Genomic DNA, 115,343 nt, shown 5'->3' with positions numbered 1-115,343 from the left:
CACTGACAATGCGCCAGGGAGTGCCACGCTTTTCGACGCGATAGACCTTTCCCTCTACCGGTGCGTAGTACTTTTTGGTAATTGGGTGAATGTAGAGCCCCGATACCGAGGCCGGTGTCAGTGACTGTAGATTGACGTCGATACTTTCATGACGCTGCAGGTGGGTTCGTTCGGGGGCTGTTAGGTCGATGTCCTGCCATTGACGTTTCCCGGTGGGTACTTCCAGCGAAGGTTCGGGTTCGGCCACTGTCGTCTTCGGCGGTGCTTCCATCAACTGGCGCAACATCGCCAGTTGCGCGATACCACTGATGAACGCCTTGAGGGCGCTACCCCATTTGTGTTCTTGAAGGTCTTCAGCAGATGCTTTGATATCGAGGTAGCTGTGCCAGACAGTGATCGGGTAGGCGAGCTTCCCGCTGAGGAAGGTAAGTGCCTGTTCCAGGCCTTCGCCGAAGACGTCTTTTATAGTGTGCCATTCACGCTTGGCATCACTGTCTGACTGAGTGCCGAGCAACCGCTTCAGGACGTTCGTGTTGTCGTCGAACAACTGACCGAGCAGATTTCCAGTGATCGGGTTGGACGCCAGTTTGATTTCGCTGGGCGTGTTGAGCGTTGAGGCCCAGAGGTTTTTATAGGTCGCACGGAGGGACGTTGGCAGGCACTTGAGCACCCAGTCCTGCAACGCCCCGGTGGTATTGAGCTCGGCCAACAGATCGCTTTCACTTTCATATTCCTTGATCCCATGGGTGGTGCTGTAGGGCGCCAGGAGTACATGGGGGCCGTCTTTTCCCGGGCCAGGTCCGATCAGGTAAACCCCGAGTGCCTCGGCCACTTGCGCACCGGCTGTGGCAACCAACTCAAGCGGGCGAATCAGCGCGTTCGCGCCTGTGAGCGCCGCGCGGGCGATGGCGTCCGGCATGTTCATGACCTGCGCAATCAGGTTGAACCCGGTCTCGCTGAGGCGCTCCTGGAGTTTCTCCGAATGAGCGTAATGCAGCAGTTGCCAGGGTAACTGTTTGGCGAACAGGGTTCTGTAAGACGCAGCGTTGGCATCGGTCGATGCGAATGCCGTCTCAAGGACCGATTGCTGGAGCGCCCCAAGTTTGAGATTGCGGAGCAGTTTGTTCACATAGTCTGCGTTCAACCCGGGGGGAAGTGCGGCCTCGGTGAGTGACGTGATTTTCTTGATCGGCAGGGCATCCAGGTCGTCAAAATGATTCAGCGCACATGTCGTCAGGGTCTGGGTCGGGCCGGTGCTGGTCAGGCGCGGGCTGAACTGCAACTCGACGTTATCTGGATCAACGTCATGCTGTTTGAAGGCGGTCTTGAGGTGTTTCTTGAGTTCAGTGTGAGCGGTACGCGTCAGCGAGGTCACGCCGGACAGGTAATCCTTATCGTCACCGGCATTGTTCAGGTATTGCTGAAGCAGTTCGGCATGCAGTACTTGATCGGCGATTGATGCTTTCGCCAGCCATGCGGGTAACTTTTGCTGAGTGATCAGGGACTGGGCAATGCTCATGCCTCGATTCAGACCTGTGATCGGTAGGCGTGGTGCAATCAAACCCAGTAGTTTTTTCAGGGAGGCCTCGGGGAGTTTCGAGGCCAGCGCCTGCTCGATAGACTTCCTGTGTAATTGACCATATGGCTTTTGCAAATGATTGAGAAAGTGCTCGTGAACCAGTTGCAAGGGCGCCAGGGTAAATACCTGGTGAGTTGCTCGATCTCCACGCTCAAGGTTTTCCAGCAGCGCCATACGTTCATCCGGATCGAGCAGGCGCCTTTGAAGCTCGGCTTTCAACGGTGTCAATGAGTCGAATGCTTCAAACCCAAAGGCCGGGGTCCACAAAATGACCCTTCCTGAATGATTCGGGTCCAGGCCACCGCGCTCTGTGAGCATGAAACAATTGGCCAGGTGCAGTAAGGGTGAGGACGTGCCGCTCTTGACTGCCAGTGAAAACACATCAGGCAGAAAGCCGTTCAGTGCCCCACGCTGCAAGCGTACCGGGCTGTCGAGCACGGTGGTGATAATGGCCTGGTCCGCAACCGACAACGTACGGCTTAACGTTCTTAATTTGACTTCGCTGCGCAAAGCGACAGACAGGGCGTAAGCCAGTTTCGGTGTCAAAAGGTTCAGGAACGGCGCGATGACGGTTTGCACATCCTTGAAATGCTTTGGTTGTTGTGGCAGAACGAGGTTATTTTCGAACTCAAGATCAAGCGCTGTGCCGATACTGGAGAGTTGCGCCAACAATGGTTTCGCCGATTCTGCTCGTACGGTGACGGGTTGGTGATTCCATCGCTGATCTGCACGCGTACTCCAACGGCCGTCGGCGTCGGCGTCGGCGCGCAACAGACGCGGGTCGATCAATGTCCGTACATCCAGAGCGTTATCCAGCAGGGCATCCAGAGCAACGGTGCCTTGCGCTTCACGGTAGCGGCTCAAGGCAAACTGTAGATTTCGCGCCTGCTTGGCAAGGATCTCGGTCATCAAGTCCTGAAACACCGGGCCTGATGTCGGTACGCCGACAATCTTTCGTTCGTTCTGATCCAGTGAGAGAAAGGTAGCGCGCTCCTCCAACGCCATGAAGTTGAGCAGATTGTCTTCATGCCCTCCGGTTTTCGTCATCCTCAACACGATGTCCTGGATCTGTGACAGATCGGTACTGGCCTCAATGCCTCGATACTGGCTGTATAGATAGGCGGTTGTCTGCGATGTGTCGAGGGGGCTGATCATCAGGGTGGAGGCCAGCTCCACGTAATGCTTGTAGAGGGCCGTGACGCGTACTTTTTCGACCTGAATCGAAGGGCTTGTCGCCAATTGAACGGTAGTGCCTGCGCGGCAAACAGCCATCAAGTGCTGGTGCTCTTCAGTCGTTAACAGCTCCTGTTGGAGCTTGAACAACAGATCCATGCAGTAGGTATCACGCAGGCTTTGGGCGAAAAAATCCGCGCGTGAGTCTGCGGTACTCATCGGACTGTTCCAGAAGGTGTCGAGCAAACTTTGCAGGCGCGGCGTGAAGCTCTGTGTGACCTCTTTCAAGGTCGTTTCCCAGGCCTGATTGTCGTCATTGCTGCTAACGCCATGTGCTGGATTGAAAAAACTCCGGAATTCACCTTCCGGCCAGGCGTTGGTCAGGTAAAAATGCAGGACCGCGTCACTGAGCGACAGGGAAGACACCCTGCGCCGATTGATGTCGCTACCGCCCGCAGTGACAAAGCTGTCCATCCGCGTATGACGTTGCTCCAGTGCCGGGAAGCGTTTGTACAGGGCGATAGCCAGTGTCTCGTCGAGCATTGACTGTAGCGTCGGCGTCTTGATGAGTTCGGCCAACATCATGTTGATATTGCGCGATTGATTCAGCGCAATGACGTTTTCCTGGTCCTGAAATACCGATTCTTCGACGACTTCTGTTGAAATGATCGGATCGTTGATGTCCTGAAGGGCATGACGTTGTTCGATGGAGAGATAGCGCAGCAGTTCGTCCTTGCAAGAGGCGTCGCTCAACCATTCCTTGAATTTACTGTTGAGGTCCTCCTGATCCGCAAATTTGATAAGTCCTTGATAGGGCGTGTAGAGCGTCACTTCCCCACCCGCAGGTTTGCTCATCATAAAGGCCCCGGCCAAGGAGATTGCCGTCTTGCCTGGAGGCGTCAGGATCAACCGGTCGACTTGCATTGGATGAGCATCGTCGATACGGGTTGCGTGGGTGGGCCAATACACCCGTTTCAACCATTTCAGGTCAGTGATTGTAAATCCCAGTGTTTTTTCACGAACGCCGGGCTGTTTCGCATCAGCGGCATGATTGGCTTCATGAAAAAAGTACGGGAGCATGGGTGCAGTCATCGTGATTCCTCGCCCTGCTGCAATCGGCAGGGTATGTGGGTGAGGAAAAACAGTACGGTCAGCGAAGCATTGAGGTGCGGTACATATCGCTTGAGGTGTTTGCGCGCTCCTGAGTCTTGACAGATCACCTGAAAAACAGCACTTAATCGGCAAGTTTTTCGGTTGCTGTGCAACCTGATTTCACGCTGTTGCCCGTATTCAATAATAAAAGTGGAGCTTCAGATGCCTGTATCGCCCGAAATGGCTGTCAACCCGGACACCTCAGTGGTGAGTTACGCGGAGCTTGTGCAGTTACTGACCCGGATTTTTTTGCAACATGGCACCTCGATCGAGGTCGCCCAGGTATTGGCACAAAACTGTGCCGGTGCCGAACGCGATGGTGCCCACAGTCATGGGGTGTTCCGGATCCCGGGGTATGTCTCGACGCTGAACAGCGGCTGGGTCAATGGCAAAGCCGTTCCGGTGGTCGAGGACGTGGCCTCGGGTTTTGTCAGGGTGGACGCGGGCAACGGCTTCGCCCAACCGGCGTTGGCCGCAGGCCGCGACCTGTTGGTGGCGAAAGCCCGCAGCGCCGGTATCGCGGTCATGGCGATCCGCAATTCCCATCATTTCGCGGCACTTTGGCCGGACGTCGAACCCTTTGCCTATGAAGGTCTGGTGGCGCTGAGCGTGGTCAACAGCATGACCTGTGTGGTGCCGCACGGCGCCGATCGCCCGCTGTTTGGCACGAACCCGATTGCCTTCGCTGCACCCCGTGCGGGCGCAGAGCCAATAGTGTTTGACCTGGCCACCAGCGCCATCGCCCATGGCGACGTACAGATTGCTGCGCGCAAGGGCGAACGTTTGCCACCTGGTATGGGCGTGGACAGCCTGGGCCAGCCAACACAGGACCCGAAAGCCATTCTGGAGGGCGGTGCATTGCTGCCATTCGGTGGGCACAAAGGCTCGGCATTGTCGATGATGGTCGAACTGCTGGCGGCGGCGTTGACCGGCGGCAACTTTTCGTTCGAGTTCGACTGGTCGAATCATCCCGGGGCGAAAACCCCGTGGACAGGGCAGTTACTGATTGTGATCGACCCGAGCAAAGCCGCCGGGCAGAGTTTCGCCGAACGCAGTGAGGAACTGGTCAGGCAGATGCATGGCGTTGGGCTGCGGCGCCTGCCGGGTGACCGACGTCACCGCGAGCGGGCGAAGACGCTGGCTGGGGGCATAGCGCTCGATGCGCAGACCCTGGAGCAATTGCGGGAACTGGCGGGTAATTGATACGCGTGCAAGATCGTCCGAACGCGGTCCGAACCTGCGGCAGCTCCTACAGGGTTTTGTGTACGCCCGTAGGAGCTGCCGCAGGCTGCGATCTTTTGGGGCATGTTTCTTCAGCGACGTCCCAGCAGCAACCCCACCACCAGACCAAAACCGGCCGAGATCGCAACGGTTTGCCAAGGGTGACCGCCGATGTAGGTTTCGGTCGCATCGACCACCGGCTGCGTCCGCTCACGCACGCTGGAGACGGAGTCGCGTGCCTGCCGCAGTTTCAGCGCGATTTGTCCGCGCAGGTTTTCAGCTTCATCGCCGACCAGTGAGGCGCTGCTTTTGAGCAATTTCTCCGACTCTTCGATCAATGCTTGAAGCTCGCTGAAGACTTGATCCTTGATTTGGTCGTCGTTTGCGTGCACCGGGATTTTTCGGGCCATCAGGTGACTCCTTGCAGGTAAAGGGACAGTGATCAATGGAGTGTAGGCTCGGCGGAAAAGTTGCAGTTTTTTTGCCCTGAAACTCAACGCCAATGGAAAATCCGCCCCCGGATATTTCCGCCTACAGTGTAAGATGTCGCCTATTTTATGCAGCAGGTAACTCCCATGAGCTTCAATCTGGCCGACAAGCCCCTTGCCGAGCGCGCTGCGCTTGAAGATGAAAAGTCCCGTCTGTTCGATCTCTGGCAGAGCAACCTGGGTAAATCCAAAGGCGAAGCAGCACGCTTGTTCGGCGAGCGCTCCAAGCGCAAAGGCAAATGGGCCGAATGGGTGCGTTCCGAACTGGACACCCTGTCACCGCCGGAATACGCCAACATGGTCCGTAGCGAAGTCAATCGCTTGATGGCTGCCAAGTAGGAGCTGCCGCAGGCTGCGATCTTTTGATCTTGGACGCGGCAAGAAGTCACCGAAAAGATCGCAGGCTGCGCCAGCTCCTACGGGGGCAGTGTCTGTAAAAAACTGGCGACAATCGCGTCGCGGACTTTCAGCAACGGCGGGTCAAGTTGGCTGTTGGTACGCCAGCCCAGTTCAATCGGATAACGCGGCAATGCCAGCGGACAGGGCAGCAGTGCCAGACCACTGAGTGCGGCGATGCTCTGCGCCGCATGGGCCGGGATCGTCGCCACCGCACGGCTGCCCTTGAGCAGGAACGGCAACGCGGCAAAATGCGTGGTTGATGCGCAAACCCGGCGACTCAACCCCAGGCCCGCCAATCCCTCATCGGTAATGCCGATAAACCCTCCCGACGACACCAGAATGTGCTCGCGAGCGACAAACTCGTTGAGGTCGATTTCCTGTTGTCCGTCAGCCAGGCTGTCGGGGTCGACCAGACACAGGTAACCACCTTCGCCCAGCACCTGACGGCTGAGCAAGCGCTCGGCAAAACCGCCAGCGGTGATTGCCAGGTCAAGGCTGCGCTCCATCAAGGCATGAGCAACGATCTGACTGTGAGTCTGACGAAAGATCAGCCGTAGCTTTGGTGCGCGCTGGGCAATTTCCTCGATCAATCGCCGGCCATAGGCAATCTCGAAATCATCCGACAACCCCACCGTGACTGAGCGACCTTCGTACTGATTGGCCGCAGGGTCGACCATTGCCAGACTTTGTCGACATTTGCTCAGCGCATCGCTGATCACCGGCTTCAATTGATTGGCGCGTAATGTCGGTGCGAGACCTCGGCCGGTGCGCACGAACAGTTGATCGGCGTAGACATCGCGCAGCCGGCGTAATGCCGCACTCACGGCGGACTGCGTGACGCCCAAACGCAGCGCGGCGCGGCTGGCGCTGGACTCGTCGTGCAGGGCTTCGAAGACTTTGAGCAGGTTGAGGTCAATGTCGGCGATATTCATTTGGCTCATATCTTTCAGCAGTGAACTGGGCTTTATTCATGATCGGCGGTGACCGGAGAATGAGCAACACCTCAATGCTCAGGGAGTTATCGTGATGCCCAAGTCCATCGTTGCTGCGTTGCAAATCGGTTCGTTGCCAGGTGGCAAGGGCGAGACCCTGGAACAGATACTTTCTTATGAACAAGCGATCATCGAGTCCGGTGCGGGGCTGGTGGTCATGCCCGAGGCGTTACTCGGCGGTTATCCCAAAGGCGAAGGTTTCGGTACACAGTTGGGCTACCGATTGCCGGAAGGCCGCGAGGCCTTTGCGCGCTATTTCGCCAATGCCATTGAGGTGCCGGGCGTCGAAACCGAAGCCTTGGCGGGCCTGTCTGCGCGTACTGGGGCGAGTCTGGTGCTGGGGGTGATCGAGCGGTCCGGCAGCACCTTGTATTGCACTGTGTTGTTCTTTGAACCGCAAACCGGGTGGGTGGCCAAGCACCGCAAGCTGATGCCCACCGGCACCGAGCGCTTGATCTGGGGCAAGGGCGACGGCTCGACCTTGCCAGTGATCGACAGCCAGGTCGGGCGAATTGGCGCTGCCGTGTGCTGGGAAAACATGATGCCGCTGCTGCGCACGGCGATGTACGCCAGGGGCGTGGAGGTCTGGTGCGCGCCAACGGTCGACGAGCGCGAAATGTGGCAAGTCAGCATGCGCCATATCGCCCATGAAGGACGTTGCTTTGTGGTCAGCGCCTGTCAGGTCCAGCAATCACCACAGGCCTTGGGTCTGGAGATTGCCAACTGGCCGGCCGAGCGTCCGTTGATTGCCGGCGGCAGTGTGATCATCGGCCCGATGGGCGACGTGCTGGCCGGGCCACTGCTGGACGGCGCGGGTTTGCTCACGGCCGAAATCGACACCGACGAACTGGTGCGTGCGCGCTACGACTACGACGTGGTTGGGCACTATGCGCGCCCGGACGTGTTCGAGTTGATCGTGGATGAACGGGCCAAACCGGGTGTGCGGTTTATCTGAGGCGCTGTGTTCTGCAGTTGATTTACCAGGTGCCCGCTGTCGAACCCGGCAGGTTGAGTGTGCCTTTGTCGACAAAGCGCATGGTGCCTGTCAGGCCGCCAGACAGCTTGCCGCGTAACACGTAAGGCAGGTTGTCGAGAGATTGCGTCTGGCTCAGGCCAAGGGTCTGGCGCAGCACCGAAAACGCCGAAATGCTCACCGGCACGGTAATGATTGCTTCGGAGAAACGCGGGATCGATCCCGTTTGATCGCTCACGCCAGAAGCCAGGGGCTGGCCATTGACCTCCAGACTGAGGGCCACGCCGTTGTAGTTGATGGGCGTTTCGTTGGGGTTTTGCAGGCGCAGTTTCACCGCAAAGCGCACTTCCATGTCCTGGTTTTGCAGCGGCTCGATGCCGACCACGTTGATGTTCAGCGGATCACGATGGGGCAACAGGGCGCAGGCGCTCAAGCTGAGCAACAGCAGGGAAAGGCTTAAAGCGAGGAATCTGCGCATGAACGAGCTCTCGAAAAAATAAGGGTCGAACCGCTGGCGGCTCGACCCTCGAGCAGCGTTAGCGGTTCACCTGTGCGACCACGGCAGGCGTGAGTGGTTCGCCGTGGGGCGCGACATCCGGGTTCTCCATGACCGTGAGGATCGAAGCTTCCGGATCGAAATCGTCTTCTTCCAGCTCGATGAATTCTTCGGGCAGAAAGATATTCAGCACGATAGCGCACAACGCGCCGACGGTGATGGGCGACTCGAAGATGTTGTGCAACGCCGTGGGCAATTCGCGCAACACTTGCGGTACAGCCGCAACACCCAGCCCCATGCCCAGCGAAATCGCCACGATCAGCATATTGCGTCGATGCAGGCCGGCCTCGGCGAGAATCTTGATCCCGGCCACCGCCACAGTGCCGAACATCACCAATTCTGCGCCGCCCAGCACCGGTTTTGGCATCAGTTGCAGCACGGCGCCAATCATCGGGAACAGCCCCAGCAATACCAGCAGCCCGGCGATAAAGAATGCGACATAACGGCTGGCCACGCCGGTGAGCTGGATCACCCCGTTGTTCTGCGCGAAGGTCACCATCGGCATGCTGTTGAAGACCGCCGCCATTGCTGAATTGAGGCCGTCGGCGAGCAAGCCGGATTTGATCCGCTGAATGTAGATCGGGCCTTTGACCGGTTGCTGGGAAATCATCGAGTTGGCGGTCAAGTCGCCGGCAGCCTCAAGCGGTGAGACCAGAAAAATGACTGCCACCGGAACGAACGCCACCCAGTCGAAGTTGAAGCCGTACTTGAACGGCACCGGTACGCTCATCAGCGGCACGGTGGCCATGTTGGCGAAATCGACGTCACCCATCAGCCAGGCAACTAGGTAGCCGAGGGTCAAACCGATCACGATGGCGCCCAGACGCAAGAAGGGCACGTCGACCCGGTTGAGCACCACGATGGTGCCCAGCACCAGCGCGGCCAGGGCCAAGTGACTAGCGGCCCCCAAGTCCGCAGCGCCAAAACCGCCGGCGATGTCGGTCATGGCGACCTTGACCAACGACAACCCCATCAGGGTGATGATGGTGCCGGTCACCACCGGGGTAATCAGCATCCGCAACTTGCCAATGAACTGGCTCAGCACCACCTCGATGAACGCGGCAAAGAAACACACGCCGAAAATCGTCGAGAGGATTTCATCGGTGCCGCCGCCTCGCGCCTTGACCATGAACCCGGCGCTGAGAATTACGCTGATAAACGAGAAGCTGGTGCCTTGCAGGCACAACAGACCGGAGCCGATTGGGCCGAAGCGCCGCGCCTGGACGAAGGTGCCCAGGCCCGAAACGAACAACGCCATGCTGATCAGGTAGGGTATTTCGCTTTGCAGGCCGAGGGCACTGCCCATGATCAGGGTGGGCGTGATGATTCCGACGAAGCTCGCCAGCACATGTTGCAGCGCGGCGAAGAGGGTCGCAGTGAAGTGGGGGCGGTCGTAGAGGCCGTAAATCAGGTCGGAACGAAGGGCAGTTTTCGAGTGGTCAGATGAGGTCACGGGGCGAGTGCCAATAAGGCCAGGTCAGAAAATGGAGGCGCAGGATGCCAGAAAGACACCCTCATCTAAAGCCCCCGTAGGAGCTGCCGAAGGCTGCGATCTTTTGATCTTTTGATCTTTTGATCTTTTGATCTTTTGATCTTTGCACTTCAAAGCCAAATCGCGTCCCAAAGTGGATAATTCCCCAGCCGCCTGACCAACCCGGCGCGTAACGGGTTCATCACGATGTAACGTGCTGCATCTTTTACATCTTCTTCTCTGCGTAATGCCCGGTCGTGATAACCGCGCTGCCAAAGGCGCTCACTGCATCTATGCATGAGATTGATCGAGCGACTGCTGCGTGATTTCACACGGCACATCAGCTCGGCCAAGCTGCCGTGCGCTAGCTGTACTAACCAATGAAAGTGATCCGGCATCACCACCCACGCCATTGATATCACCTGATGCCGTTCTTCAGCCTCTCGAAACTCATTGACCAGCAGGCGCCCTGTGCGCCAATCGGCAAAAACCGGTTGGCGCTGATGCACGACCGCAGTCAGCAAATAAATATGACCTGATTCAGAAAACCGCGCCTTGCGCAGTCGACATCCTTTGGCAGCGATAGGCAATCCTTTGCCCTCCAAAAAAATGATTGTCTGGTCACGCTAGTTCGTTCAGTCGTTCTGGGTCAGGCGAAGCATTGTCGGGATGTTTCCGAGAAAGCCCAAAAGATCGCAGGCTGCGCCAGCTCCTACGGATTTGCGTATGGCTTCGACACTGCGGGTGTACCCGATTGGGGTAGGAGCTGCCAAAGGTTCGGGCCGCGTTCGGACGATCTTGGCGGCGGATGGGGTATCGACAAGGTCAAGATCAAAAGATCGCAGGCTGCGCCAGCTCGCCGTATGACGTGTCCCACGAGCTGCCGAAGGCTGCGATCAATGGGCGACTACGCTGGTTCAGGTGGATCAAGGTGGTCCAGTGCGCGATTCACCGCCAATTCGGCCAGGGAAATCATCTGCTGAATCGCCAGTGCGGTATTGCGCTTGGGGCCTTCGAGCTCGAACGCCAGATCGCTGGCCATGACATTGGCCGAGGCGAGGGTTTCACAGGCGTGGGCCAGTAGGGTTTCGCTGTCGACGTCGGGGGCAATGACGAAAATGCAGCCGGGGCGTCGGTCGGCTAGCAATTGCTTGGTCTCGGGCAGCACCAGGTAGTGATCGAGCGCACGGTGCGCGGCGGCGTGGAGTTCTTTGGAATCGAGGGAGGCGTAGGGGGAAACGGGGTCGGTTTCGGGGGGATTTGGAGTAGCTTGAACATGGTAAAACTCCTAGAGTTGTGGAGCTGCCACACATCGCTGCTAAACGAATTGGGGGTGGCGGCTGTACGCGGGTTAGCAGACCAGGACTCTAGAACCCGGCGCACCGAAGTGCCCCACGCAAAGCCGCCATAACATGAACTGCCAGGCATAAAAACACCTGCTCATGAACGGTGGACGCTGTACGTCTAGAGAATACCCGGGCTGCTAAACCCGATCGCTGATTGGTCAGCGACAGGGAAACGATAGAGGCGGGACCCAAAGCGCACAAGCCGGCGGATTCTGGCGCAGGTGTAGGGCGCGACGCAAGGCGTTGTAGCCTCTGATGGGCACTGCGATGGCAAGCTTAAACACTCGTAGCAGCTGCCGAGCCCGCGAGGCTGCGTTCGGCTGCGAAGCAGTCGTAAAATCAGGCAACACGTTCGCTCAGGTAAACCGCATATGCAGGGTTTGCGAGGACTTCGTCCTCGAACGCAGCCTCGCGGGCTCGGCAGCTGCTACGGGTACGAGGGCGGCTCTCCAACGTATTTGAACGGGGCGTGTTATGGCGCGAGTGCAAACGCCGCCAACACATCCTCTTCAAACGCCAACTGCGCATCCCCCGGCACCTGCGCACGGTGTCGGGCCAGGTGGAAGGTCACCTCAAAACTCAACGCCGGCTGGCCAACTGCTTTGAGCAAGCCTTTGTCTTCCCACGAGCGGGCGAAATGGTCGGGCAGGTAGCCGACGTGTTTGCCGGAAAGAATAAAGGCGAGGGTGCCTTCGACCTGTTCCGAGCGCGCCGAGCTGAGTGTGCTGTGCAGCGGTTCGTCGCTGCGCAGGAAGCGGTAGGGGTGATCGACCCGGTCGGTGTTGCGCAACGCCTCCTCATCCGGGGCGTCGTTGTTGAACAACGGATGCCCGGCCGCGCAATACAGGTGCTGGGTTTCGCTGAACAGCGGGCGGTAGTCGAAGGCGCTTTGCACTTGGGAAAAATAACCGATTGCCAGGTCCAGCCGTTGTTGCAACAACAGCCGTTCCATTTCCCCCGGCATCGCGCTGATCAGCTCGATACGCACCGACTCATCCCGTTCACGAAAGCGCCGAATCGCCTCGGCGACCTGTTGCAGCACGGAATGATCGAGGGCTTCGGACAACCCCACGCGAACCTCGCCGATCAACCGCCCGGCCACGCCGTTGGATTGATGGCGGAACGCTTCGATGGACTCGAACAGCCCCCGGGTTGCCAACAGCAACTGTTCACCCTTGGGCGTCAGCTTGAACCCACCTTTGCCACGGCTACACAACCGATAGCCGAGACGGGTTTCCAGCTTGGCCATCTGCTGACTGATGCTCGATTGGCTCAGGCCCAGCTCACCTTGGGCCGCGCTGAAGCCGCCGCATTCGACGACGTTGACGAACAGCCGCAGCAGGTGCAGGTCGAGATCATGCAGTTGACCGAGCATCAAACATTACTCTTGATGAAAGTCAGGATAATAAACTTAACATTTTACCAATGTATCTTCCGCTGCAAGCTGCAAGCACTTCAATCGCTCAGGTGCTTGTCATGGTTACGGCTCTCAGGTTTGCGTTTCCCGCGTTGATGTTGGCTGCGGCCATATCGGCGCAGGCCGAAGAAAAGGTCATCAATCTTTACAGCTGGGCCGACTATGTGGCGCCTGAAACCCTGCAACGCTTCGAGCAGGAAACGGGTATCCATGTGCGCTACGACACCTTCGACACACCGGAGGTGCTGGAAACCAAACTGCTCACCGGCGGCAGCGGTTATGACGTGGTGGTGCCGTCTTCCAGCGTGCTGGCCCGTGGGCTGGCCGCCGGGGCGTTGAAGGAGATTTCCCACGACCAACTCAAAGGCTACGCCAACCTTGATCCGGATCTGTTGGGCAAGCTCGCGGCGGTCGATCCCGGTAACCGCTATGGCGTGCCTTATACCTGGGGCACTCTGGGCCTGGGCATGAACGTCGAGGCCGTGGAGAAACGCTTGCCGGGCGTGCCACTCAACAGCCTGGATCTGCTGTTCAAGCCCGAATACGCCAGCAAGCTGAAGGATTGCGGCATCGCGATCATCGATTCGCCACAGGAAGTCATCGGCCTTGCGCTGCATTACCTTGGTAAAGATCCCTACAGCACCGACAAGAATGATCTGGCGGCTGCCGAAGCCTTATTGCACCAGCTACAGCCTTCCGTGCTGTACGTTGCCAGCGGTCGACAGATCAACGATCTGGCCAACGGCAGTGTTTGCCTGGCACTGACCTACAACGGCGATGCAAGCATGGCCGCCGATCAGGCGCGCAAGGCCAACAAAACCTTCGAGGTCGCCTACCGGATTCCCACACAAGGCACGCTGGTCTGGCAGGACAATCTGGCAATTCCCAAGGATGCGCCGCACCCAGAGGCTGCACGAGCGTTCATCGAATTCATGTTGCGCCCCGAATCCGTTGCCGCGCTGACCAATACGCTGTTTTTCGCCACCGCCAACCTCGCCGCCACGCCTTTGGTTGATTCGGCAGTGCGCAATGACCCGGACATCTTTCCGCCCGATGACGTACGCGGCCGGCTTTACGCCGACCAGACCATGAGCCTCAAGGACATGCGTCAGCGCACCCGCCTCTGGACCACTTTCCGTAGCCGCGAATAATAAGGATTGCTTCATGGACATCTTTGAACAGAACGACCAAGCCATCACCCGCAACAGTCTTTACGGGACTGCCGCCGAAAGTACCTACGCCGGCATCACCAGTTTCATGCGCCGTCGTTACAGCCGCGACTTGCGCGGCGTGGATGTGGTGGTTAGCGGTGTGCCGTTCGACACTGCCACCAGCAACCGCCCCGGCGCACGTTTCGGGCCACGCGGGATTCGCGCCGCGTCGACCGGTATTGCCTGGGAACGTCACTGGCCGTGGACGTTTGACCCGTTCGATCATCTGGCGGTGATTGACTATGGCGATTGTGCCTTCGACTCCGGCATGCCGGAGTCTGTACCGGACAGCATCGAAACTCACGCCGAGAAAATTCTCACGGCAGGCTGCGCGATGCTGACCTTCGGCGGTGATCACTTCATCAGTTATCCGTTGCTCAAGGCTCATGCCCGCAAGCACGGTGCCTTGTCGCTGATCCACTTTGATGCGCACAGCGACACTTGGCCGGACGAAGACGGTAAGCGCATCGACCACGGCACGATGTTCTGGCACGCGGCGAAGGAAGGTCTGGTCGATCCATCGCGTTCGGTGCAGATCGGCTTGCGCACCACCAACAACGATCACCAGGGTTTTGAAGTGCTGGACGCGAGGCACGTGCATCGGCGCGGTTGTGACGCGATCATCGAGGCGATACGCGCCCGGGTGGGCGATCACCCGGTGTACCTGACCTTTGACATTGACTGCCTGGACCCGGCGTTCGCGCCTGGTACCGGTACACCGGTGTGCGGAGGCTTGAGCACGGTGCAAGCGCTGGAAATTCTCGGCGGGCTGCGCGGGATCAACGTGGTGGGCATGGACGTGGTGGAAGTCGCGCCGGCATATGACAGCGCGGAAATCACTTCACTGGCGGCAGCGACGCTGGCGATGGAGATGCTCTGCTTGTATGCGGCCAGGCATAAGGTCGATCGCTAATCCCAGTAAATCGCCAAGATCGCAGCCTGCGGCAGCTCCTACGCCGAGCAGTTGAATCCGTACGCAAATCCGTAGGAGCTGCCGCAGGCTGCGATCTTTTAGGGGGGGCTGCTGACAGTTTCTGACAGTGGCCTCTGCTAAGCTCCGTCGACCTTCGTTCCACAGAGCCGTTGATCGTGTCGCGTACCAGTCGTTTGTTGACCTTGTTGCAAGTGCTGCGCAGTAAAAGTCGTCCGGTGACGGCGGCGACACTGGCCAGTGAACTGGAGATATCAGAGCGCACGCTGTATCGCGATATCGCGGAACTGACGGCCCTCGGCGCGCCAATCTTTGGTGAAGCGGGCATCGGCTATGTGCTGCGCAGCGGTTTGTTTCTGCCGCCGCTGATGCTCAATGCCGATGAGACCGAAGCGGTGGTGCTGGGGTTGCGCTATGTCGATCAGCGAGGCGATGAGGTGTTGAGTGTTGCGCGCTTGGCGCAAGGCGATGCAACTGGATGAAGCAGGGCGTTTCACTCCTGACAAGAACTGACACAGCGCTGCTTTAGCATGGCTCCAGATTCAACCCACAAGGAGCCGCATCATGTCGAACCCAGCCGTTTCACTCGCACCCGCCATTGCTGCCTATATTGCTGCCGCCAATGCCCGTGACAGTTCGGCGGTCGCCAGCTTTTTCGCCGAGAATGCCAACGTGTTCGATGAGGGCGCCCATCAGGTGGGCACCCAAGCCATTGCGCAGTGGATGGAAGACACCGCACGCCGTTATCAACCCCGGGTCCAAGTGCTGGACGTGCAACAACGCACCGGCAAAGTGTTGGTCAGTAACCTGATTTCCGGCACGTTCCCGGGTAGCCCGTTGGAACTGCGCTATGTGTTCCGCCTGAACGAACAGGGCAAAATTGCCCGACTCGATATCTCGCTCTAATCCCCCGTTGATCGTTCCTACGCGGGAGCGTGGGAACGATCATCCGCCGACTAACACATGCCATACTTCGCGCTTTCCGCTTCGAAGCAGGCCGGTATGACTTTCGAATCGCCCCTCAGCGCTTACCAGTACGCCCTCTCGCAAAAAGGCTTCGTACCGGATGCCGCGCAAGAGCACGCCGTTCTGGCGTTGCAGCAGTGTCACGATGCCTTGCATCAGGGCCGAATGCCGATCACCGGGGTTTACCTCTGGGGACCCGTCGGGCGGGGCAAGACCTGGTTGATGGATCAGTTCTACCAAAGCCTGCGTGTTCCGGCGCGGCGTCAGCACTTCCATCATTTCATGGGCTGGGTGCACCAGCGCTCGTTTCAACTGACCGGCACCGCCGACCCGCTGCGAGCGCTGGCCCGTGAGCTGAGCCGGGATGTGCGGGTGCTGTGTTTTGACGAGTTGTTCGTCAATGACATCGGCGACGCGATCATTCTCGGGCGGTTGTTCCAGGTGATGTTCGACGAAGGCGTGGTGATGGTCTGCACCTCCAATCAACCACCGGAACAGCTCTACGCAGACGGTTTCAACCGTGACCGGTTTTTGCCGGGGATTGCCGCGATCAAAAGCCACATGCAGGTGGTGGCGGTGGACGGTGGCGAAGATCACCGATTGCATCCTGGTGCAGGCCTGCAACGTTATTGGGTCAGCGCGCCCGGTCAGCCTGATCCGATGAGTGAGGTGTTCAAACAACTGACGGAAGGACAGCCGGTATCCAGCGATCCGGTGATCATCGGCTATCGCTCGGTCACTGCCGTCAAGGCCAGTGAAACCGTGCTCTGGTGCCGTTACGCGGACCTGTGCGAGCAGCCGTTTGCAGCGATGGACTTTATGGCGCTGTGTGATCGCTTCAGCGCTATTTTGTTGAGCGAAGTCCCCAATCTCAGTGCCCATCAACGCCCCGGCCGCATTGCCCGAGGCACCGAGGATGGCGCTGAGCGCGTCGAGGCCGGCGACCGTGAACTGCCGCAATTGTCGGTACACGACGACAGTGTGCGGCGCTTCATTGCGTTGGTCGACGAGTGCTATGACCGCAAAGTGCCGCTGTACCTCGACGCGCAGGTGCCGATGGATGAGCTGTACACCGAGGGTTACCTGGAGTTCCCGTTTCGCCGGACCCACAGCCGGCTGAAAGAAATGCAATTACAGCGCTTTGCCGATGCCTGAGGCTTTGTGCCGCGGGATTAAGGTCAAAAAAGATCGTCCGAACGCGGCCCGAACCTGCGGCAGCTCCTACGCTGGAGATGGATGTAGGCGCTGCCGAAGGCTGCGATCTTTAATTTCGTCTTACCACAGCTTGACGCTGTAACTGAGGACCAAGCGGTTTTCGTGGGTGTCGCGTTGGTAGTTGCTTTTGCTCATACCGTTGCGCCAGCGGGCGCTGACGTTCTTCAGCGGGCCGCTCTGGAGGGTGTAGCCCAGGTCGATGTCACGTTCCCACTCTCGGCCTTCGCCGACAAATTTCCTGATCTGCGCCTGATCGCCCTTGGCGTAGCGCGTGGAGAACAGCAGCCCCGGTATGCCCACCGTAGCGAAGTCAAAATCGTAGCGGGCGTGCCAGGCGCGTTCTTTGGTTTGCGAGAAGTTGCTCAGTTGGTACTCGGTGAACAGGTAGGTGTTGCTGCCGTCGACATACGCAAACGGTGTCTCACCGTACTGCTGCTGGAAGCCGCCACCGATGGAATGTCCGTCAATTGCATACATGAAACGCGTGCTCAAGGCACGGTTGTCGACGGTGCCGGCCAGACCCGCGCCGGCAGCGTCGGCGCTGAAGTAGCGGATATCGCTTTTCAGTGTGCCGCCGCCCAGCGCCAGGCTGTGCTTGAGGCCGACATAGTGCTGCTGATAAATATCCTCAAGCTGCGCGTAGTAATAGCTGCCGGTCAGCGTTGGGTTGAACCGGTAATCAGCGCCGCCGAAACGGAATTCATCGCTTTTTGCCGAACTCTTGTAGGCACCGCTCTGACTGGTCAAACCCATCTTTTCGTAATCAGTGGATTCCCGCTGTTTGACCTGATCGATCTGCCCGCCGCGCAAGGTCAGGCCCTTGATGTCGCTGGAACTGAGCAGGACGCCTTCGAAGCTCTGCGGGAGCACCCGACTGGTGTTCGGTTGCAGCAGCGGCAGGTCGGGCAGCAAATGGCCGACACGCAGCTCGCTCTTGGCAATACGGGCCTTGGCGGTCAGGCCAATCTTGGAATAGCTGTCGTGGGCACGCCTGGCGTAGCTCGGCTTGCCAACTTCGGCCTGGCTTTCCCGGGACAACAAACCGCTGCCGGAGCGATCCGGGCTGGAATCGAGCTTGAGCCCGAGCATGCCGAGTGCGTCCAGGCCAAAACCGACCGTGCCTTCGGTGTAACCCGATTGCAGGTTCAGCAGAAAGCCCTGGGCCCATTCATCACGCTTGGACTGGCCGTCGCCTTCGCGGTAGTCGCGATTGAAGTAGTAGTTTTTCAGGTCCAGCGTGGCGTTGCTGTCCTTGAGGAATTCCGCTTCGGCGGCCATCGGCAGCAGGCTGGTGCCACCGATCAAGGTCAAGTGCTGCATGAGTCGTGCATTCATGGTGTTGGCTCCTGTGAGGGCTCTTTGTTGTTTTTTCGGGCATGGCTTTGCCATGGGCGCCTTCAGCGGTGTCTGAAGTGCCTGAGGTGAAGTCAGTGATTAACTAAGGCGTGGGCTGCAGGTTTGCGGGTGTTGGTCGGAGGCGGTAACCGCCGCCCGCCAGTTGTTCCAGTGGGCTCGCGGCCGCCAGTAATTGGCGGGTGTAGGGATGCAAGGGCTTATCGAAGACCGCTTCGCGGCTGCCGATTTCCACGATATGGCCCTGGTGCATGACCGCCACCCGGTGGGCGATGCGTTCGACGGCCGCCAGGTCATGGGAAATGAACAGGCAGGCAAAGCCGTACTGCGCCTGCAAGCGCTCGAACAGTTCGAGGATCTGTTTCTGGATGGTCATGTCCAGCGCCGAAATCGGTTCGTCAGCGATCACCAGTTGCGGGTGCCGCACCAGCGCTCGGCCGATGGCCACCCGCTGGCGCTGTCCGCCCGACAGTTGATGGGGAAACCGTTCCATGAAGGCTTCCGATAAACCGATGTCCTCCAGCGTGCTGGCGACGCGCTGGCGTTTTTGTTCTGCGCTCAGCTCCGGCAGATGACGCAACGGTTCGGCGAGGGTTTCGCCAATGCGCATTCGCGGATCAAGGGACGAGTAGGGGTCCTGAAAGATCATCTGGCATTGCAGCCGATGATCACGCTGACCGGCCTTGAGGATATCGATGCCCTTGAAGCGGATCTCGCCGGCACAGGGTTTGACCAGTCCCACCAGCGCACGGCCCAGTGTGGTTTTGCCCGAGCCGCTGCCCCCGACCAACGCCAGCGTTTCACCGGGGGCGATGCTCAGGTTGGCGTTGTGCACGGCGCGCTTGGGTTGTGGTTTGCCCCAGAACCGCGCGTGACCTGGATGCTCAATGCTGACGCCAGAGATTTCCACCAAAGGTTTTTCGGCCGCCGGCAACGCGGCCAGTTCGCCACGCTTGGGCAGCGCTTCAAGCAGTTGGCGGGTGTAAGCGTGTTGTGGGGCCAACAGAATGTGATTGATCGAGCCTTGCTCCACCGCCTGACCGTGGCGCATGACCACGACCTTGTGGGCATAACGCGCCACCAGCGACAAATCGTGGCTGATGAACAGAATCGCCGTGCCTTGCTCGCGGGTCAGCTCCAGCATCAGTTCAATCACGTCCAGTTGCGCCAGACAATCGAGCGCGGTGGTGGGTTCGTCGGCAATCAGCAGCACCGGGCGCAGCAGCATCACCGAGGCGAGCATGATCCGTTGGCGCATGCCGCCGGAGAACTCATGGGGATAGGCGCTCAGGCAGCGCGCGGGGTCGGCAATGCCGATGCGTGTGAGCATGTCCACGCAGCGTTCGCGAATCTGTGCCGTGTTCAGGTCGGTGTGCAGGCGCAGGCCCTCGGCCATTTGCTCACCGATGCGGATGGCCGGGTTGAGCGAAACCATCGGTTCCTGGAACACCATGCCGATTCGCGCACCGCGGATCTCACGCAGTCGCGCGCCATTCAGCTGATTGAGGTCCTGGGCTTCGAAGCGGATCGCGCCGCCACACACCTCCATCGGCAGTGGCAGCAGGCCAATTGCTGCGCGAGCGGCCATGGTCTTGCCGCTCCCGGATTCACCCACCAGCGCGACAATCTCGCCGGGCGCGACAGTGAAACTCAGACCGTTGACCGCCAACGGGCCTTCGGCACCGGCGCGGATCAGCAGATGGTCAACTTCAAGCAAGGGTTTTTGACTGGGCATGATCAACGGCTCATTCGCGGGTCGAGGCGGTCGCGCAGGGCGTCGCCGAACAGGTTGATGGCGACCAGCGCCAGGGCGATGAACAACCCCGGAAACAGGCCGAGCCAGGTGGCGTTGGCAATGTACGGGCGGCTGGCGGCGAGCATGTTGCCCCAGGTCGCCGCGGGTGGCGGAACACCCAGGCCGAGGAAGCTCAACGCGCTTTCCGACAGCAGCGTCCAACCGAACATGCTGGTGGCAAGCACGCACAGCGGCGCGACACAGTTGGGTGCAACATGTCGATACAGCGTGTAGAACTCCGAATTGCCGATGACCCGTGAGGCTTCGATGAACTCGCGTTCACGCAGCGACAGCACACTGCCACGCACCACCCGAACCACTGATGGCGTGTAGGCGATGCTCAAGGCCAAAACGATGCCGTACTGGCTGGCCCCGATGATCGCCATCAAGCCCAACGCCATCAGGATGCCGGGGAAGGCCAGCAGGGCGTCGTTGATCATCATCAGCAAGCGATCGGTCCAACCCCGCAGGTAACCGGCGAGCATGCCGATCAGGCTGCCGAAAAACAGCGCCAGGCACACGGTCAGCAGGCTGATCCACAAACTGCTGCGCGCGCCGATGATCAAGCGGCTGAGCACGTCACGACCAAACTCGTCGGTGCCTAGCCAATGCAGCGCCGAGGGTGCGTTGAGGCGGGACAGCAGATCGATTTTAAGCGGGTCATAAGGTGTCCAGAACACACCGAGCAGCGCCATGCTGATCAGCAGGGCCAGCAAGGTGCCGCCTATCAAGGCGTTCGCTGGAGGCCAATGCAACGGGCGACGCGCAGGTGTAGCACTGATGGACACGGAAGATACGGACGCGGTCATAAGCTCACCCTTGGGTCGAAGACTGGATAGAGCAGGTCCACCAGCAAGTTGACCGCCACGTAGATGAACGTGATCAACAGCAGGCAGCCTTGCAGCACGGGGTAGTCGCGAGCGTAGATCGCATCGACCATCAAACGGCCAATACCGGGCAGGGTGAACACCGTTTCCAGTACCGCGATGCCGCCCAACAAATTGCCAAGGATCAAGCCGATCAAGGTCCAGGTCGGCGCGAAGGCGTTTGGCAGTGCGTGACGCCACAGCACCACGCGCTCTGACAAACCCTTGGCTCTGGCGTGGGCGATGTATTCCAGGCGCAGCACTTCGATGGTGCTGGCCCGGGCCATCCGGGTAATGGCCCCCAATTCCACCAGCGTCAAGGTGACAATCGGCAGCACCAGATAGGTCACGGCTTCACCGGGGTTCTGGGCGAACGGCACATAACCTACTACGGGCAGCCAGTTGAGTTTGATCCCGAACGCGTAGAGCAACAGCAAGCCGAGCCAGAAGCTGGGAATCGACAGCAGCAGGGTCGCGCCGGTGACCAGCCCCAGGTCCAGCGCGCTGTCCTGCTTCCAGGCTGCGAACAAGCCTGCTGGAACGGCAATCAACGCCGCCAGCAGAACCGCCACCAGCACGATGCTGGCGCTGACCGAGAAGCGGTCGAGGATCAGTTCGAGCACTGGTTGTTTGCTGGTGATCGACACGCCGAGGTCGCCACTGAGCACCGACTGCAACCAATAGACGAACTGCACGCCGATCGAGTGATCCAGCCCCAATGCTGCGCGGGTGGTGGCCAGGCTTTGTGGGTCGGCCATATCGCCGAGCATCAACAGCGCCGGGTCGCCAGGGATGAAGCGGATCAACGCGAATACCACCACGGAGATCAGCAACAGGGTCGGCACCGACAGTGCCAGGCGTTGAGCGATAAATCGCAACATGATCGATCTCCTACTCGGCCAGTTTCACGCCCCACAGGCGCGGTTTGGCGATGGGCCAGGAGCGGTAACCTTCGACCCGAACCTGAAAGGCTCCGACGGTGCTGCCGTTGTACATCACCACCATCGGCACATCGGCGAGCATCTGTTGGTGCAACTGATCGAACAGCGCCTGACGTTTGACCGGAGCGATTTCACGCATGGACTCAAGCATCCAGCCCTGTGCCTGGGGGTTGTCCCAGACCTTGCGTGGCTGCTGATTCTTGTCGCCCATCACCGACTCGAAGTTCAGCGCCGCGTCGAAACGCGCCGAATAGGAGAACGCCATGATCTGGTACGCACCGCTCTGGTAGCGTTCCAGTTGTGTGCCCCATTCGAGGGTTTCGATATCGATGTTCAGCCCGGCTGCCTGGGCCATGGCCTGGCTCAGTACCGCCATGTCGAACACGCTCTGGTAGCGTTTGTTGGTGATGATCTTCAAGGGTTGGCCGTTGTAACCCGCTTCCTTGAGCAGGCGTTTGGCTTCTTCGATGTTGGCTGTGTAGCCTTGCTTCTGAACGTCTTTGTAGTAGGGACTGGTGCCTGGCACCACCGAGTTGTTGGCGTGGGAGGTGCCTTCGGTCAATGCCTGGACCATTTGTTCGGTGTCCAGCGACAGCGCGATGGCACGCCGAATGCGAACGTCCTTGAGCAGTGGATCGCGGGTCTGGAACAGCAGGGCGTTGAGCGACATGTTGGAACTGCTGGAGGTCTTGATGCCCGGCAGGGCGCCGAGTTCGCGGGCGTCCATCACCGTGACATCGGGCAGCACGTCGACACCTTTGGATTGCAGCGCGGCTTTGGCAGCAGCGGCATCGGGAATCACCATGAAACGCAGGTCGTCGATGAATGCCTGTTTATTGCCGGTGTAGCCGTCGGTGCTGGTTTCCGGGCGAGCGCTGTAATCGGTAAAGCGTTGCAGATCGACGTATTGCCCCGGCTTCCACTCGGCGAGCTTGAACGGGCCGGTGCCGATCGGCGCTTGCCATTTGCCGTGCGCGTCGACAGAAGACGGGTGCAGGATTGCGGTGCCGCCGCAATCGGAACGGGACATTTGCGCAAGGAACAAGCCATTGGGTTTGTCCAGGGTGAAGACCACGGTCAATGGGTCTGGAGCGCTGATGTCGGCGACTTTCGCCACGCTTCGGCCATCGAAGTCTGCGAGACAGCGCCACTGGGTCTGCGGGTCGAGATAACGTTTCCAGGTCCACAGCACGTCGGCAGCGGTGAGGGTGGCACCGTTATGAAACTTCACCCCGTCACGCAGGGTGAAGCGGTACACCAGGCCATCCGCCGATACCTCGACCTTGCTGGCCAACAGCATGCCGACGGAAGCGTCTTCGCGGTAAGCCACAAGGCCTTCGACGATGTGCAGAATCACCGCGTCGGTGTTTTCGTCGCGATTGACGCCGGGGTCGGTGCTGCGAATGTCCGCGTTAAGCGCTACACGCAGGGTGCTGGCGGCCTCGGCGCTGAGACTGCCAAGGACGAGGCTGCTGAACCCTAGTGTCAGGGCGATACGAGTGAGTGTATGCACGGGAGTGATGCTCCATGGGCGGTTTGCGACGGTTGGAACCGGCAGACGTCGCAAACCGTTAGTTGTTTATTGTCATTGTTCTAGTCGTGCCGCCCGGAAGGCGTGGGTCTAGCGTGGGTTACTTGAGGTAGCGGTTGATGTCGCCCTCCATGGCCAGCGAGTAGGCAGTGAATTCGCGGTTCACGGCCGGCAACGGTGCGACCTCCATCAACCCCTTGGCCGGACGCATCACCACCATGGCTACAGTGGCCGACAGGTTGCCGGCCATGGTGGAAAGCGGCGGGCGACATACCGCCCAAGGGGTGCCGAAGTCATCGAAGAAGGCTTTTTTCAGGTGCTCGGCGGTCAACTGTCCAGGCGTTTCGCTGAGGATCTGCCGCACGCGCACATCGCGGTAGAGGCTTTCCGGCACGCTGTTCAATCCGGCTTCACGCAGCTTGCCCAGTGCTACCGGGCTCTGCCAATGGTTGGCGTGTACCAGCAATCCCTGTTCGGCTTGTATCGGGAAGACTTCGTCCGGGGCGCATTCAAAATTGATCGCGTACCCGCCGGCGTGGCTCAGCATCATGTTGTTGGAGGTGGATTTTGGCGTGGTGGCGACCACCTTGATCGACAACGCGAAGTGCGCAGCTTCCAGCGCCTTGCGACGAATGAATGGCAGTGGTACGCCGATCTGGGTGTAGTCGCGTTCGGATTCCAGGTAGTTGGCGGTGATGGCGGTGCCTATCGAGTTCAAGCCGTTGCGTGCCAGGCCACCGGCCTCGGTGAAGGTCAGTACATCCGGGCCGTCTTCGCGGCGGACTTTCAACACAATGGCGCTCTCGGCACATTCCGCGCGCCAGTCCCAGTTTTGTCCGTGAATCACTTCGTTTTCGGCCGAAGCCGTCGGCAAAATCACCGCCCCGGTGCAGCCATCCGGATCGGGCAGACGTGCCTTGCGCCGGCCCAACTGGATGATCTCGGTGCGGGCGTTGATCAGCACGATGGCTTCGAAATCGCAGCCCGCACCCTCGGCGATACCGCGCATTTCCTCCGCGTACTGCGGCTCGAAGGCTTCGATGCTGGGCACGAACTCATTGGCAAAGCCACGGATGTCGGCCCAGGTGTAACCCATCTTCAGCAGTTGGACTGAGTAGATCTCGATGCTTTTGTGAATGTGTTGACTGACCGCTTGGCCGTATTGGATACCGCGTTCGAAGGGGGTGCCGCTGATCTCGACGAGAGGAAAAGGCGAGTGACTCATAGTTGGCAATCTCATGTTTTTTGTTTGTGTTGGGTACAAGAGTTGCCGGATATAAACGCCATGTCAATGCTTTTGGTTGACGGATAAAACCTTGTTGTAGGAGTCCTACAGCGAGTCATTCATCGAGCTATGCTCGCAAAGTCCCTGTTTATCAGTGGTGTAGCGATGTTTAGGGTGTGTCGGCGGATTTGTTGTTTATGCTCTGTGTATTTAGCTTTCGCAAAAATCGGAAAGCTCCTGCTTTTTGTGCCCGGGGCGACGAAGGACGTTGCTCTGTCGAGCATTGCGGTAAAAACACCGGGCAGTGATGATTTGGCGGTTGTCCGCAGTGTTCCAGGCACGCTAAGGTCGGCTGACCCAGCGCTGACCCGTAATGCGCGCAGGGATGGACTCTCACTGTTTGATCGAGGATGGAAATGGAATCCGCAGAAATCCTGGTACTCCAGGCCAGCTACACCAACCCGATACACGCCGAAGCGATCAGCCTTGTTCTGAATCACTACGCTCAAGACCCGATGGGCGGTGGTACACCGTTATCGGCGGATGTCCTGCAGCAACTGCCCGGCGAACTGGCCAAGCGACCTCATGCGTTCAGTGTCCTGGCGTTTGTTCACGGGGAGCCTGCCGGGCTGGTGAATTGCTTCGAAGGTTTCTCGACCTTTGCCTGCCGCCCACTGGTCAACGTCCACGACGTTTCGGTGGTCGGAAAATTTCGTGGGTTGGGTCTGAGCCAGAAAATGCTGCAGAAGGTCGAGGACATTGCCCGTCAGCGCGGTTGCTGCAAAATCACTCTGGAAGTGCTGGAAGGCAACGCGGTAGCACAGGGCTCCTACAGCAAGTTCGGGTTTTCTGCGGGCATGTTCGATCCCGCTCACGGCCGCATGTTGTTCTGGACCAAGTCGCTTTAAACAAAGAAGGGCGCCTCTGGGGGGAGTGCCAGTCAGTTAAGAGAATTCAGCGTGTGGGCTCTCTTTTCTTATCTGAAATCTACCCCTCACCCCAGCCCCCCCGGCCAGGTGTGGATCAGCTGCGAGCTGCTGTAAGGCCGTTGCAGATCGGTGCCGATGTTGGTTTTTTTTGTTATTCACGGAACTTTTTTATTTTTCGTGGTCCCTGTGTCTTCGCCAACGTTTGGGACGTTATCCCTATAGCTCGGGCAAATCGTCCGGAAACTATGTTGCAGCGCTCTGGACTAACCTTAATCAGGCTCATTGCGCTATAACCTTTGGCACACCTTTATTTGTAGTAAGGAGCATCAGCACATGCAACTGGGGATTATCGGACTGGGCCGCATGGGCGGCAACATTGCGCGGCGCCTGATGCTCAACGGGCACACCACTGTGGTCTATGACCGCAACACCGCGTTCGTTGACACCCTGAGTCAAGAGGGCGCCACTGGCGTTGCGGACTTGCCAGCGCTGGTCGCGGCACTGGATAAACCCCGAGCGGTCTGGGTCATGCTGCCAGCGGGCGCGCCAACCGAAGAAACCATCGACACCTTGAGCCAGTTGCTGGAGGCCGGCGATGTGATCATCGATGGCGGCAACACCTTCTATAAGGACGATATCCGCCGCGCGAAAACCTTGTCGGAAAAAGGCCTGAAGTACATCGACGTTGGCACCTCCGGCGGCGTTTGGGGGCTGGAGCGCGGTTACTGCATGATGATCGGCGGTGACGCTGATGTGGTTGATCGCCTTGACCCACTGTTCGACGCATTGGCGCCAGGCCTGGGTGATATCCCCCGGACCAAGGACCGGGTTGCCGAAGATGGTCGTGCCGAACGTGGCTACATTCATGCCGGCCCTGCAGGTTCCGGGCACTTCGTGAAGATGATTCACAACGGTATCGAATACGGGATGATGCAGGCGTTTGCCGAAGGTTTTGACATCCTCAAGACCAAAGCCTCGGAGAACCTGCCGGAAGATCAGCGTTTTGATCTGAACGTGGCCGATATTGCCGAAGTCTGGCGTCGTGGCAGCGTAGTCTCGTCGTGGTTGCTGGACCTGACGGCCGATGCCTTGGCCAGCGATCCGAAACTCGATGGCTACTCCGGTGCCGTGGCTGACAGCGGCGAAGGTCGCTGGACCATCGAAGCGGCCATGGAGCAATCGGTTCCAGTACCGGTATTGTCCAACTCGCTGTTTGCCCGCTTCCGTTCGCGTCAGCAAAGCACTTATGGCGACAAGTTGCTGTCGGCCATGCGCTTCGGCTTTGGCGGCCATGTCGAGACTCCGAAAAAATGACCTCGATCCGCAAGAAATCCAAGGCACAACCTGCACCGCCGACCACGTTGTTTCTGTTCGGTGCCCACGGCGACCTGGTGAAGCGCTTGCTGATGCCGGCGCTGTACAACCTCAGTCGTGATGGTTTGCTCGGTGATGGACTGCGGATCATCGGCGTCGACCACAACGCGATCAGCGATGCGGACTTCGCCAAAAAGCTCGAAGACTTCATTCGTACCGAGGCGGCCAACAAGGTCGGCAACGGCCATGATCCCCTGGACCCGGTGCTCTGGGCCACGCTGGCCAAGGGCATCAGCTATGTCCAGGGCGATTTTCTCGACGACAGCACCTATCAGGCGCTGGCCGCAAAAATCACCGAGAGTGGTACCGGCAATGCGGTTTTCTATCTGGCCACCGCGCCGCGCTTCTTCAGTGAAGTGGTCCGCCGGCTGGGTTCGTCCGGGCTGCTGGAGGAGGGGGACGACGCCTTCCGCCGGGTAGTGATCGAAAAGCCCTTTGGCTCCGACCTGCACACCGCAGAAGCCTTGAACGCATGCTTGCTCAAGGTCATGACGGAAAAGCAGATCTACCGGATCGACCATTACCTGGGCAAGGAGACCGTGCAGAACATTCTGGTCAGCCGGTTCTCCAACAGCCTGTTCGAAGCGTTCTGGAACAACCATTACATCGATCACGTACAAATCACCGCTGCAGAAACCGTTGGCGTCGAAACCCGTGGCAGTTTTTATGAACACACGGGTGCGCTGCGGGATATGGTGCCCAATCACCTGTTTCAGTTGCTGGCGATGGTCGCGATGGAACCACCGGCGGCATTTGGCGCCGATGCGGTTCGAGGTGAAAAAGCCAAAGTGGTCGGGGCGATTCGTCCCTGGTCCACCGAAGAGGCGCGAGCCAACTCGATACGCGGCCAGTATGTCGCCGGTGAAATCGCTGGCAAGCCGTTGGCCGGTTATCGCGAGGAACCCAATGTCGCGCCAGACAGCACGACGGAAACCTTCGTCGCGCTCAAGGTGATGATCGACAACTGGCGTTGGGTCGGCGTGCCGTTCTACTTGCGCACCGGTAAGCGAATGAGCGTACGCGACACCGAAATCGCCATCTGCTTCAAGCCTGCGCCCTACGCGCAGTTTCGCGACACCGAAGTCGATGAGCTGCAACCGACTTACCTCAGGATCCAGATTCAGCCCAATGAAGGCATGTGGTTCGACCTGCTGGCCAAACGTCCCGGGCCGGCGCTGAACATGGCTAACATCGAGCTGGGTTTTGCCTACAAGGATTACTTCGAGATGCAACCGTCCACCGGTTATGAAACCTTGATCTACGACTGCCTGACCGGTGATCAGACGCTGTTTCAGCGTGCTGACAATATTGAAAATGGCTGGCGCGCAGTTCAACCGTTCCTTGATGCCTGGAAGGAGGACGCCAGTGTGCAGACCTACGCTGCCGGTGAAAATGGCCCTGACGCTGCTGATGAATTACTGACCCGTGACGGTCGCGTCTGGCACAGTCTCGGATGAGCCGGTTCACGCATTGACGCACGATTTACAACCAGTAGCTCACCGCATACCAGCCCAACACACCCATCACCACGGTGTACGGCAAGGCCATCCAGACCATGCGCCCGTAAGACAGTCGAATCAGCGGGGCAATTGCCGAGGTCAGTAAAAACAGAAATGCCGCCTGACCATTGGGTGTTGCCACACTGGGCAGGTTGGTACCGGTGTTGATCGCGATCGCCAGGGTTTCGAAATGCTCGCGGCTCATATGGCCGGAGATGAACGCCTGTTTGACCTCTGTGATATAGATTGTCGCCACGAACACGTTATCGCTGATCGCTGACAACACGCCATTAGCGATAAACAACATGCCCGGTTGCTGATCTGCCGGCAGGGTCAGCACCCACTGGATCAACGGCGTGAACAGTTGCTGATCGTGAATCACCGCCACGACGGCGAAGAACACCACCAGCAAGGCGGTAAACGGCATCGCATCCTTGAAGGCATTGCCGATCCGGTGCTCTTCGGTGATGCCGGTGAACGCGGTAATCAAGACGATCACCATCAAGCCGATCAGCCCGACCTCGGCGATGTGAAACGCCAACCCGGCAATCAGAATCAGTGCGGCCACGCCTTGTACCAACAGGGCGGCGCGTTGGCGGGTCGTGCGTTCGGCGTTGTCCTGCGCGGCGTAGTTGGCCAACACCGCGCGGACGTTGTCCGGCAGTAAAGTGCCATAACCGAACCAGCGCAATTTCTCCAGCAACACACAGGTCAGCAGACCCGCCATCAGCACGGGCAGTGAAACCGGGGCGACTTTTTGGAAGAACTCTGCAAAGTGCCAGCCCATCTCATGGCCGATCAGCAGGTTCTGCGGCTCGCCCACCAAGGTGCAGACACCGCCGAGCGCTGTGCCCACCGCACCGTGCATCAACAGACTGCGCAGGAACGAACGGAATTGCTCAAGGTCCTCGTGATGCAGGATGGGCAGGTTGTGGTCGTCGCTGAATTCGCTGTCCTGCCGTGGGTCATTACCTGAAGCCACGCGGTGATAGACCGAGTAAAACCCCACGGCCGCACTGATGATCACGGCAGTCACCGTCAACGCATCGAGAAACGCCGACAGAAACGCCGACAGAAAACAGAACATCAGCCCCAACAGTACCTTGGAGCGAACCCCAAGCAACAGCCGGGAGAACAGCAACAGCAGCAGGTCTTTCATGAAGTAAATGCCCGCGACCATGAACATCAGCAGCAGGATCACCGGGAAGTTGTGTTGCAGTTCGTCATACAGGGCTTCAGGCGTGGTCATGCGCAACAGCAGTGCTTCGACCATCAACAGGCCACCCGGCATCAGCGGGTAGCACTTGAGCGCCATGGCCAGGGTGAAGATGAATTCCGCCACCAGCAACCAGCCTGCCGCCACTGGACCTGCTGTCCACAGCACCAGCGGGTTGAAAATCAGGAACGCGAGAAGGCTCGCTTTGTACCAGCGTGGTGAATGCCCGAGGAAATTGTGCGCAAACGCCTGGGCCATTGAACCGGACATCTGTTGCTCCTTCTATCAAGAAGCGCGCAACTTGCCGTAACAGTCGGGGAAGATCAAGTTCTTGGGTTTCATTATCAATCGGTGATGGCGCACCTGTAGCGAAACAAGGGCAAAGCACTATCCCAGATAGCGCGCCAATACCGCCCGATAGTGGCCGTCCAACGAGTAGCCGCTGACCACAATTCGCTCATCACTCTGCACGGCCAGTGAGGTTGCCGTGTCCAGGCTACGCCCCAGACGGGTACGACCCCAGCCTTGGCCATTGGCAAAGTGCTGATCCAGGCGTCCATCCGGGAGATGTCGCGCCAGAATGAAATCCGCTTCAACACCGCCAATGGTTGCACCGACGCTCAGCACCCGGCCATCCGCAAGAACCTGGGCCGCAGTCCATTGGCAGCCACTGCGACCCACTTCGGTGAGCTGCGCGTCTCCGTCGTTGCAATGAATGTCCGGCAGACCATTACTGCGTACAGTCAGCGACAGGCAATGCATCGGGTCGCGACTGCTACCGAAACACTGCAAGCGCCCATCCGCTTGCTCAATCACCTGACTCACCTGGGCACCGCGTCCCTGAACCTTGAAACTGAAAAAACCGTCTTCAGCGAAGTCTTTGTCCAGCCGGCCGGTGCTGTCGAAGCGTGCCAGAAAACCTTCCTGCGGCAGATTGATGGAGCCGGCGACCACAATCTGACCATCTGCCTGCACCAGAAGGCTGCCAAGCCAGGTATTCATCAGCAAGTGTCTGGCCATGACAAATCCATGGCCGTTGAATGTCTCGTCCAGCGTCCCGTCCGGATTGAGCCGTATCAGGATGCCGACGTGATCCGCGAGCTCGTAGTGATGGTTGGCCAGCAGCAGGATTCGGCCATCGGCTTGCACCCGGAAGTCGCAGGCTTCGGCCCCCGGGACTCCCGGCGGTAACCAGTCGTCACGCAGGCCTCGGGACAAATCACCGGGCAAACGCACGATTTGCACCCCCCGGTTGCCAAATGGCAGAACCGGATGTCCATGTGCGTCAAACATTGCCAGCGCCGGCAGCGTACGGTGGGGGCTTTCGTAATGCAGGCCGGATAGCAGAATTCGCCCATCGGGCAGTTCTTGAACCTTGCCACCTGAGGCTTCGAAACCGCTTTCGAACTGGCCGATGATGCTGCCCTGATAACCAAAACTCAGATCCGGGTAGCCGTCTCCTTGCAATCGGGCCAGCCCATAACGCCAGCCGTTCCGTATTCTGACCTTTGCCGTGACCAGCAAGCGGCCCATCGAGTCGACCGAGACATCGTTGGCCATGCTTGAAAGGCTGCCAGCGAAGTGGACCCAAGCCTTGCCGGACGATGCAAAACTTGAGTCGAGTTGGCCTGCTGTGTTGAGGGGAGCAGCGAAGGCAAAAGCGTTATGGATGGACATATCGCATCTCCTTGCGAGTCGACCGGATCCAGAACTGCGGAGGAAGACTTCAGAGGAATATTCAATCCCTGATTGATGCATTGCACAACGGTCAGAAATTACAGGTGGCGCGGCTTTCAGTGCCAGAACGGTGTCTTTGCGGACCGGTGGCAAGTTTGCCTGGCGAGTACAACCGTCTGTCGCAATAAAGCGCCAACAGTGAGGGGTGAAGAGGAGGGGGAGTATTGAGGTGCCTCGATAAAAAAGTGCGGATCACGGCGAAGTGATCCGCACACTTCTTTTACTGCGGCATTGTCCAGGATTGCAACTGATAGCCTTCCTCGCTCAACTCGGCGCGAGCCTGTTTGAGCAAGTGTTCAAGTTGGGCCGGGTCGGTATACGCGCTGCTTGGAATCTGTTTGCGGCCGATGCGGGTGCTGGTGCGGTCGATGACGGTGAGGCTGAGTTCGCCGGTACCGTCCTGTGGGGCCCAGGCCACGCATTGGAATGGTTTAAATGCGCGGTCGGCAATCAAAAGAGCTTCGTTGATACGGAGCGGGGCGTTCATGGGGTCTTCTCTCGTCTGTGCCCAATCAAGTGATGTGCCGTCGGTTGGGCTTACCGTTCGGCTGGTTACTTGTACTGATGCGCGCAATGGGGGGGCGGGTCACACACAATCAAAAGAAATTTCAACTTTCTTTCATATACTCAACATCAAAGGGAGCTTTGAAAGCTGGGTGAAAGGTTCAAGCCCGTGAGGTAACTATTGAAGGCCCTTCTTATAACGGAAACGATATTAACCCTATAGTTAAACGATACAAGGCAGCGTCAAGTTCTTGCTAACGTTACATTCGGGACCGCCAAACGACTGTTTCCAATAACTTTTCTAATTTTTTTGGCGCCAAGGAACAGTCATGATCGAAACGCCCGCATTGCGACGTTTGTTAGTGGTTGATCCGTGTGACGACTGCCATCGCCTGTTACCCGGTCTGCGTACGGTTGGCTGGGATGTCGACAGCTGTACCCTGGAAAAAGCCGCCGACCATCCCTGTGATGTTGGCCTGCTGCGCCTTCAACCTTTTCATCTTGAGCGTCCTGAAGCAGTCAAAGAGCTGATCAGCCACAGCGGAACCGAGTGGATCGCCGTTCTCAACCAGGAAGTCCTGCGTTTGCAGAATGTCGGCGATTTTGTCTGCGAATGGTTTTTCGATTTTCATACCTTGCCTTTTGATGTGTCGCGGGTTCAGGTAACCCTGGGTCGCGCATTTGGCATGGCGCGATTGCGCGGGCGAGGTTCGATTCATGTCGACCAGCCGGAACATGAATTGCTCGGTGACAGCCGACCGATTCGCGAGTTGCGCAAACTGTTGAGTAAACTGGCGCCTACCGAGTCGCCGGTTTTGATCCGCGGCGAGAGCGGCACCGGCAAGGAGTTGGTGGCAAGAACCCTGCACCGGCAGTCGCAACGCCACAGCAAGCCATTCGTGGCAATCAATTGCGGGGCTATCCCCGAGCATCTGATTCAGTCCGAACTCTTTGGTCATGAAAAGGGCGCTTTTACCGGCGCTCATCAACGTAAAGTCGGACGCATTGAAGCGGCTAATGGCGGCACCCTGTTTCTGGACGAAATAGGCGATTTGCCCCTTGAACTGCAAGCCAACCTGTTGCGTTTCCTGCAGGAAAAACACATCGAGCGGGTTGGCGGCAGTCAGCTTATTCCGGTGGATGTCCGGGTATTGGCGGCGACCCACGTGGATCTGGAATCCGCGATTGAGGCCAAGCGTTTTCGCGAGGATTTGTACTACCGGCTCAACGTCCTGCAGGTGGTCACTGCGCCGCTACGCGAGCGCCATGGAGATCTGTCGATGTTGGCCAACCATTTTTCCCACTTCTACAGCCAGGAAACCGGGCGTCGGCCGCGCAGCTTCAGCGAAGACGCGCTGATTGCTATGGGTAAACACGATTGGCCGGGCAATGTCCGAGAACTGGCGAACCGGGTGCGTCGAGGGTTGGTGCTGGCTGAAGGCCGGCAGATCGAAGCGCGGGACCTGGGGTTACTCAGCCAGCAGGTTATCGCAGCGCCCATGGGAACTCTCGAGGACTACAAATATCGCGCCGAACGCCAGGCGCTGTGCGATGTGCTTAATCGCCACAGTGACAACTTGAGTATCGCGGCAAAAGTGCTCGGGATTTCGCGGCCTACCTTCTACCGCTTGTTGCACAAGCACCAGATACGCTGACGTTCAAGCTTTAAACGACAAAGCCCGCCGAAGCGGGCTTTGTCGTTTGAATGGCCGTTAGAAGTAGTACGGGAATTTCACGCTGAAGGAGAAGGCCGGAGCGTCCTGGGTTAAGCCGATGGAGAGGTTGGGGACTATCGTCAGTTTGTCGGTTGCCGCCAGGGTCAGGCCGATGTTGAAGTTGGCAGCGTTGTAGTTGCTGTCCGGGATTGTTGACCAGTCCTGGCCGTCTGGTTTGACTTTGCTTTTGCCGGCGAATTGGTCGGAAAACGAAAACGACATACTCATCTTCTCGTTCAAGGCAAACGCAATGCCGGCGCCGACCTGCCAGGAATCGCCCAGCTTCACCTCTCCCGGGACCGTGGTATTTATAGTGGGGCTGATATCGCTGAAGGAATCCTGCTTGTTGTAGGTATAGCTCAGGCTGCCGAAGAGCACGGCAGGGTCGAAGGTCTTGACCAGCGAGATGCCCGGGGTAATCGACCAGATACCGTTGCCGGTAGGGAGTGACTGAGGTACCGACAAATTGTTGTTGTTCGGGTCATTGACCAGCTTGATTCCGTACGGTTCTTTACCCGTCGGCGCCTTGACTCGCAGAGTGAAGACCGCGTCGGGCAGGTTGACCGATTCATCCAGGAACTTGTAGGCAACACCAAAGTTGACATCGCCTATGGTCGGATCGCGGGTAACGGTGGCGTCGGATGAGATCGGGGCTGCGCCTCCTGCACCACCCGAGGAATACGTCGATTCTCGATAGACGACCGGGACGTTGATGTCGAATTGCCAGCGTTGCGCCAGGTTGTAGCGGCCTGTCAGGTCAAGGGTCCAGTTGTCGGCCTTGATGCGGTCAATGTTGATGTTGCCGAGAAAAATCGAGTCAAGAGCCAGAAAGCCATTGAGCACCAATGCACGGGTATCATAGTGGGTATAGCTCAGGCCCGTCTCGAGACTGAACTTGCCGCCACCGAAGAAGCCGCTGGCTTCGTCATACAGGTTGGACACGCTTTGCGCCGGTTCCGAGTCCTCCTTGAGCGACTGCCCATACGAACTGGTCCCGGGGGCACCCGTGGCCACGGCTTTGCCGTTTTTGGTCTGTTCGGCGGGGGAGCGGGTCAGGCGTTTGGGAGCAGGCGTTGCAGGTGTTTCTTCGACTTGTTTAACGCGCTGTTCAAGTACCATCAGCGCGTTCTGTTGAGCTTCGTAGCGTTGTTTCAACTCCGTGAGTTCTTGTTTTAGCGCTTCTACCTGGGGGTCCGATGCTGCTTGCAGCAATGTGGCCGGGACCAAGGTACTCAAACAAACGACTGCTTTTAACGTAAACGATCGGTACATGGGTTAGCCGTCCCTTTTGACTACATTTTCATGAGACTGAGCGTAGATCAGTATCCGAGAGTGCGTAGGCCTTTTAGTTGGTCCAGGCTGCAGTCCAGTGCCCCTACGGTCGGCAGGTTGTTGCGCAGAACGACATTGAGGGACGTCAGGTTGTTCACCTGGTTACTTCCGCCGAGCAAGGTCGTGTTCTGCATCAGGCTGCCCTGGGCAAGCCGTTGCACGGTGCTGCCCTGATTATTGTTGGCCTGGATGCTCAACTGCACGCCAGCGCCACTCGACGACATACTGAAGGTCCCGGCACCGTTGGAAGCGGACAGGGTCGTGCCGGCGGTCAATGGCTGGCCCTGGGTATCCATTTGTGGTGCCTGGTTGGCTTCTTTGACGTTGATGTCGACATTGTTGTACGCGCTGTTGGAGTCGCCGGCGGCGCGCACGACCTGGGTGACACCCTGGGTGGTGCTGAGGCCGCCGCCGCCGCTGACATTGCCGGAACCCTGGGAGACCGGCGAACCATCACCTTTCTTGTCGATCATCGACACATAGAACTGTGGCTTGATGGTCGATTCCTGAATCTGCATCGAGGAGGTTGCCCCGATCACGTCACCTCTGGCATTTTGCCAGGTACTGGTCATGGCAACCCCGAAACTGATGATCCGGCCCGGCATGACATACCGGCCGCGAAGGGTCGCCAGCTCCTGATCCTTGAGCTCAATCGGTTTGAACGTTAGTGCCTGTGCTGGCAGGCTGGCGGCCAGACAAACAACGGCCAGCCAGTATGGAGTCTTCATTGGATGCTCCCGGAGCCTCATGCTCCCTTGTCATTAGAAGAAGTCGCTTTGGATGAATCCGAAATCCATCAACTCTGCGTCTTGCACCGGGCTGAAAGTGTTGATGCGGTTCTTGGCGGTCAGTGGAATAGGGGGTTCGCGCAAGACGTTGGTCTTGTCGTAACCCTGGCCTATGACTGCGAAGATGATGCCGTTCCAGCCTTTGACAAATTCGTCGAACTTGAAGCGTTTGTGACCGAGTACCGGATCACCGATATACACCCAGTCTTTCTCCGCTTTTTGCATGACCACGAAGTGCTTGTAGCCGCGGATGTCCATTAGCACGATGACCGGAATGGAGACACTGGGCAGACCTTCCGGCGATACCCGGTAACCACGGGCCCGCATGCCGATACTTTCCACGTAACGCTTCATGTCGAGCATGGAGAAGCCCTGAACGCGGACCAGATTCTGGTCGGAGTGAGCCAGCATGCCTTCGATGATTTGTGCCTCGGTGACGTCCAGCCAATAGGCCTGGCGCAATATGGTCGCCAGGGAAGCTGCACCGCAACTGAAGTCGGTTTTCTGTTGGACCAGGTCGGCAAATTTGCGCTCACGCATGCTCTGGATCGGTTTGAAAACGACCGCTCCACCTGGCAAGACGGAAAGCGGCATTTGTCCCGCTTCGCTTAGGCCAGCCAGAAAAACCAGGAACGCTAGGGCGAAAATGCGCATGATCGGAAGCCTTCGTGCAAGAGTGAAAAAAAGCCCCCCGAAGGGGGCTCTCCAGACTCTGGAGCTTAGCTTACAGGCAGGTTTTGCAACCGGATGCAATGGACAGCGAGTTGCTTTGTTGGTTGCCAGCACCGGCAGCCACGTTGACGCCCAGGTTGCCACTGCCGCCATTAACCGAACCGTTCAGGTTAGCAGTGTTGGTCACAGGGTTTGCCCAGCCAGTTGGGGTCAGCACTTGCCAGGACACAGTGTTGCTCAAATCAAACGAACTGGACTCGCTGAAGCTCTGCGCTTTGTCGCTCGCTGCGTAGCCAGCTGCGCCGTACGATTCGCTGCCCGATTCGCTGCCCGATGCGCTGCTCGATTTGCTGTTCGATGCGCTGCTCGATTTGCTGTTCGATCCGCTGTTCGATGCACTGTTCGATGTGTTGAGCGATGCGTTGAGCGATGCGTTGAGCGATGCGTCGAAATCCGCACTGCTGCTGCTATGGTGATGGCCATTATTCCTGGAAGCGCTAACGTCCACGTCCACAGAAGCGTCCAATTTAGCTTTCAAAGCAGCGCTCGAAGCAGAGTTGCTGGCAGATTTCCAAGCAGAGGCCGAAGCAGAGTTGCTGGCAGATTTCGAAGCAGATTTCGAAGCATAGTTCTCACTAAAGGCCGAAGCAGAGTACTTGGCATAGTCCGAAGAAGACTTCGCATCGGATGCCTCTTTGAAAGACTCATGACCGCTGGCTGAGACGGTACGCGACAGCGTATCCACGCGGTACGTCCGATCGGCGTCGTTACGCACCGTCAGGCCTGGGCCTGATTGATCGGCACTCGCGGTTGCGGTAGCGTGCTGGCCGCCAGACACAGCGATTGCCATGGTGTTTTTCTGTTGGTTAAGGTCGCCAGCAGCCATGTTGATGCCCATGTTGCCGCTGCCGCCGTTGGCCGAACCGCTCATAGTAGCGCTGTTGTTGGTGGAGTAGTTGTCGACCTTGTTGTTGCCTTGGGTTTGCGTGACCTTGGCGGTTGCCATCACAGACCCAAAGACAAACGAGCCATCGCCGCTGGCAATGGCGGCAGCATTGTCTTGTTGGTTGCCGTCGCCTGCTGCAACGTTGACGCCCACGTTACCGGAGGCGCCCGTGGCCGAGTTGGTCATGTTGGCAGTGTTTTTAGTCCCTTCATTGCTGATGTAGTTGTTAGTGCTGCTTTGTTTATCGGTGGCGTTGGCAGTGGCGCCAGCATTGGTGGTGTCTTTTGGATCTACATGATGACGATGATGATGCTCGTCACCACCATTCTGGCCAGCTTGTACAGCAACAGCCATTATTGCAGCGATTGCGAAAACCAGAGGTTTGATTGCCATTGAAGCTTTCATGCTGATTCTCCGTACTTTATTTTATGTAGTTAAGTGTTGTTGTTACCTGTTGGGTCAATCCGCGACCCGTACGCTCAGGGTGTTGGCCGTTCGGTTTCCCACCCCGGCGCTCTGATTCAACTGGATCACCCCACGGCTACCGGTGAAGGCCTGGTCGCTGGTGGCGACCTGGCGATGGCCAGGAGTAAGATCCGTTGAATCGGAGTTGTTGAGCAGCGCCACGTTCTGTTGCTTGAGGACGCTGTCGTCGATACTTTGCGGCGTAGCACTGATGCTTATCCGCAGGGCGTTGGCTTGCTGGTTGCTGGCGCCCGAGCTCTGGTTGACCCCCAGTACGCCATTGCCGTTACTGAAGGCGTTGCCTTTAATGGTTGACTGGGCATCGATCCTGGGATCGACCTGAGTACGCAACCGTTGGCGAATCTGCGTGGTAGCGCTGGCGTTGGTGTCAATGGCGATGGCTCGGGCGTTGGCCTGTTGTTGCTGATCGCCGGCAGCCTGGTTGACCGAGAAGTTGCCCTGGTACTGCCTGCCGGAGTTGTCGATGGTGGCAGTATCGATGACAGGAGGTTGGGCAAAGGTCGGGGCACTGCAAAACATGGCCAGAATCAGCAGAGTGCGATTCATTTCATTGTCCCCCCGATAACAATTTCAGACTGCCAAGGCCTTGCTGGATGCTGCCGTTGATCCTATTGGCAACACTGTTGCCGGAGCCTGCGGAATGTCCAGCGGACAAGCCGGGCAGCTGTGACTGATCGCTGGTGTTGCTCAGCGTACCGGTGCCTCGAACGACTATTCCGGCGATGCTTGCACCGCTGCTGATGCCGGCAATGTCTCCGTCCGTCAATTCGTTCGTTGCACCGACGACTTGCTTGGACGGGTTGGCATTGACGGTCAGGGGGTTAGGGTCGGGAACCATGGGCCGGTGAGTCGCAATACGCGGTTGGACCGTCCGCTGCAGAATGATGATCCCATCGGCGGCCTGGACAGGCAGACTGATACTCGAACCCAATGCACATCCAATCAGCAGGAGGCGAAAAATGCCTTTATCGATATTCCCCACGACGGCAATTCCTTCTTAAAGTGCGCTGGCCTGTATCAGCGTTGCGAGGAACCGAGCAGAAGGTGTGCCGCTTTTGATTTTTATAGTTAAAACAGTGGGTTGTGATTGTTGGTGGCAGGGGTCAAAAAAATGTTGTAACGACGCTGAAACAGATGGCCGGGCATTGCGCCGTTTATCTGTCCGCTATTGCTCATCATGGAGTGTGTGGACCGACTGTTTCAGTTGATTAACACTTTTCTCAGGCGAGGCTTGAGTCGCTTCATTTGGCGGGTTTGTGGGGGGGAGGGTGTTTCAGGAATGGACATTTTTCCGGGCGGGGCGTGCTGAAGTCAGGCGCCCAGCAGCCGATTAACCGCCTCGAATGCATCGCGCCGGCGCTGTGCCCAGTTGCCACGCAGCACCTGGTAAGTCTGCTGGTGCCGGTCCAGCCAATCGCGACTGGCCTGGAAAAATGCCTGGCGATCGGCAAGATCCGGCTGACAGCGTTGCCCGTCGTCAGTCCAGACGACCGCCTCCGGGCTGAGCAGCAGGTGCAGATGGTAGTGCCGCGCCAGCAAGGCTTCTTCGATCCAGGTCGGGCAGTCACCGAATAGCGCATGGCTCCAGAGCATGTTGCTCAGCAGATGCGTGTCGAGGATCAACAGTGACGGTTGTCTGGCGCGAGCCCCGTCCTCCCACTGTAGCTGACCCAGTGCAATCGCCGAAATATCCTCGTAGCAAGTTTCGCGGGCCTCCTTTTCGATAAAGCGCCGCACATATTCGCCCACCAGCAACCCGCCGAAACGGGCTTGCAGCTCAGCCGCCAGCCAACTCTTGCCGCTGGACTCCGGACCGCTCAAGACCAACACTTTCATGCGCGCAACGCCGGATCAGCGCGCCATTCCCGCCAGCCTTGCACGGCGATCAACGTAAACAGGCCATAGAGCGCGGCGGTCAGGTACAAGCCCTTGTAGATAAACAACCCGACGAAAATCACATCGACGGCAATCCACAGTGGCCAGCATTGCAGGCGTTTTTGCGCCATCCACAGTTGCGCCACCAGGCTGAAGCCGGTCAATGCCGCGTCCAGCCAGGGCTGAGCGGCATCGGTCCAATGGGCCATGGCCGCGCCCAGCAGCAGACTGCCGAGGGCGCCGCCAGCCAACCCCACCCACATCGAGCGACCGTCCAGTTGCGTGACTTGCCGGCCATCATGCGCTTCACCGGCGCGGGTCCACTGCCACCAGCCGTAGAGCTGCAAGCCGGCGTAGATCACCTGCAACAGCATGTCCGAATACAGCTTCACCTCGAAGAAGATCCAGCTATAAAGCAGCACCATGACCAGGCCGATCGGCCAGCACCAGGGGTTCTGTTTGACCGTCAACCAGACGGCAATAACGCCGAGTGCGGCGGCAAACAGTTCAAGCCCGGACATGAAGGATCCTTGGTGAAGTTGAAAAGGGCGAAGAGTGTACCGGAGCTGCCGGAGGCTCGGGTCGCGTTCGGACGATCTTTTGATCGTAAAGATCGCAGGCTACGCCAGCTCCTACGGACCGATTGATCAGACTTTGAACTGACGCAACAGGCCATTCAACTGCTCACTGAGTTCTTTCAAATGCACGCTTGCAACGCTCGATTGTTCAGCGGCCAAGGCGGTGCTGTAGGACAAGCCCGCGGCCTGGGTGACGTTCTGGTTGATGTCCTCGACCACATGCGCCTGCTGCAGGGTGGCACTGGCAATCGATGCGTTCAGGCCGTTGAGGTTGCGCAGGGCCTGGCCGATCGCGTTCAGGCTGGCACCGGCCAACCCGGCCTGTTCAATGGTCAGCTGCGAGGCACGACTGCTGTCGCCGATCACTTTGACTGCCGCCTCGGAATGGCTCTGCAAGCGCTCGATCATTGACTGGATTTCAGCCGTGGACTTTTGCGTGCGCTGTGCCAGCAGCCGGACTTCATCCGCCACCACCGCAAACCCCCGTCCTTGCTCACCGGCGCGGGCCGCTTCGATGGCCGCATTGAGCGCCAGCAGATTGGTCTGTTCGGCGATCGAGCGAATCACTTCGAGCACGCTGCCGATCTGTGTGCTTTCAGAGGCCAGGGTGCGGATAACCTCTACGGCCTGATCGATGGTGTTCGACAACTGATCGATCTGCTGCAAGCTCCCATCGATGTTCACCTGCCCTTGTTGTGCCTGAGCCTCGGCATCGCGCATTTCACTGGCGGCCTGTTCGGCATTCTTGGCGACATCCTGCACGCCATAGGTCACTTCGTTGATTGCGGTCGCCACCAGTTCCATTTGTTGTGACTGTTGCTGGCTGCGTGCCTGGGCTTGAGCTGCATCGTTGCCCATGTCGCTGGATGACTGCCCCAAGGCACTGGCGGACAGTTGTAGCTGGCTGATGACCTGACGCAATTTTGTGGTGAAGGCGTTGAAGTGCCGCGCCAATTCGGTCACTTCATCCTGCCCGTGGGTATCGAGACTGCGGGTCAGATCGCTTTCACCGCTGGCGATGTTGGCCATGGCGTTCACGGTTTCCTGGAGTGGACGCACGATACTGCGCGCAATCAGGATCACCAGCAGCGCCATCAGCACGGCGATGGCGAGCCCGACAAACGATGTCTGCCACACCTGTGCGTAGAATTCGGCCTGCATGTCATCGATGTACACACCCGAACCAATGACCCAGCCCCAGGGTTCGAAGAGTTTCACGTAGGAGGTCTTCTGGACCGGCGTGCTGGCGCCGGGTTTCGGCCAGCGATAGTCGACCATGCCGGCACCTTTGGCCTTGGCGATGACCACCATCTCATTGAACAGCGCGAAACCGTCCGGATCCTTGATTGCGGAAAGGTTCTGGCCTTCGAGTTTCTGATTGGTCGGGTGCATGACCATCATGGGCGTCAGGTCGTTGATCCAGAAGTAGTCGTTCTGGTCGTAGCGCAATCCGCGTACCACGCTCAATGCCTGTTTCTGCGCCGCTTCGCGGGTCAGGGTGCCGGCGGTTTCCAGGTCGTGGTAGTAGGCCAGAATGCCGCTGGCAGTCTGCACCACATGTTGGGTTTTCTGTGCTTTGGCTTGATAGAGATCATCGTGGATCTGCTTGAGCATCAGCACACCCAACGTCAACAGCATCAGCACAGCCACAATCAAGATGAGCCACAAACGACGGCTGATCGACACACTGCGCAAGCTATTCATAACCGTGTTACTCCGGGTTCTGTTCTTGTTCTTGTCATAAACGACCGCCAGCATTGAGGCACGCTTTCGCCGCTGGGCCAATCCTACTCAAGTCCAATTACGACGCAGCGTGATTCAGGTATGTCTGATAGGATTTCGGCCGCATCAGCAAAAACCTGAAAACGCGCTGACTTTTCAGCGGGTTTTTAAGGCTTCGCATGGGGATCGTGCATGTTGTCATTGGGTGACGCTGATCGCAGTGGACGCTTGAATTTTATTGACGAGGCATGCCTTGGAGGCATCGTTTCATTGGGGGATTAATGGATTTTTGGACCGCCGTTCAGGCTTTGATTCTTGGCGTTGTAGAGGGACTGACAGAGTTTTTACCCATTTCCAGTACCGGGCACCAGATTATCGTCGCGGATTTGCTCAACTTCGGTGGCGAGCGCGCGATGGCGTTCAACATCATCATTCAGCTCGGCGCGATTCTGGCCGTGGTCTGGGAATTTCGCGGCAAGATACTCGACGTGGTGACCGGGTTGCCTACGCAGCGTAACGCTCAACGGTTTACCGTTAACCTGTTGATCGCTTTCATGCCAGCGGTGGTGCTGGGTGTAATCTTCGCCAATGTGATCCATAAATACCTGTTCAACCCGATCACCGTGGCGACGGCGCTGGTGGTGGGCGGGATCATCATGTTGTGGGCTGAGCGTCGCGAGCATACCGTGCACGCCGAAACCGTCGACGAGATCACCTGGAAAGACGCCCTGAAGGTCGGTTTTGCCCAGTGTCTGGCAATGATTCCCGGCACTTCGCGTTCTGGTTCGACGATCATTGGCGGCTTGTTGTTTGGCCTGTCGCGTAAAACCGCCACCGAGTTTTCGTTCTTCCTGGCCATGCCAACCATGGTCGGTGCCGCGGTGTACTCCGGCTACAAGTATCGCGACCTGTTCCAAGCCGCTGACCTCCCGGTATTCGCCATCGGCTTCGTCACTGCGTTTATTTTTGCGATGATCGCGGTCAAGGGCTTGCTCAAGTTCATTGCCAGTCACAGCTATGCTGCGTTTGCCTGGTACCGGATCGCGTTCGGCTTGTTGATTCTGGCGACCTGGCAGTTCGGTTGGGTCGACTGGGCGGCTGCCACATCGTGATCGAGCCACGCAATGGGCGCGGGATCCAAAACCTGCGCCTCAAAGGCCTGGTTTTCCTGGCCCTGTGCGCCTTGCCGGCTTTTGGTTCGATGCTTCTGGGCTGGCGCGGGATTTCGCTGATTCCGCTCGCGGCCTACGCCATTGTCAGCCTGCTGGCGTTCTTCCTGTACTGGAGTGACAAGCGCAAGGCCCAGGCAGACAGCTGGCGTACACCGGAGAACGTGCTGCACGCAATCGAACTGGCCGGTGGCTGGCCGGGCGCCTTGCTTGCCCAGCAAGTGTTTCGGCACAAAACCCGCAAAGTGTCCTATCAGTTGGTGTTCTGGATCATTGTGCTGCTGCATCAGGCGTTCTGGATCGACCAGTTGTTTCTGGGCGCCGGCCTCTTCAGCCTGTTCTAGGCTCAGACCCTAAAGGAACAACCCGACCTGCACGCGCCTGGGCAACTTGCTGACCACCAGTTGGTGAGAACGTTGCAGCAAGCCTTGCAGTTCATCGGCGCCAAGCGGGTAGGGCGTTTGCATGATGATCCACTGCGCCCTTGCCAGATAGGGCGCAGGCCCGATGCCCGGGCGGTCGACATGCCCCAGAAACAGCTCTTTGTCGACCTTGAACGCCAATGACTCACCCCGCAGGTTTTGCAGGGCGAACATCTTGCTTCCGGCGACTGAAAACACCCGCACGCCGCCCCATTTGTAATCCTCTTGCGCGCCGGGCAACGCCAGGCAGAAACGCGCCACGTCTTCCTCGCTCATCGGTTTAGCCTTCATAGCAGTCGATCCCCGCAGGCTTTGAATGATTCGGTCAAATGGTCAATCCAGGCACGCACCGCCGGCAGCAAGCCGCGCCGATGAGGGTAGACGGCCAGTAGCCAACCGCCCGGCTGCGACCACTCGGGTAATAGTTGCACCAGCGAGCCGTTTTCCAGTTCCTCTTCGCAGTACATCATTGGCAACAGGGTGAAGCCAAGACCCGCCAGCGTGCAGGCTTTGCGCACGATGAAATCATCGATTCCCAGTCGTGCTTCCAGCGTCAGGTCACAGCTTATGCCCTGAGCATCGAGCAGGCGCAGATGCACCAGGCGATCGGCCTCCAGAGCCCCGAGCACCGGCACCTGCTTCAGGTCTTCCGGGCTGTTGATGGGGTGCGCGCGCAGAAAGGCCGGGCTGGCGATCATCACCATTTGCGCCTGACGCAAACGTCGGGTGACCAGCAGCGGGTCTTCATCACCCAGTTCGCGCACTCTCAAGGCGACATCGATGCCTTCGGTCACCAGGTCGACCCGGCGGTTGAGCAACTGCATCTCCAATTGCACGTGAGGGAAACGTTCCAGAAACGAGCTGATGACCGATGGCAAAAACTCATGAGCCAGTCCAACGGGACAGGAAACCCGCAACCGCCCTCGGGGCTCGCTGGACATGCTGGCGACGGCCTCGTCAGCCATCTCGGCCTCCAGCAGCATCGCCTGACAATGGCGCAAATAGCGCTCGCCGACAGCGGTCAGCTTGAGCTGGCGGGTGGTGCGCTGGAGGAGGCGGGCCCCCAGGCGCTCTTCAAGTTCGGCGATACGCCGCGACAACCGCGACTTGGGAATGCCCAACGCGCGCCCGGCAGCGGCGAAACCGCCGGCTTCGACCACTTTGGCGAAGTAGTAAAGGTCATTGAGGTCTTGCATGGCGCTACTCGACTGTCCTATCAGTGGGACAAACTATCGCATTATTGCCTGCTAATCAGCTATTGGTTTCATCTGTAGGATTGTCCTCACTCGATCGCCCAGTGGCGATCCTCACTTGGAGATCCCACATGAAACTCTTGCACATTGATTCGAGCATCCTTGGCGACAACTCGGCTTCCCGTCAGTTGAGCCACAGTGTCGTCCAGGCCTGGAAAACCGCCGAGCCTGCTGCCGTGGTGACCTACCGCGACCTGGCCAGCGATGCCATCAGCCACTTCTCCGCAGCAACGCTGGTCGCTGCCGGCACCACCGCCGAACTGCGTAACGCTGCACAACAGCACGAAGCCGAACTGAGCGCTTCGACCCTGACCGAATTCCTCGCTGCCGATGCCGTCGTGATCGCAGCGCCGATGTACAACTTCACCATCCCGACTCAGCTCAAGGCCTGGATCGACCGCATTGCCGTTGCCGGCCAGACTTTCCGCTACACCGAAGCCGGCCCTGAAGGCCTGTGCGGTGACAAGAAAGTTGTGGTGGTATCGACTTCTGGCGGCATGCACGTGGGTCAAGCGACTGGCGTAGGCCACGAAGAGTATCTGAAAGTCATGCTGGGCTTCATGGGCATCACCGACATCGAGTTCGTCCGTGCCCATGGCCTGGCGTATGGTGACGACGTTCGCAACAAAGCCATGAGCGACGCTCAGGCGCACATCAGCGAGCAATTGTTCGCTGCCGCGTAAGGCTTTCGTAAAGAGTTAAATAACTCAGGCAATACCCACTAGACTCTGCATTCCGATCGTCGTAAAACGATCGAAGTACGGAGTCTTTTTGTTTCTGAATCAAAAAGTGCTGGCGTTTCAGGTGTTGGCCCAGGTTATGCAGTCTCGGGTTATCGGCTCCGTTCTGCAGAGACCTTGAAAGCGGTAAACGCTGGCACAAGGCTCTAAGTCCAAGGGATTGGAAAAAAACGGGTATTCCAATCAGGTAACAAGGTGGGGCATCCCATGGTGCGTCTTGGTGCAATGTTACTGATCTGCCTGTTCAGCAGCCTGATTCCAGTGCAAGCCGCGCCTGCGCCGCCGCCTCATTGGAGCGTTGGCTACCATGAGCTGACGTTTCTCGATCCGCTGGATTTAAAGCCCATGCGGGCCATCGCCTTTTACCCGTCGACCGGTATCGAGCATTCAAGCAAACTCGAGGGTTATCTGGTCCAGGCGACCGAAGACGCAAGGGTCGCGATCGGCCGCTTTCCGATGTTGATGCTGTCCCACGGCAACACCGGTACCCCATTGGCGTTGCACGACCTTGCCACATCGCTGGCACGCAAAGGTTTTGTGGTGGTGGCGGTGATTCATCCCGGTGACAACTCCAAGGACCACAGCCGCCTCGGTACGTTAAGCAACCTCTATGGACGGCCGATCCAGATTTCCGAAGCCATCACCGCCACTCTGGCCGACCCCATGCTGTCGCCGTTCGTCAATCCCGACGAGGTCGGGGTGATCGGGTATTCGGCCGGTGGCGAAACTGCGTTGATTCTTTCGGGCGCCACGCCGGACCTGAATCGTTTACGCCGTTACTGTAAAGAACGTCCTGACGACGGAGACGCCTGCAGCACCAACGGTGAACTGATTGTCGACCGAGATGACTTGCGGCCAGTCGCTGACCCACGGGTTCACGCCTTGTTGCTGATGGCGCCATTGAGCCTGAAGTTCGGTCGCCATACCTTGGCCGGTGTGCATGTGCCGGTGCTGCTCTACAGCGGCGATGGCGACAAACTGGTCGCGCTCGATAAAAACGCCGCGGCGCTCGCTCGCCAACTACCCGTCGCTCCGGATTTCAAACTGCTGGCCGGGGCCGGGCACTTCGTGTTCATGGCGCCATGTACCCGGGACCAGCTCGCGGCGATGCCGGCCTTGTGCACCGATGCTGACGGCGTTGACCGTGAGGATATTCACCGCAACCTGATATCCGAAGCCGGGCGTTTCTTTTTCCACACGTTGGCCAAGCCAAGTCGGGCCGGGATGCAGACGGCTGACCAGACTTTGCCGTAGACGCCAGGGTCTTACGACGGGCTGAGTGCCGAGCGACGTTTCAGGAGCAGGGTCAGTCCCAGTCCGGTGATCGACAGCAGTGCTGCGCAGAAGAAAATCCACGAGTACCCCAGATTCAGTGCCACCGCGCCCATCAGCGGGCCGGCAATCGCCAGTGCCAGATCGAAAAACACCGCATAGGCACTCAAGCCAGCGCCACGACTGCTGCTTGGCACTTGCTTGATTGCCTCGACACCCAATGCCGGATAAACCAGCGACAGACCGAACCCGGTGAGCCCGGCGCCAATCAACGCCACCGCCGTCGAAGGCGCCAACCAGAGCAGGCCCAGCCCCAGGGTTTCGATGCTCATGCAGGCGATGGCCGAGCTGAACCCGCCAAAGCGGTTGATGCTGGAGATAAACAGCAGGCGCGCGAGGATGAAGCAGATACCGAAAACCGTCAGGCACCAGGCCGCACCGGTCCAGCCGCGACTGACATAGAACAAGGTAATAAAAGTGGTCAGCGTGCCATAGCCGATCGAGGCCAGACTCAGGCTGGCGCCAAAGGGTGCGATGCGCCCGAATACCGCCCAAAACGGCAATCGTTCACCGCGAATGACCGGCACCGAGGGTTTGTTGCGAATCAGCAGCAGTGCCACCAGCGCCAACACCGAGAGCGCGATCCCAAGGCTCACGAACCCCAACTGACCGACCATCACCACACCCAATGGCGCACCTATGGCAATCGCGCCATACGAGGCAATGCCGTTCCAGGAAATCGAGCGGGCGGTGTGTTCGGCACCCACCTGGCCCATGCACCAACTGATGGTGCCGACACCGATCAAGCCTTGGGCGATCCCCAACAACAATCGACCGACGATCAGAATCATCAGGCTCAGCAACGGCAGGCTCTGCAACAAGGTCGACAGCAATGTCAGCACGCCACTGAGCACAATCCCCAGCAACCCGTACACAATCGCCCGTTTGGTGCCGATGTTGTCAGACATACGGCCGGCCATGGGCCGGCTGAGCAGGGTGGCGAGGTACTGTGAGCCGATGGTCAGGCCGGCAACGATGGCGCTGAACCCCAGTTGCTCATGGACATACCCCGGCAACACCGCAATCGGCAGACCGATGCAGAGGAACGCAACAAAGGTATAAAAAACGATGGAGACGATCTGCAGGGTGATCGCCATGGAGCTGACGGGAGGCTGTTGTTGCGCAGACATGAGAGCTCGTTCGCGGGTGGGCGGTAAGAGAGCTGCATCATGGCGCGAGCCTGAAATAAAAGGAAGCAGGCTAACGGTTAACACTTGCGCAGCCTGTGATCTTTTTTCAGGTCAAAAGATCGCAGCCTTCGGCAGCTCCTACGTTGGAATACGTTTCTCTGTAGCTGCCGAAGGCTGCGATCTTTTGATCTTAAGAAAACAAGGCGTGCGTTAAGATGGCCGCCAAACAAAAAAGGGCTCACCACATTCAATGTCGGAAAAAGACACCATCTCCATTTATTTGGTGCGCGAAGCACTGCTGCAAAGCTGCGAGTCGAGTGCGGTCAGCGTTGAGGTCTTGCTCAAGGTCGGGATTGAACCGCGCTTGCTTGACGTGACTGATGCGCGTGTTCCGGCCACGGCCTATGCACGGTTGTGGCGATTGTTGGCTCGACGCATGGACGACGAGTTCTTTGGCATGGACCCGCGCCAGCTGAAATCCGGCAGTCTGGCATTTCTCTGTCGTTGCGCCATGGCCCAGCCGACGCTGGCAGCCGGATTGACGTCCGGGCTGGGGTTTCTGTCATTGATGCTGGAGCACATGCCAGCGCAGCTGGTTCATCAGCAAAGCCTGGCAGAAATCGTCCTGCTCGAAGACGACCAGGAACCGCGTCGCGCTTTTACCTATTTCACCTACTGGATGATCGTCCATGGCGTTGCCTGCTGGCTGGCGGGGCGACGGATACCGATTCTGGCCATCGAACTGCGCTGCGCGGAACCGGATTTTTGTGATGACTATAAAGTGATGTTTTCCGAGAACCTGCGCTTCGACCGACCGCGTACCCGGATGATTTTCTCGGCGGATTGCCTGGATCTGCCGATCAAGCGCAGCAGCGACGAGCTCAAGCGTTTTTTGGCTCATGCGCCGGCCAATATCCTGGTCAAGTACCGCGATCCGCAAAGCCTCGCCAGTCGGATCAAACACGATTTGCGGCAACTGTCCGCCGAACAGTGGCCGGAAACCGACAGTCTGGCGCAGCGACTGTGCATGTCTGCCTCGACATTGCGTCGTCGGCTGGCGGAAGAAGGGCAAACCTATCAGGGTTTGAAGGACAGCGTGCGCAAGGAACTGGCAATTGTCTGGCTGGCAGAACCTTCAATCAGCTTCGCCGAAATTGCCACGCGGCTCGGGTTTGCCGATGCCAGCTCGTTCTACAAGGCGTTTCGCAAATGGTCGGGGTCCAACCCCGGGCATTACCGCAGTTTGATCCTCAACGAAGTTACCCATCTCTAAGTTCCGGTCAGATCACCTGTAGGAGCTGCCGCAGGCTGCGATCTTTTGATTTTGCTTTTAAAAGATCGCAGCCTGCGGCAGCTCCTACGAAAGATTTGGCGCTCATCAGATACCGATGACGCCACATTTCCCAAATCTTGGCCAAACCAGTCACGTAACTTGAAAGCTTTGACCATTGTCCCGCGCCGCGCCCGGAGCGAGTATTTCCTGGATTTTTACGGTTCCCCCCAACCTAATAAAAATACAGAGGGATTCTGGCAATGCGCGATTACCTGTCTGCGACTTCACAGTTCAACTATCAGCACACCGTCGATGCTGCGCTTAGCGGCTCGTTGACGGCACTCAACGCCTGTGTCGAATGCTGCGACCGCCATGCCTTGCCCGGGCGCATTGCCTTGTTCTGGGAGGGGCGCGACAGTGCCAGCGCCACGTACACTTTCAGCGATCTGCAGGATAAAGCTGCGCGCTTTGCCAATTTCCTGCGGGCTCAAGGTGTGAAGAAGGGCGACAAGGTCGCCGGCCTGCTGCCACGTAACGTTGAGTTGCTGATCGTGGTTTTCGCCACCTGGCGTATCGGCGCGGTCTACCAGCCGCTGTTCACGGCCTTCGGCCCGAAAGCCATCGAACACCGCCTCAACAGTTCTGGCGCCGCTGTGGTGGTGACCGACGCGGTCAATCGTCCAAAGCTCAATGAAGTGACCGACTGTCCGACCATTGTCACTGTCAGTGGCCCGAAAGGTCAGGGCATTGTGCGCGGCGATTTCAGTTTCTGGGCTGAACTGCCCAACTATTCCGCCCAATGTGAACCGCTGCTGCTGAGCGCTGAAGACCCGTTCCTGCTGATGTTCACTTCGGGCACCACCGGCCCGTCGAAAGCGCTGTCGGTGCCGCTTAAGGCGATCGTCGCGTTCCAGAGCTATACCCGTGACGCGGTGGACCTGCGTCCTGAAGATGCGTTCTGGAACGTCGCCGATCCGGGCTGGGCTTATGGCATCTACTTTGGTGTGACCGGGCCGTTGTCCATGGGCCATCCGATCACCTTTTACGATGGCCCGTTCACCCTCGAAAGCACCTGCCGGGTGATCAACAAATACGGCATCACCAACCTCACCGGTTCACCCACCGCCTACCGTTTGCTGATCGCTGGCGGCGATGAGTTCGCCCGTTCGATCAAAGGCAAACTGCGCATTGTCAGCAGCGCCGGCGAGCCGTTGAACCCGGAAGTCATTCGCTGGTTCGCCGACAACCTCGACGTGGCGATCCACGACCATTACGGCCAGACCGAACTCGGCATGGTGCTGTGCAACCACCACGGCCTTGAACATCCGGTGCATGTCGGTGCGGCAGGGTTTGCCTCGCCTGGGCACCGGATTGTGGTGCTGGATGAGGCCTGTAACGAATTGTCGGTCGGTCAGCCGGGAATCCTCGCTATCGACCGCACGCAATCGCCGATGTGCTGGTTCGCCGGTTACGAAGGCGCGCCGACCAAGGCTTTTGTCGGCAACTATTACCTGAGTGGCGATACCGTCGAACTGAACCCGGACGGCAGCATCAGCTTCGTCGGCCGCAGTGATGACGTGATCACCACCTCCGGCTACCGGGTTGGCCCGTTCGACGTGGAAAGTGCATTGATCGAGCACCCCGCGGTGGTTGAGGCGGCCGTGATCGGCAAGCCGGATCCGGAGCGCACCGAGCTGGTGAAAGCCTTTGTCGTGCTCAGTGCGCAATACCGTGCTTCGCCCGAGCTTGCCGAAGAGCTGCGTCAGCACGTGCGCAAACGTCTGGCGGCGCACTCATACCCGCGTGAAATCGAATTTGTCAGTGAGTTGCCGAAAACCCCAAGCGGCAAATTGCAGCGCTTTATCTTGCGCAACCAGGAAATCGCCAAGGCTCAAGAGGCCGCAGCGAAGAACGTTTCAGCTTGAATCCAAGGAAACAATGATGCAGATCGAAAATAAGGTTTTTCTCGTCACCGGCGGTGCGTCGGGCCTGGGCGCGGCCACTGCTGAAATGCTGGTGGGCGCCGGTGCCAACGTGATGCTGGTGGACTTGAATGCCGAAGCCGTTGCCGCTCAGGCAAAACGGCTCGGCGCACACTGCGTCGTGGCAGACATCAGTCAGGAAGCGGCGGCAGAAGCGGCGGTGCAGGCAACGGTCGCAGCCTTTGGCGGCCTGCACGGGCTGGTCAACTGTGCCGGCGTGGTCCGCGGCGAGAAAATCCTCGGCAAGACCGGTCCGCATGCGCTGGCCAGTTTCAGCCAGGTGATCAACGTCAACCTGATCGGTAGCTTCAACATGCTGCGTCTGGCGGCGGCGGCGATTGCCGAAACCGAAGCCAATGAAGACGGCGAGCGCGGGGTGATCATCAACACCGCCTCGGTGGCGGCCTTCGACGGCCAGATCGGCCAGGCCGCTTATGCCGCCTCCAAAGGGGCGATTGCCAGCCTGACCCTGCCCGCGGCCCGTGAACTGGCGCGCTTCGGCATTCGGGTGATGACCATCGCGCCGGGCATCTTCGAAACACCGATGATGGCGGGTATGACTCAGGAAGTTCGCGACTCGCTGGCGGCTGGCGTACCGTTTCCGCCACGCTTGGGCAAACCGGTTGAGTACGCCGCGCTGGTCAGGCATATCATAGAAAACAGCATGCTCAACGGCGAGGTGATCCGTCTCGACGGTGCCTTGCGTATGGCCGCCAAATAAGGAGTATTTGTCATGACTATGTCCCACGATCCGATCGTTATCGTCAGCGCCGTCCGCACCCCGATGGGCGGTTTTCAAGGTGAACTGAAAAGCCTCAGCGCGCCACAACTGGGTGCTGCCGCGATCCGCGCTGCGGTCGAGCGCGCCGGTGTGGCTGCCGATGCAGTAGAAGAAGTGCTGTTTGGTTGCGTGCTGTCTGCAGGCCTCGGTCAGGCCCCGGCTCGCCAGGCTGCGCTAGGCGCGGGGTTGGACAAATCGACCCGTTGCACCACCCTGAATAAAATGTGCGGTTCAGGCATGGAAGCCGCCATCCTGGCCCACGACATGCTGCTGGCCGGCAGTGCCGACGTGGTGGTCGCCGGCGGGATGGAAAGCATGTCCAACGCGCCGTATCTGCTGGACCGCGCTCGCAGCGGTTACCGCATGGGCCACGGCAAAGTGCTCGATCACATGTTCCTCGACGGCCTGGAAGATGCCTACGACAAGGGTCGCCTGATGGGCACCTTCGCCGAGGACTGCGCCGAGACCAACGGCTTCACGCGTGAAGCGCAGGACGATTTTGCAGTGGCTTCGACCACCCGCGCACAACAGGCGATCAAGGACGGCAGCTTCAACGCCGAGATCGTTCCGTTGCAGGTCATGGTCGGCAAAGCGCAGACACTCATCACCGATGACGAACAACCACCGAAAGCCAAACTGGACAAGATATCCAGCCTGAAACCGGCGTTCCGCGACGGCGGTACGGTGACGGCGGCCAACTCCAGTTCGATTTCCGATGGCGCGGCGGCGTTGCTGCTGATGCGTCGTTCAGAAGCTGAAAAACGTGGCCTGAAACCGTTGGCGGTGATCCACGGTCACGCGGCCTTCGCCGACACTCCGGGCCTGTTCCCGGTAGCACCGGTGGGCGCGATCAAGAAACTGCTGAAGAAAACCGGCTGGTCGCTGGATGAAGTCGAACTGTTCGAAATCAACGAAGCCTTCGCTGTGGTCAGCCTGGTGACCATGACCAAGCTGGAAATCCCCCACAGCAAGGTCAACGTCCACGGCGGCGCCTGTGCGCTGGGCCACCCGATTGGCGCCTCAGGTGCGCGGATCCTCGTGACCTTGCTTTCGGCCCTGCGCCAGAAAGGCCTGAAACGCGGCGTTGCAGCGATCTGCATCGGCGGCGGTGAAGCCACGGCCATGGCCGTTGAATGCCTGTATTAAGGTCCGCACGGTTTCCGTAGGAGCTGCCGCAGGCTGCGATCTTTTGATCTTAAAGATCAAGTTCAAAAGATCGCAGGCTTTGCCAGCTCCTACGGGGGGCAACACATTTTTAAGGACTTGGCATGTTACCGACTGACGAACAACTACAGATCAGCGACGCGGCCCGGCAGTTCGCCCAGGAACGGCTCAAACCGTTCGCCGCCGAGTGGGATCGCGAACACCGCTTTCCCAAAGAGGCCATCGGCGAGATGGCCGAACTCGGCTTCTTCGGCATGTTGGTGCCGGAGCAGTGGGGCGGTTGTGACACCGGTTACCTGGCGTACGCCATGGCCCTGGAGGAAATCGCCGCGGGCGATGGTGCCTGCTCGACCATCATGAGCGTGCACAACTCGGTGGGTTGCGTGCCGATCCTCACGTTCGGCAACGACCAGCAGAAAGAGCAGTTCCTCAAGCCGCTGGCCAGCGGCGCCATGCTCGGGGCGTTCGCGCTGACCGAGCCACAGGCCGGTTCCGACGCCAGCAGCCTGAAAACCCGTGCCCGCCTCAACGGCGATCACTACGTGCTCAACGGCTGCAAGCAGTTCATCACTTCCGGGCAAAACGCCGGGCTGGTGATTGTTTTTGCAGTGACCGATCCGAGTGCCGGCAAGCGCGGGATCAGCGCTTTCATCGTGCCCACCGATTCACCGGGCTACAAGGTTGCACGCGTTGAAGACAAACTCGGTCAGCACGCTTCGGACACTTGCCAAATCCTCTTCGAGGACGTGAAGGTGCCGGTGGCCAATCGACTGGGCGAGGAGGGCGAAGGCTACAAAATCGCCTTGGCCAACCTTGAAGGTGGACGCGTCGGGATTGCCTCGCAATCGGTCGGCATGGCCCGCGCCGCATTTGAAGCCGCCCGCGATTACGCTCGTGAACGCGAGAGTTTTGGCAAAGCGATCATTGAGCATCAGGCGGTAGCCTTTCGCCTGGCCGATATGGCCACGCAAATCGCCGTCGCCCGGCAGATGGTGCATTACGCAGCAGCCCTGCGTGACAGCGGTAAACCGGCGCTGGTGGAAGCCTCGATGGCCAAGCTGTTCGCCTCGGAAATGGCCGAAAAAGTCTGCTCGATGGCGTTGCAAACCCTCGGTGGTTACGGTTACCTGAACGACTTCCCGTTGGAGCGCATCTACCGCGACGTGCGGGTTTGTCAGATCTACGAAGGCACCAGCGATATTCAGCGCATGGTCATTTCGCGCAATCTTTAAAGAAGGAACGTTTGCATGAGTTACGAAACGATTTTGTTGGAAGTCCAGGGTCGCGTGGGTCTGATCACCCTCAATCGCCCGCAAGCCCTGAATGCCTTGAACGCGCAGATCGTCAGCGAGTTGAACCACGCGTTGGACGGTCTTGAGGCGAACCCGGAAATCGGCTGCATCGTGCTGACCGGCTCGAAAAAAGCCTTTGCCGCCGGCGCCGACATCAAGGAAATGGCCGAGCTGACCTATCCGCAGATCTACCTCGACGACCTGTTCAGCGACAGTGATCGGGTGGCCAACCGACGTAAGCCGATCATTGCGGCTGTCGCCGGCTTCGCCCTGGGCGGTGGTTGTGAGCTGGCGCTGATGTGCGATTTCATTCTGGCCGGCGACAACGCTAAATTCGGTCAGCCGGAAATCAACCTCGGCGTGCTGCCGGGCATGGGCGGCACCCAGCGCCTGACCCGCGCCGTGGGCAAGGCCAAAGCCATGGAAATGTGCCTCAGCGGCCGCTTGATCGACGCGGTGGAAGCGGAGCGTTGCGGCATCGTTGCGCGCATCGTGCCGGTGGATGAGCTGCTGGATGAAGCGTTGAAGGTTGCAGCGCTGATCGCCAAAAAGTCCTTGCCGATTGCAATGATGGTCAAGGAAAGCGTCAACCGCGCCTTTGAAGTCAGCCTGTCCGAAGGCGTGCGCTTTGAACGTCGGGTGTTCCATGCGGCATTTGCCACACAGGATCAGAAAGAAGGCATGGCGGCGTTTATTGCCAAGCGTGAGGCTGAGTTCGTCGGCAAGTAATGTAAAAAAGATCGTCCGAACGCGGCCCGAACCTGCGGCAGCTCCTACAGGGTTTTGTGTACGCCCGTAGGAGCTGCCGCAGGCTGCGATCTTTTGCGTTACACCAGGTAGTTTTTGAGCTCCCGCGCAATCACCATCCGCTGAATCTCGCTCGACCCTTCGTAAATCTGCGTGATCCGCGCATCGCGGTAGTAACGTTCTACCGGATAATCTTCCAGATAGCCGTAGCCGCCGTGGATCTGTATCGCGGACGAGCAGACCTTCTCGGCCATCTCCGACGCAAACAGCTTGGCCTGCGAGGCTTCCGACAGGCAGGGTTTGCCGGCGCTGCGTAGCCGTGCGGCGTGCAGGATCAGCAAGCGCGATGCGTTGAGCCGGGTGTGCATGTCGGCCAGCATGTTGGCGACGCTCTGGTGCTCGATGATCGGCTTGTCGAATTGCACCCGGTCACGGGCGTAGGCCAGCGCCGCTTCGAAGGCTGCGCGCGCGATACCCAGCGCCTGCGCGGCGATACCGATGCGACCGCCTTCAAGGTTGGACAAGGCAATCGCCAGACCTTTGCCGCGCTCACCCAACAGGTTGGCTTCGGGGATGATGCAGTTGTTCAGCGTCACCGCACAGGTGTCGGAGGCGCGGATGCCCATCTTGTGTTCGCTGCGGTCGACGATAAACCCCGGGGTGTTGGTCGGCACCAGGAACGCGGACAAGCCTTTCTTGCCCAGGTCCGGATCGGTGACGGCAAACACAATCGCCAGTTTTGCCCGCCTGCCGTTGCTGACGAACTGCTTGGCGCCATTGATCACCCACTGGCCGTCGCGCAGTTCGGCGCGGGTGCGCAGGTTGTGCGCCTCGGAACCGGCCTGCGGCTCGGTCAGGCAGAAGCAGCCGATGGCCTGACCGCTGGCCAGATCCGCCAGCCAGGTCTGTTTCTGTTCTTCAGTGCCGTAGTTGAGAACCGGCCCGCAGCCCACTGAGTTGTGGATGCTCATCAAGGCGCCGGTAGCGCCGTCGCCGGCAGAAATTTCTTCTACCGCCAGCGCATAAGCCACGTAGTCGACGTAAGTGCCACCCCATTCCTCGGGAACCACCATGCCGAGTAAACCCAGCTCGCCCATCTTTGCCACCAGCGCATCATCGATCCAGCCGGCTTTTTCCCACGCTTGAGCATGGGGAGCGATTTCGCCGCGGGCAAAGTCCCGGGCCATGTCGCGGATCATCACTTGTTCTTCGGTCAATTCGATATCGTGCATGGCTCAGCTCCCGCTCTGGTCAAAACCGCTGAAGAAACTCGCAACCTGCCTGGCGTCCAGCGCCTGCACGGTCGGAGGGTTCCAGCGTGGGCTCTTGTCTTTGTCGATCAGCAAGGCACGGACGCCTTCGATCAGGTCACCGCGTTCGAACCACTGACGATCCAGGTGCAGTTCGAGGGCGAAGCAATTTTCCAGGCTCAGCTGACGGCCGCGCCGCAACATCTCTAACGTTACACCCATGGCCAGCGGTGAACGACTGTCGAGCACATCGGCGGTGGTCATTGCCCAGTCGCGGCTGTCGGCAATCGTAACGGTGCGCAGTTGCTCAACAATGCTCGGCACATCCGGCAGGGCGAAGAAGTGGTCGATCGCTGGCCGCAGTGCCTGCAACGGTGCGTCGGGCAATTGTTGTACCGCGAGTCTGGCCAGCAGACCTTGGAGGTCCTTGAGCGGTGTTTCGTGCCACTTGAGGCTGTCGAGGCATTGATCCAGCTCGGCGAGTTTTTCGCTGTGCAGATACCAGTCAGCCAGCCCGCAATACAGCGTATCGGCGGCGCGAATCTGCACGCCGCTGACACCCAGGTAGATGCCCAGCTCGCCGGGAGTGCGCGGCAGGAAGTAGCTGCCGCCGACGTCCGGGAAATAACCGATGGCCACTTCCGGCATGGCCAGACGGCTGCGTTCGGTGACTACCCGCAGGTCTGCGCCTTGCACCAGGCCCATGCCGCCGCCGAGGACGAAACCGTCCATCAGCGCCAATACCGGTTTGCGGTAATGGTGGATCGCCAGGTCGAGGGCGTATTCCTCGACGAAGAAGTCTTCATGCAGGGTGTTGCCGCTTTTGAAACTGTCGTACAGCGAGCGGATATCGCCGCCGGCGCAGAAGGCTTTCTCGCCAGCACCGCGCAGCACCACCGCATGGATGTGTGGGTCTTTCGACCAGGCATCGAGCTGTTGGTGCAGGCTGCGGACCATGTCCAGGGTAATGGCATTGAGGCCGGCGGGGCGATTGAGGGTCAGGTGGCCAATGTGGTTGCGCACTTCGGCCAGCACGTCGTTGGCGGTGGCATCAATGCCGCGTGTCGCCTGGGATGAAACCTGAGCAGTCATCACTAACTCCCTGCTTTTATTGTTCTTTATAGAAGTGTTCGCGCGCGAACGATGCCGGATCGTAGCAGTGCAAATTTGCGATGTACAACCCGGATAGATGCAGGTCCGGTCTGCGTTTTTGCAATACCTACACGCTCCTTCATCGCATAAATGCCCCGGCAGGGCATTCACGACAGAATCGGCTGTGAAAATGCCGACATCAGCACAAGCGAGCTGCCTGCGAAGGCCCTTTCGACACCTTGGCACAATCGTCTGTTGGCATTCTGGCCTTCCATTCGAACCCGTCTGCGCCGCCAGGCATTCGTGCCTGGTCGCAATAATTCCAATCGAATCGGCATGATTGGCGCCAGTGGCTCCGGCAAAAGCACTATGCTGCGGCGTATCAAGGTCGGGTCGAGGAACAGGGCGATGCGACGATTCTCGACCAGCCAAAAAGTGAGCGTTTGCAGCAATTTTTATCGGGCCGTTTGAAGTGAGGCAAGGCGTACATGGCGGACATCCGCGATCTGTCGATCGTGCTTGATCGAATCGATCAGGCAATCATTGAGGTGCTGCGCCACGAAGGGCGCATCACCTATCAGAAGCTTTCCGAGCGCGTGCACCTGACACCAAGGCCATGCCTTGAGCGGGTGCGCAAGCTCGAACAGCTCGGCGTCATTCGTGGCTACGGGGCGATTCTCGACGAGAAAAAACTGACCCCCGGTTTGTCGCTGCTGGTGCTGGTGGCGCTGTCGAACCAGAGTGGGCGCGCCGCCCAGAAAGCGTTTGAAGCCAAAGTCCGCGCCTGTCCGCAGGTGCTGGAGTGCCAATTGATCAGCGGCGCCTTCGACTACAGCCTGCGGATGCGCTGTCGTGACATGGAACACTACCGGGTATTGACCGAAGTCTGGTTCGACGACCCGGACCTGCACATCGACAAACTGGTCAGCCACCCTGAGCTGGCGATGGTCAAAACCTCCACATAATCACATCACGCATCGCAAAAGATCGCAGCCTCCGGCAGCTCCTACAGATACCCATCCCGTAGGAGCTGCCGGAGGCTGCGATCTTTTGATTTTTTAATCTTTTAAACACCCACCAAATCGGCTGCAAGCTCCCCCGTTTTCAGCCATTTCCAGCGCCGCCTCCCTGCTTATCAGCCGGGTTTTTCCAGCGCCGAATCAGACAATGAGCACCTCTCAACCCTCATTGATTCTGTGCCCATGCAAACCACCAGTACCGTTTTGATGATTCGCCCGACCCGTTTCTCCTTCAACCAGGACACGGCGGCCAACAACCGATTCCAGCGCCCGGCAGCATGGTCCTCGATCGCGAACAGCGGATCTGTTACGCCGGCTACTCGACCCGTACCCATGCCGAAGCGCTGGATCAGTGGGTCGAGCACCTCGGCTATGAACGCTGTGCGTTCAACGCGGTGGACCGTCACGGCGTGGCGATCTATCACACCAACGTGATGATGAGCGTCGGCACGAAACTGGCGGTGGCCTGTCTGGAATCGCTCAGCGACCTGGGCGAGCGCAATGCACTGCGCTCACGTCTGGAGCGCAGCGGCAAGCAGGTCATGACCCTGAGCTTCGATCAGCTGGAATCGTTCGCCGGCAACATGCTTGAAGTGCATAACGCCGCTGGCGAGCCGTTGCTGGTGATGTCGCGCACCGCCTGGCGGTCGCTGCATGCCGACCAACGCCGGATGGTCGAAACCTACGCCAACCCCCTGCCAGTGAACATCGACACCATCGAGCGGATTGGCGGCGGCAGTGCGCGCTGCATGCTCGCGGAAGTCTACTTGCCTAAACGCGTGAGCCCACAGGAGCACCATTGATGATCGTCCGTCCTGCAACGATGAATGACCTGCCGGCGTTGCTGGCACTGGCCCACAGCGCCGGCACTGGTTTGACTACTTTGCCGGCCGATGCCGGGCGTTTGCGTCAGCGCCTGGAATGGGCTGAGAAAACCTTCGCTGGCGAAGCCGAACGGGGTGATACCGATTACCTGTTTGTGCTGGAGGCAGAGATCGAATGTGCAACCGGTGACATCCGCGCCGTGCGTGACAGTCAGGTATTGCAGCTGAGCATCGGCACACCGGGAGAGCAGGCGGCGGTCTATCTGATTCACAACCGTCAGTTTGCCGATTGCCGGATCACCGCCGCAGCGGCGCGGGTCGCCGCCGGGACCTTGATTGTCGATGCACACACCGCCAAGACACTGGGATTGAGTGCCGGCGTTTCGGTGCGGGCGGTGAGCCTGGCCGTGCCAGCGCGCCAGCAGTCGGCGGCTTAGCGATGGGTGAATACTTCGCCGATGCTGCGGCGTTTGGCGTGCAGCTCGCTGGCGTGGATCAACTGCTCAAGGTCCTCGGGCGTGACGTCGAAGAACTCCTGCATGTCGGCGAGGGCCAGCTTGAGGTCTTCGGCGGTAATCGCCAGCGCGTCTTTGGGCGGATGATCGGCAGGCACCCCAGCGACGGGTTCGCTGTGGCCCTTGGGGTAGCGGATTCGTGTCAGGTTGTTATAGGCCAAAGCGCTGAGCAACATGCACGTCGCGGCGAGCATCACCGGCCCGAGCTCGCGCCAGTCCATGGCGATGGTTGCCGGGTCGGCCAGCACCAGCAGCAATGCCAATGCGCCGGCCGGTGGGTGCAGGCAGCGCGACCAGCACATCAGAGTCAGCGCCATGCCGGCGGCCAGACAGGCGCTGCCCAGCGTTCGCCCGAGTACGTGGGCGACCAGTAGCGACACCACCGCCGCGCAGAGGTAGCCACCGAGAATCGACCACGGCTGCGCCAATGCGCCGGATGAAACGGCGAACAGCAACACCGCCGAAGCGCCCAACGGTCCGATCAAGTGCAAGGCCACGTCCATGCCGAACACCTGGCCACAGAGCCAGACACTCAGCAATGTGCCCAGCGACATGCCGATGGCAGCGCGACTCCATTCGGAGGGACGGGTGTTGATAGCGGCGGGTATCCAGCGAGCGAGCATAGCGAGAACAATCCAGTGGCAAGGAACAGGCAAAAAGAAGGGCTTGTCTGGATCACCAGAAAGCCCTTTAAGCGTTCCAACATTTGGGGGAGGAACCGGCACAGTGTGCCGACCTATCTCACCACTGACAAATTCATATTAATGAGCTTTCAGTTCATTAATTTTGAAGTATGGCGGCGCGCCGACCGCTAAGACCCATTCAGGGCTGCACGGGTACCAGATGCAGCAGGACGTAATCGTCCTTGTCGAAGGACCCGTTCAGCACCGGTTGCAGTGTCGCCAACCGAGAGCCTTTCAGGGCTTCGTAGTCGCTTTTGTCCATCACCAGCCAGGCAGGGCCTTTCAGGTTTTCCAGTTCTTGCACTGAATGAGTGAAGACCGGGAACAGGTCATGCTCGACGTTGACCATGAACTTGATGGCTTTGGCGTCTTTGCCCATGGCGTGCAGCACCACGGGAGCCGGGTCTTTCTGGATCAGCTCAACGGTTGCACGACTGAACGTGCGGGTGTCGAAGAGCATACGTTCCACCGGTTCGAACACCAGAATGTAGGTCGACCACAGCGCCAGCACCGCCGTGAAGGCCAGGCCCACCGCCCGCACGCGTGGCTTGAACAACAGCCCCAGTGCGATCACTTGCAACACCCCGAGTATCGCCATCACCGCCGTCAACGAGGTGAGATGCTCCGCGAAACGTCGTTTGGCGACCAGCAACCCGACGATCAGCAGACCAGGAATCAGCAGCCACAGGCCCTGCATCAGGCCGCGTAGCCATTGGAATACCCGGCCCTGCGCGCCCTGAAACGGGTACGCCGCGATAATCGCCGCCATCGGCAGCATCGGCAGCATGTAACGGGCTTTTTTCGCCATTGGAATCGACAGGCCAATCATCACGATCAGCCCGGCAGCGGTGCACAAGGTCAGCAAACGCAACGCCGGCCCACGATCCTTGCGACCGACCAGCAACACAGCGGCCAGCACCAATACCGCCAAGGGATACGCCAGCGCATAGTTGCCCAGCGAGCTGCTGAAGTAAAACAGCACACCGCTCGCACCTTCGCGGCCATCCATGCGCCCCATGAACTGCATGCGGATCACGTCTTGCACGAAGGTCGGGCCGCCGCTGACGTTCGCCAGCCACAGCAGCAAACCGATACCGGCTGCCAGCAGCACCGCCGCCAGCAAGCCGACTGTGATCATCCGCCGCCACTGGCCATTGAGCAGGTAATAACTGCACAGTACGCCGGTAGGCACCACCAAGCCGATCGGACCACGAATGGCAAAGCCCAGCACCAGCAACGCGAGTATCAGCAGCAGTCGTCGCGGCGCCTGGAAATGGTCAGCGGCATAGCCCAGATAGAACACGGCGAAGGTCACGGCCGCGACCATCTGGTCGAGGGACACGGCGCGGGTTTCGGTGATGAAGGTGTTGCTCAGCAACATCAAGGCAACACTGATCAACGCCCAGGTTCTGGAGTAGGGCGCTACCAACCGGTACATCAGCGTGACAATCGTCGCCGAGGCAATGGCGCTGGGTAACCAGGCCGTCAACGCGTTTACCTGGCCAAAGGGCAGCGAAAGCAACCAGGTAAAAAACGTCGAGGTGGCCCAGTAATCAGCGTAAGGCTGGCCGTAGGTGGTCGGGAAGAATCCCGGCCCATGGCGCAGCATTTCCTGGGCAAACAGTACAAACCGCGAGTCGAATCCGATCGCCGATTGCTGGTAGACCCCGGCGCAGAACAGCAGCAGCGCCAGTAGCCCCAGACCTAACGATTGTTGACGGATCCCTGTCGATGGATATGCGTGCACGCGGCCTCCTGGGCTTAGACGGAAGAAGCTGGCCACTGCTGCTGAGGGATTGGCAGGTTACGCGACTCGCCACGACCCATCGGGAAGTACTTGAAGCCTTTGCGTGCCAGACGCTCGGCGTCGTACAGGTTGCGGCCGTCGAAGACCACCGGGGCCTTGAGACGCTCTTCGATCAATTTGAAGTCCGGCGCCTTGAACTGTTGCCATTCGGTACAAACGATCAACGCATCTGCGCCAACCAGCGCGGATTCCGGCGTGCCCATCAGCGACAGGTTCGGTTGATCCGGGTACAGGCGTTGGGTTTCCTGCATGGCTTCAGGGTCGAAGGCCCGTACGTGTGCACCGGCAGCCCACAAGGCTTCCATCAGCACCCGGCTTGGCGCATCGCGCATGTCGTCGGTGTTGGGTTTGAACGCCAGGCCCCAGAGGGCGAAGGTCTTGCCTTTCAGCTCACCTTTGTAGAACGCGTTGATGCGTTCGAACAGCTTGTGTTTCTGCCGCTGGTTGATGGCCTCGACCGCTTGCAACAGGTCGCTGGAGCAATTGGCTTCCTGGGCGCTGTGGATCAACGCGCGCATATCTTTCGGGAAACACGAGCCGCCATAGCCGCAGCCAGGGTAGATGAAGTGGTAGCCGATGCGCTGGTCTGCACCGATGCCCATGCGCACGGCTTCGATATCCGCACCCAGGTGTTCGGCCAGTTCGGCGATCTGGTTGATAAAGCTGATTTTGGTCGCAAGCATGCAGTTGGCTGCGTACTTGGTGAGTTCGGCGCTGCGCAGGTCCATGAACATGATGCGGTCATGGTTGCGGTTGAAGGGGGCGTAGAGGTCACGCATCACTTCACGGACTTCTTCACGCTCGCAACCGATGACGATACGGTCCGGGCGGCGGCAGTCACTGACGGCCGAGCCTTCCTTGAGGAACTCCGGGTTGGAGACAATATCGAACTCCAGGGTACGCCCGGCTTTCTTCAGCACGCCTTCAATGTGCGCGCGCAGGGTGTCGCCGGTGCCGACCGGGACAGTGGACTTTTCCACGAGAATCAGCGGCTCGACACGATGGCGCGCGACCGCGTCACCCACGGACAAGACATATTTCAGGTCGGCCGAGCCGTCCTCGTCCGACGGCGTGCCGACAGCGATAAACAGTACCTGACCGTGCTCGATGGCCATCTTTTCGTCGCTGGTGAAATGCAGGCGCCCGCTCTCCAGGTTCTCCTTGACCATGCTCTCCAGCCCTGGTTCAAAGATAGTGACGTGGCCTTTCTGCAGCATTTTGATCTTGTTCTGATCGACGTCCATGCAGACGACATCATGACCGACTTCAGCCAGGACAGTCGCCTGCACCAGACCGACATAACCGCTACCAATTACACTGATTTTCATGAGGCATTCCTGACTTCTGGGGCGCGAGCAGTTCGAGAGTTAATAGTGATGACACCGAGGATGACCAAGGCCACCCCGAGTGTTTTGGAAAGACTGAAGTTTTCGTTGAACAGCGGCAGGCTGGCGGCCAATAGATACACCAGTGCATAGCTGATACTCAACAGCGAGTAGGCCCGGCCCAGCGGCAGATCGCGCAGCGCGGCGAGCCAGCACAGCATGGACAGGGCGTAAGCGCAGATCGACGCAAGGACCACGCCGATCGCGAGCAGGTCGATGCTGCCATTGCTCAGGGCCTGTAGCCACTGATCGGGCAGCGGCAAATGGCTCATGCTCCAGCGCATGCCCAACTGGGCGGCACTGACCAGCACCACGCTGCCCATGGCAAAGGTAATTCCGCGACGAAGACTCATGCGTGCCTCCCGAGCAGAACGACGCCGGCGATGATCAGCGCAACGCCGATCCAGTGACGACGATCAATGGTTTCGTGGAAGACGAAGTGGGCGGCCAGGGTGATCAGCACAAAGTTGAGGCTGAGCATCGGGTAGGCGATACCGACTTCCAGGCGCTGCAATACCAGCAGCCACACCAGCAGGCCAAAACCCAGGCACGCCAGCGCTAGCCACAACCACGGCGAGAGCAGTTTCTCGGCCCAGCCGGAGTCTTTGCCGCGCCAGCTTTCCACGGCGTATTTCTGGGCAATCTGGCCCATGCAGGTCAGCAGGCAGGCCACCAACAGCAAAATCAGGGTCATGGCGCGCTCTGCGGGATGATCAGAATAACCATGTTGCCTTGCTCGTAATGCTTGCCATCTTTAGGCAGCAGTTCGAGCTCACGGGCTTCGTCGTCACCTTTGACGCGCATGACCACGCCGACCGGGCCGGCCTTGCGGGCTTCACTCATCCACTGTTGCACGTGTTCGGTATCAACCCGACGTGCAGCGGCGTCCGGGTAGTCCAGGCCATATTTCACTTCGCCAATGGTGTTGTACAACGCCACTTCAGGGCGTTGCAGACGCCAGGCCACTGCAGATGCGGCCCCAAGGTCATTGCTCAGCAGGCTTTTGGTCTGGCTGAGTTCGTCTATGTGCTGGAGGACAAACTGGTCGGGCATCTTGTTGTAGACCGTCGAGTGCGGCAATGCGGCCGGCAGAATGGCGATCAGCAGCCAGCTGCCGATGGCCGGCGCAGCCCATGCGCTGAACGGTCGCACCACCAGCAACAGGTTGGACAGGATCCAGCCCATGAGCACGATGAACACCAGTACCAGACTGTGCATTTCATCGACATACACGGGGTTTTTCAGTTGCAGGTAAACCATCGCCAGCAGCGTGGTCAGGCCGATGACCAGGTTCAGCAGACCGTTGATCTTGAACAGTCGGCTTTGCCCCAGGTTCAGTCGGTCGATCAGCGCATTGCCCATCAACAGTGCCAAGGGCAACAGGCACGGCAGGATGTAGGTCGGCAACTTGCCTTTGCTCAGGCTGAAAAAAGCCAGCGGAAGGACCAGCCATAACAGCAGGAAACCGGTGCTGGCCTGACGCCTGGTTTGCCACGCTTGTTTGAGAGTCGAAGGCAGGAACGCCGCCCATGGCAGGCTGAACGCCACCAGCATCGGCAGATAGAACCACCACGGCGCTGCGTGCTGCGCGTCGTCACCGGCAAAGCGGCGAATGTGCTCGTGCCAGAAGAAGAAACGCCAGTAATCGGGTTCCTGCGCATGCACGGCCAAGACCCACGGCAGGCTCACGACAATCGCCACCACGATAGCCACCGGGCCGTACGCCAGCAGTTCGCGCCAGCGCTTTTGCCAGATCATGTAGGGCAGGGCGATCAATACCGGAAGCAACCAGGCCAGGAAACCCTTGGTCAGGAAGCCCATGCCGCAGGCCAGCCCCAGGGTTGCCCAACTCATCAGCCGCGCATTGCGACTGCTGCTGTCCAGCGCAAACCAGAGGGCCACCAGGCTCAGGTTGACCCAGAACGTGAATTGCGGGTCGAGGTTGGCGTAGCCCCCTTGACCGGCGACCACCGCGAAACTCATGTAGAGCAATGCGCTGGCGATGCTTTTACGTGGGTCGTTCCAAAGCCTGCGTGCGATCAGGTAGGTCAGCACGATGCTCAAACCGGTCGAGAGTGCCGACGCAATGCGCACACCGAACAGATTTTCCCCGAATATGGCCTGGCCGATGGCGATCATCCAGTAACCGGCAATCGGCTTCTCGAAGTAACGCAGGCCCATGAAATGCGGCGACACCCAGTTGCCACTCAGGAGCATTTCCTGACTGACCTGGGCGTAACGGGTTTCATCCGGAATCCACAGACCATGCGTGCCCAGCGGCAAGAGATAGACCAGACCGAAAGCGATAAGCAGTAACGGCAAAGCCCAGCGTTTGCTCATGCGCCTTGCACTCCCAACCATCCTTCTCGGCCTTCAAGGGCGCCACGTAGTACGCGCCCCTGAGGCAGGGTTGTCGGTTGGGCGGGCAACAAGTTACCCAGCGGCTGGAACTGGATGTCACGCTGACGCGCATCGACCAGCAACTGACGGAAATCGTTTGCCATCAGAATCCCTTCTACCTCCGCATGTATCGTATATACGTTCAGCTTCGAGGGGCTGAATCGGTCAAGAATGTATGAGTTGAACTCATTGGCTGCAACGACGGGACCCACCACTTCATCGAAAGTTGGCAAGTCGACCGGAATTTGTGGCGTGCCGAGGCTGCCGTCTGCCAGCCGTGGCTGGAACAGGCTTTGTCCGCGACAGTCGCTGTTGTAACGAAAACCAAACTGCTGCTTGGCTTCGATGACCCGCTCGTCGGCACGCCAACCGGCGGCCGCCGAACAGTCCACGCGCTGCCCGAGAATATCGCTGAGGGTATCTACGCCCCGGCGAATCTGCTCGATCAGGTCTGCGTCGCTCCAGCGCCCTGCGTTGGCTTGCCAGCCGTGGTGATCCCAGGCGTGCAAACCCACTTCATGGCCAGCCGCGAGGGTCTGGCGCATCAGGTGCCCCAGATCACGGCCGATGGGTTTGCCTGGCCAGGCAGTGCCGGCCAGCAAAATGTCCCAGCCGTACAGACCTGCGGCATTGGAGCGGAGCATTTTCCAGAGAAACTGCGGACGGATGAGGCGCCATAAATGGCGCCCCATGTTGTCCGGACCAACGCTGAAGAAAAACGTCGCCTTGACTTGTGCTTCATCGAGCATCTCCAACAGCCGGGGTACCCCCTCACGGGTACCTCGGTAGGTGTCGACATCGATCCGAAGACCTGCCTGCATCAGCGCTTGTCCGCGATTTCGAGCATGGCTTCTTTCAGGAAGAAGTCCAGGGTGTTACCGATGGTTTCGCTCATCTCGACGGTAGGCTCCCAGTTCAGCAGGCGCTTGGCGTTTTCGATGCTTGGCTTGCGGTGTTCCACGTCCTGGTAGCCAGCGCCGTAGAACGCCTTGCTCTCTACGTCGCGGAAACCGGCGAACGGAGGGAAGTTGGCGCGCAGTGGGTGAGCTTCGAACTGACGCAGCAGCTCTTCGCCCAACTGACGGATGCTGGCTTCGTTGTCCGGGTTACCGATGTTGATCACCTGGCCGTTGCACGAATCGTTTTCGTTGTCGACGATGCGCGCCAGGGCTTCGATGCCGTCAGCGATGTCAGTGAAGCAGCGCTTCTGCTCGCCGCCGTCGAACAGACGGATCGGGGTGCCTTCCACCAGGTTCAGGATCAGCTGGGTGATGGCGCGGGAGCTGCCGATACGGGCCGAGTCCAGACGGTCCAGACGTGGACCCATCCAGTTGAACGGACGGAACAGGGTGAAGTTCAGGCCTTTGGCGCCGTAGGCCCAGATCACGCGGTCCAGCAGTTGCTTGGAGACCGAGTAGATCCAGCGTTGCTTGTTGATCGGACCCACGATCAGGTTCGAGGTGTCTTCGTCGAAGTTCTTGTCCTGGCACATGCCGTAGACTTCGGAAGTCGACGGGAAGATCACGCGCTTGTTGTACTTCACGCAGTAGCGAACCAGTTTCAGGTTCTCTTCGAAGTCCAGTTCGAATACGCGCAGCGGGTTGCGGGTGTATTCGATTGGCGTGGCGATGGCCACCAGCGGCAGAACCACGTCGCACTTCTTGATGTGATATTCGATCCACTCGGAGTGAATGCTGATATCGCCTTCGACGAAGTGGAAGTTCGGATGGCTGCGCAGACGCTCGATAGCGTCGGAACCGATGTCCAGACCATAGACGTCGTACTTGTCGTCACGCAGCAGGCGCTCGGACAGGTGGTTACCGATGAAGCCGTTGACGCCGAGGATCAGAACGCGGGTACGACGCGGGGCACGGCCCGATTCAGCGCCACGCAGTACGGAACCGTCGACCAGACCCAGCTCATTGGCCAGTTGCGGGCCGCTCAGGTACAGACCGTTTTCGTTACGCTGACCGGAAGTAACGACCAGGGAGTCTTCGCCGCAAGCGATACGCAGAGGGTCGACGCTGATCACGCGGCCTGGAGCCAGACCTTCGTTGCCCTTGACGACTTCAGCGCTCCAGACAATCAGTTTGTGCTCGCCCACGGCGCAGAAAGCACCCGGGTAAGGTTGGGTCACAGCGCGAACCAGGTTGAACAGCTCTTCAGCCGGCTTCTTCCAGACCAGCTTGCCGTCTGCCGCAGTACGACGACCGAAAACAGTGGCCTTGGATTCGTCCTGGGCGGTTTCGGTGATTTTGCCCTGAGCCAGCAATGGCAGGGTGTCACGCAGCAGGTTGGAAGCGGCTTCGCGCAGCTTGCCGTGCAGGGTCAGTGCGGTGTCGGCACGTTCGATCGCGACGCGTTGCTGGGCAATGATTGCGCCAGCGTCGGCACGCTTGACCATGCGGTGCAGGGTCACGCCGGTTTCGGTTTCACCGTTGACCAGCACCCAGTTCGCTGGAGCGCGGCCACGGTAGGTTGGCAGCAACGAGCCGTGCAGGTTGAACGCGCCTTTGCGGGCGGTAGCCAGCAGTTGCTCGCCCAGCAGGTTGCGGTAGTAGAACGAGAACAGGTAGTCCGGGTTCAGTTTGGCGATGCGCTCGATCCACAGTGGGTGGTTGGCGTCTTCCGGTGCGTGCACAGGAATGCCTTTACGGGCGCACAGTTGAGCGACCGAGCCGTAGAAGGTGTTTTCCTTCGGATCGTCGGCGTGGGTAAACACGGCAGCAATCTCGAAACCTGCGTTGAGCAGTGCTTCGATACCTGCACAGCCAATGTCGTGATAGGCGAAAACAACAGCTTTTGAACTCATGGCGAAACCTGATCAGTAGTGGTGGAAGGCAGACCGTCGACAGTGACAACGGGAGCAGCAGTAGCGGGTTTGTTACGTAGGATTTTTTCGATAAAGAAACGCGGCCGGGCGCGGACATCGCTGTACATACGGCCCAGGTATTCACCCAGAAGCCCCATGCCGATGAACTGGCCGCCGGTGAACACAAAGAGCACGGCGAACAGTACGAAGGTGCCGTCACCCGCCCAGCTGGCGCCGAATATCAGGCGCAGGAAAATCAGCAGGAAGGCAAACAACACGCCCAGCGCCGCCAGGCCGAAGCCAATGATGCTCAGCAGGCGCAGCGGGGTAGTGGTCATGCAGGTCAGCAGATCGAACATCAGGCTGATCAGGCGCATCGGGCTGTATTTCGACTCGCCATGCTCACGCTCGGCGTGCTGCACCAGAATTTCGGTGGTGTGGCGGGCGAAGCTGTTGGCCAGGATCGGGATGAAGGTGCTGCGTTCACGACAGGCCAGCATGGCGTCGACGATGGTGCGGCGGTAGGCGCGCAGCATGCAGCCGTAATCGCTCATGGCGACACCGGTGGAGCGTTGCACAGCCAGGTTGATCAGTTTCGACGGCCAACGGCGCAGGGCCGAGTCCTGGCGATTGTTGCGCACGGTGGCAACCACGTCGTAGCCCAGCTCGGCCTGTTCCACCAAACGGGGGATTTCTTCCGGCGGGTTCTGCAGGTCAGCGTCGATGGTAATGACCACATCGCCTTTGCAATGCTCGAAGCCGGCCATGATTGCCGCGTGCTGGCCGTAATTGCGGTTGAGAATGACCGCAACGACTGAACTGCCTTCGCGCTCAGCGGCGGCTTCGAGAATTTGAGCCGAGTTGTCACGGCTGCCGTCATCGACCAGAACGATCTCGTACTCATGCTTGAGTTGCTGGCAGGCCGCTTCGGTCCGGCGCAGCAATTCAGGCAAGCTTTCTTCTTCGTTGTAGACCGGAATAACGATCGACACGCAGTTAATTGGATATGGCTTCAAAGGCTTCAGTCCAGAATGTTTTCAATGGCGCCAACGACGCGTTCGACATCGTCGGTAGTCATGTCGGGGAACAGCGGGATCGAGCACAGCCGTGCCGAGTTCCATTCGGTGTTGGGCAGATGGATGTCCGGGAATCGCTGGCGGTAGTAAGTGTGCAGGTGGGTGGCGACAAAGTGAATACCCGTGCCGATATTCTGTTCTTGCAAGGCTTTCATGAAAGCCTCACGGTCCATCCCGCAACGTTCAGCGTCGATGCGCAGGATAAACAGGTGCCAGGCGTGTTGTTGCGGGTAGGTTGGCACACTCAGCGGTTGTACCGGAAGGCCTTCCAGACGTTGCAGATAGGTCTGCGCCAAAGCGGTGCGCTTGGCGTTGATCTCGTCGAGGCGTTGCAACTGCACCAGCGCAATGGCAGCGTTGATGTCGGCCAGGTTGTACTTGAAGCCCGGCTCGATGACCATGGCCTGCGGTTTACGGCCATGGGTCAGGCGATCGTAAGCATCGACGCCGAGGCCGTGAAACTTGAGCATGCGCACACGATCGGCCAGCGCTTGATTGTCGCTGACGAACATTGCGCCTTCGGCGCAGGTCATGTTCTTGATCGCGTGGAACGAGAAGATCGCGGTGCCCTGAGCGCCAATGGCGCGACCACGGTAACGGGTACCGGCAGCATGGGCAGCGTCTTCGATGACGGCGATACCGTGTTTGTCTGCCAGCGCATAAAGCGGATCGAGATCAAACGCGGCGCCGGCGTAGTGCACCGGGATGATCGCTTTGGTGCGTGGGGTAATAGCGGCTTCGATGGCTTGGACGTCGGTCATCAGGGTGTCGCGGTCGACGTCGACAAATACCGGGGTAGCGCCCAACAGGCAGATCATGTTGGCGGTAGAAACCCAGGTCTGCGACGGCGTGATCACTTCATCGCCAGGGCCGATGCCCAGCGCCAGTAACGTGATGTGCATGCCGCCGGTTGCCGAAGACAGTGCGACGGCGTGCTGGCAACCTACGTACTGTGCGAATTGCTCCTCCAACTCCTGGTTCTTCGGCCCGGTAGTAATCCAGCCGGAGCGTAAAACCTGCTCGACGGCGGCGATTTCTTCGTCGCCGATGCTCGGCCGAGAGAAAGGGAGAAAAGCCTGATTCATGTGGACCTCGGGTTTGGATATGTCAACAGCCTGGGAAGGCGGCAAGTCGGTGGTCACAACCTGCGAATCAGCTCGAAGCAGTGCTTCGAAGCGTCATCCGTGACAGCGTAGACGAGAAAACAAAAAGTATATCAATCAGTTAACCAATCTTTTAGGAAAAGTGCACTAATTGACTTTTATTTTGTCGGTCGGCAGTTTTAGCGACCCAAAGGCATCGCTCCGGATGCGCAGAGGGTAATCTTGAAAATGTGAAAGGGACATGAAAAACCGGTGTCGAGAATGTTTAACTGTAACATTTACAGCAAATGTTCAGGGTTTTTCAACACTTAAGGACCTTTCTGATAGTTATCGCCATTTTTTAGGCGCTGCGAAGAAAGCCATCACCTGGCCCGCGCATCGCCAAAAACGATAGTAAAGAGGTCGGCCAGTCTACTTCAACCCGAGTCTGCGCCAAGCTGCAAGCTACGGCGCCGCAACCGCCTGGCGGCGAGCAGGCTCAGTCAATACGTGTGCATGACCCAGTGTCGAAATGTGTACCAGAGTGCCAGCGGCCGGCGCATGCACCCCGGAACTTCGAACCAGTAACGAACGGCTCGTTGACTGTCCATCCGTAGCGGGTGAGGGCAGCTTCAGTTCCACGGTCAAGGTACAGGTATTGCCGCCAAAGTCGCGATCGGTCACCACCCCGATGCAGCCGTCCACCTGTTCCAGCTCGGCGGCCTGACTGGAAATCTGCAACTGCTCGGGCCGCAACATGATCTGCGCCGCGCCGTTTTGTGAGGTAGTGCTGACATGAACCCGCCCCAGGTCGCAGGTCGCGTAGCCATTTTCGACCCACGCAGGCATGACCACGGCATCACCGAGGAACAGCGCTGTTTCTTCATCATGAGGACGCAGGTACAGGTCCATCGGTTGCCCGGTCTGCACCAGCCGGCCCTGACGCATCACGGCCAGTTGATCCGCAAATGACAACGCCTCGGACTGATCGTGGGTAACCAGAATGGTGGTCACGCCGGTGTCCGACAGAAGCTTGGCGACCATTTTGCGCATGGACGCCCGCAGGCCGGTGTCCAACGCTGAAAAGGGTTCGTCCAGCAGCATCAGTCGAGGTCGTTGCGCCAAGGCGCGGGCCAGCGCTACCCGTTGTTGCTGGCCGCCAGAAAGCTCATGTGGCCAACGTTGACTCATGCGTGAATCCAGCGCCACCATGTCCATCAATTCGGCGATACGCGTTTGCTTCGAAGCGGCATCACCCGAAAGTCCAAAGCCGATGTTACCGGCAACCGTCATGTGCGGAAACAACGCACCGTCCTGCGGCACATAACCAATCATGCGCTGATGCGCGGGGACTTCGGTCGAACCGTCGACCAACGTCTGGCCGTTGAGCGAGATGCTGCCCGAATCGGGAAACTCGAACCCGGCAATCATCCGCAGCAGGGTGGTCTTGCCCGAGCCGGAAGGGCCGACGATAGCCGTGCGGCTGCCCGCAGGCACCGACAGGCTGACGTTGTCCAGGGCAGGCAGGGCGCCGAAGGTTTTGTAGATGGAATTCAGTTCGAGAGCGTTCATCGGCCTGCCGTGCGTTTGGATTGATGATAGAGAAGCGCGGTCAACGGAAGCGAAAGCAAAATCATGATCAGCGCGTAAGGTGCCGCTGCGGCGTAGTCGATTTCGCTGGTCATGGCCCAAAAACCGGTCGCCAGAGTGCGAGTGCCACTCGGCGAGAGCAACAGGGTCGCGGTCAGTTCATTGGTGATCGCCAGAAACACCAGCGCTGCGCCGGCGGCTGCCCCTGGTGCTGCCAGGCGCAGGGTGATCAGCCAGAGCGCCTTGCTCGGCGAGCGGCCCAGGCTGCGGGCGATATTCTCCAGCTCTACCGGTGCCTGGGCAATACCGGCGCGTAAACTGACCAGCGCGCGTGGCAAGAACATCAGCAGGTACGCCAGCAACACCGTGATGGTGGTTTGGTAAATCGGCCGTGCAAAGCTGATGGTGACGGTCACCAGTGCCAGCGCCACGACGATTCCCGGCAATGAACTGGTGATGTAGTTGCAGCTTTCCAGAATGCGATGCAGACGCCCCGGCGAACGTATCGACAACCAGGCCACCGGAACTGCCGCGCAGGTGGTGATGACTGCGCCGACACTGGCCAGAACGAGGGTCTGCTTCAACGCCGGGAGAATTTCCGCCATCCGCCAGACGTCCGCGCCACCAGCAATCAGCCATTGGGCCAGGGTAATCAGCGGCACACCGAGTGCCAGCACGCTCGTGATGATCGGCAACAACAGTGTTGCGGCTTTGGTGTTGCGTGTCAGCCGCTGGGTACGTTGCAGGCGCGCGCTGCCGGAACCGACGCGTGCGTAACGGGCGTGGCCACGGGAGGCGGATTCGGCGGTCAACATCAGCAGGCAGCACAGCGCCAGAACCCCGGCCAGCATGTTCGCCGCCGGACCGTTGAAGGACGACTGGAACTGGTCGAAGATCGCCGTGGTGAAGGTGTCGAAGCGAATCATCGCGTACAGGCCGTATTCAGCCAGCAAGTGCAGCCCGACCAGCAAGGCACCGCCGCAGATAGCCAGGCGCAGTTGCGGCAGCACAACCCGGAAAAATACTGCCCAAGGCTTCAGGCCCAACGATTCGGAAACATCTTCAATCGCCGGGTCAAGGCGTCGCAGAGTGGCGGCGACGGGCAGATAGAGGAACGGGAAGTAGGCGATAACCGAAACCAGTACCCCGGCAAACAACCCGTGAATCGGTGGTACCAGGCTGACCCAGGCATAACTGTGCACAAAGGCCGGCACCGCAATCGGTGCCGTTGCCAGCACCGACCAGAGGCGGCGGCCCGGCAGGTCGGTGCGTTCGGTCAACCAGGCGAGTGCCACGCCCAGCGCGATACATAAAGGAATCGTGATCACCACCAGCAACACGGTGTTGATCAAAAGTTCGGCGACTCGAGGCCGCAAGACCAGCTCGGCGATCGTCGCCCAGCCGGTCTTGATGGAAATGCCGATGATGAACGCCAGCGGCAGCAGCGCCAGCAACGACACCAGAATGGAGATTGCGATCACCCACGTGCCGCCTCGCCCTCCGCGAGCGCGGCGAGAGTGTGGACGTGGGCTGGCCAGAGTCACCGCAAGGGCGACCCCGGCTACTTCAGCAGCTTCTGGCAACGTGACTGGCTTGGACATCGGATTACAACAACCCCGCCTGAGTCATCAGCGCGACAGCTTTTTTGCTGTTGAGTTTGGAGGCGTCGACGGCAGGCGCGTCAAGTTGCGCCAGCGGCACCAGTTTCGGGTTCGACTCGGCATTCTGGCCTACGGCGTATTCAAACGAGTTGCCGTTTTTCAGAATGGCCTGACCTTCTTTGCCGGTGATCCACTTCAGGAACGCCTGCGCTTCTTCCTGGTGTTTGCTGGACGCCAGAACTGCGCCACCGGAGAGGCTGACAAACGCGCCCGGATCTTTGTGCTTGAAGTAGTGCAGCGAGGTGTTCTTGCTGTTTTCGCCGGTTTTGCTCTGATCGACGAAGCTGTAGTAGTGGTAGATCACGCCGCCTTCGATCTGACCGGCATTAACGGCTTTGAGCACAGCGCTGTTGCCGCGGTAGGCGGTAGCGTTGGCTTTCATGCCCTTGAGCCATTCCAGAGTGGCGGCTTCGCCTTTGATTTCCAGTACGGCGGCGACGATAGCCTGGAAATCGGCGCCGGCAGGCGAACCGGCCCAACGACCTTTCCAGCTTGGGGACGCCAGGTCCATCAGAGACTTCGGCAGATCGGCTTCGGCCAGTTTGCTTTTGTTGTAGACAAACACGGTCGAACGAGCAGCGATGCCCACCCATTTGCCATGGGCCGGGCGATAGGCCGAGCCGATTTGTTCCAGAGTCGAAGGCGCAACAGGGGTAAACAGCCCGGCGTTGTCCACCAGCACCATGGCCGGGGAGTTCTCGGTCAGGAATACGTCAGCCGGGGAGGCAGCACCTTCTTGCACGAGCTGATTGCCCATCTCGCTGTCATCGCCGTTGCGCAGCGTGACCTTGATCCCTGTTTCATGGGTAAAACCTTCGACCCAGGCCTTGGTCAGGGTCTCATGCTGAGCGTTGTAGACGACGATGCCTTCAGTGCTTGGTGCAGCATAGACATGGCCAGCACCCATAAGAGCGGTGGCGAGCAGCGCGGTTTTCAGAAACGAAGGAAGACGAGGATTCATTTTGTTAGCAGCTCCTGCAGTTTTTTAAGAATCAGGTGGGCAAGCCTGTCAATCAGTTCCCGCGATCCCTGCAGCTTGCTCAAAACAATACGAATCATTCGCATGCTTTTCGTGCGCCGGCAATTTAGTGCGGGATATGTGAAAAAAACGTCAAATAAATTTTTAATCAATGTCGTTTGTATTTAGATTGAGGTGCTCAGGGGGGAGTTTGAAGGACAGAGCTGTTTGAATTCAAACGATATCGTCGACGAGGCTCACTGATTTCACGTGAGTGTTGCTGGAAAGGCTCGAGAGGCCCAGTGGGCCTCTCGAGCCTTTTTCATTGGGCAGGGGCGTTGGGGATGAAGGCGACGCTGGCGTCCGAGCGCGGATGCAGCAGCCGCTCACCGTTGTCTGGCTGCGTGACGACGGGCTGATGGTCGACAGTCAGGTAGTTCAACGGCAGCTGATCGCCACGTTTGTATTGCGCCACAATGATGGTGCGCTGCGGGTTCCACTGCTGGCCGCTGGTCTTTTCCAGCCATGCCATGAACTGTGCGCTGGTGCCTTCGCGAGGAAAGTCCTTGTTTTCGGGCACGTAGTAGAAAGGTGCGCCGTCGTTTTGCAGGTACATCGGGACTTTGTTGTCGACTTCGACCATCACCATCCGCCATTGATTCCACGGCGCAATCAGGCTGGCCTGAGCCTTGACGTCCTTGCCAAACTGCACGACGCCGCCACCACCGTTGCTCCACGGCGCAACAATCCCGAGGATCAGCAACAGCAAAACCGTCGTGACGCCAAAGCCGATTTTCCACCCACGGCCTTCGACTTTGCCGGCAGCACGCCGTTGTTCCATGCGCCGGGTGACCCACCAGGCTGCCAGCAGTTGCGCAAACGGCACCAGCGGCAAGACGTAATAACTGCGTCGGCTACCACTGGCAGTGAAGAACAGGAACAGCAAGCCCAGGCCCCAGATCAGCCAGCGGGTATTGGGCTCGAGCGTGCGCCAGTTGCGAGCCGCGACCCACAGTCCAAGCACCCAGAACGGTGCCCACGGCAAGGTATAAACCGGCAAGTAAATCAGGTAGGTGTAAATCGGCCCGAACTGGTCGAACGGCTGGAAAAAACGCACCACGTTTTCCCGGAACACCAGTCCCAGACCACTCTGGCCGGAGGTGGGTGCGCCGTAGATATTCGACAACATGAACGGTATCGCGTAGACCAGGCCGGCAACCAGCAGGGCGACGCACAGGCGCAGGTTGAGGTGACGTTTCCAGCGGCCTTCCTGCAGCAGATGCGGCAGCAGCACCAGCCCCGGCAAGATGAAGCCGATCAAGCCTTTGAACAGAGATGTCACGGACAGCAGCAGGAAGAACACGCAGTAGCGGCCGAGTCGTGTGTCGTCCGGTCCGCGCAAATACCACCAGACCGCCGCCAGCACGCCGCACACGGTCAGAATATCAGCCGTCGCGACCCGAGCCCAAAAGACGAAATAGAAGGTGGTTGCCAGCATCCAGCCAGCGATCAGCCCGGTGCCTTTGCGAAACAGCTGTTCGCCGATCAGGTAAACCAGCCAGACGCTCAGCCAGGCTGAAATCACCGAAGTCAGGCGCAAGGACCAGTGGCCAAGGCCGCCTGTGAACCAAGTGGTGGCGGTAATCAACCAGTAGGAGGGCAGTGGCTTGTCGTAATAGGAGCCGCCCATGAGGTACGGATCAAAGTAGTTATCGGTTTGCAGCATCTGCAACGCGATGTTCGCCCAACGGGTTTCCGGGCCCCAGAGTTCCCGTGTGCCCAGCCCCAATAACAGGAGAAGCGCTGAAACCCCAAGCAGGATCAGCAGCGCGCGTGTTTCCGTTTCCCGCGACTTCATGTGGTGTTTTCCCTAGGTTTTGACCGCCAGCCGCAGGATTGCTCCGTGCCTTTGAACGCCGCGAGCTGCGCGCCGGGGTCAGAAAATGCAGATCATCTACTTGCCGGGTGACGATCTGTATATCGTCCCCCGGTAAAGCGGCGCATCAGGAATCTTCAGGGTAGTTTCGGGAAAACCAGGATCTCCAGTTCGCCCCGCTTGTAGTGCTTGCCATCGATCGGCAGCAGCAAGACTTCCTGCTCTTCCAGAGCGTTTTTTACCCGCATGACGACACCCACCGAACCCTTTTTACGGGCTTCGGTCATCCACTGCTGGACACCGTTCATATCAATTTTGCGGTGTTCCGCCTCAGGGTAAGCGGCGCCGTACTGCAATTCACCAACGGTGTTGTACAGGTCAACCTGCGGACGTTTCAGGCGCCAGGACAATGCCGAGGCCGCACCCAAATCGTTACTCAGCAGCGAAGTGGTCTCGCTCAATTCCTGAACATGCTCGGCAATGAACTGGTCAGGCATTTTGCTGTTGACGATTGTCGCGGGCATGGCGGATGGCAACAATGCAACCAGCAGCCAGATGCCCAGCGCCGGCGTGGCCCAATAGACCAGCGGTCGAAGGGCTTGCAGGGCGTTGGCGATGATCCAGCCGGCCAGCACGATGAAGCCCAGCGACATAGGGAACATTTCGGTGTTTTCGAAGATCTGCCGGGTTATCTGCAGGTAGATCAGGACAATCAGGGCGATCGTCGCGATCGCCGCGTTGAGCAAACCATTGATGCGAATCGACCGGCCACGGGCCTCGCTCACCAGATCGATCAGCGTATTGGCCATCAGCAAGGCCAGCGGCAGCAGGCACGGCATGATGTAGGTCGGCAGCTTGCCTTTGCTCATGCTGAAAAACACCAGCGGCAAGAGCATCCACAGCAGCAGAAAGCCGGTGGTGTTCTGAGTCTTGTTTTTCCAGGCTTGAACCAGTGTCGACGGCAACAGGGCCGCCCAAGGCAGGCTCGAAACCACCATGATCGGCAGGAAGAACCACCACGGCCGGGTGTGCTGGGCATCTTCGGCGGCGAACCGGCGAATGTGCTCGTGCCAGAAGAAGAAACGCCAGAAGTCGGGTTCCTGGCTATGGATCGCCAGTACCCATGGCAGGCTGACGACGATGGCGACGACCATCGCTACCGGGCCATAGCGCAGCAATTCGCCAAAGCGCTTTTGCCAGATCATATAAGGCAGTGCGATCAACACCGGTAACAGCCAGGCAAGGAAGCCCTTGGTCAGGAAGCCCATCCCACAGGCGAAGCCGAGCAGGGCCCAGGCACCGAGTTTGCTACGTGGGGTTTTGTTATCCAGGGCAAACCACAGGGCAACCAGGCTCAGGTTGACCCAGAAGGTGAACTGCGGATCAAGGTTGGAGTAGCCAGCCTGGCCGGCGATCAGGCCGAAGCTCATGTAAAGAAGGGCGGCAGCGAAACTTTTGCGCGGATCATTCCACAGGCGACGGGCGATCAAATAAGCCAGCCACACACTCAGCCCGGTGCTGACTGCCGAGGCAATACGCACGCCAAACAGGTTTTCGCCAAAGATCGCCTGACCGATGGCAATCATCCAGTAACCGGCAATGGGCTTCTCGAAGTAGCGAAAGCCCATGAAGTGCGGAGACACCCAGTCACCGCTCAGCAACATCTCCTGGCTGATCTGCGCGTAGCGGGGTTCGTCAGGAATCCACAACCCGTGGGCCATCATCGGCAACAGGTAGAACAGGCCGAAGGCCAACAACAGGCAGGGTAAAGCCCAGCGTTTGATCATTTGACTCGTGCTCCCTGCAACTTCATGCGACGGTTCGGATCGCTGCGTGAGCAATCAGTAAAGTGATGCGTGACGAGTATTGTTTTTCGCTTCATGGGACGGCCTTGATACCGGAAGACGTTGCTCGGTTTTGGGTGTTTTGGTTATGACGTTCGGTGCTGCACCGGCCTTCTTCAACAAAGACGCGTGCAGAGGCGCAGACATCGCTGTGACGAGCCGGCCGTATTATTCGGCAAAAGAAAAAAGTCGACGCATGACATTAGAAAATAAAGTTGTTCAACTTGTTTCAAATGCACGCCAGCGCTGACGAACTGTCGTAATGGCGACTTTTTTGAGTTCGTTGACAGCGCCGGCGTGTACCGACCAGAAGCACTATTTGCTGGCGAATCGTTTATCCAGCACGGTTGGCCAGTCCTGGGAGTTCACAATGCCAAGCACTTTCAGCTGCCCGTCAGCAGTCACCGAGACGAACAGGGCGCTGGTGTACTGACTGGTAGGAGCATGCTTGAAGCCGGTTTGTTTCTCAAAGTCACTGATGCAGCCACTGTGCGTGACCAGGACCAGATTGCGATGCGCCGTTTTGTGTGCGACGACATCGTCACGCATGGTCTTGCCGCATTGGGCCAGCCATTCCTGACGCGACGCCTCTTTGCCAAACATGTACTGCGCGGTTTGCATCGTGCGGGTCGCCGGACTGCTGAACACATCCGCGTGGTCCATGCCCAGAGCGTTGAACCCCTTGCCAACGTCTGTCGATGCCGCGCTGCCTACCTGGGTAATGCCATCGGCTGGGCCCAGGCACGGATTTTTCGACTGATCGCAACGTTCGGCATGTCGAACCAGCACCACCACATCACCTGCCTGCCAGCGTTGAAATACGCCAGCCGTTGCCATGTGATCACTTTCCGCCAGCATTGCGGGAGAGCGGGGCCACAAGGTGAACCCCGTCACCAGGGCGGCCACTAACACTGCCGACGCCGCTAGCGTCACTTTCAGAAAGCGTTTTTTGATCGCTCGTTTAGGCGAGTCTTTGGGCAATACAGAATTAACCACGCCATGCACCTGTAAGTCGTATTGGGACGAAGAGTTTCGATACTGTTCAAGCAGGCAGCGTAGACAGTTACGAGAAACGCTAGCGTTGAAAGATCGATTTGGGACGATCAATTTAGGGGGGTATAGGTGAAACGAATGTGAAAATATCGCCGGGCCTCTTAACCTTCCCTTAACCAAGGCTAATTATTTAATTTCAAGTGCATGGCCAACAATGGAAGCCGCCTCGGACAGGGCCACGAGCGTGGTCGTCGGGGAGGCAGCAAGTGCCGCTCAGGCGTTATTGTTTCAAGTTACTTCGTGGGGCGGTTTTCCCAGCAGATCGATCTGGCAACCTGGCGCTGCGTCGTAAACCGCCAGTTTCATGTCGTGCAACCGCGCCACGGCCGACACCATGCTCAAGCCCAATCCATTGCCGGGTGTGTGACGGCTCAACTCTGAACGGTAGAGCCGGCGAAATACCGCCTCGCGCTCAGCTTCCGGAATGCCGGGGCCGTTATCGGTCACCCGAATACCGACGCCTGTTGCGTCAGTAATGACGCTAAGACTGACGCTGCTATGGTCGGGGGAGAATTTGATCGCGTTATCCAGCAGATTACAGCAGGCATCGAACAGCAATTGGGCATCGCCTGCGATCAGCGCTGATTGCGCGCTGGCATGGAACGCCAGGCTGATGCCGCGCTCCTCGGCCAGCGGTTCATAGAGCTCGGTGGCATCGGCGCCAATCAGGTTCAGATCGACCGGCGCAAAGTGGCTGCGTCGCGCGCTGTCCTCAATCTCGGAAATGCGCAGCAAGGCACGGAACGTCATCAGCAAACCCTTGGCCTCGGTCAGGGCCGAGTCAATGCTGGCGGCGTATTCGTCCTCACGCAGACCTCGGCGCTGCGCGCGCTCAAGGCCCGCAATCAGCCGGGTCAGGGGCGTGCGCAGGTCGTGGGCGATGTCGTCGCAGACACCTTTGACTTCGCTCATCAAGCGTTCCAGCTCATCGAGCATGCTGTTGACAACATGGGCGAGACGGTCGATGTCATCGTTGTTGCCCAGCGTTGGCAAGCGGCTGCTCAAGTCGCCCTCGATGATGCCTTTGATCGAGTCGCTTAATTTGTCGAGCCGGCGCCGCGCCGAGTAGCCCAATCCGATCGCACCTAACAGGCCGACCACCAGCAGCAGGACCCCACCGGAAATCAGTGCATGGACCAGAAGTTCGTCGAACTCACTAATATCGTGCATGTCCTGGGCGACCAGCAGGGTTTTGCCGTCCTCCAGTTTATGGACGATAAACCGCACCGGACGGGAGCGACCGTTGGCTTTCTCCCAGTCGAACTCGGCAGGTTTATCGAAGGCGCGAAACGTCGGCAATTGATGGATGGCACCGGCGATGTAGTGGCCGTTTTCATCGAACAGGGAGTGGGGCAGGCGGCCCTCTATGTCTTGAGTGGCGTGTTTGATGATTTCCTGTTCCCGCAGCTGGCTGGTTTGCTGGCTGCGACTTTCCACCTGACGGTACAACGCAGTATCGGCTTCGCCTTTCAGATAGAACGCGGTTTGCCAATAGATGTAACCAAACAGCGCCAAAAACGAGCAACCGAACAGCCCAAGGAACATCAGGCCCGTGCGAAAGCTGATGGTGCGTGGAATCTCACTCAGGTGAACGGAGAACATAACCGGCCCCCCGAATGGTGTGGATCATCTGCGCTTCGCCTTCGGCGTCGATCTTGCGACGCAGGCGGCCGATATGCACCTCGATGACATTGGTGCGCTCGTCGTAGCTGTAATTCCACACGGCTTCAAACAACATGGTGCGTGTGACCACCTGTTCGGCGTTGCGCATCAGGTGTTCCAGCAGCGCGTATTCACGCGGAACCAGATCGATTGTTCGATCGCCACGGCGCACACTGCGCCGTAACAGGTCGACGTGCAGGTTGCCGACGCGCAGCTGATTATCCGGCTCGCGGGTGGCAGGTTCAGCACGACGCCGACTCAAGGCATCCAGCCGTGCGGTGAGTTCGATAAACTCGAAGGGCTTGGTCAGGTAGTCATCGCCACCGGCGCGTAAGCCTCGAACACGTTCATCCAGCGCACTCAGGGCACTGAGGATCAACACCGGCGTGCTCACACTCGCCGCTCGCAAGGCGGTCAATACGCCCAGCCCATCGATGCCGCCCGGCAGCATCCGGTCGAGAACGATCAGGTCGAAGGGCTCGCTGAGGGCTTTGAGCAAACCGTCGCGGCCGTTGTTCACGCAGGTGACCGTAAACCCGTGGTCCTGCAGGGCTGCTTCAATTTCGCGAGCGGTGGAGTTGTCGTCTTCGACGACCAGAACGTGGGTCATGGGAGTTGAACCGGCCACTTGAACGAGTGAGAGATGGCATAGTGTGTCAAATCCAGGCAGGCGCCAACGTCGCCGCCGGATAAATAAAAGTTTAGGTTCCTGTTAAGAGAGAAAGCTCCTTGCGCATTCTAGTCGTTGAAGACGATGCCCAGACCGCTACCTACCTGTTGCGTGGGCTGACGGAGAGCGGGCATGTGGTGGATGTCGCCGAAGATGGCAACGATGGACTGGCCATGGCGCTGGAAGGGATTCATGACGCGTTGATAGTTGACCGGCGCCTGCCGGGGCTCGACGGTATCGCGCTGGTTCGGGCGATACGCAGTCGCGACTTGCGTATTCCGGTGCTGATGCTCAGTGCTCAGTCGACCACTGCGCAAAAGGTCGAAGGCTTGCAAGCCGGTTGTGACGATTACCTGGCAAAACCCTATGCCTTCGCCGAGGTGCTGGCACGTCTCGACGCCCTGTTGCGCGGCGCCGATCAACCAAGCGTTACTGGGCGCAAGCTGGAGGTCGGCGAACTCGAACTCGACTGTGCAACGCGTACGGCGCTGCGTCAGGGCCGCAGCATTGTCTTGCAACAGCGCGAAGCGTTGCTGTTGGAAAAACTCATGCGCCACAGCGGCCAGGTGGTCACGCGCGACATGCTGCTCGACAGCGCCTGGGATTACGCTTTCGACCCCAACGACAATGTCATCGACAAACATATCCATCGGCTGCGGCGCAAACTTGATGAAGGTTTCGAGTACTCGCTGATCAAGACCATTCCGGGTGCGGGTTACAGCTTTCAGGGCAGTCGCGAGCCTGATTAAACAAAAGTTTACCTACAGGCGAACGCTCTGCTAGGCGCTGCTGGCTATCTTCGGCTCATTCGTGGACGTGCTCCACAAACGGTTCAGCCGGAGATCGCGTGCCAATGTCAGTTGCAACCTCACCGAGGCGTAACTTTTTATCAATATCAGTGCTGCTGGGCGTCTTGATGCTCGGTGGCTGTTCGATGGTGCCCGCTTACCATCAACCGGCGTTGCCGCTGGCGGCAAACTGGAATGGCGCCGAGCAAACGTCCGCCGCACGAGGGGGGCAGTGGTGGAGCGAATTCCACAGCGCTGAACTGAATGACCTGATCGCCCGCGGCCTCTCGGCCAACTACACCCTTAAAGCCGCGGCCAGCCGCATCGAAGAGGCACGCGCTTCAGCGCAGGTCGTCGGCGCCGGGCAATATCCGACATTGGCGCTGGGCGGCAATGTCCAGCGTCAGAACAATTACGGCACCACGAAAAAAAGCAGTGTGTTTGCCGAGGCCACTTACGAGCTGGACTTCTGGGGCAAACAGCGCGCTGCCGCCGACTCTGCCGACGCGTCGGCCAGTGCCAGCGTGTTCGACGCCCAAACCCTGCGCATGAGCCTGGGGGCGAGCATCGCCGACAGCTACTTCCAGGTCTTGTCGCTGGAAGAACGGCTGCGCCTCGCACAGTCGATTGCCGATGATGCCAAGCAGGTACTCGATCTGGTCGAAGTCCAGGCCAGTCAGGGCGCCGTGTCCAATCTTGAAGTGGCGCAGCAACGCAACGCTCTGCAAACCTTCCAGGCCGCGATGCCACCTTTGCGTCAGCAACGCGATCTGGCGCTCTACCAATTGGCGGTACTGGTGGGCGAGACGCCGCAAGGTTTCCACTTACAAAGCGCCGGTCTTGACGGTTTGCAGGTGCCGCGTCCGTCCGCTGGCTTACCCATCGGCCTGCTGCGCCAGCGGCCCGACGTGCAAGCGGCTGAAGCACGACTGGTTTCGGCCAACTTCGACGTGGGTGTAGCCCGTGCGGCGTTCTTGCCGAATCTGTCGTTGGACCTGATTGGCGGCATCGACACCCTTGCCGGCGGCAGTATCTGGAGCGCCATCGGCACCTTGGCCCAACCGGTGTTCACCGGCGGCCAGCTCAACGGCCAATTGCATTTCGACCAGGCCCACGCACAGGAACTGACCGCCAGCTACCGCGAGTCAGTGATCGAGGCACTGCAAGACGTCGAAACCCAACTGAGCGCCACCCGCGAACTGGATAAAAGCTATGCCCTGAATCAGGCCGCGGTGGACTCCGCCCGCGAGGCCGCCAGGTTGGCGCAGGTGCGTTATCGACTGGGTTCCACCGACTTTCAGACCTTGCTGATTGTCGAGCGCACCCAGTATCAGGCCGAAGACACGCTGTTGCAGGTGCGCCTGCAACACCTGCAGGCCGCCGTCGGTTTGTTTCGGGCACTGGGTGGCGATTTCACGCCCGACGCCATCGCTTTCCTTTCTCCTTCTCAGGCCTCACACCCATGAATGCCAAGCAACGCGTCGCGAACCCTCGTCATCGAGCACTCACCTGGGCGCTACTGATTCTCCTGTTGGGCGCCGGCTTCGGTGGATTTCAGTGGGTCAAACGGGCTCAGGCAGCACCCGCCAAAACCGAGGCAACCGCTGTGCCGGTGCAACTGACACAGGTGAGCCGGCAGGACCTGCCGATCTGGCTCAGCGCAATTGGCAATGTCCAGCCGCTCAACAGCGTCAATGTGCGGGTTCGGGTGGATGGCGAGTTGCAGAAAGTCCTGTTCAAGGAAGGCCAGACGGTAAACGCCGGTAGCCTGCTGGCGGTGATCGATCCACGGATTTACCAGGCTCAGGTGGCTCAGGCGCAAGCGTTGGTGGCCAAGGATCAGGCGCAACTGACCAACCTGCGGGTGAGCCTGGACCGGGCCAGCAAACTGGCGGCCGCCAAGGCCGGGCCGACCCAGGATGTCGACACCTATCGCGCAGAACTGGCGGCACAACAGGCCACGGTGCAGGCTGATCAGGCGGCATTGGACACCGCGCGCCTGCAACTGGAGTTCACTCAGGTCAAGGCACCGCTGACCGGGCGTACCGGCCAGCGCTTGCTGGACGTCGGCGCCATCGCCCATGGTGCGGAAGCCACGGGCCTGGTGACCATTACCCAGATGAACCCGATCTCGGTGGCCTTCGCCGTCTCCCAGGATGAACTCCCGCAGATCCTTGAAGAAAACGCCAAGGGCGCCTTGCAAGTGGTCGCCATGACCCGCGACGGCCATCAGGAAATCGCTCGCGGCCGTTTGAGTTTCATTGACAGCCAGGTCGCTGCGGCCAGCGGTCAGATCCAGTTGAAGGCCGAGTTCGACAACAGTACCAACCCATTGTGGCCCGGCGAATTGGTCAGCGCTCGCGTACTGGTCAACACCCGGCAGGACGTCACGGTGGTGCCGGCCAATGCCGTGCAGTTTGGCCGTCAGGGCAATTTTGTCTATGTGGTGGGCGCTGACCAACGGGTGCAGCCGCGTCAGGTCGATGCGGCCAGCGTGGTCGATGGCAAACAGTGGATTCGTCAGGGTCTGGCCGCCGGAGAATCGGTGGTAGTGCAGGGCCAGTCACGCATCGCGCCGGGCGTAAAAGTCGCGCCGATCAAGGCTGAGGAAGCCGCTACGCTGGTGTCCGCTACGCCCGTGGAGAGCGCACGATGAACGGGCTCGCCGGACTGATTCAACGACGCGTTGGCCTGAGTCTGTTAGCGCTTGGGATCATGCTACTGGGCGCTTTCGCGTACTTCCAGTTGCCGGTGGCACCATTGCCCACAGTTGATTTTCCGACCATTCAGGTCACCGCCAAACTCTCCGGGGCCAGCGCCGAGACCATGGCGTCGTCAGTGGCGACGCCACTGGAAAGAGCGTTCGCCGCTGTTCCGCAAGTCACCTCGATGACCTCATCGAGCGCGGCCGGCAAGACTCAGATTGTGTTGCAATTCGACCTGTCACGGAACATCGACGGCGCCGCCCAAGATGTGCAGACCGCGATCAACACCGCGACCCCGAACTTGCCGAAGACCATGACGAGTACGCCGACCTTCAACAAGGTCAACCCGGCGGAAGGTACGGTGTTGTCGCTGGCCGTGACGTCGCCGACGCGCACGCTGCCGGAACTCGACCGTTACGCAGACAACTACATTGCTCAGCGTTTGTCGCAGATGCCTGGCGTCGGCCTGGTGGATTTCCATGGGGAACAAAAACCGGCGGTGCGTATTCAGATCGACCCGGATGCGCTGGCCGCACGGGGCCTGAGTCTGGAAGACGTGCGCAGCGTGATCGGCGTCAGTACCGTGGATCAGCCCAAGGGCACCCTTGACGGGCAGACCCGCTCCGTCACGCTCGGTGCGACTGACCAGATGCTCGATCCGCAGAACTACCGGGATCAGGTGATTGCCTATAAAAACGGTATGCCAATCAAACTCGGCGACCTTGGACGGGTAATCGCCGGCGCCGAAGATACCCAGCAAGCGGCGCAGTTGGGTGGTGAGCCGACGGTGATTGTCGACATTCACAAACAGCCGGGTTTCAACCTGCTGTCGACCATCGCCACGATCAAGGCCAAGCTGCCCGAACTGACTGCGTCCCTGCCTCGCGACGTGCAGGTCCAGGTGGTGGGCGACCGCACCCAGACCATCGAAGCCTCGGTCAACGACATGCAATTCACCTTGCTGCTGTCGATTGCCCTGGTGGTCGTGGTGATCTTCGTGTTCCTGCGCAAGGCCACTGCCACGCTGATCCCCAGCCTTACCATTCCGCTGTCGCTGGTGTCGACCTTCGGCGTGATGTACTGGCTGGGCTACAGCCTCGACAACCTGTCGATCATGGGGCTGGCCATTGCGGTCGGCTTCGTGGTGGACGATGCCATCGTGGTGATGGAAAACATCGTGCGCCATCTGGAGATGGGCAAGTCACGCCTGCAATCGGCGGTCGATGGCTTGCGCGAAGTGGCGTTCACCATTGTCTCGATGACGGTGTCGTTGATCGCAGTGTTCTTGCCGATCCTGTTGATGTCGGGGATCGTCGGGCGCTTGATGCGCGAGTTCGCGGTTACGGTCAGCGTGGCGATTATCATGTCCTGCATCGTCTCGTTAACGATCACGCCGATGCTCTGTGCCTGGTTGCTCAAACCCCATGCCGAGAGCGAGGAGGGGCGTTTCGCCCAGGCCTGCGAGCGGACGTTCACTGGCCTGCACAATGGCTATCGCCGCAGCCTCGACTGGGTACTCGACCATCAGCGTCTGACCCTCGGCGTGGCACTGGCCACATTGCTGGCGACAGCGGTGTTGTACGTGAGCATTCCCAAAGGCTTCTTCCCGCAGCAGGACAACGGCCTGATCCAGGGTGTCGCCGAAGCCGCTGCCGATATCTCGCCGTTGGCCATGCGTGAGCAGGTCAATCGTGTCGCCGAAGTCATCGGTCATGACCCGGCGGTGGCCAAGGTGTATTTCTGGATTGGCCCAAACCCGACGGTCAGCCAGGGCAAGGTGATGATCAACCTCAAGCCGTTCAGCGAGCGCACCGACAGTGCCGGCGAGGTAATCAGCCGTTTGCAGCCGGCCCTCGATCAGTTGTCCGGGGTCAAGGTCTACTTGCAGGCTAACCAGGACATCCAGATCGGCGGCCGCGCCAGTAAAACCCAGTATCAGTACACCCTTCAGGACCCGGACAGTGCCGAACTGGATCACTGGAGCGGGGTGTTGCTGGAAAAACTCAAGAGTTTGCCGCAACTGCAACACGTGACCTCTGATCAGCAGCAGGCAATTGCTCAGGCGACGCTGGTGATCGACCGTGCCACGGCGGCGCGTCTGGGTGTGACGGTGCAGGCCATCGACGACGTGCTGTACGACGCGTTTGGGCAGCGTCAGGTGGCGACGATGTTCACCCAACTCGACCAGAACCACGTGGTTCTCGAGCTGGACCCGCACTGGCAGACGTCCACCACCACGCTGGAACATTTGTACGTACGCGCAAGCTCGGGAACCTTGGTGCCACTGAATCTGTTGGCGAGCATCAAGACCGAGCAGGTGCCGATCATCATCAACCACCAAGGGGTGTTTCCGGCCATTACCCTGTCGTTTGACCTCGCGCCCGGCCAAGCCTTGAGCGATGCGGTCAACTCTATCAACCAAGCGTCTTTAGCGGTGGCAATGCCCGACTCGGTCGTCGGCAGTTTTCAGGGCACTGCCCAGGCGTTCCAGGATTCGCTGAAATCCCAGCCCTGGCTGATTCTGGCGGCGATTCTGACCGTCTACATCGTACTGGGCGTGCTCTACGAGAACGCGATTCACCCGTTGACGATCATCTCGACCCTGCCGTCCGCCGGGTTCGGTGCGCTGCTGGCACTGATGCTGTGTGGACAGGACCTGTCGGTACTTGGGATGATCGGCATTATTCTGCTGATTGGTATCGTCAAGAAGAACGCGATCATGATCGTTGACTTCACGCTGTCGGCCCAGCAACGTGGCCTGTCCGCCAGAGACGCCGTGCGTGAAGGCTGCCTGTTGCGGCTGCGGCCGATCCTGATGACGTCACTGGCGGCGTTGCTCGGTGCGGTGCCATTGGCGTTCGGCCACGGCGCCGGCTCGGAGCTGCGCCAGCCACTGGGCATCGCCATCGTCGGTGGCCTGGCGGTCTCGCAGATCCTGACGTTGTACACCACCCCGGTCGTCTACCTTTGGTTTGAGCGTCGGCGTCGCAGCCAAAAACGCATCGCAGCAGACCTCAAAGTGTGAAACCGGCATTCGAACACTGGAAAGACATGGACTCCAAACAGAGCCTGACGAAACGGATTGTGATTGTTTTCGCACTGATGACTGCGTTTGTCGCGGGGGTCTTTGCAATCGGCATTGTCGTGACCGTGCACGTCGTTGAAGGAAAGCTCACCAACGCCAGTCTGGGCGGTGGGCTGCAACGCCTGCTGCTGATGGACAACACTGATGACTGGACCCATCGACCGGAGAAAGACGAACTGTTTTTCTTTGAGGGCGGGCTGGGTGAAATGACCCCGGACGAGCCGCTCAAGGCGCTGCACCCGGGTTTTCAGGAAATTGTCTATGATGGCGAGGACTACTACGCCATGGTGAAGGTGGTCGACGGTCGCCAATACATCCTGCTGAAAGATCAGAAAAGCCATGAACAACGCGAACGGGTGTTGTACACGGTGGTGATTGTCGGGTTCGTGTTGAGCATCCTGCTGGCGATTCTGTTGGGTTGGCTGCTGGCCCGACGCGTCATGGCGCCGGTGATCCGTCTGGCGCGTCAGGTGCGTCACCGCGACCAGTTACTGGAGCTCGCGCCACCGCTGGCACCCGAGTATGCGGTCGACGAGGTCGGCGAACTGGCGGTTTCCTTCGATCAAACCCTGGGTCGACTGCGTGAGGCGCTGGGCCGGGAAAAACTTTTCACCAGCGATGTGAGCCACGAGTTGCGAACGCCGTTGATGGTGCTCGCCAGTTCGTGTGAGCTGTTGCTGAGTAATCGTGCCCTGGATCAGCGCTCCATGGCTCAGGTCAGCCGTATTGCCAGGGCCAGCGATGAAATGCGGCAATTGGTCGATACGTTCCTGATGCTCGCGCGTGACCGGGACAACGACTCTGGCAATGGTGCCAGCGCCTCTTTGAAAGAAGTCGCCGATGCGTTGGCGGAGATCTGGGGCAGGCTGATCCGTGAAAAAGGTCTGGCGTTCATCTACCTTGATGAGCAGGCCTCGAACACCTACTACAACCTGACGTTCCTGCAATCGGTGATGGGCAACCTGCTGCGCAACGCCTGGCACTATACTGATCATGGCTTCATTCGCCTGACCCTGCGTGACCATGGTTTCAGCGTGGAAGACAGCGGCATTGGCATTCCGGAAGAAAAGCGCCATGCGATGTTCCAGCCCTTTGTCAGGGGCGACGAACACCGGGGCGAAGGGCTGGGATTGGGGCTGTCGCTGGTTCAGCGGATCTGCACCAACCAGAACTGGCGCGTGGAGCTCACCACTCGCGAGCCCCACGGCTGCCATTTCGCCGTGGACCTGACAGAGCGTCAGGAGCAACTCCTGCTCTAGCAGGAGTGGAAATGCCCGCGCGCGAGACCGGTATGCAGAAGTTCATGGCCGACCCCAGGCTTCAATCAGTCGACAACTCAATGCCTTTCGATGGTCAACGGATGATCTTCGGCGGCTTCGAGATGATCGTAAACGTGTGAGGCATGTCGCGTAATCCGGAGGTCAGGCGGCCCTGAAAAGGAGGCAGGCCCGCCCCGGATGGCGCGCGCCGGTTACTCCTGAAGGGTGATCCTGCAGCTCTTGCGATTGCGGATTTCGTTATCCGTTGGCCGCTCCTTCACAAATTCAAAACGCGGCTCGCCCTCGTTGTACGTGACCAGCCAACCCCATTCCAGCTCGGATTCATCTTGCCCGGGTTTCGGCGGTGCAGCCCACCATGGTTCTTTGCTGACAATCTGGCGCATACCCCCTCCACGTGGTTTGGGTCCCTTCAACTATAACGTGGATGACTGGCGGTGCCAGAACTGCGTTTCGTGTGGGCCGGCAAATCAATGCCGGCCCACTCTCGTCAGATTAAAACGGTTTGTAAGGCAGGAATTTTCCGTCCAGGGTGATCACCGCACGGGAGCCACCTTCGGGATCTTCGACCTTCTTGATGTCCATCTTGAAGTTGATGGCGCTGATAATGCCGTCACCGAACTGCTCGTGAACAATGGACTTCAGGGCGGTGCCGTAGACCTGGATCATCTCGTAGAAGCGATAGACGGTCGGGTCGGTCGGTACGCCGCTGGCAAGAGAGCCGCGAAGCGGGATCGCTTGCAACTGGGCGACGGCGTCGTTGTCCAGGCCCAGGTGCTGGACCACCGCTTTGGCAGCCGCTTCCGGCAGTGGATGTTGGCCAAGCAGGGCCGCAGTGACATAGAGCAGGCTCAGGCCAGTGCCTTCGGTCAGGTTCTCCCAGGACAGGTCCTTGCGGGCCTTGGCTTCGAGGATCTTGCCGGTCAGAGCCAGCGATGGGTCTTGATAAGCATGTGATTGTTGCATGGAGCTTCTCCTGCGGATTGATTGGGGTGGGGTTCAAGCGACGTTGGCGACAGACCGGGCGGGCATGGCGCAGGTGTCAGGGAAATCGGCAATCGATACAAATTGCCGGGAGACACCGTCGAGCGCGTCGATGCCGCCACTTTCGATGTCGTAGACCCAGCCGTGCAGATTCAACGCACCTTGCTCCTGGGCCAGGCGAACGCTGGGATGAGTCTGCAGGTTGGCCAGTTGAGCGATCACGTTCTCTTTGACCAGCGAGGTCAGGCGCGCTTCGTCACTGTGGTGAGGGCGAGCGGCATTGATCACTTTGGCGCCTTCGGAGTAGCGCAACCAATTGGCGACGGCGGGCAAGTGGTCCAGGCATTTGCACTGGGCAATGGCGGTCATTGCACCGCAATCCGAGTGCCCGCAGATCACCACGTCAGTCACACCCAGTACGGCAACGGCGTACTCGACAGTGGCTGAGACACCGCCAGGCTCCGGGCCGTAGGACGGCACGATGTTGCCGGCATTGCGAATCACGAACAGCTCGCCGGGTTCTTGCTGGGTCAGCAACTCCGGCACGACCCGACTGTCGGAGCAGGCAATGAACAGTGTTTTAGGCGATTGGGTAGAGGCCAGATGTTTGAACAGGCTGGAGCGCTGTGGAAATGCTTCACGCTGAAACTTGAGGAAGCCATCGATCAACTCTTTCATGGTGAAGTCCCTTGCCGTTGTGGTTGGCTGAAAGAATGAACGCGCACAGCTATAGCGTCCAAGATCGATGACTTATGGTTTTTATAGGCTAACCCTATAGTTAGCTCCTAAGGTAACTCCACGAAAGCGAACCCGTGGAGTGAGCATGACTACAACAATATGTCTATTTGCTGGCTTTTTTGGCTACTTGGCCTTGATAGGTCAATGCTTTCGAGGTGGAGGAGGTAGCCGAAGCGCTGATTTTCAGAATTATCTGCTTTACTAGATATGCGATAATTCATATATTCGAATTTCCGTATGTTGTCAGAGATGCCGTAATGCCCGCCAAATCTCGCGTTTTGTTCGTCTGCATAGCCAATGCCGCTCGTTCACAGCTGGCCGAGGCGTTGCTGCGTCATACCGACTCGGAGCATTTCGAAGCCTATAGCGCGGGAAGCGCTCCGACCCAGGTCGATCCGCGCACCATTGCGGCGCTGGCTCATCTGGGCATCGACACTACAGGGCTTCGCAGTAAATCCATCGACGAATTCAAGTTGGGCGAGTTCGATTACGTCATTACCTTGTGCGACAAATCAGCTTACGAGTGCGAGCCCTTACCCATCTCTGGTGAGCGGTTGGCATGGGATTTTGAAGACCCGGTAACCAGCGAAAAGCACGATGCTTTCCGCCATACCCTTCATGAAATTCATGAGCGAATCAAAATGTTCGTGCTCGTGAAAAACAAACGCTGAGATCTGATATGGCAACCCACCTGACACCAACCACTGTCTTCAAATGTCTCGCCGATGAAACTCGGGTGCGCATCATGCTGCTGATCGCTCGTGAAGAAGAGCTGTGTGTATGTGAACTGACCTGTGCGCTGGATGAAGCCCAGCCCAAGGTTTCCCGGCATTTGGCCCAGCTACGTACTTGCAGTTTGCTGGCTGATCGTCGTCAGGGGCAATGGGTTTACTACCGACTGCATCCCGACCTACCGGATTGGGTTCACTCGATTCTGGGGACAGTGCTGGATGCCAACAAACATTGGCTAAGCCCTAACTCAAAACGTCTTGAAGGCATGGGCGACAGGCCGGAGCGCGCTGCTGCCTGTTGTTGAACCTATCGTTTTCAAAGCACAGATCGACTGGGTGCCGCTGGCCATGGGGGCTGTGGCGCTGCGTCCACGCGCCATTCAGCATCCTGTCCATGTTCAATACATCGCCCAATTCGACCCTGAACAATCGGGCTCCCACTAACAGCACATAGAGCACAAACGCATGACCATCAAAGTAGGTATCAACGGTTTCGGACGTATCGGTCGGCTGGCACTGCGTGCAGCGTGGGACTGGCCTGAGTTTGAGTTTGTGCAGGTCAACGACCCGGCAGGCGACGCGGTCACTCATGCCCATCTGCTGAACTTCGATTCTGTTCATGGCCGCTGGCAGCAAGAGGCCAGCGCCGAGGGTGATAACGTTGTGATCGGTGGCAAGCGCATTAAGATCAGCGCCCATAAAACCATCGCCGAAACCGACTGGTCGGGTTGCGATCTGGTGATCGAAGCCAGTGGCAAGATGAAGACTGTCGCGGTGCTCCAGGCTTATCTGGATCAAGGTGTGAAGCGCGTGGTGGTCAGTGCTCCGGTCAAAGAAAAAGGTGCCCTGAACATCGTCATGGGGGTGAACCATCAGCTGTTCAAACCCGCAGAGCATCGCATCGTGACGGCGGCATCCTGCACCACTAACTGCATTGCTCCAGTGGTTAAGGTGATCCACGAAAAGCTCGGCATTCGCCATGGATCGATCACCACCATCCACGATTTGACCAACACCCAAAGCATTCTGGATCAACCGCACAAAGACCTGCGCCGGGCTCGTGCTTCGGGCATGAGCTTGATCCCCACCAGCACCGGTTCAGCCACCGCCATTGCGGAAATCTTCCCAGAGCTTCGTGGCCGATTGAATGGCCACGCCGTGCGTGTACCGCTGGCCAATGCTTCGTTGACCGATTGCGTCTTTGAAGTCGAGCGTGCCACCACTGCGGAGGAAGTGAACCAGTTACTGAAAGACGCTTCCGAAAACGAGCTCAAAGACATCCTCGGTTACGAGGAACGTCCCCTGGTGTCCATCGACTACCGCACGGATCCGCGTTCCTCAATCATCGATGCGTTGTCGACCATGGTCATCAATGGCACTCAAGTGAAGCTCTACGCCTGGTACGACAACGAATGGGGTTACGCCAACCGTACCGTCGAACTGGCCAAGCTGGTCGGTCTTGCCGGCGAGCAGGGGTAGGAAGTCATCATGAAGGCGTTGTCAGCCCTTTCCCAGGACGTGCGCCAGTACCTGCTGGTGACCGGTAACTACTGGGCCTTTACCCTCACGGACGGCGCACTGCGCATGTTGGTGGTGCTGCACTTCCATGCGTTGGGCTACTCGCCTTTGCAGATCGCGTTTCTTTTCCTGTTCTACGAAATCTTCGGTGTCGTCACCAACCTGCTGGGAGGATACCTTGGCGCTTGGTTGGGATTGAACCGAACCATGAATGTCGGCCTGGCGTTACAGGTCATTGCCTTGTTGATGCTGGCGGTGCCATCGGGATGGCTGACCATTCCCTGGGTGATGGGGGCTCAAGCGCTGTCAGGCATCGCCAAAGACCTCAACAAGATGAGCGCCAAGAGTTCGATCAAGCTGTTGGTGCCCGATGGTCAACAAGGCACGCTGTACAAATGGGTGGCCATCCTCACCGGCTCCAAGAATGCACTCAAGGGAGTGGGCTTTTTCCTCGGGGGAGCGCTGCTCGCGTTGTTGGGTTTCAAGAGTGCGGTGGTGGCCATGGCGGCGATGCTGGGCGTGATCTGGACAGGCAGTCTGTTTCTGCTCAAGAAGGACTTGGGCAAGGCAAAGGCCAAACCCAAGTTTCGCGACATTCTCTCCAAGAGCCGGGCAATCAACATCCTTTCTGCGGCGCGCATGTTTCTCTTCGGGGCTCGCGATGTCTGGTTCGTGGTGGCCTTGCCGGTGTACCTGAGCACTGCGTTTGGATGGGACTTTTGGCAGGTCGGCGGTTTTCTCGCAGCCTGGGTGATTGGCTACGGCATCGTGCAGTCTTTAGCGCCCTCGATCACCGGCAAGAGCCATGGAGAAGTCCCCGATGGTCGCGCAGCCTTTGTCTGGGCGCTGTCCTTGGCCGTTCTGCCCGCCGCTATCGCCATCGGTTTGAGCGCTGATCTGTCGGCTCAGGTCGTCTTGTTGGGTGGACTGATGTTGTTTGGAGTGTTGTTCGCCGTGAACTCGTCACTGCACAGCTACCTGATTGTGTCTTACGCCAAAGAGGACGGCGTGTCTCTGGATGTGGGGTTCTATTACATGTCCAACGCCATGGGTCGATTGATCGGGACTGTATTGTCAGGGTGGGTGTTCCAAGCCTATGGGCTGGTCGCTTGCTTATGGGTTTCCAGCGCTTTTGTCCTATTGGCCGCCGTGATTTCTATTGCCTTACCCAGGCACGCCAAGGCGATATGAAACCGTCAGGATGATGGAGAGATTCTTCTGCCTGGCGAGACAGGTAAAGAGTAGGCAGCCTGATGCAGTTGATGTCGGAGGCAAGCCATGAGCAGGTTCATCGACATTTCACTATCGACGTTTTGTGTTCTCGCAATGCTGATGCTCTCTGCCTGTCAGCAGAGTGAGAGCCCGAAAAAGGCGCCTTTTCCCATCAACCACAGGACGGTAAAAAGTTTTAGGGGAGGGACGAACCATGACTGAAATTTTTTGCGCATATCCATTGCCTTGATAGATCAGCACGCATGGTGTGGGCCGCCGTCGCAACAAGCATAGTCCGACCGCTGCGCAACGGATTGGCAATAGGTCTACGCAATATTTCGGTGCACATTGGCGTGACGGGGCCAGCTGTTCAGCAATGCTTCGAGTTCAACATCGTCTATCAGTCCTACTGGGTATCGTTGCAATAGCGCGGCTCTGTACTCAGCCGTTTGCATCACCGGCATTTGATTCCTCCATGGCGCGCGGATCATTCTCTTCCGTGAGTCTGTGTTCGCAGTTAAACGTCGAATTTTCTTCCGGCACTCTGCGTTCATAAAATCACCCTCTAGCGTGTTAGCGAGGGAAAGCTACGGGGGTTGTGTGACAGAAATAAGTCAAGCGGGCGATATCAAATTAATGGCAATTCTCTAAAGCGAAGCAGGCCTTCCAACAACGCTGGGGTTCTGTGATTTCACCCTTCTTGAGCTGAAGCAACCTGGTGTTGAATCGCGTCGAGATACTGAGATTTCAGTTGGTCGGCCAACGGGCCGAGTCTCGATTAGGTTCAAGCTACGACGAAATTGTTAGAGGCTCGTCCATCAAGAATCTGCTGCTTCAACTGGATGTTTGGCCGTCGAGCTTTCGTCAGGTTGAGGTCAATGGCGGGCTGAAGCATATTCAGCCTCAAATTAAGAAAACCCTGCGAAAACAGATTGATCGATTACATGCTGCCGTAGATGACGTTAAATTTGATCGGCACGAATTGAGAATACTGGTCAGACGAACCCGTTATCTGACCGAAGCGTTCCCCGAGTTATCTCCCTTGTCGAGGGATGCTGCAAAATCGCTAAAGGGGCTGCAATCAGCATTGGGCGCTTGGCATGACCACTATCAGTGGTGTCAAAAGGCGCTGGTCGAAACCGACTTGCGACCGCTGGAGCAGGCCTGGTTGTCTTCTGCGACCACCGCCCTCGAAAAAGCCGAGACTCAATTGGTAGGTCTGGCGCAGCTGCTGCCAAAACTATCAGGCAAAAAAAAGCTGCCTTAGATGGCAGCAAAAAAAAAGAGCCCGCGTTGTGTAGGGTGAGTATTGCTGTCGACTGGTTACAAAATGATGACGCATTTGTTGGGGCGCAGAGATCATTCCTTAAGACGGCTCTGCTACAGATCTGTTAATGCTGATAGGCAAGGGATGCGGTGCGTTTACACGATCTTCCAGTCTTTTCACGAACGCTTCGGCTTCTGCATAGCTGCGAAATTTGACGCACCACGCACTCATCCAGACAACAACCCAGCCTTCGGGTGTGTTCGCCTCCTCGATTCTGATCAGCATCACTGAAATCCCTTTATGAGGTGGTTCAGGTCAATCACGAGCCTGGGCAAAAATGCTCGTACCATTTCGAGATATGAATACCGACTCGGAAGCCGTGTAGGTAACCGGTTGACGGGTTTCATCTGACGGTTTTTCTCAGTGACTCAATTCCCTTTCTGACGGACTCGGCGTTCAAGTCGAGTGTAGCGATAGCTCCAAGAACATGACTGGAAACGTCAGTAGATCCTCTCTGATCGATCCACATCCCTATCGACTCAATGGCGTCGGCCAGCGCGAGCTGGTTTTCGTGGAGCTTTTCGAGAACGTCAGGCAGTTGAGAGTCAGCTGGCATGGCAACATTTCCTTAGGGGGAAAGGCAAGCCTAGCAGCGTCAGAGCGGGTGTGCCGGAACGCCCAGGTCGTCCAGATAGGTTGCACTGGTGTCTGTTGCATTGAAAATGGATAGTCGGTGTCATCTTGGCGTCATTGAACCGATGGCAAGATCCTCGCAAACCGTCTTGAGTGCCCAGCAGTGCTCCGCCTGCTGGCTGATGAATGTGCGAGGAATACCCGTATGAAAGGAGACGCCTCCCTGTTTGCGGCCATTGACCTGGGTTCCAATGCGTTTCGCCTGATGATTGGCCAATCGGTCAAACGGAACCAGCAGATCGTTATCCAGGAAGTGAAAACCTTGCGTGAGCCCGTCCGTCTAGCGGAGGGATTTCAGGGCGGGGCGCTGAACGAATTGGCGCTGGATCGGGGATGGCAGGCACTCGCGCGATTTGGTAAAAAGTTACGCGGCTTTGAGGCCGGTCGTGTACGTGCGGTGGCGACCAGTGCCGTCCGTGAAGCTGATAATGCTCAACTTTTTCTCTCCAGTGCGGAGCGACATTTAGGTTTTCGTATTGATGTCATCTCTGGGCATGAAGAGGCCCAACTGGTGTACGCCGGTGTTGCCCACACGATACCGGGAACAGAGAGTAAGCGACTGGTAGTGGACATTGGCGGTGGCTCGACTGAATTGATTCTGGGGCAGGGTGTTCACCCCCTGTTGACCGAGAGTATTGCCATTGGCAGCGGTACCTTTGGTGTTCGTTACTTTCAGGGAGGCGGTATCACGGCTCAGGCGCTTCTTGAGGCTGAGCGAGTGGCCACTCTACAGTTTGAAAAAGTTGCGCGTCGTTATCGCGTACTGGGTTGGCAGCAGACTATCGGCTCTTCAGGTACCGCAAGGGTGCTAGCCAAAGTGCTCAAGGCCAACGGATTGAACGACTATGGCCAAAGCGGTATTACCTACGGCGGTCTGTTGCGCTTGTCGTTGCGTCTGCTGGAAGTGGGGCATGTCAAACAACTCAAATTAGCGGGCTTGCCAACCCATCGCCTGAGCGCCTTGCCCGGAGGCCTGGTGGTCATGCTGGCGGCGTTCAAGGTATTTGGTATCTCGCATATGACTCCCTCCGAACCAGGTTTAAGGTTCGGCGTTCTTCATGGCCTGATGTGTAAACACCAATCCCCGACAGTGACCTCACAGAAGTGGGTGCCTGAGATTGCCCGATATCGAGCATGATCATTAGGGGCTCTGCTGTTACCTCTCGTTGTCTAGTGATACATCCCTTGCCCGCCTTCTGCAGAGCAGCTTCGAGTGCCCGGTAAACAGAGGACTTCGATTGCTCACGAACAAAAGCTTTAGCACCATCCTGTGCCTGCTATTGAATGCAGCCGGAGATGCTGTTGCGCGATTGCCATGTCCAGATACGATAAGCTGGCGAGAGGATTCAAAGGCCTGATCATGCCGGCCTGTAAAACTCAGGGGAAGAGGCATGTCCACATACGATAAATTTTGGGACATTTCATGAGACGCGTTGTGTTCAATCAAAAAGGTGGCGTCGGCAAATCCAGCATCGCCTGTAACCTTGCGGCCATCAGCGCCTTCGAGGGTTACAGGACATTACTGATAGATTTGGATGCTCAAGCAAACTCCACTCATTATTTGACAGGCTTGGGTGGTGAGGATGTTCCCCTTGGGATCGCTGACTTCTTCAAGCAGACACTGTTCCCAGACCCCGCGTCAAAGAAAGCACAAGCCCATATCCATGAAACACCCTTCGACAACCTGCATTTAATCGCCGCCTCGTCGGAGTTGAGTGATCTGCAATCCAAACTGGAGACGCGCTACAAAATTCAGAAGCTAAGCAAGCTGCTCGACAGGCTTGATGGAGATTATGAGCGGATCTATATGGATACTCCGCCGGGGCTGAACTTTTACAGCGTTTCGGCGCTGATTGCCGCTGACCGCTGTTTGATCCCTTTTGATTGCGACAGCTTTTCTCGCCAAGCGATTTACGGTGTGCTCAGAGAAGTCGAGGAGATCAAAAGTGATCATAACGACAGGTTGGAGGTTGAAGGCATCGTCGTTAACCAATACCAGGCTCGCAACGCATTGCCGCAACGACTGCTCGACGAGTTGATTGCCGAGAAAATGCCGGTACTGTCTGCGTACCTGATGAGCTCCGTGAAAATGCGTGAGTCACATCAAGCCAGCAGGCCGTTGATCTATCTGGAACCGCAACACAAGCTCACCCGGCAATACGTGGAGCTGTTCAGCTTGCTGGAGGGCCGGCCCTGAATGGGTTCCTCATGCATACGGTGCGGATAGAGGCGTGTGAGACAAGGTTTTACTCCTGAATGTGAGTGCTGAGGCACAGTTGACTCACTGGCCAGATGACCACTGTTATAGATCGCCTGACGACTAAAAGCCCATGTAGTCGTGTTCAGGTCCAGGAACTTTGCTCCAATATAGGGCCAGCCCATCATGACTGGGGATGGACAGCTGTTGCCCATCCTGGCTGAAAGCGAGTCCGTGGACATGCTTCAAGGTGACCGTCGTCGCGGCGCTGGCATTCAGGTGGGTAAGCCCAACCAACACTCCAATCGATATCGCCCGGCGTAGAGTCCTTCTCAAATACATGATCCATTCTCCAATCGCGACTGAGCGTTGCTGGTCGATACCTGGTTCGCGGCTAACCTCGTCTGCGGATGAAGCTCAGCAGATGAAAATTAAAAAGGTGCCTAACGTCGGCACCCAAAGCCCAGCTCTCAACCAAAGGGGAACAAAGAGATGAGGCAATACAACTGTAGCTCATAGCCTCTGGACTGTTACTCGAACATTAGCCGGAAACCAATACAGTGAGGTAGCGATTGAAAGGCAGGCTCGGTTAGGCAAGCTCCACGCCATCAACATGGTGAGAGCGAGCGCGAATTTCCATGGCTGGATCGGCTTGAACGCATAAGAATGGCAATGTGATAAAGGTGATTGAAAGGTTTATTACCTTGACCTCGATATTCCGACTATCACCCCCCATCTCACCGATGGACAGATCGAAATCGTTGCCAGCATGAACATGACGCAGTACAGAGGTAGCCTCTTATTGGCAGGACTCAAAGCATGCCATCATAATAGTGGCATTTAGTAACGCATAACGGAGACGACGATGAGGGTGGCGCTCGAAGTCAGCCAGGTAAAAAGGCTGCGTCAGTTCATAACCTATGCCCGATTGGCCGCCTCCACTGTGATGGTAGTCGGCATAGGTGTGTTGGCTGGCTGGCTGCTTGATGTGCCTGTGCTAAGAACTGTACTTCCTGGCTGGACTGCGATGATGGTCAATACCGCCAGTATGTTCACTGTCCTCGGAGTGGGGCTGTGGTGCGCTACGTTCAGAACGTCCCAGGCCGGAAGCTTGATAAGGCGGCTTGGCGCTGTCTTGGTGATACTTGTTGGGGGATTGACCCTCGTTGAGTATGCCCTGTCGGTTGATCTAGCGATTGATTTGCTACTTCCTTTCGAGCTTCAACACAGCCAGCCCGTTACTTTTCCGGGACGTATGGCTCCTGCGACAGCACTGTGCCTTCTGCTTTCTGGCTTTGGCCTGCTGCTTGAAGGCAGGTCGTTACTGCCGCAATTTTTTGCGTCGTCGGCGCTATTCATAAGCCTGATGGCGCTTGCTGGTTATTTGTTCAGCGTCAGCGTGCTCTATTCGGTCGGCCTCTATAGCTCTATGGCCATCCATACGGCTATTGCGCTGATCCTGTTCAATACCGGACTGCTGGTTATCCAGGAACGCTCGGGATTCGTCGAGTTGCTGACAAGCGATACAGCGGGTGGCAAGGTAGCGAGAAGCTTACTGGCTAGTATCCCTGTGGTAATTCTCAGCATCGGAGGTGCCCTGCTAGCCGGAGAAAAGCTGGGCTACTACGACAACCGATTCAGCTTGGCGTGGATGGCGACGCTGAGCATCGCCACGCTCGTTGCGGTAATCCTGAGAACGGCGAGGCATCTCCATCAGATCGATAAGTCGAGAGGGAATGCCCAGGCGGAACTGGCTGCTCTGAATGCTGCCCTTGAATTGCGGGTGGTCGAGCGAACCAGTGCACTGGAAACGGCGAACAGGACGCTAATGAGCGAAATGTTGCAGCGACAAAAGGTTGAAGATGATGTGCGTCGACTCTCACTGACGGATGAATTGACCGGTTTGCACAATCGCCGTAGTTTTTTTCTTTTGGCTGACCAGCTAATGCGCTCAGCTCGCCGTAATGATCAATCCTGCGCGCTATTTTTTATTGATCTCGACGGCCTGAAAAAACTCAATGATGTCCACGGCCATGAGGCGGGCGACTTGGCGATCATAGCTGCCGCGCAGGTGCTCAAAGCAGCGTTTAGAGTTAGCGATGTTGTTGCCAGGATCGGCGGTGATGAGTTTGTAGTCTTGGCTGTCGACGTGAAGGAGTCGGTCGATATTCTCTCTGCTCGTGTGCAAACACTGGTCGATGAGTTCAATGACAGTGATCGCTGCCGTTATCCTGTCGCCTTAAGCATCGGCGCTGTTCGTTGTTCGCCAAAGGAGCTGAAGCCTCTGGGTGAGCTGCTTGCTGGTGCCGATGCCGCGATGTATGCCAATAAGCAGCTTCGTCGTAAGCAGGCTCTTTATTGTGAGGGGTGCCTAACACGTGTTGAAACCTGCGTCTGAACGTAGATTCCGAGTCAGCGTGTTTTTTGGGCTGATAGATTTGGGGAGGGACGGGAGCTGCTGCTCATCGGTACAACGGAGCTCTTCTGCGACATCGAAGGCTTTCCCCGATATCAGTAAAATTCGTTGGAACTGTTGATCGCGCCAAGCGTTGCTTTTTAATGATAGCTTTGCAACGGCTCCATACGCAGCTGTCGGTGGAAGTGGTGTTGATGGCACATGGCACTCAATCTGCTTGTGGGATGGGGGGTGACGCCATTACGGCAAACGATGATCACGATAGGGATGAGTCGATGTCAGATCTTCTTGCCGAGCAGAACCTGATACTCATTGTTGACGACAGCGTCGATACGATTCGTCTATTGAGCGGCATGCTCAAAGATCAAGGCCAGATACTGTTCGCCACCAGCGGCGAAACCGGAATACGTTTGGCCCAAGAGCGACAGCCGCAACTGATCCTGCTCGATGTGGAAATGCCAGGGATGAGTGGCTATGAAGTCTGCGCGGCGCTGAAAGGAGACCCAAGCACCTCTGGCTGTGCTGTCATTGTTATAACGGCACATACGGGGGTGGACAGTGAAGTCGCAGCCTTGGCTTCTGGTGCAGTGGATTACATCACTAAACCATTCAATCCTCCGGTCGTGCGCGCACGCGTTCAGACGCATCTTCGACTGCAGCAGCACAATCAATTATTGCTTCAACTGGCGAATCGGGATGGTCTAACGGGGCTATACAATCGACGTTTTTTTGATGAAGCACTTGCAGTGGAGTTCGAGCGGCACCGACGGCAGAAAATGCCTTTAGGCCTAATACTTATCGATATTGATCACTTCAAGGCTTACAACGATCATTATGGTCACCAGGGTGGCGATGAGTGTTTGAAGCGTGTATCGGCTGCCATTGGCGCTACCACGAGACGACCTGGTGAAGTCGTCGCACGCTATGGCGGTGAAGAGTTCGTGGTCATCCTGCCGCACACGGGAACAGATGATCTACAAAAGCACGGGGAATGGATCTGTAAACAGGTTCGTAGTTTAAACCTCGAACATCAGTCTTCAGCAACCGCCAGCAGCGTTACGATCAGTGCCGGTTTAGCCTGCATTGTGCCTAATCAGAGCGATTCTATGCAGCAACTGATAGCCGCAGCGGACCAGGCGCTATACCAAGCAAAGTCAACTGGGCGAAATCGTGCGGTGATGGGTACGCCTAAGTGATTCGAAAACGCTGGCGTGTAGCCGTCAGCGGCCATAGCTTCGTACCGGACTGAACTACATTCTATACGGGGCGGGCTTAGCGCAATGGCCCCTTGGGTATCCAGTGAGGGAGCGTAGAGAGACACCTAGAGAGTGCTTTGCTTGATGGTTAACCAAGGAGCATCAGCTTGCAGACCGAGAAGAGAACGTCCCATTTTTTTGCAAGCGCGTGGTTTGTATGGCCTTGCCTTCTGCTTGTGTTATGCCTGACAACCACGTTGGTGGTACTGGTCTCTGACTACTGGACTCGGCAAAAAGCCACCTCGGAACTTGATGCAGAACTGGTCAGAATTGCCAACGTGCGCTTTGGGCAGTTGCAACAGCGGATTGCCGACGTGCACAACGATGTTTTGTTTCTATCCAAGGTTTCTGCGGCGTCGGGAATGGCTCGTGCTTCCCTTGCCGGAGCTATTGACGCCAAGGAGAGCGACCGCTACGAGGCTTGGAAACACCGGCTCGAACAACTCTACAGCGCCTACCTCGAAACCAACTCACACTACTTGCAGGCCAGGCTGATTGGCGTTGCGAATAATGGCAAGGAGTTGATGCTGGTTGAGCGTAAAGCGGGTGCTGTGCAGGTCACACCATCCGACCAGTTACAGTTCAAGGGCGACAGCGATTATTTCCAAGCCACCCGTAAACTGCGCCAAGGGCAGGTTTATACCTCCGAGTTCAGCCTCAATCGTGAGCGGGGCAAGGTGGAGCAGCCCATTGTCCCAACGGTACGGGTGGCAACCCCTATTTATGCAGACGACGGTAGCCTATTCGGTATCGTGGTACTCACTATCGACAGCAACGCCGTATTGCCCCAAGTGGGAGAGCGGTTGCCTGATAACTATTCTGCTTACATCATCAATCAGGACGGGGACTTTCTGCTGCACCCTGATTCAGGTCGCGCCTTTGGTTTTGATCTGGGTAAGCGCTATCGATGGGAAGATGAATTTAAGGCGGTGAGCCCGTCTGCTTCGGCAGAGGAAGGCCCAGTCCGGAATTGGAGAAGCCCAACGGGAAACTTGCTGCATACGGTACAGCATGACGAGGTACTGAGCGGTGAGGGGGCGGAGCGCCACCTGACAGTCTTTGCGGCTGTCAGTGATACAGCGGTCATCGAAAGTGTGGCCAGTTCGAGGCAGATAACCCTGTTTACGATGCTGGTCATTTCCGGCATCGCTGCCGGCTTTCTTTACCTGTATGGGCTCAGTACGCGACGTCAGTTGCAAGTAATGATGGAGCAGAGACGCCGTGCTGCCATTGTCGCCAACTCTAGTGATGCCATCGTTGGTACAACACCACAAGGCTTTGTGCTCAGCTGGAACGAGGCCTCAGAGCGCATGTTTGGCTACAGTGAAGGCGAGGCAGTAGGCCGCTCCTTAGCCGAGTTGATTGGCTCGCCGGAATTGTTAGCGGAACAGATGCGCCTGACGGCAGCCATTGAGCGCGGAGAAGCAGTCTCCCATTTCGCTACAACCCGACGCCGACGCGATGGCACGACCGTGGACGTCTCTATCGCTGTTTCACCCGTCCGTGAGGCTGACGGTAAAGTGACAGCCATTGCACAAACAATTCGTGATATCAGCCAAGAAAAGGCCAACGAATCTCGGATTCTCTCGCTGAACGCCAATTTAGAGCAGCAGGTCGCTGAGCGTACTGACCAGTTACTGATCGCCAAGGATCGTGCCGAAGTCGCCAGTCAAGCGAAGAGTGAGTTTGTTGCCAATATGAGTCATGAAATTCGCACGCCGATGAATGCCGTGTTGGGCATAACGCACCTTCTGGCCAATACGTCTTTATCCACCGAGCAAAATAAATACCTACAAATGCTGCGAGGTGCAGGGGAGTCCTTGCTTGAAATGTTGGATGACATCCTGGACTTTTCCAAAATTGAGGCCGGTCACTTAGAGATTGTCCCCGTTCCCTTCCAGTTGTGCGATGTACTCAACGCGCTGGCAACCATTATGTCCATCAATGCCGTCAACAAGGATTTGGAGCTGGTGATCGGCGTCGAGCCGGATGTACCGCAAGCTTTTATCGGTGATGCACTGCGGTTACAGCAAGTGCTGGTCAACCTGGTGGGTAACGCTATTAAGTTCACTGAACATGGGGAAGTTGTTGTACTCGTGCAGCAGGTGGGGAGCGAAGAGGGCATCGTCAACGTGTGCTTCCGGGTGCGTGATACCGGCATTGGTCTGACGAACGAACAACAAGCGCGTTTATTTTCACCATTTTCCCAGGCAGATACCTCGATCACCCGTCGCTTTGGCGGCACTGGCCTTGGGCTGGCTATTTCGAAGCGTTTGGTTTCCCTAATGGCGGGAACCATCAAGATGGAGAGTTCCGTCGGCGTCGGCAGTGAGTTCCAGGTGACTATTCCGCTTCGGCAAAACAGCTCCATTGAACACAGACAACAACCACAAAACACCTTGGGGCACTTACGCATTTTGGTTGTCGATGACAACGTGACCAGTCGTGAGTATTTGTGCAAAACGATTTTTGGCTGGAACTGGCAAGCCGATGGGGTGGAGTCTGGCAAGCAGGCGGTAGAGCAGGTGCGCGTGCTTGAACAGCGTGGTGAACGCTATGACGCGGTGATAGTAGATTGGCAGATGCCGGGCTTGAATGGGCTGGAAACCATGCAGGAGATCCGGAGGATACTACCTGCGTATACGCAGCCGATTATCATCATGGTCAATGCGTTTGATCAGGGTAAGCTCATGCAAGAGCCTTCGTCGGCGGAGATCGATGCAGTTTTGATCAAGCCCATTACCAGTTCAAATCTGTTCGATACGCTGCATGAAGCGCTGGCAGCGCGAATAGATCCCCAAGTGTCCGTCCAATTCAAAAGCGAGAACTTATCTTCAAGTCTGCCATTGGATGGCGTCCTCCTGTTGCTGGTGGAAGACAATGTCCTGAATCAGTTCGTGGCAACGAAAATACTGGAACACGCTGGCGCGATTGTGGAGGTCGCCGGCGATGGTCAGCAAGCGGTCGATAGATTGCGTGCCGATCCGCAGCGTTATCAAGTAGTGCTAATGGATGTGCAAATGCCAGTCATGGATGGTTTTTCCGCCACCCGAGTTATCCGCAATGAGTTGCAACTGACAGTGCCGATATTAGCCATGACTGCGGGGGTATTTGAGTCTGAGCGTGAGCAGTGTGTAACCGCTGGTATGGATGGTTTTATCGCCAAACCCATTGACGTCAAGCAGATGCTGAGCACCATCCGCCAGAATGTGCCGACTACCACTCAGACATCAAAGACGCCAAAAACAACGACTTTAGCACCTTCGATTGACGACCTTTCGGCATTCGATGTTGGGCCGTTACTCGCCGTCGCCAAGAACGACAAAACCTATTTTGACACCCTCATTACATTGATCAAAAGAACTGTAGAGGACGGCGTCGCTCCCATCACTAAAGCGCGTATCGCATGGCAAGAAGGGCGGAGCCGCGATGCGGCGAGCCTGTTCCACACACTGCGGGGAACCCTCGGTACGTTAGGCGCCAGGCGTTTTGCAGAAACATCTCTACAAATCGAATTGGCCATTAACGATAACGATAGGACGCGCGCCGCCGCATTGTTTGATGTGATCACGCTGGATCTGGAGGAAACGCTGTCGGCTGCGAAACAATGGATCGCACAACAGGGAGTATCTGAAACGAATGAGGATGCTTCTGCGAACTGGGATCCATCCCAAATAACTGAGTTTTACCTACTGCTCCAGCAACAGAGTTTGGATGCCTGTGAGCTCTACAGCGCTTTGCGGTCGTCGCTTCTATTACAGCTCGGTCACGATCTGGCCAAGGAGTTGGACGCGGCAATGGAGCGGCTGGATTTTCAAACAGCATCGGCGTGCATTCAGTCTGTTACTCCTGCTGGATGGGACTGAAAGCGAGGTGGGGCACCATGGCAAAAGCTGAAGCCGATTCGCCTTTGAAGTTGGCTCAGCACGGCTGTTGGTAGCTGCCGGAGCCGTGATTTGAAAAGCGTAGAGGTGCGGCTAGCACCTCTACTGTTTAAATACCTGGCCGAGCCGGGAATGAACTCACCGATGCAGTACAAAAGTCGCCAGGGTTTGCAGATCGTCCGGGCTTAACTGCGTGAAAGGCGGCATCGGGATATCCCCCCATTTGCCGGTACCACCGTGCTGAATGCTGGACGTTACTTTGGCCAGTGCCTGCGGGTCATTGGCATACCTGGCTGCCACATCGTGATAGGCCGGGCCTACGACCTTATGATCGATCGCGTGGCAGGATAGACACGAGTTGCTCTGCAGCAAGGCCATGGCGCCGACTTTGGCTACAGGCGCCGCCGGGGCTTGGGCTGCCGATGGGCTCGAGGCAGCCTGCACCTCGGCATCGCTCGCATGGGCGCTGCCATAGGTCACCGCAAGGTAGGCGCCGATGATGTTCACATCCTGATCGCTGATCGGAGCACCATACACGTGCTGCATCTTGCTCGCTTCTCCAGTCCACTGCGCCAGGCTCATGCCGGGAGGCTGGAAGTTGATGTAATCGGCAGAATGGCAGGTGGAGCACTTCTGTTGAGCCAATGGGTACCCGGGCAGAGCATTGGGTTTGAACACAGCCGTTTCGGGCGGCAATGTGATCGTTAGTGGCGCTGCGCTAGCCATGGCAGCCAAACAAACCTGAGCCGCGCACAGCAAGGTGGTTATGCGTTTCATGCGGGGCCCCCTCAGGCGACGGTCACGTGGCTGGTTTCTACGACGTGGCGGCGGTAACCACCGGGGTTCCAGTCGGCTCGCAGCGGCTGCGTCTCACCCGCATGGTTACTGGCTCGCACCATTAACTGTGTGGCGCCCTTGCGGGTAAAGGTGATCGGCAGCGTCCACTCACGGAAGGAGAAACGGCCAAGATCCGCTCCAAGCTTGGCTTCGCGCCAACTTTTTCCGCCGTCGATCGACACTTCCACCTTGTTGACCCCAACGCCGCCGTCGAACGCAATGCCCTTGAGCACCACGCTTTTTTTCAGCGGCAACACATCGCCGTGTTTGACGCTAGTGATGAAGCTGCGTACCGGCAACTTGGAAATAGGCAGCGTTTGCGCCGCAGTGGTACCGGGGGCGATGCAGAAACAATCGTTGTCCGGAACGCGGTAGCCTTTAGCCATGAAGAAACCGTCGTAGGTGTGGTCGACGACTTCGATCTCACTCAAGTGCTTGACCCAGTACGTGCCGAAGTAGCCTGGCACCACCAGACGTATCGGGTAACCATTGAGGAATGGCAAGTCAGTACCGTTCATCGACCAGGCGATCATGGGCTCGCCGTCCATGGCATGACTGATGTCCAGGGCCTTGATGAACTCCGGAGTGCTCGGCAGCACTGGCTTATCGAGCCCACGGAAGGTCACGTGCTTGGCGTCGGCTTTCACCCCGGCCTTTTCCAATATCGCCTTGAGCGGTAACCCCACCCAGCGGGCATTACCCATTGAACCATTGCCCAGTTGAGCGCCGAACACGCGCGGCATCGAGAAGCCACGGCTGTTACCCGAACACTGATTGACGGCCACCACTTCTACCGGTTCGGCCAGCGCCTTGAGTTCGGCAAGGGAAAGTGACAGCGGTGTGTTGACCGAGCCCTTGATCGTCAGACGGTAACTGTCCGGATCGATGCTGGTAGGGAAATTGGCCAGATGGTAACGCACAAAAAAGGCGTCATTCGGGGTGATGGGCCCTTCGTTGAAGACGGGGAATGGCGTCTCAAGGTGCGGCGGGCGGGTGGTCACCAGGGTCAACGGTCTTTTTTGCGGGTATTGCACCAGCGGCCGTGGGCCGGCAGCAAAGGTCACTTCTTCCGGTGCTTCTTCGGCTGCTTTGGCAAGGTTTGCCAATGGAGACGCTGCCAAAGCCAGGGCGAAGGCATCGCGTAGAATGCGCCGGCGGCTCGGGTTGCCGTTATCAACAAGACTGAACTTCATGCTGCTCTCTCCATGAGTGTTTTACTGAGATGCATCTGCCAGCACCCCACACACCATTGGGGAGGAGAGGCATCCGACGTAATGTATAAGTGGGTTTTCAATTAACCGACTGACTTCGATTAGCAAGCCAGTATCGTCACGCGCAAAGCGACTGCTTTTCATTGAACGTCAGTGACTTGGCATTTGATGACAGACGATGCCGACAGGTATAGCCAACCAATGACTGGCCGGGCCAGTCTGCGATTCTGTAACACCCACACTCCTTATTTTCGCTACTTCCTGCACCCAGGCTCGCCAAAATGAGGCAGTACAACTGTAGCTCATAGCTCTTTAGTTGTTATCAGCACCCAGCGTCAAGTCAACCTCGGCGCTGACAGTCAGCTCAGGCCGAGAAAAAAACTAACGTCGTGTCCGGGATTAGTTGACCACTACACAAGGGCGTACGGTCTTTTGGGGCATTAGAAACGATTAAGGTAGCGGGTGTGTCAGATTTGCTGACACTGATGGCTGTTTGCTACACATACGGATATGCTGCCCTGACTTCATATTTGCCAGTAAAAACAACCACAGTGACATTATGAGCCAATCAGAGACGCATGCGACCGCCCTAACGCTGTATCCAGAGGACTCCCGCGAAGCGGTGGCTCTGCTGAAGCAGGCCGTACCACTGATGGTGCGTCACAACATCCCACCTAATCCCGTGCACTATGCGCTCTGGTACACCTACAGCAAAGGTCAGGAACCGGAGCTCAATCGTCATCTGGACAGGGTTGTCAAAGACTTCGACTGTTTTCCTCCCGAATCCGCTGCGAAGCTTTTTCGCGACTACATCATTCGCCACGAATTGGAGGACGCCCGCGCTGGACAGCAACAAGCAATCAATCTGGTTGACGACATGGAGCGTGATGTCTCGCAAAGCATGAAGAGCAATCTCAACTTTCAAACCAGCCTTGGGCAGTGCATGGAAATGCTTGAGGAGCCGGTCAATGAGAGGTTGCCCACAATACTAAGCGAGCTGCAGCAAAGCACCCAGCTAATGCAAGATCAGCAAGAGCTTTTCCTTTCTCAGCTGCATTCCGCGCAAAATGAGATTAAAAGTCTGAGGGACAAGCTCGAGCGAGCCCAACTGGCCGCGACGCTGGATGGCCTGACTAAGGTGTTGAACCGAGCCACCTTCACTCGCTTACTGGAGCATGCGCTGAGCAACGCTCCTCATGGGGTGGCGTTGGTCATGCTGGATATCGACCATTTCAAGCAATTCAATGATCAGTATGGTCATCCGTTGGGTGACCGCGTACTTGAGCATGTCGGTCAAGTGTTACGGAACTCACTTCCACCCGAAGCCTTGGCTGCACGCTATGGTGGCGAAGAGTTCTGCGTGATTCTGCAGAACTGCCCCGATATCACTAACGTCCATACCTTCGCTGAACAGCTGCGTCTTAAAATTCAGTCGTTGCGGATCAAGGCACGTGGCACTGACGAGGTGCTCGATACAGTAACTGCATCCTTCGGCGTCGCTCTTGCCAAAACAGGTGACAATGTTGAAAGCCTCCTGACCCGTGCCGATGACGCGCTTTACCGAGCCAAGCGCAATGGTCGCAATCGAGTGAGCTGATCGAGGACTTTTGCTTCCAACTCCATGAGCGTGGTGAGTACGCCTCTGCACCCGCTGATAGGGGCGATTTATGACGTCTACAATTAGCTTGGGAGTTATCACGTTAACTTTAACTTTACGTGAGGATTTAGGGATGTTTAGGCCTACATAATCCCTACAAACCTAACGCTTGGAGCCGATCATGTCAGCGTTGCCTACATCGACCAGCGTTACCTCCCCGCGTCCGGTGATCAGCCATCCTCGCTGGCTAAGGTTGACTCATTGGTTGAATGCTTTGGCCGTGCTGGTGATGGTGACCAGTGGTTGGCGAATCTATAATGCGTCTCCTCTGTACGGCTTCAGCTTTCCAACGTCGATCACTCTGGGCGGTTGGTTGGGCGGGGCGCTGCAGTGGCATTTCGCTGCAATGTGGTTGCTGGTTTTCAATGGCCTCGTCTATTTGATCATCAATGTTGCCAGTGGCCGTCTTTCACGTCGCTTTTTCCCGGTGTCACCCAAAGGTGTGATGCGTGACCTATGGGCCGCGTTGAGGGGACGTTTGGGGCATGCCGACTTGAATCACTACAACCAGGTGCAACGGGTTGCTTATCTGTTGGTAATGGTCGACATCGCGATGATGGTTGTCTCCGGGCTGGTGCTTTGGAAGTCCGTTCAGTTCGCAACACTGCGCGAGTTGATGGGCGGCTACGAGGGCGCACGTCACGTGCACTTCATCGCGATGGCGCTGTTGATGGGGTTCGTCGCGGTTCATCTGGTGATGGTCGCACTGGTTCCTAAAACACTGTGGGCGATGATCGTCGGTCGCAAGGAGCGCGTATGAGCAAGCGAAATGAAGGGGCAGGGCTGGACGAGTCATCCATTCTGACAGACGCCAGAAAAATCATTGCGCCTCAAATACAAATAGAAGACCGCTCGCGCCGGTCGTTCCTGCTACGAGGCCTGACCCTCGGCGGTGTGGTTATGTTGTCCGGCTGCAATCTAAGCAACAGCGAAAGCGTTGAAACTGCCCTGTCATCGATGTCCAGGTTCAATGATCGGGTGCAGGGCTGGTTGTTCAACCCTAATGCATTGGCGCCGACCTATCCGGAGTCGATGATTACCCGACCGTTTCCCTTCAACGCCTTCTACGACATTGACGAGGCGCCTGTGGTCGAGGAAGCCGGTTATCGACTGGAAGTGACCGGGCTGGTGGCGGACAAGCGCAGCTGGCGGCTCGAAGAGCTGCGAGCCATGGCGCAGACCGAGCAAATCACTCGGCACATCTGCGTCGAAGGCTGGAGCGCAATCGGTCGGTGGGGCGGGGTACGGTTTAGCGACTTCCTGAAACGGGTCGGTGCCGACACGGACGCGAAATATGTCGGCTTCAAATGTGCGGACGACTACTACACCAGCATCGACATGGCCACCGCACTGCATTCGCAAACCCTGCTGACACTGACCTATGACGGAGCGGTTCTACCTCGCCAATACGGTTTCCCGATGAAACTGCGCATGCCCACCAAGCTCGGCTACAAGAACCCCAAGCACATTCAGGCGATATTCGTCAGCAACACCTACAGCGGAGGCTACTGGGAAGACCAGGGCTACAACTGGTTCGGCGGCAGTTGACGAGCGCTGAGCAATGTCACCGCGCAGCCCTCGCTGCGTTCATTCGCCGATACATAATTTAACTAATGGGCGATGACCGATGTTCATAAGCGGCTGTAACCCCGGATTTTGAGACCCGTTAGCCAGAAACCAGGTTAGAGTGTTCATCAATGTCTGTTCATAAGGGCCTTTCACTCGATTCGCGTAGTCGCGCCAAGCGGTTCCAGCGAACGAACCGGGCAAAAAAAACCGTATATCAATCGTTATTTGAAGAATGAATCGTCCGCTGTTTGTTTCTCTAGATGGGCCCAAGGGAACCGGCAAAACCACACTGCTGGAGGCCGTTACGAAAGTACTGAGGGCAGACAACAAAAAGGTGATCCGACTTTGCGAGAAAAAAAGCGATCCCTATAGGGGTGAAACAATGGCCCTCGTTAACAAGCTCGTCAGAAATCCCACCCGGGATTTTGAGTTGGGGGTTTGTGAGCGCTTTGCTGATAGCCGTACCTGGATTTCCCAGCACGTGCTGGCTAAACAGCCACCAGGCAGCATCATCTTGATCGATCGCTGGTACCCGTCTGATGCCGCATTTCGCCGGATAGTCCCGTTTGCAGAGATTCTACAGTTAAACATTGATCGAAACGTGCGAGTGCCAGACCTGCATGTCGGGGTTGTCACCGCCCCTGATATTTCATGGGCGAGGGCAGCGGCACGACGGCGTGGGCTGAGCAGTACTGTGATCCATAAGCTGGAAGAACATGTCGCTTGTACCAAGGCGTTCGAGCGAGCGATTGCAGATCACGGCTGGGTTTTATGCCGTAATGAAGGAACGATCGAAGACGCGACGATGCAGGTTATTTCTGAGATCTATAGAGTCCTTCGATGCCCCGTAGGCGAAGTTCGCTGCGTCGGCCTTGATGCGGTTGAGATAGATCCTTAGCAGGATCGAAGGGGTGATTTGTCGCCGCAGCGGTAGCCGGCGGAGGAAGGCGGACGGCAGGGAAACGGACAGGACCTGACCTATGCGCAAATGTCTTGGACCGAACCAGGCGGCTCGCCATCTGGCGGGTAACGAGCCCCCACACAGGTTGAACGAGCCCCTGAAGAGTCAGCGACAAATACTATCTGCCAATCTCCTGGCCTGCTGAGTCGCGGCCTCACGCGCGCTGAGATCAACGTCTTCCCCTAGGATGGTTTTCTCCACAATCACCGAATGCACATCCGTTACACCGACAAATTTCAGCCAGGCTTCAACATAGGGCTTCTGAAAGTCGAAGCACGTTGCCGGTGTGATCGACTGCGCCGAATAATCCAGGCCACGGGCGTACATCACCACAGCGGTTTTGTTGAGCAGCATGCCTTCCAGGCCGCGCTCCGGGTCAAAGCTGAACAGGATGTCTTTCTGCGACACCAGATCGATGAAGTGCTTGAGTTTGTACGGGATACTGAAATTCCACAGCGGTACTGACATCACCAGCACATCCGAGCGGTGCAGGTGACCTGCCAACTCTTTCAACGTGTTCCAGGCGTCTTGTTGTGCGGAGGTCAAGGGCGTGCCATTGAGTCCGGCGTATTTGGCCTCCATTGCCAGATCATCGAATTCCGGCAAAGCCATGTTCCAAAGGTCGAGAGTGATGATTTCGGTGTCTGGGGTGTTTTCTTGATAACGCGCAATGAAGCTGCGGGCGACTTCCAGGGAGGCCGAACGCTGCTTGCGCGGAGAACATTCAATATGGAGAAGAGTAGTCATGGCACGCCTCGAGTGGTGGGGAGATAGGGCAGGTGGGAACATTGCAACATAGTTAAATTTGAAATATAAATCGTAAATTCATACGCCATTGATCACGTATAAAACTATGTTCGATACTCTGCTGCTCAAAACATTTGTCACCGTCGTCGATGAAGAAGGCTTCAGTCGTGCAGCGCAGAAGCTGCACCTCACTCAATCTGCGGTCAGTGGCCACGTGCGGCGATTGGAAGAACAGATTGGTAAACCCCTGTTGACGCGTACCACCCGCTCCCAGCAACTGACTCCCGATGGCGAGCGCTTGGTCTCTTATGCGCGCACGATCCTTGTGCTGAACCGCGATGCCTGGGCAGAACTGACGCGCATGCCTTTTCACGGACGGCTGCGGATCGGGGTGTCCGAGGATTTTGTCGAATCGCGGTTACTGCGCACTTTTCAGGATTTCGCGGCGCAGTACCCGGGCATGGAGATCGACGTGCAGGTGGGCATTCCTGGCATGTTGCTGAACCTGATGAAGCAAGGTCATCTGGAGCTGGTCATCGGTTCTCTATGCGAAACCAGCGAAGCGGGGCTGCTGCTGTGGCAAGAGCCGCTGGTGTGGGCCTGGTCGGCACAACCCGTCGCCCAGTTACCGACGCCGTTGCCACTGGCTCTGTTCCCCGAGCCGTGCCCTTATCGCGAGGTAGCGCTGACGAGGCTGGCCCAGGCGGGGATCGCCCAACGCACTGCGATGTTATGCAGTAGCACTGCCGGGTTGCGGGCGGCGGCGCTTGCGGGCTTCGCGGTAGCGCCCATGACACTCAGTCAGTTGAGGCAAGGACTGGCGGTTCTTGGGGTAGAACAAGGGTTGCCGGATTTGCCGGATGCGCAATTTCGATTGTTTACTTCTCCTGAC

General features: G+C 58.1%; 97 protein-coding genes and 6 pseudogenes (2 of these 103 cut by a window edge). 48 read left to right on the top strand and 55 right to left on the bottom strand.

The window, feature by feature from the left end; all coding sequences use genetic code 11:
• A protein-coding gene (locus tag BLL42_RS00810; RefSeq protein ID WP_071550275.1) for a dermonecrotic toxin domain-containing protein crosses the window boundary here: on the bottom strand, positions 1-3,844 show its 5' portion. It extends 1,010 nt beyond the left edge of the window; 3,844 of the gene's 4,854 nt are visible here — the first part of the coding sequence; it begins with the start codon at positions 3,842-3,844; its stop codon lies off the left edge, out of view.
• Between the two features lie 222 nt (positions 3,845-4,066).
• Here BLL42_RS00810 and BLL42_RS00805 point away from each other — a divergent pair, with 222 nt between their 5' ends.
• On the top strand, positions 4,067-5,107 hold the full coding sequence (locus BLL42_RS00805; RefSeq protein ID WP_071550273.1) for an Ldh family oxidoreductase: 1,041 nt from the start codon (positions 4,067-4,069) through the stop codon (positions 5,105-5,107).
• 110 nt (positions 5,108-5,217) lie between these two features.
• Here the strand turns inward: BLL42_RS00805 and BLL42_RS00800 are convergent, their stop codons facing one another.
• Positions 5,218-5,535 carry an ElaB/YgaM/YqjD family protein gene (locus BLL42_RS00800; protein WP_071550271.1) on the bottom strand — a complete coding sequence of 106 codons (318 nt, stop codon included), beginning with the start codon at positions 5,533-5,535 and terminating at the stop codon, positions 5,218-5,220.
• 165 nt (positions 5,536-5,700) lie between these two features.
• Here BLL42_RS00800 and BLL42_RS00795 point away from each other — a divergent pair, with 165 nt between their 5' ends.
• On the top strand, positions 5,701-5,952 hold the full coding sequence (locus BLL42_RS00795; protein ID WP_071550269.1) for a hypothetical protein: 252 nt from the start codon (positions 5,701-5,703) through the stop codon (positions 5,950-5,952).
• 77 nt (positions 5,953-6,029) lie between these two features.
• Here BLL42_RS00795 and BLL42_RS00790 read toward each other — a convergent pair whose 3' ends face one another.
• Positions 6,030-6,953, bottom strand: coding sequence for a LysR substrate-binding domain-containing protein (locus tag BLL42_RS00790; protein WP_071550268.1), 924 nt, complete (start codon positions 6,951-6,953; stop codon positions 6,030-6,032).
• Positions 6,954-7,038: 85 nt separating this feature from the next.
• Here BLL42_RS00790 and BLL42_RS00785 point away from each other — a divergent pair, with 85 nt between their 5' ends.
• A complete protein-coding gene (locus BLL42_RS00785; protein ID WP_071550267.1) occupies positions 7,039-7,959 on the top strand; it encodes a carbon-nitrogen hydrolase family protein in 921 nt (306 codons plus the stop codon).
• Between the two features lie 22 nt (positions 7,960-7,981).
• Here the strand turns inward: BLL42_RS00785 and BLL42_RS00780 are convergent, their stop codons facing one another.
• From BLL42_RS00780 to BLL42_RS00760, 5 genes and pseudogenes are all read right to left on the bottom strand, one after another.
• A complete protein-coding gene (locus BLL42_RS00780; RefSeq protein WP_071550265.1) occupies positions 7,982-8,455 on the bottom strand; it encodes an LEA/WHy family protein in 474 nt (157 codons plus the stop codon).
• Positions 8,456-8,513: 58 nt separating this feature from the next.
• Positions 8,514-9,986, bottom strand: a complete 1,473-nt coding sequence (locus BLL42_RS00775) for a nucleobase:cation symporter-2 family protein (RefSeq protein WP_071550263.1) — start codon at positions 9,984-9,986, stop codon at positions 8,514-8,516.
• 149 nt (positions 9,987-10,135) lie between these two features.
• Positions 10,136-10,594: an REP-associated tyrosine transposase gene (locus BLL42_RS00770; RefSeq protein WP_071550260.1), complete on the bottom strand. Its 459-nt coding sequence runs from the start codon at positions 10,592-10,594 to the stop codon at positions 10,136-10,138.
• 317 nt (positions 10,595-10,911) lie between these two features.
• A pseudogene (locus tag BLL42_RS00765) lies at positions 10,912-11,277 on the bottom strand (DUF6124 family protein); the annotation flags it as partial.
• Between the two features lie 545 nt (positions 11,278-11,822).
• Complete coding sequence (locus tag BLL42_RS00760) at positions 11,823-12,725, bottom strand: LysR family transcriptional regulator (RefSeq protein WP_071550258.1); 903 nt, start codon at positions 12,723-12,725, stop codon at positions 11,823-11,825.
• A gap of 101 nt (positions 12,726-12,826) precedes the next feature.
• On the opposite strand from BLL42_RS00760, the gene BLL42_RS00755 reads away from it, so the two are divergent.
• The 5 genes and pseudogenes from BLL42_RS00755 (at position 12,827) to zapE (ending at position 17,030) form a co-directional block, all read left to right on the top strand.
• On the top strand, positions 12,827-13,918 hold the full coding sequence (locus BLL42_RS00755) for a polyamine ABC transporter substrate-binding protein (RefSeq protein WP_071555662.1): 1,092 nt from the start codon (positions 12,827-12,829) through the stop codon (positions 13,916-13,918).
• Positions 13,919-13,931: 13 nt separating this feature from the next.
• Positions 13,932-14,891: an agmatinase gene (gene speB, locus BLL42_RS00750; RefSeq protein ID WP_071550257.1), complete on the top strand. Its 960-nt coding sequence runs from the start codon at positions 13,932-13,934 to the stop codon at positions 14,889-14,891.
• A 176-nt stretch (positions 14,892-15,067) separates the two neighbouring features.
• A pseudogene (locus BLL42_RS00745) lies at positions 15,068-15,361 on the top strand (helix-turn-helix transcriptional regulator); the annotation flags it as partial.
• 112 nt (positions 15,362-15,473) lie between these two features.
• Positions 15,474-15,815: a nuclear transport factor 2 family protein gene (locus BLL42_RS00740; RefSeq protein ID WP_071550254.1), complete on the top strand. Its 342-nt coding sequence runs from the start codon at positions 15,474-15,476 to the stop codon at positions 15,813-15,815.
• A gap of 96 nt (positions 15,816-15,911) precedes the next feature.
• Positions 15,912-17,030, top strand: coding sequence for a cell division protein ZapE (gene zapE, locus BLL42_RS00735; RefSeq protein WP_071555661.1), 1,119 nt, complete (start codon positions 15,912-15,914; stop codon positions 17,028-17,030).
• 120 nt (positions 17,031-17,150) lie between these two features.
• Here the strand turns inward: zapE and BLL42_RS00730 are convergent, their stop codons facing one another.
• The 6 genes from BLL42_RS00730 to BLL42_RS00705 form a co-directional block, all read right to left on the bottom strand.
• Complete coding sequence (locus BLL42_RS00730) at positions 17,151-18,425, bottom strand: OprD family porin (protein WP_071550253.1); 1,275 nt, start codon at positions 18,423-18,425, stop codon at positions 17,151-17,153.
• A gap of 103 nt (positions 18,426-18,528) precedes the next feature.
• The gene (locus BLL42_RS00725; protein WP_071550252.1) at positions 18,529-20,178 is read right to left on the bottom strand and encodes an ABC transporter ATP-binding protein; all 1,650 of its coding nucleotides are present in this window, start codon (positions 20,176-20,178) and stop codon (positions 18,529-18,531) included.
• A gap of 2 nt (positions 20,179-20,180) precedes the next feature.
• Positions 20,181-21,047, bottom strand: coding sequence for an ABC transporter permease (locus BLL42_RS00720; RefSeq protein ID WP_081427269.1), 867 nt, complete (start codon positions 21,045-21,047; stop codon positions 20,181-20,183).
• Complete coding sequence (locus BLL42_RS00715; RefSeq protein ID WP_071550251.1) at positions 21,044-21,985, bottom strand: ABC transporter permease; 942 nt, start codon at positions 21,983-21,985, stop codon at positions 21,044-21,046. Before BLL42_RS00715 ends, BLL42_RS00720 begins: the two co-directional genes overlap by 4 nt.
• Positions 21,986-21,995: 10 nt before the next feature.
• Positions 21,996-23,558, bottom strand: coding sequence for an ABC transporter substrate-binding protein (locus BLL42_RS00710; RefSeq protein WP_071550250.1), 1,563 nt, complete (start codon positions 23,556-23,558; stop codon positions 21,996-21,998).
• A 118-nt stretch (positions 23,559-23,676) separates the two neighbouring features.
• Complete coding sequence (locus BLL42_RS00705; RefSeq protein ID WP_071550249.1) at positions 23,677-24,801, bottom strand: C45 family autoproteolytic acyltransferase/hydrolase; 1,125 nt, start codon at positions 24,799-24,801, stop codon at positions 23,677-23,679.
• 416 nt (positions 24,802-25,217) lie between these two features.
• Between BLL42_RS00705 and BLL42_RS00700 the strand changes: the two genes are divergently transcribed.
• The 3 genes from BLL42_RS00700 (at position 25,218) to zwf (ending at position 28,561) form a co-directional block, all read left to right on the top strand.
• Entirely contained in the window at positions 25,218-25,709 is a 492-nt protein-coding gene (locus tag BLL42_RS00700) for a GNAT family N-acetyltransferase (protein WP_071550248.1), read from the top strand.
• A 330-nt stretch (positions 25,710-26,039) separates the two neighbouring features.
• Complete coding sequence (gnd, locus tag BLL42_RS00695) at positions 26,040-27,044, top strand: phosphogluconate dehydrogenase (NAD(+)-dependent, decarboxylating) (protein WP_269086217.1); 1,005 nt, start codon at positions 26,040-26,042, stop codon at positions 27,042-27,044.
• Positions 27,041-28,561 carry a glucose-6-phosphate dehydrogenase gene (gene zwf, locus BLL42_RS00690; RefSeq protein ID WP_071550246.1) on the top strand — a complete coding sequence of 507 codons (1,521 nt, stop codon included), beginning with the start codon at positions 27,041-27,043 and terminating at the stop codon, positions 28,559-28,561. The genes gnd and zwf overlap by 4 nt, the downstream gene beginning before the upstream one ends.
• A gap of 25 nt (positions 28,562-28,586) precedes the next feature.
• Here zwf and nhaB read toward each other — a convergent pair whose 3' ends face one another.
• From nhaB to BLL42_RS00675, 3 genes are all read right to left on the bottom strand, one after another.
• A complete protein-coding gene (gene nhaB / locus BLL42_RS00685) occupies positions 28,587-30,089 on the bottom strand; it encodes a sodium/proton antiporter NhaB (protein WP_071550245.1) in 1,503 nt (500 codons plus the stop codon).
• Between the two features lie 117 nt (positions 30,090-30,206).
• Positions 30,207-31,496, bottom strand: a complete 1,290-nt coding sequence (locus tag BLL42_RS00680; protein WP_071550244.1) for a hypothetical protein — start codon at positions 31,494-31,496, stop codon at positions 30,207-30,209.
• 280 nt (positions 31,497-31,776) lie between these two features.
• The gene (locus tag BLL42_RS00675) at positions 31,777-32,043 is read right to left on the bottom strand and encodes a hypothetical protein (RefSeq protein ID WP_071550243.1); all 267 of its coding nucleotides are present in this window, start codon (positions 32,041-32,043) and stop codon (positions 31,777-31,779) included.
• A 346-nt stretch (positions 32,044-32,389) separates the two neighbouring features.
• Here BLL42_RS00675 and BLL42_RS00670 point away from each other — a divergent pair, with 346 nt between their 5' ends.
• On the top strand, positions 32,390-33,715 hold the full coding sequence (locus tag BLL42_RS00670) for a sigma-54 dependent transcriptional regulator (protein WP_071550242.1): 1,326 nt from the start codon (positions 32,390-32,392) through the stop codon (positions 33,713-33,715).
• 57 nt (positions 33,716-33,772) lie between these two features.
• On the opposite strand, the gene fapF is transcribed toward BLL42_RS00670, so the two are convergent.
• From fapF to BLL42_RS00625, 9 genes are all read right to left on the bottom strand, one after another.
• Positions 33,773-35,047: a fibril amyloid transporter FapF gene (fapF, locus tag BLL42_RS00665; RefSeq protein ID WP_071550241.1), complete on the bottom strand. Its 1,275-nt coding sequence runs from the start codon at positions 35,045-35,047 to the stop codon at positions 33,773-33,775.
• A gap of 47 nt (positions 35,048-35,094) precedes the next feature.
• A complete protein-coding gene (gene fapE / locus BLL42_RS00660; protein ID WP_071550240.1) occupies positions 35,095-35,835 on the bottom strand; it encodes a fibril amyloid subunit FapE in 741 nt (246 codons plus the stop codon).
• A gap of 33 nt (positions 35,836-35,868) precedes the next feature.
• Positions 35,869-36,549 (bottom strand): fibril amyloid maturation endopeptidase FapD, encoded by a 681-nt coding sequence (gene fapD / locus BLL42_RS00655; protein ID WP_071550239.1) that lies wholly within the window; start codon positions 36,547-36,549, stop codon positions 35,869-35,871.
• Positions 36,550-36,619: 70 nt separating this feature from the next.
• The gene (gene fapC / locus BLL42_RS00650) at positions 36,620-37,918 is read right to left on the bottom strand and encodes an amyloid-like fimbrin subunit FapC (RefSeq protein WP_071550238.1); all 1,299 of its coding nucleotides are present in this window, start codon (positions 37,916-37,918) and stop codon (positions 36,620-36,622) included.
• 54 nt (positions 37,919-37,972) lie between these two features.
• Entirely contained in the window at positions 37,973-38,545 is a 573-nt protein-coding gene (gene fapB / locus BLL42_RS00645; RefSeq protein WP_071550237.1) for a fibril amyloid subunit FapB, read from the bottom strand.
• 1 nt (position 38,546) lies between these two features.
• On the bottom strand, positions 38,547-38,981 hold the full coding sequence (fapA, locus tag BLL42_RS00640) for a functional amyloid chaperone FapA (RefSeq protein ID WP_071550236.1): 435 nt from the start codon (positions 38,979-38,981) through the stop codon (positions 38,547-38,549).
• A gap of 329 nt (positions 38,982-39,310) precedes the next feature.
• Positions 39,311-39,835, bottom strand: a complete 525-nt coding sequence (locus BLL42_RS00635; RefSeq protein WP_071550235.1) for an AAA family ATPase — start codon at positions 39,833-39,835, stop codon at positions 39,311-39,313.
• Positions 39,832-40,395, bottom strand: a complete 564-nt coding sequence (pnuC, locus tag BLL42_RS00630; protein WP_071550234.1) for a nicotinamide riboside transporter PnuC — start codon at positions 40,393-40,395, stop codon at positions 39,832-39,834. Before pnuC ends, BLL42_RS00635 begins: the two co-directional genes overlap by 4 nt.
• Before the next feature lie 126 nt (positions 40,396-40,521).
• Positions 40,522-42,156, bottom strand: a complete 1,635-nt coding sequence (locus BLL42_RS00625; RefSeq protein ID WP_071550233.1) for a methyl-accepting chemotaxis protein — start codon at positions 42,154-42,156, stop codon at positions 40,522-40,524.
• Positions 42,157-42,455: 299 nt separating this feature from the next.
• Here BLL42_RS00625 and BLL42_RS00620 point away from each other — a divergent pair, with 299 nt between their 5' ends.
• Positions 42,456-43,286: an undecaprenyl-diphosphate phosphatase gene (locus BLL42_RS00620; RefSeq protein WP_071550232.1), complete on the top strand. Its 831-nt coding sequence runs from the start codon at positions 42,456-42,458 to the stop codon at positions 43,284-43,286.
• Positions 43,283-43,687: a DUF1294 domain-containing protein gene (locus BLL42_RS00615; RefSeq protein ID WP_236721953.1), complete on the top strand. Its 405-nt coding sequence runs from the start codon at positions 43,283-43,285 to the stop codon at positions 43,685-43,687. Before BLL42_RS00620 ends, BLL42_RS00615 begins: the two co-directional genes overlap by 4 nt.
• Before the next feature lie 9 nt (positions 43,688-43,696).
• Here BLL42_RS00615 and BLL42_RS00610 read toward each other — a convergent pair whose 3' ends face one another.
• Positions 43,697-44,056 (bottom strand): MmcQ/YjbR family DNA-binding protein, encoded by a 360-nt coding sequence (locus tag BLL42_RS00610; protein WP_174553320.1) that lies wholly within the window; start codon positions 44,054-44,056, stop codon positions 43,697-43,699.
• A complete protein-coding gene (locus tag BLL42_RS00605; RefSeq protein WP_071550231.1) occupies positions 44,053-44,961 on the bottom strand; it encodes a LysR substrate-binding domain-containing protein in 909 nt (302 codons plus the stop codon). The genes BLL42_RS00610 and BLL42_RS00605 overlap by 4 nt, the downstream gene beginning before the upstream one ends.
• Before the next feature lie 128 nt (positions 44,962-45,089).
• Here BLL42_RS00605 and BLL42_RS00600 point away from each other — a divergent pair, with 128 nt between their 5' ends.
• Both BLL42_RS00600 and BLL42_RS00595 read left to right on the top strand, forming a co-directional pair.
• Positions 45,090-45,701, top strand: coding sequence for an FMN-dependent NADH-azoreductase (locus BLL42_RS00600; protein WP_071550230.1), 612 nt, complete (start codon positions 45,090-45,092; stop codon positions 45,699-45,701).
• A 264-nt stretch (positions 45,702-45,965) separates the two neighbouring features.
• Positions 45,966-47,012 carry an alpha/beta hydrolase family protein gene (locus tag BLL42_RS00595; protein WP_071550229.1) on the top strand — a complete coding sequence of 349 codons (1,047 nt, stop codon included), beginning with the start codon at positions 45,966-45,968 and terminating at the stop codon, positions 47,010-47,012.
• An 11-nt stretch (positions 47,013-47,023) separates the two neighbouring features.
• Here BLL42_RS00595 and BLL42_RS00590 read toward each other — a convergent pair whose 3' ends face one another.
• Positions 47,024-48,220 (bottom strand): MFS transporter, encoded by a 1,197-nt coding sequence (locus BLL42_RS00590; protein ID WP_071550228.1) that lies wholly within the window; start codon positions 48,218-48,220, stop codon positions 47,024-47,026.
• A gap of 250 nt (positions 48,221-48,470) precedes the next feature.
• On the opposite strand from BLL42_RS00590, the gene BLL42_RS00585 reads away from it, so the two are divergent.
• From BLL42_RS00585 to BLL42_RS00560, 6 genes are all read left to right on the top strand, one after another.
• The gene (locus tag BLL42_RS00585; protein WP_071550227.1) at positions 48,471-49,493 is read left to right on the top strand and encodes an AraC family transcriptional regulator; all 1,023 of its coding nucleotides are present in this window, start codon (positions 48,471-48,473) and stop codon (positions 49,491-49,493) included.
• A gap of 260 nt (positions 49,494-49,753) precedes the next feature.
• On the top strand, positions 49,754-51,418 hold the full coding sequence (locus BLL42_RS00580; RefSeq protein ID WP_071550226.1) for an AMP-binding protein: 1,665 nt from the start codon (positions 49,754-49,756) through the stop codon (positions 51,416-51,418).
• 16 nt (positions 51,419-51,434) lie between these two features.
• Positions 51,435-52,196: an SDR family NAD(P)-dependent oxidoreductase gene (locus tag BLL42_RS00575; protein ID WP_071550225.1), complete on the top strand. Its 762-nt coding sequence runs from the start codon at positions 51,435-51,437 to the stop codon at positions 52,194-52,196.
• Positions 52,197-52,208: 12 nt separating this feature from the next.
• Positions 52,209-53,402: an acetyl-CoA C-acyltransferase gene (locus BLL42_RS00570; RefSeq protein ID WP_071550224.1), complete on the top strand. Its 1,194-nt coding sequence runs from the start codon at positions 52,209-52,211 to the stop codon at positions 53,400-53,402.
• A gap of 122 nt (positions 53,403-53,524) precedes the next feature.
• On the top strand, positions 53,525-54,652 hold the full coding sequence (locus tag BLL42_RS00565; RefSeq protein ID WP_071550223.1) for an acyl-CoA dehydrogenase: 1,128 nt from the start codon (positions 53,525-53,527) through the stop codon (positions 54,650-54,652).
• Positions 54,653-54,667: 15 nt separating this feature from the next.
• Positions 54,668-55,441: an enoyl-CoA hydratase gene (locus tag BLL42_RS00560; RefSeq protein ID WP_071550222.1), complete on the top strand. Its 774-nt coding sequence runs from the start codon at positions 54,668-54,670 to the stop codon at positions 55,439-55,441.
• A gap of 98 nt (positions 55,442-55,539) precedes the next feature.
• On the opposite strand, the gene BLL42_RS00555 is transcribed toward BLL42_RS00560, so the two are convergent.
• Together BLL42_RS00555 and BLL42_RS00550 are read right to left on the bottom strand one after the other, a co-directional pair.
• Positions 55,540-56,691 (bottom strand): acyl-CoA dehydrogenase family protein, encoded by a 1,152-nt coding sequence (locus tag BLL42_RS00555; RefSeq protein WP_071550221.1) that lies wholly within the window; start codon positions 56,689-56,691, stop codon positions 55,540-55,542.
• A gap of 3 nt (positions 56,692-56,694) precedes the next feature.
• Positions 56,695-57,801: an enoyl-CoA hydratase/isomerase family protein gene (locus BLL42_RS00550; RefSeq protein ID WP_071550220.1), complete on the bottom strand. Its 1,107-nt coding sequence runs from the start codon at positions 57,799-57,801 to the stop codon at positions 56,695-56,697.
• A 380-nt stretch (positions 57,802-58,181) separates the two neighbouring features.
• Here BLL42_RS00550 and BLL42_RS29430 point away from each other — a divergent pair.
• From BLL42_RS29430 to BLL42_RS31235, 5 genes and pseudogenes are all read left to right on the top strand, one after another.
• Positions 58,182-58,277 (top strand): annotated as a pseudogene (locus BLL42_RS29430) (histidine/lysine/arginine/ornithine ABC transporter ATP-binding protein); the annotation flags it as partial.
• A gap of 12 nt (positions 58,278-58,289) precedes the next feature.
• Positions 58,290-58,766 carry an Lrp/AsnC family transcriptional regulator gene (locus BLL42_RS00545; protein WP_071550219.1) on the top strand — a complete coding sequence of 159 codons (477 nt, stop codon included), beginning with the start codon at positions 58,290-58,292 and terminating at the stop codon, positions 58,764-58,766.
• 237 nt (positions 58,767-59,003) lie between these two features.
• Positions 59,004-59,623, top strand: a pseudogene (locus tag BLL42_RS00540) (arginine deiminase-related protein).
• Positions 59,623-59,808, top strand: a pseudogene (locus tag BLL42_RS31240) (arginine N-succinyltransferase); the annotation flags it as partial. The pseudogenes BLL42_RS00540 and BLL42_RS31240, both read left to right, overlap by 1 nt.
• On the top strand, positions 59,800-60,081 hold the full coding sequence (locus BLL42_RS31235) for an arginine N-succinyltransferase (protein ID WP_442960345.1): 282 nt from the start codon (positions 59,800-59,802) through the stop codon (positions 60,079-60,081). The pseudogene BLL42_RS31240 and the gene BLL42_RS31235, both read left to right, overlap by 9 nt.
• On the opposite strand, the gene BLL42_RS00530 is transcribed toward BLL42_RS31235, so the two are convergent.
• From BLL42_RS00530 to BLL42_RS00445, 18 genes are all read right to left on the bottom strand, one after another.
• Positions 60,078-60,782 carry an HPP family protein gene (locus BLL42_RS00530; protein WP_071550217.1) on the bottom strand — a complete coding sequence of 235 codons (705 nt, stop codon included), beginning with the start codon at positions 60,780-60,782 and terminating at the stop codon, positions 60,078-60,080. The two genes, BLL42_RS31235 and BLL42_RS00530, sit on opposite strands and share 4 nt — an antisense overlap.
• Before the next feature lie 199 nt (positions 60,783-60,981).
• Complete coding sequence (locus BLL42_RS00525; protein WP_071550216.1) at positions 60,982-62,589, bottom strand: ArnT family glycosyltransferase; 1,608 nt, start codon at positions 62,587-62,589, stop codon at positions 60,982-60,984.
• A gap of 14 nt (positions 62,590-62,603) precedes the next feature.
• Complete coding sequence (locus BLL42_RS00520) at positions 62,604-63,977, bottom strand: UDP-glucose dehydrogenase family protein (protein WP_071550215.1); 1,374 nt, start codon at positions 63,975-63,977, stop codon at positions 62,604-62,606.
• Positions 63,974-64,387: a 4-amino-4-deoxy-L-arabinose-phosphoundecaprenol flippase subunit ArnF gene (gene arnF / locus BLL42_RS00515; RefSeq protein ID WP_071550214.1), complete on the bottom strand. Its 414-nt coding sequence runs from the start codon at positions 64,385-64,387 to the stop codon at positions 63,974-63,976. The genes BLL42_RS00520 and arnF overlap by 4 nt, the downstream gene beginning before the upstream one ends.
• Positions 64,384-64,728: a 4-amino-4-deoxy-L-arabinose-phosphoundecaprenol flippase subunit ArnE gene (arnE, locus tag BLL42_RS00510; RefSeq protein WP_071550213.1), complete on the bottom strand. Its 345-nt coding sequence runs from the start codon at positions 64,726-64,728 to the stop codon at positions 64,384-64,386. The genes arnF and arnE overlap by 4 nt, the downstream gene beginning before the upstream one ends.
• Positions 64,725-66,374, bottom strand: a complete 1,650-nt coding sequence (gene arnT, locus BLL42_RS00505; protein WP_071550212.1) for a lipid IV(A) 4-amino-4-deoxy-L-arabinosyltransferase — start codon at positions 66,372-66,374, stop codon at positions 64,725-64,727. Before arnT (BLL42_RS00505) ends, arnE begins: the two co-directional genes overlap by 4 nt.
• Positions 66,371-67,255 (bottom strand): 4-deoxy-4-formamido-L-arabinose-phosphoundecaprenol deformylase, encoded by an 885-nt coding sequence (gene arnD / locus BLL42_RS00500; protein ID WP_071550211.1) that lies wholly within the window; start codon positions 67,253-67,255, stop codon positions 66,371-66,373. The genes arnT (BLL42_RS00505) and arnD overlap by 4 nt, the downstream gene beginning before the upstream one ends.
• A complete protein-coding gene (gene arnA, locus BLL42_RS00495) occupies positions 67,255-69,246 on the bottom strand; it encodes a bifunctional UDP-4-amino-4-deoxy-L-arabinose formyltransferase/UDP-glucuronic acid oxidase ArnA (protein WP_071550210.1) in 1,992 nt (663 codons plus the stop codon). The genes arnD and arnA overlap by 1 nt, the downstream gene beginning before the upstream one ends.
• Positions 69,243-70,262, bottom strand: a complete 1,020-nt coding sequence (gene arnC / locus BLL42_RS00490; protein ID WP_071550209.1) for an undecaprenyl-phosphate 4-deoxy-4-formamido-L-arabinose transferase — start codon at positions 70,260-70,262, stop codon at positions 69,243-69,245. The genes arnA and arnC overlap by 4 nt, the downstream gene beginning before the upstream one ends.
• 5 nt (positions 70,263-70,267) lie before the next feature.
• Positions 70,268-71,407 carry a UDP-4-amino-4-deoxy-L-arabinose aminotransferase gene (gene arnB / locus BLL42_RS00485; RefSeq protein WP_071550208.1) on the bottom strand — a complete coding sequence of 380 codons (1,140 nt, stop codon included), beginning with the start codon at positions 71,405-71,407 and terminating at the stop codon, positions 70,268-70,270.
• A gap of 462 nt (positions 71,408-71,869) precedes the next feature.
• Entirely contained in the window at positions 71,870-72,976 is a 1,107-nt protein-coding gene (locus tag BLL42_RS00480; protein ID WP_071550207.1) for an ABC transporter ATP-binding protein, read from the bottom strand.
• Entirely contained in the window at positions 72,973-74,595 is a 1,623-nt protein-coding gene (locus tag BLL42_RS00475; RefSeq protein ID WP_071550206.1) for an ABC transporter permease, read from the bottom strand. Before BLL42_RS00475 ends, BLL42_RS00480 begins: the two co-directional genes overlap by 4 nt.
• 4 nt (positions 74,596-74,599) lie before the next feature.
• Positions 74,600-75,616 (bottom strand): iron ABC transporter substrate-binding protein, encoded by a 1,017-nt coding sequence (locus BLL42_RS00470; protein WP_071550205.1) that lies wholly within the window; start codon positions 75,614-75,616, stop codon positions 74,600-74,602.
• A 319-nt stretch (positions 75,617-75,935) separates the two neighbouring features.
• Positions 75,936-77,471: an ArnT family glycosyltransferase gene (locus BLL42_RS00465; protein ID WP_071550204.1), complete on the bottom strand. Its 1,536-nt coding sequence runs from the start codon at positions 77,469-77,471 to the stop codon at positions 75,936-75,938.
• Between the two features lie 155 nt (positions 77,472-77,626).
• Positions 77,627-79,276: a lipid IV(A) 4-amino-4-deoxy-L-arabinosyltransferase gene (gene arnT / locus BLL42_RS00460; protein ID WP_071550203.1), complete on the bottom strand. Its 1,650-nt coding sequence runs from the start codon at positions 79,274-79,276 to the stop codon at positions 77,627-77,629.
• 372 nt (positions 79,277-79,648) lie between these two features.
• Complete coding sequence (gene pmrG, locus BLL42_RS00455) at positions 79,649-80,329, bottom strand: lipopolysaccharide core heptose(II)-phosphate phosphatase PmrG (protein ID WP_071550202.1); 681 nt, start codon at positions 80,327-80,329, stop codon at positions 79,649-79,651.
• Positions 80,330-80,614: 285 nt separating this feature from the next.
• A complete protein-coding gene (locus tag BLL42_RS00450; protein ID WP_071550201.1) occupies positions 80,615-81,988 on the bottom strand; it encodes a sensor histidine kinase in 1,374 nt (457 codons plus the stop codon).
• On the bottom strand, positions 81,966-82,658 hold the full coding sequence (locus BLL42_RS00445) for a response regulator transcription factor (RefSeq protein ID WP_071555657.1): 693 nt from the start codon (positions 82,656-82,658) through the stop codon (positions 81,966-81,968). The genes BLL42_RS00450 and BLL42_RS00445 overlap by 23 nt, the downstream gene beginning before the upstream one ends.
• Before the next feature lie 119 nt (positions 82,659-82,777).
• Between BLL42_RS00445 and BLL42_RS00440 the strand changes: the two genes are divergently transcribed.
• From BLL42_RS00440 to BLL42_RS00415, 6 genes and pseudogenes are all read left to right on the top strand, one after another.
• Positions 82,778-83,467, top strand: coding sequence for a response regulator transcription factor (locus BLL42_RS00440; protein ID WP_071550200.1), 690 nt, complete (start codon positions 82,778-82,780; stop codon positions 83,465-83,467).
• Positions 83,468-83,571: 104 nt separating this feature from the next.
• On the top strand, positions 83,572-84,972 hold the full coding sequence (locus BLL42_RS00435) for an efflux transporter outer membrane subunit (RefSeq protein ID WP_071550199.1): 1,401 nt from the start codon (positions 83,572-83,574) through the stop codon (positions 84,970-84,972).
• Positions 84,969-86,162 (top strand): efflux RND transporter periplasmic adaptor subunit, encoded by a 1,194-nt coding sequence (locus tag BLL42_RS00430; RefSeq protein ID WP_071550198.1) that lies wholly within the window; start codon positions 84,969-84,971, stop codon positions 86,160-86,162. Before BLL42_RS00435 ends, BLL42_RS00430 begins: the two co-directional genes overlap by 4 nt.
• A complete protein-coding gene (locus BLL42_RS00425; protein WP_071550197.1) occupies positions 86,159-89,236 on the top strand; it encodes an efflux RND transporter permease subunit in 3,078 nt (1,025 codons plus the stop codon). The genes BLL42_RS00430 and BLL42_RS00425 overlap by 4 nt, the downstream gene beginning before the upstream one ends.
• Before the next feature lie 26 nt (positions 89,237-89,262).
• Positions 89,263-90,555, top strand: a complete 1,293-nt coding sequence (locus BLL42_RS00420) for a sensor histidine kinase (protein WP_071550196.1) — start codon at positions 89,263-89,265, stop codon at positions 90,553-90,555.
• Between the two features lie 20 nt (positions 90,556-90,575).
• A pseudogene (locus BLL42_RS00415) lies at positions 90,576-90,695 on the top strand (DUF1428 domain-containing protein); the annotation flags it as partial.
• A 72-nt stretch (positions 90,696-90,767) separates the two neighbouring features.
• On the opposite strand, the gene BLL42_RS00410 reads toward BLL42_RS00415, so the two are convergent.
• From BLL42_RS00410 to BLL42_RS00400, 3 genes are all read right to left on the bottom strand, one after another.
• Positions 90,768-90,959, bottom strand: a complete 192-nt coding sequence (locus BLL42_RS00410) for a hypothetical protein (RefSeq protein ID WP_071550195.1) — start codon at positions 90,957-90,959, stop codon at positions 90,768-90,770.
• A 109-nt stretch (positions 90,960-91,068) separates the two neighbouring features.
• On the bottom strand, positions 91,069-91,539 hold the full coding sequence (gene cynS, locus BLL42_RS00405; RefSeq protein WP_071550194.1) for a cyanase: 471 nt from the start codon (positions 91,537-91,539) through the stop codon (positions 91,069-91,071).
• A gap of 33 nt (positions 91,540-91,572) precedes the next feature.
• Entirely contained in the window at positions 91,573-92,235 is a 663-nt protein-coding gene (locus BLL42_RS00400) for a carbonic anhydrase (protein ID WP_071550193.1), read from the bottom strand.
• A gap of 317 nt (positions 92,236-92,552) precedes the next feature.
• On the opposite strand from BLL42_RS00400, the gene BLL42_RS00395 reads away from it, so the two are divergent.
• The 10 genes from BLL42_RS00395 (at position 92,553) to BLL42_RS00335 (ending at position 107,451) form a co-directional block, all read left to right on the top strand.
• On the top strand, positions 92,553-92,966 hold the full coding sequence (locus tag BLL42_RS00395) for an arsenate reductase ArsC (RefSeq protein ID WP_071550192.1): 414 nt from the start codon (positions 92,553-92,555) through the stop codon (positions 92,964-92,966).
• Between the two features lie 8 nt (positions 92,967-92,974).
• The gene (locus BLL42_RS00390; RefSeq protein ID WP_071550191.1) at positions 92,975-93,331 is read left to right on the top strand and encodes a metalloregulator ArsR/SmtB family transcription factor; all 357 of its coding nucleotides are present in this window, start codon (positions 92,975-92,977) and stop codon (positions 93,329-93,331) included.
• 160 nt (positions 93,332-93,491) lie between these two features.
• Entirely contained in the window at positions 93,492-94,505 is a 1,014-nt protein-coding gene (locus tag BLL42_RS00385) for an ArsJ-associated glyceraldehyde-3-phosphate dehydrogenase (protein ID WP_071550190.1), read from the top strand.
• Positions 94,506-94,514: 9 nt separating this feature from the next.
• Positions 94,515-95,735: an organoarsenical effux MFS transporter ArsJ gene (gene arsJ / locus BLL42_RS00380; protein WP_071550189.1), complete on the top strand. Its 1,221-nt coding sequence runs from the start codon at positions 94,515-94,517 to the stop codon at positions 95,733-95,735.
• A 739-nt stretch (positions 95,736-96,474) separates the two neighbouring features.
• Positions 96,475-97,023 carry a CHAD domain-containing protein gene (locus BLL42_RS00375; protein WP_071550188.1) on the top strand — a complete coding sequence of 183 codons (549 nt, stop codon included), beginning with the start codon at positions 96,475-96,477 and terminating at the stop codon, positions 97,021-97,023.
• A gap of 838 nt (positions 97,024-97,861) precedes the next feature.
• A complete protein-coding gene (locus tag BLL42_RS00360; protein ID WP_071550185.1) occupies positions 97,862-98,854 on the top strand; it encodes a Ppx/GppA phosphatase family protein in 993 nt (330 codons plus the stop codon).
• Positions 98,855-99,139: 285 nt separating this feature from the next.
• Entirely contained in the window at positions 99,140-99,913 is a 774-nt protein-coding gene (locus BLL42_RS00355; RefSeq protein WP_071550184.1) for a ParA family protein, read from the top strand.
• 865 nt (positions 99,914-100,778) lie between these two features.
• Positions 100,779-102,311, top strand: coding sequence for a GGDEF domain-containing protein (locus BLL42_RS00345; RefSeq protein WP_071550183.1), 1,533 nt, complete (start codon positions 100,779-100,781; stop codon positions 102,309-102,311).
• Positions 102,312-102,604: 293 nt separating this feature from the next.
• Entirely contained in the window at positions 102,605-103,525 is a 921-nt protein-coding gene (locus tag BLL42_RS00340) for a diguanylate cyclase domain-containing protein (RefSeq protein ID WP_071555656.1), read from the top strand.
• A 167-nt stretch (positions 103,526-103,692) separates the two neighbouring features.
• Positions 103,693-107,451, top strand: a complete 3,759-nt coding sequence (locus tag BLL42_RS00335) for a response regulator (RefSeq protein WP_071550182.1) — start codon at positions 103,693-103,695, stop codon at positions 107,449-107,451.
• Between the two features lie 156 nt (positions 107,452-107,607).
• On the opposite strand, the gene sorB is transcribed toward BLL42_RS00335, so the two are convergent.
• Positions 107,608-108,246, bottom strand: coding sequence for a SorB family sulfite dehydrogenase c-type cytochrome subunit (sorB, locus tag BLL42_RS00330; RefSeq protein ID WP_071550181.1), 639 nt, complete (start codon positions 108,244-108,246; stop codon positions 107,608-107,610).
• 11 nt (positions 108,247-108,257) lie between these two features.
• The gene (gene sorA, locus BLL42_RS00325; protein ID WP_071550180.1) at positions 108,258-109,499 is read right to left on the bottom strand and encodes a SorA family sulfite dehydrogenase catalytic subunit; all 1,242 of its coding nucleotides are present in this window, start codon (positions 109,497-109,499) and stop codon (positions 108,258-108,260) included.
• A gap of 577 nt (positions 109,500-110,076) precedes the next feature.
• On the opposite strand from sorA, the gene BLL42_RS00320 reads away from it, so the two are divergent.
• The 4 genes from BLL42_RS00320 to BLL42_RS00305 all read left to right on the top strand — a co-directional run bounded on the left by BLL42_RS00320 (position 110,077) and on the right by BLL42_RS00305 (position 113,641).
• A complete protein-coding gene (locus BLL42_RS00320) occupies positions 110,077-111,114 on the top strand; it encodes a GGDEF domain-containing protein (protein ID WP_071550179.1) in 1,038 nt (345 codons plus the stop codon).
• A gap of 181 nt (positions 111,115-111,295) precedes the next feature.
• A complete protein-coding gene (locus BLL42_RS00315; protein ID WP_071550178.1) occupies positions 111,296-111,934 on the top strand; it encodes a cytochrome b/b6 domain-containing protein in 639 nt (212 codons plus the stop codon).
• Positions 111,931-112,722, top strand: a complete 792-nt coding sequence (locus tag BLL42_RS00310; protein WP_071550177.1) for a molybdopterin-dependent oxidoreductase — start codon at positions 111,931-111,933, stop codon at positions 112,720-112,722. The genes BLL42_RS00315 and BLL42_RS00310 overlap by 4 nt, the downstream gene beginning before the upstream one ends.
• 253 nt (positions 112,723-112,975) lie before the next feature.
• Positions 112,976-113,641, top strand: a complete 666-nt coding sequence (locus BLL42_RS00305; RefSeq protein WP_071550176.1) for a dTMP kinase — start codon at positions 112,976-112,978, stop codon at positions 113,639-113,641.
• A gap of 168 nt (positions 113,642-113,809) precedes the next feature.
• Here BLL42_RS00305 and BLL42_RS00300 read toward each other — a convergent pair whose 3' ends face one another.
• Positions 113,810-114,451, bottom strand: a complete 642-nt coding sequence (locus BLL42_RS00300; RefSeq protein ID WP_071550175.1) for an FMN-dependent NADH-azoreductase — start codon at positions 114,449-114,451, stop codon at positions 113,810-113,812.
• 106 nt (positions 114,452-114,557) lie between these two features.
• Here BLL42_RS00300 and BLL42_RS00295 point away from each other — a divergent pair, with 106 nt between their 5' ends.
• Positions 114,558-115,343, top strand: partial view of a LysR substrate-binding domain-containing protein gene (locus BLL42_RS00295; protein WP_071550174.1) — the 5' portion only. 69 nt of this gene lie beyond the right edge of the window; only the first 786 of its 855 coding nucleotides appear in the window; the start codon lies at positions 114,558-114,560; the stop codon falls past the right edge of the window.

Origin of the sequence: Pseudomonas frederiksbergensis, assembly GCF_001874645.1 — a bacterium.
Lineage (GTDB): Bacteria > Pseudomonadota > Gammaproteobacteria > Pseudomonadales > Pseudomonadaceae > Aquipseudomonas > Aquipseudomonas frederiksbergensis_B.
This window is presented reverse-complemented; position numbering and strand designations above follow the sequence as displayed.

What these genes read in the sequence shown, in the direction of transcription:
- arnT (WP_071550212.1), bottom strand. Translation starts at nt 66,374, where the DNA reads ATGAGCAAACGCTGGGCTTTGCCGTTACTGCTTATCGCTTTCGGTCTG.
- BLL42_RS00585 (WP_071550227.1), top strand. Translation starts at nt 48,471, where the DNA reads ATGTCGGAAAAAGACACCATCTCCATTTATTTGGTGCGCGAAGCACTG.
- BLL42_RS00340 (WP_071555656.1), top strand. Translation starts at nt 102,605, where the DNA reads ATGTCAGATCTTCTTGCCGAGCAGAACCTGATACTCATTGTTGACGAC.
- BLL42_RS00675 (WP_071550243.1), bottom strand. Translation starts at nt 32,043, where the DNA reads ATGAACGCCCCGCTCCGTATCAACGAAGCTCTTTTGATTGCCGACCGC.
- fapE (WP_071550240.1), bottom strand. Translation starts at nt 35,835, where the DNA reads ATGAAGACTCCATACTGGCTGGCCGTTGTTTGTCTGGCCGCCAGCCTG.
- BLL42_RS00760 (WP_071550258.1), bottom strand. Translation starts at nt 12,725, where the DNA reads ATGCTCGGTCAACTGCATGATCTCGACCTGCACCTGCTGCGGCTGTTC.
- BLL42_RS00355 (WP_071550184.1), top strand. Translation starts at nt 99,140, where the DNA reads ATGAGACGCGTTGTGTTCAATCAAAAAGGTGGCGTCGGCAAATCCAGC.
- BLL42_RS00800 (WP_071550271.1), bottom strand. Translation starts at nt 5,535, where the DNA reads ATGGCCCGAAAAATCCCGGTGCACGCAAACGACGACCAAATCAAGGAT.
- sorA (WP_071550180.1), bottom strand. Translation starts at nt 109,499, where the DNA reads ATGAAGTTCAGTCTTGTTGATAACGGCAACCCGAGCCGCCGGCGCATT.
- fapB (WP_071550237.1), bottom strand. Translation starts at nt 38,545, where the DNA reads ATGAATCGCACTCTGCTGATTCTGGCCATGTTTTGCAGTGCCCCGACC.
- zapE (WP_071555661.1), top strand. Translation starts at nt 15,912, where the DNA reads ATGACTTTCGAATCGCCCCTCAGCGCTTACCAGTACGCCCTCTCGCAA.
- BLL42_RS00590 (WP_071550228.1), bottom strand. Translation starts at nt 48,220, where the DNA reads ATGTCTGCGCAACAACAGCCTCCCGTCAGCTCCATGGCGATCACCCTG.
- BLL42_RS00595 (WP_071550229.1), top strand. Translation starts at nt 45,966, where the DNA reads ATGGTGCGTCTTGGTGCAATGTTACTGATCTGCCTGTTCAGCAGCCTG.
- BLL42_RS00430 (WP_071550198.1), top strand. Translation starts at nt 84,969, where the DNA reads ATGAATGCCAAGCAACGCGTCGCGAACCCTCGTCATCGAGCACTCACC.
- BLL42_RS00425 (WP_071550197.1), top strand. Translation starts at nt 86,159, where the DNA reads ATGAACGGGCTCGCCGGACTGATTCAACGACGCGTTGGCCTGAGTCTG.
- fapC (WP_071550238.1), bottom strand. Translation starts at nt 37,918, where the DNA reads ATGAAAGCTTCAATGGCAATCAAACCTCTGGTTTTCGCAATCGCTGCA.
- arnB (WP_071550208.1), bottom strand. Translation starts at nt 71,407, where the DNA reads ATGAATCAGGCTTTTCTCCCTTTCTCTCGGCCGAGCATCGGCGACGAA.
- cynS (WP_071550194.1), bottom strand. Translation starts at nt 91,539, where the DNA reads ATGCAACAATCACATGCTTATCAAGACCCATCGCTGGCTCTGACCGGC.
- arnD (WP_071550211.1), bottom strand. Translation starts at nt 67,255, where the DNA reads ATGCAGGCAGGTCTTCGGATCGATGTCGACACCTACCGAGGTACCCGT.
- BLL42_RS00320 (WP_071550179.1), top strand. Translation starts at nt 110,077, where the DNA reads ATGAGCCAATCAGAGACGCATGCGACCGCCCTAACGCTGTATCCAGAG.
- zwf (WP_071550246.1), top strand. Translation starts at nt 27,041, where the DNA reads ATGACCTCGATCCGCAAGAAATCCAAGGCACAACCTGCACCGCCGACC.
- BLL42_RS00465 (WP_071550204.1), bottom strand. Translation starts at nt 77,471, where the DNA reads ATGAAGTCGCGGGAAACGGAAACACGCGCGCTGCTGATCCTGCTTGGG.
- BLL42_RS00310 (WP_071550177.1), top strand. Translation starts at nt 111,931, where the DNA reads ATGAGCAAGCGAAATGAAGGGGCAGGGCTGGACGAGTCATCCATTCTG.
- BLL42_RS00780 (WP_071550265.1), bottom strand. Translation starts at nt 8,455, where the DNA reads ATGCGCAGATTCCTCGCTTTAAGCCTTTCCCTGCTGTTGCTCAGCTTG.
- BLL42_RS00400 (WP_071550193.1), bottom strand. Translation starts at nt 92,235, where the DNA reads ATGAAAGAGTTGATCGATGGCTTCCTCAAGTTTCAGCGTGAAGCATTT.
- BLL42_RS00635 (WP_071550235.1), bottom strand. Translation starts at nt 39,835, where the DNA reads ATGAAAGTGTTGGTCTTGAGCGGTCCGGAGTCCAGCGGCAAGAGTTGG.
- sorB (WP_071550181.1), bottom strand. Translation starts at nt 108,246, where the DNA reads ATGAAACGCATAACCACCTTGCTGTGCGCGGCTCAGGTTTGTTTGGCT.
- BLL42_RS00385 (WP_071550190.1), top strand. Translation starts at nt 93,492, where the DNA reads ATGACCATCAAAGTAGGTATCAACGGTTTCGGACGTATCGGTCGGCTG.
- BLL42_RS00360 (WP_071550185.1), top strand. Translation starts at nt 97,862, where the DNA reads ATGAAAGGAGACGCCTCCCTGTTTGCGGCCATTGACCTGGGTTCCAAT.
- BLL42_RS00315 (WP_071550178.1), top strand. Translation starts at nt 111,296, where the DNA reads ATGTCAGCGTTGCCTACATCGACCAGCGTTACCTCCCCGCGTCCGGTG.
- arnA (WP_071550210.1), bottom strand. Translation starts at nt 69,246, where the DNA reads ATGAGTTCAAAAGCTGTTGTTTTCGCCTATCACGACATTGGCTGTGCA.
- BLL42_RS00705 (WP_071550249.1), bottom strand. Translation starts at nt 24,801, where the DNA reads ATGAGTCACTCGCCTTTTCCTCTCGTCGAGATCAGCGGCACCCCCTTC.
- BLL42_RS00565 (WP_071550223.1), top strand. Translation starts at nt 53,525, where the DNA reads ATGTTACCGACTGACGAACAACTACAGATCAGCGACGCGGCCCGGCAG.
- BLL42_RS00790 (WP_071550268.1), bottom strand. Translation starts at nt 6,953, where the DNA reads ATGAGCCAAATGAATATCGCCGACATTGACCTCAACCTGCTCAAAGTC.
- BLL42_RS00610 (WP_174553320.1), bottom strand. Translation starts at nt 44,056, where the DNA reads ATGAAGGCTAAACCGATGAGCGAGGAAGACGTGGCGCGTTTCTGCCTG.
- BLL42_RS00720 (WP_081427269.1), bottom strand. Translation starts at nt 21,047, where the DNA reads ATGACCGCGTCCGTATCTTCCGTGTCCATCAGTGCTACACCTGCGCGT.
- BLL42_RS00420 (WP_071550196.1), top strand. Translation starts at nt 89,263, where the DNA reads ATGGACTCCAAACAGAGCCTGACGAAACGGATTGTGATTGTTTTCGCA.
- arsJ (WP_071550189.1), top strand. Translation starts at nt 94,515, where the DNA reads ATGAAGGCGTTGTCAGCCCTTTCCCAGGACGTGCGCCAGTACCTGCTG.
- nhaB (WP_071550245.1), bottom strand. Translation starts at nt 30,089, where the DNA reads ATGTCCGGTTCAATGGCCCAGGCGTTTGCGCACAATTTCCTCGGGCAT.
- BLL42_RS00450 (WP_071550201.1), bottom strand. Translation starts at nt 81,988, where the DNA reads ATGTTCTCCGTTCACCTGAGTGAGATTCCACGCACCATCAGCTTTCGC.
- BLL42_RS00560 (WP_071550222.1), top strand. Translation starts at nt 54,668, where the DNA reads ATGAGTTACGAAACGATTTTGTTGGAAGTCCAGGGTCGCGTGGGTCTG.
- BLL42_RS00795 (WP_071550269.1), top strand. Translation starts at nt 5,701, where the DNA reads ATGAGCTTCAATCTGGCCGACAAGCCCCTTGCCGAGCGCGCTGCGCTT.
- BLL42_RS00580 (WP_071550226.1), top strand. Translation starts at nt 49,754, where the DNA reads ATGCGCGATTACCTGTCTGCGACTTCACAGTTCAACTATCAGCACACC.
- BLL42_RS00555 (WP_071550221.1), bottom strand. Translation starts at nt 56,691, where the DNA reads ATGCACGATATCGAATTGACCGAAGAACAAGTGATGATCCGCGACATG.
- arnE (WP_071550213.1), bottom strand. Translation starts at nt 64,728, where the DNA reads ATGACCCTGATTTTGCTGTTGGTGGCCTGCCTGCTGACCTGCATGGGC.
- arnF (WP_071550214.1), bottom strand. Translation starts at nt 64,387, where the DNA reads ATGAGTCTTCGTCGCGGAATTACCTTTGCCATGGGCAGCGTGGTGCTG.
- BLL42_RS00700 (WP_071550248.1), top strand. Translation starts at nt 25,218, where the DNA reads ATGGAATCCGCAGAAATCCTGGTACTCCAGGCCAGCTACACCAACCCG.
- BLL42_RS00410 (WP_071550195.1), bottom strand. Translation starts at nt 90,959, where the DNA reads ATGCGCCAGATTGTCAGCAAAGAACCATGGTGGGCTGCACCGCCGAAA.
- BLL42_RS00680 (WP_071550244.1), bottom strand. Translation starts at nt 31,496, where the DNA reads ATGTCCATCCATAACGCTTTTGCCTTCGCTGCTCCCCTCAACACAGCA.
- BLL42_RS00670 (WP_071550242.1), top strand. Translation starts at nt 32,390, where the DNA reads ATGATCGAAACGCCCGCATTGCGACGTTTGTTAGTGGTTGATCCGTGT.
- BLL42_RS00570 (WP_071550224.1), top strand. Translation starts at nt 52,209, where the DNA reads ATGACTATGTCCCACGATCCGATCGTTATCGTCAGCGCCGTCCGCACC.
- BLL42_RS00600 (WP_071550230.1), top strand. Translation starts at nt 45,090, where the DNA reads ATGAAACTCTTGCACATTGATTCGAGCATCCTTGGCGACAACTCGGCT.
- BLL42_RS00625 (WP_071550233.1), bottom strand. Translation starts at nt 42,156, where the DNA reads ATGAATAGCTTGCGCAGTGTGTCGATCAGCCGTCGTTTGTGGCTCATC.
- BLL42_RS00755 (WP_071555662.1), top strand. Translation starts at nt 12,827, where the DNA reads ATGGTTACGGCTCTCAGGTTTGCGTTTCCCGCGTTGATGTTGGCTGCG.
- BLL42_RS00740 (WP_071550254.1), top strand. Translation starts at nt 15,474, where the DNA reads ATGTCGAACCCAGCCGTTTCACTCGCACCCGCCATTGCTGCCTATATT.
- BLL42_RS00395 (WP_071550192.1), top strand. Translation starts at nt 92,553, where the DNA reads ATGCCCGCCAAATCTCGCGTTTTGTTCGTCTGCATAGCCAATGCCGCT.
- BLL42_RS00545 (WP_071550219.1), top strand. Translation starts at nt 58,290, where the DNA reads ATGGCGGACATCCGCGATCTGTCGATCGTGCTTGATCGAATCGATCAG.
- BLL42_RS00805 (WP_071550273.1), top strand. Translation starts at nt 4,067, where the DNA reads ATGCCTGTATCGCCCGAAATGGCTGTCAACCCGGACACCTCAGTGGTG.
- BLL42_RS00480 (WP_071550207.1), bottom strand. Translation starts at nt 72,976, where the DNA reads ATGAACGCTCTCGAACTGAATTCCATCTACAAAACCTTCGGCGCCCTG.
- BLL42_RS00435 (WP_071550199.1), top strand. Translation starts at nt 83,572, where the DNA reads ATGTCAGTTGCAACCTCACCGAGGCGTAACTTTTTATCAATATCAGTG.
- BLL42_RS00575 (WP_071550225.1), top strand. Translation starts at nt 51,435, where the DNA reads ATGCAGATCGAAAATAAGGTTTTTCTCGTCACCGGCGGTGCGTCGGGC.
- BLL42_RS00785 (WP_071550267.1), top strand. Translation starts at nt 7,039, where the DNA reads ATGCCCAAGTCCATCGTTGCTGCGTTGCAAATCGGTTCGTTGCCAGGT.
- BLL42_RS00300 (WP_071550175.1), bottom strand. Translation starts at nt 114,451, where the DNA reads ATGACTACTCTTCTCCATATTGAATGTTCTCCGCGCAAGCAGCGTTCG.
- BLL42_RS00470 (WP_071550205.1), bottom strand. Translation starts at nt 75,616, where the DNA reads ATGAATCCTCGTCTTCCTTCGTTTCTGAAAACCGCGCTGCTCGCCACC.
- BLL42_RS00550 (WP_071550220.1), bottom strand. Translation starts at nt 57,801, where the DNA reads ATGACTGCTCAGGTTTCATCCCAGGCGACACGCGGCATTGATGCCACC.
- arnT (WP_071550203.1), bottom strand. Translation starts at nt 79,276, where the DNA reads ATGATCAAACGCTGGGCTTTACCCTGCCTGTTGTTGGCCTTCGGCCTG.
- BLL42_RS00715 (WP_071550251.1), bottom strand. Translation starts at nt 21,985, where the DNA reads ATGTTGCGATTTATCGCTCAACGCCTGGCACTGTCGGTGCCGACCCTG.
- BLL42_RS00530 (WP_071550217.1), bottom strand. Translation starts at nt 60,782, where the DNA reads ATGCTCGCTCGCTGGATACCCGCCGCTATCAACACCCGTCCCTCCGAA.
- BLL42_RS00475 (WP_071550206.1), bottom strand. Translation starts at nt 74,595, where the DNA reads ATGTCCAAGCCAGTCACGTTGCCAGAAGCTGCTGAAGTAGCCGGGGTC.
- BLL42_RS00390 (WP_071550191.1), top strand. Translation starts at nt 92,975, where the DNA reads ATGGCAACCCACCTGACACCAACCACTGTCTTCAAATGTCTCGCCGAT.
- BLL42_RS00445 (WP_071555657.1), bottom strand. Translation starts at nt 82,658, where the DNA reads ATGACCCACGTTCTGGTCGTCGAAGACGACAACTCCACCGCTCGCGAA.
- BLL42_RS00605 (WP_071550231.1), bottom strand. Translation starts at nt 44,961, where the DNA reads ATGCAAGACCTCAATGACCTTTACTACTTCGCCAAAGTGGTCGAAGCC.
- BLL42_RS00725 (WP_071550252.1), bottom strand. Translation starts at nt 20,178, where the DNA reads ATGCCCAGTCAAAAACCCTTGCTTGAAGTTGACCATCTGCTGATCCGC.
- BLL42_RS00305 (WP_071550176.1), top strand. Translation starts at nt 112,976, where the DNA reads ATGAATCGTCCGCTGTTTGTTTCTCTAGATGGGCCCAAGGGAACCGGC.
- BLL42_RS00620 (WP_071550232.1), top strand. Translation starts at nt 42,456, where the DNA reads ATGGATTTTTGGACCGCCGTTCAGGCTTTGATTCTTGGCGTTGTAGAG.
- BLL42_RS00345 (WP_071550183.1), top strand. Translation starts at nt 100,779, where the DNA reads ATGAGGGTGGCGCTCGAAGTCAGCCAGGTAAAAAGGCTGCGTCAGTTC.
- speB (WP_071550257.1), top strand. Translation starts at nt 13,932, where the DNA reads ATGGACATCTTTGAACAGAACGACCAAGCCATCACCCGCAACAGTCTT.
- pnuC (WP_071550234.1), bottom strand. Translation starts at nt 40,395, where the DNA reads ATGTCCGGGCTTGAACTGTTTGCCGCCGCACTCGGCGTTATTGCCGTC.
- BLL42_RS00520 (WP_071550215.1), bottom strand. Translation starts at nt 63,977, where the DNA reads ATGAAAATCAGTGTAATTGGTAGCGGTTATGTCGGTCTGGTGCAGGCG.
- BLL42_RS00730 (WP_071550253.1), bottom strand. Translation starts at nt 18,425, where the DNA reads ATGAATGCACGACTCATGCAGCACTTGACCTTGATCGGTGGCACCAGC.
- fapF (WP_071550241.1), bottom strand. Translation starts at nt 35,047, where the DNA reads ATGTACCGATCGTTTACGTTAAAAGCAGTCGTTTGTTTGAGTACCTTG.
- fapD (WP_071550239.1), bottom strand. Translation starts at nt 36,549, where the DNA reads ATGCGCATTTTCGCCCTAGCGTTCCTGGTTTTTCTGGCTGGCCTAAGC.